This is a genomic window from Ureaplasma zalophigenitalium (genome assembly GCF_025780055.1).
Taxonomy (GTDB): Bacteria; Bacillota_I; Bacilli_A; order Mycoplasmatales; family Mycoplasmoidaceae; genus Ureaplasma; species Ureaplasma zalophigenitalium.
The window spans coordinates 57,672-173,014 of sequence record NZ_JAOXHJ010000001.1 but is presented as its reverse complement, the minus strand read 5'-3'; the positions used below and the strand labels follow the sequence as shown (position 1 = coordinate 173,014).

The following is a 115,343-nucleotide window of genomic DNA, read 5'->3' as shown; positions in this document are numbered from 1 at the left end:
AAATCCAAAGAACAAGCGCTGCAAGCTCGTTTTGCTGATGAAGTTAAAATGGGTGTTTTTAAGGTTTTCAAATATGATATGGACACTTTATTAACCCAAATTAATCATTTTAGTAAAATTGTAAACAACCAATACGACGATCCTAAATTGCAAGGCTTCTTAGTTGGTTTTCAAATGATTGCTAACCAAATGCAAGCTGGGTTAAGTGATTTAAATATCCACGTTGTTAATCCAGTGGTTGGTGAAATTTTAAATGACGAAACAATGGAAGTATTTGAAACTATTAAGACGGACGAACACCCGGCTTTAACAATTCTTGAAGTTATTAGTCCTGGTTATACATACGACAATAAAACAATTAAATTCGCTGTTGTACGTGTGGCAGCATAGATAAACGCATCTTGCGTTTTTTTCTTTTCTTGCTTTTATATGATTTATAAAATGGTAAAATTATCCATATGAATACAAAAATAAACTATCAATCAATCTACGAACAACTTAAAACATTACAAACTCATGCTTATGCGCCTTATTCACACTACCCAGTAGCTTCTATTGTCAAATGCGAAAATAATTATTATAGAGGTGTGAATGTTGAAAACGGGTCTTATGGTTTAACCATTTGTGCTGAACGGAATGCTATTTTTCAAGCTATTGCACATGGCGAGAAAAAGATCGAAGCAATCTATTTGATTACAAATGATAATAATAACACAGGTACGCCATGCGGAGCTTGTCGTCAAGTTATATCAGAATTCATGCCTCCCGAGCAAGATGTTGTTGTTTTCAATCAAGACGGGACATATCAAGTATACACTTTAAAAGATCTATTACCGTTTAGTTGAAGCGCTAATATATCTTTAAAATAGGAGAGTTATAAAAATGAATCAATTAGTCACTAAGACTCTAGCTTCTGATTTAATAAGTCAAGAAGAGAGAAGTTATATCGAAAACTTAAGTGAACAAGACAAAAACGAATTATTTGATCCGAATTATAAATTTAAATTCGGAACTGCAGGCATTCGATTGCCCCTAGGAGTTGGAACGCGTCAACTAAACGTTTTTACTTACACTCAATTAATCCTAGGTTACATTAAATATCTGCAAACAATTCCACCCAAAAACAACGAATTTCACCGCGTTGTTTTAGGTCGGGATAATCGTTATTTATCTCGTGAAGCTATGATTTTAGCTTCACAAATCTTTTCAAGTTTTGGTTTCGAAGTTTTTGTTCCTCAAGACTATGAAATGCTAGCTACACCAATTGTTTCTTATTTAATCAATGAATTAGAGTTGGATGGCGGGATCATGTTTACTGCTTCGCACAACCCTAAAACAGATAACGGATTTAAAGTTTACAATAATGTTGGTGCACAACCAATTAGTGCAATTACTGATCTTATTGAAACCTTTATCCCTTCATATCAAGAAGCTATTACTTTTGATTTTGAAGTCGATGAAGAGTTGATTTTATTTATTGATGAACACGAAATTACTGGTTATTTTGATACCATTAAAGAAAACTTAATCCATACTAATAAAAACAGCGAGAAGCAATTTAATACGGTTTTAACTACACACCACGGTGCTGGTTCATACAACATGTTTCCGTTTTTAGAGTCATTAGGATATGAAATCATTAATGTTAATGAGCAAAATTTCGAAAATCCCGACTTCATTAACGACATTAGTTCTAACCCCGAAGATCAAGCCTCATTTACTAAGGCATTAGAGTATGCCGAAGCTCATAATGCCAATGTAATGATTGGTATCGATCCCGATGCAGACCGAATGGGTGTTGCTATTTTACACGATAACCAATGATATTATCTAAGTGGCGATCAAACCGGAGTTTTATTTGCCTATTATTTATTAAATAACAAGATTTATCATAAAAACAAGTACATCGTTTCAACTATTGTTTCAAATACATATGTCCAACGTATTGCTGATGACTTTAATACCAAAGTTTATTATGTGGGTGTAGGTTTCAAACACCACGGAAATTTAATTGCGGAATTACGTAATAAAGCAGATTTAGTGGTAGCTTTTGAAGAAGCTATCGGTACAAATCTCATTGATATGAACAATGATAAAGATGGTTATCAATCAGCTGCTTTTATTTTAGAACTAATTGCCTTCTACCAAAATCAAGGATTAACTCTTTTAGATGTTTTTAACAAATTAATTTTTCCGCGATATGGTTATTGATACGCTCATACATATCCATTTGTTTTCAAAGATAAAAATTGAAAACACCAAGCTCAGGAGTTATTAGTGAAATTGCAAAATAACACATTAACCCACTTACTTGATTTAACAATTGAACGCGTCGAATATAATGAGCAATACAAATATGTCACTTGATTTTTATCAAATGACAGTACAATTAAATTCCGCTTATCTGGCACAGAACCAAAGTTCAAAATTTATGTCAATTTAATTGAACAAGAGTATAACAGTGAAACATTCTGATATACGTATTTCCAAAATAAAGCTCAAGCCATTGTTGAAATTTTAAAAAATCATTTACAATTACCATAAATTTAGATTGTTGCTCCAGCGACAATCTTTTTTTGAATTCTAGAACATTTTTTAGTTGGAGTTTGTATTATGTGTTATTTTAATATCAGGATCATTTTTGTTTGATGAGGAATGTATTATGAAAAAACAACAATTATTTAAAAAAATCGCAATTACAGGTCTTATTTGCACGACGGCGTTAATTCCGTTAGCAATTACATCTTGTGGATTCATTAATAAAATAGCTAAAGAAAATAATGGTGGAGTTAATCCGTTTAATCCTGGTGTTAATACAGAGAACACGGCTGATGATAACCACCTAAAACCTATGCAAAATTGAGCGAAAGCTAATTATCTTGAATATAATTCGACGAATGAAGCTTTTTTAAAAAGTAACAATAAATACTTTTTAAAACAATTAACATGAAACGAAGAAACGTTTTTAAGTAAGTTAAAGCCCGAAGATTTAGTGGGGGAAAACTGAAAACAATTTAAACCAAAGAAGTTTAAATACACACCCGTTAAGGATATATCAGATGCTACCCAAAGAATCACTGATAATTTAGGTAAAGGAATAGTTGGTGATAAAGAACAAGCCTTTTTAAAAGGTTTTAATAACTTACTAAAATATGGACGTTGATCATCTGATGAAACAGATGAAGTTAAAAATGAATTTACTACTGATATGAATTCACCAGTACAAATGAATTCAATTATTAAAGGTATGTTTAATAATCAATTAAATCTTAACCATGAAGAATTAAAGAACATATTAGATCAATGATGTACATATTATGGTATTATCCCTCGATCTTATATATTACCTAATAGCATTGAAGAGTTTGCGCGTTTAAAACAACGAACAAAATTGTTTGAAGAAAAACCAAAAAACATAAAAGATGAAAACTATTTTAGTTTAGTTGCAGATGGTAATTGATCATATTCAAAAGCGATGCGAAATGATTTACAAATATTGTTTCAAATGGGGTTTCCATATGATGATGATTGAAACGAAAACATTAAACCTAAGAAAGAGACATTAGAATACTGGGAGAATTATACCAACCAATTAGGATGAAACAAGGCTGAAGTTTATCATGAATTTCAACAAAATTACGGGGATGCGTGAGACGTTAAGTATTTAGTACTTAAAAACTACTTCTTTAACTTTTATTTTTTACCTTTCTCTTTTGGAACAACCAATAAATTCAATCATATAAATTTATATGATGTACGTGATAATGTGGAAGTAAATGCGACAAAAGATAATGGCGAACCGATTGATTTACAATTAGCAACCGTTTTAGTTGGTGATGAAAAATATGGATTTAAGGTACCTCAATGAGATTTGATGAATCCAGTGCTATTTGGTGATATGTGATTAAATTTATTTTTAGATAGTTTGGAAGATCTTAATTTTTTAGGAATGCAAGCTTTGATTGAGTGAATGGATTTTAAAGTGCGTAATGATGGAAATCTACGATACAAGTATATAAACCAATATACTGATAGTGATTATATTGATTTTCGTGAATATACACCTGAAATGCGTGAAAAATACTTATTAGACAAACTGTTTGAAAGAGCGATCGATGTTGCTAATTGGGCTAAGTACCCTTTTAGTGAATATGAGGCGTTTGGTGAAAAAGGCGATCAATTACGTAGTCAAACATTAGCGCATATGTTTCCAAGTTTTAAAGTCAATGATTATGAACATAACTTTGCGTTCTTTTATCAATTAATATATGACTTTTTAGTACCAATGTACAAGTTAAAAGGTTGAGATATGCCTTTACGATTAACAACGTTTGAACACAAAATGCTAGATGCAAACAAAGAAGAAGCCTTAATTTATGATTATGCTTTCTGATATGTTAACACTTTGCTGAAAAAACAAAATCCTGATTTTGTGTTATTAGAAAAACCAAAGGGTTACAGTCAAAACTATAAACCAACAGAGACAAATGAGCAACGATTCTTAGAAATAAGAAATCGATGAAAAATATAATAAAAAAAACGAACGTTTAAATGAATTTTTTAAAAATCATAAAACGGTTCGTTTTTTCAATCCCTAATCGTAGACGTATAATGTTGCTTCTGTGGCAAATAATTAATAAACAGGCTGCTGGAACACTAAATAATAATAAATAGCTTACATTAATCATTGTAAGGTGCAAATCTGTAAAGTATGAAGCGAAGTGTTCATTATATAAAGGTGTGTAATTAATTCCTGGAACAATAACAAGTAGACTAGTAATTCCAGCACTGACCATTGCTGCTAAGGATACATATTTCTTCACACGAGCTGTAATGTAGAAAATCACAAAGTATAACACTGCTACAATTGGATTCATAATTAATAGTCATCCAAAAAAGGAGCTAACACCTTTTCCGCCTTTAAAGTTAAAGTAAATAGGATAAACGTGTCCTACAATGCAAACTAACCCTGAAAAATGTAATAAAATATTTAAATGAAAATCATTTCATGGATTAACTTCAGCATCATGTAACCCAAAACGTAGTGCACAATATGCCATACTAATTACTATCATTGGTTTAATGGCATCTAGTAAGAAAACTAGAATGCCCATTTTTTTGCCAAACACACGTGACATGTTTGTAGCTCCTGCGTTTTGTGAATTAAATTTACGAACATCTTTACGCTTTCACCATAAACTAAAAACTAGACTAAAATTAAAAGAACCTACAAGATAAGCTAAAAGTGGTGCAATTAATATTAAAAAAACATATGCAAAAACAATGTGAGAAATCATGATTATTCCTTATAATTTAATACTAAATATAATTATAAAGGAATAGGTATGTTTATTTATCATAATGTCCAACAAAAATCATGTAATGATGTAGCTATTAATGTTAAAATGTTTAATCTTACATGATTGAATAATTTATTCTTGATACTAGGAATTTCTTTTCTAAGTATTTATTTATCTAGTGGATATGAACGTAACAATATCGTTTATGACATCAGCTTTATACATTATAAACCTATCCAAAGTATTGGAGCTGTAGGTTTATATTGTTTTTTATGGTATGCTTGTTTAAATGTTATTAGCCTAATTTTTTTATGCGGGCAAACATATAGTAATAAGAAAACCTTTTTTTGCTTGTTAATCGGCATTTTATTTATCAATCCCTGAGCGTATGTTTACTGAATAAAAAATTTTGGTAGAGCAAAAATTTATTGGATTATAACTTTTTACCATATTTTAAATCCTTCTAACAAAATTGAATTTGATATTAAAAATAAAAAGAGCATCATTGCTTTATGTTACTTAATTATTAGTATTGGTTTTATGGTCTTTTCATCAATAGATTATGTCCCTGTAAATTTATCGCCAGGAATCAATATTATTGATCAAAACACACCCATGAAAATCATTTACACCCAAGATTTATGATTTAATAATTTGCATTATTTTACAACTCAAGGTAACTGGTTATGTATATGCATTGCTTTCTTTATCTTCATTAATCCGAATGCGCGTTTTTTAAAACAAGGTTTTTTACTTTTAGTAGGTTTAACATATATTAGCATTATTAGCATTATCTGATTAACAGCAATTTTTCCTTTTGCTCATCTAGCTAAAAAATATTTATGAGTTAATTATTTAACCGGTTTTTACAACCATTTAATTACTCCATTTGCTTTTCATGTTTTATGTTGATATATTTTCCGTACTCAAAAAATTTGCAACCAATTTAAATACCTACACGCTTGAAGGTTGTTCATCAGTTATTTAATTCTGTACACCTTATATGCCTTAATGGTACCTTTGATTGGAAACGTATCAGTTTATGGATTAATTACTAATTTATGAACTAATGTTAATGGGCAGCTGGTTTATTTAGCTTTCTTGTTCATCTTTCTATTGTTTGCCAACTTTATTTTCTTTGTTTTCTTTGCTATAGTTTGTCGTTTACAAAAAATTAAGTTAAAAATAACCTTTAAACCAAATAAAAAAATAAGCTGTTAGGCTTATTTTTTTTAACTTCTTTTAGCTTTTAAGAAATTCCAATAGTTCTAATAAATTTCTATCTTAAATACTTTAGTGTGAATTTGTTGTTTCTTGTTTTTCTTTTTTTTCAGGGAAAGCTTTGTTATTCTTGATAATAGTATTAAATATTTCTTCTGTAATTGTAGCAGGTAGGCTTGCTCCTTTAAAAGTTAAAGCTGCACAATTTTCAAAAGCGTATTCGCCGATATGAGTAATACTTGGTGCGACTAATTTATTTAAGTTCACTGCATTACTGAATGCATGAAATCCTATTAATTGGACTTTAGGTAAAGTTATTGATGTAATTTTACTTGCCGATTTGAAAACGCTTGCTCCCAATTCTAATAATTCGGGAAATTCAACACTAGTTAGAGTTGTATTTCCTTCAAAAGCTGAAGCGTTGATCTTAACAACTTTTGGTAGTGAAACACTACCTAATAATGTAGCGTTTTTAAATGCATTATAACCCACTGCTTGTACATTAGCAAAATTAACACTCGTTAGTGTAGCGTTGTTTATAAACGCTTCGTTTGGTACATTTTTTAAATTTTTCATTGAAACAGATGTAACTGCAGCGTTAGCAAATGCTTGGGGAGCCATTAGTTCAACATCATCTAAAAAACTTCACCTTTTGCCTCATATGCGCTTAATAACGCGTTTTTATAAACCACTAAGCCGTTTGTTGCTTTATTTTTTAATGTTTCAAATAATGGAGTGTTTTCAAAAACATTTAAACCGATCGATTCTAAATTATTTGTTTCTAGATTTGTTAATTTAGCAGCATGACCAAACGCTTGGTCCCCTAATTTATTAACTTTAGAAGCTGTTAAACTTTCTAATGAATTCGCTTTATAAAAAGCATAACCCTTAATTTCTAATGCATTAGGTAAAACTAAATTAACTAAACCAGTTTCGCTAAATGCAAAACCTTCAACTTCGCTTACAGCCGTCGCTGTCACCGAATTTAATTGTGCAGTTTTTCAGAAAGCAGCGTTTCCAATCGTTGTTGCTTTATTTAACTTAATATTTTTTAATCATGTGCTGTTTTCAAAAGCATTATCAGCAACTTTTAAAACATTTGATAAAGTCAAATTTGCTAACTGTCGTAATTTAGCATCTTTTTTATCTAAATATCTTTTAAAAGATGGAGATTCTTCTAATGCTCAAACAATTTCGTTGTCTTGTGGTAAATCTTTTTTTATTTTTTTAACATAGTAGACATTATTAATTAGCTCATATTCAAAATATGTATCTAAATTAGTTTTGTCAATTGTAAAAGTTTTTGTTGATTCATCTTTGTTATTTGATGGATTCTTTGGTGTTGATTCATCTTTGTTATTCGATGGATTCTTTGATGGTTGATGACAGCTTGTAGCTACAGCAGCAACCGCTCCCGTAATCGTTAATAATGCTAAAGATGAGAACAATATTTTCTTATTCATTTTTCTTTTTTTCATAATTTTATTCCTTTTCTTTTATAACCAATTTTTATAAGGTTATACGAAAGATTTTAACAAAAAACGGGAATTAAATGAAGAAAAATAACGCCTAAAGGGACGTTATTTGAAGTTTTAATGGAGCAGATGACGGGAATCGAACCCGCGTCTCGACCTTGGCAAGGTTGCGTTCTACCATTGAACTACATCTGCATTTACACCATAATATTATAGCATAATATTTTTTTGGTGTAAATATTTTTAGTTAAAATGGCTTCTACGTACAATCATTGAACCATCAATGTCGACAATTGGATAAATTACAATTAAGCATTCGTTATCAACTTGTCTAATTAATTGAATAATTGATGGAAACTCGATATACAAACTAATGATTTCTAATGATTGGTTCGTTTTATTTGAAATTAAATTACTTGAATTAGTTACAGTAATGGAATTGTTAAAATCATGTTTGTGCAAGATGTTAACAATTTTATCAACATTTTTTGATAAAATCTCTAATTTTAGTGATTTATTTTTAGGGAAGTAAATATTAACAATAATACCTAAAATAATTGAAACTAAAGTTGAAGCAACCAGATTTGGGGAAAAGAAAATTTCCACATTAAAGAATTTTTTGTTAGCAAGACAAGCTGGCACAAAAGATCCTAGAATAATCCCGATGAACAAAGTAAAAGCGTTAAAGTAAGTTAAAATATTACCAATTGGCTTACTTTTCTTTTTAGAATATCAAAAACTTATGATATCTGTTCCTCCACTTGTTCCACCAACAATATAAACTAGAGAAATTAGGATTGCATCAAAAATGGCATAAATGATTGCATAAACAAAAATAGATGGAATTTTTGATGCCTGATCTGGATCTGTTCACGGTAAAACTTGTACCCGATTGTCAATCAAGGGATGGAAATAATATAAAGGTTTTGAGCTGTCATACAACATGTTTAAATATTGTTGTTTTGTTTCAAAATTCTTAATTTCATTAATCTTAATGTATAGATCATTAATAGGACGATCTGTTGTCATATTTACTTCGTTACTTAATGTAATTAACTCTGGCGTGAGTTTAATATCACTGATTTGGTGCGCTAGTATCCGTGGTGTAAAAAAGTTATCTACTTTAGGATAAGTGATTTTGTTGTCTCCAAAAATCATAATTTTATCAGTATTTGGGATAAATGATAATAGTAGACCAAATACTTGGGTAGCGACTAAATATAAAAGTGTCATTAATGTAAAGTGCTTTCCTAATTTTAAATAAGAAAAAATTAGTAAAGGAACATTAATCAAAATGACCAGTAATCAGAATAGTACATTATATGAGATCTGGGCTTGCGTGACAAGTGATGGATTTAAATATATAATTACTGTTTGGATTAATCGCGAAAAACCTTGTGATAAACCAGTTACCCCTGGTGAATAAATTCCTGTGTTCTGAACTAAAAATAAAGAAATCACAGAAGTTGTCATCGATAGAATTAGAATGATTAAATAGCGGACTCACAAACGTTTAGTAGTGTACAAACTAGCAAATTTTAAAATACCAGCTTTAAATTTGATGGTTTCTGTTTGCGAATTTAATTGTTCTTGTTCAACGTATTCTTGATTGACTTGTTTTAAAAGATCATTGATCTTGCGATCTGTTTGAATGATTTTAATTCGACGTTTGTGCTTTTTTCGATTTGTTTTATCAATTCCGTTCATATTCATAACATTCTCCTGTGTATTAACATAAAAAAATAACAATAATATGAAAATCAAATTACTGTTATTATTTCTAAAATTATTTGTTTAGTTGTTTAATACGTGCTGATTTACCAGAACGTGAACGCATGTATGAAATATAAGCACGACGCACTTTACCATAACGCACAACTTCAATTTTTTCAACTAATGGAGAGTGAATGTTAAAGTTTAATTCAACACCGATTCCATTTGTTTCTTTACGAATAATAACTGTTTCACTAGCTTGTGAGCCACGGCGACGTAATACAACCCCTTCGAATTTTTGAATTCTTGTTTTTTTACCTTCAACAATTCTGTTATGAATAATAATTGTGTCCCCACTCGAAAAGTTTGGCACATCTTTTTTCATACTTGATTGATTGACAGATGATAAGATTGCACCCTTATTAATTTTGAAAATACTCATTTTTTAACACCTACTTCTTTGTTTTTATTTGCATGTATTTTTTATATAAATCTTTGCGATATCGTTTTGTTAATTCCTCTTGTTTTTGTTTGCGATATTCATTAATTAAAGCATGATGACCACTTAAAAGCACATCGGGAACTTCGTGTTTCTCATATTTTTGTGGCCTTGTATAAACAGGATAATCTAATAAATAATTGTTGAACGATTCATCAATTAAACTATCTGCATTAATAACTCCATCGATTAAACGAATGACACTGTCTGCCATTGTCATACAAACCAATTCGCCACCTGTTAAAATGAAATCACCTAAACTAATGTAAGAATCAACATAATATTTAATTCTTTCATCAATTCCCTCGTAATGCCCAGCAATAAAAATTAAATGTTCTTTTTTACTGCTTCATTCCATCGCTTTTTTTTGATTAAAGATTTGACCACGAGGAGAAGTGTAAATCACATAACTATTCGGGGTTCGCACTGATCTTAATGCACGAACTACAACATCAATGGATATAACCATACCAGGACCACCTCCATAAGGAGTGTCGTCAACTCGTTGTCTTTTATCTTTTGAAAACTTACGAATATCAACAATTTCAATAATAACTTTATTAGCTTCAATCGCTCGTTTAATAATTGAGTGATTGCATCAGGTTTGAATGATTTCTGGAAATAAAGTTAGGAAAGAAATTTTCATAAACTACGCGTTTTTTTGTTTTTGCATTAATGCTTTACGTTTTTTGTTAGCATCTTTTTTTGCAATAAATTCTTTTCATACGCCTTGCGCTGAAAGCATTTGTTTTACAGTTTCAGATGGTTGAGCACCGTTTTCTAAATGAAATAGTACACGATCATTTTTCAACACAACATCACCTGTAATTGGATTATAGTGTCCTAAATTTTCAATATAAGCACCATTTGCTTTAGCTTTAGCATCCATAACAACCACTCTAAAATAAGGTTTTTTATGAGTACCAACTCTTGTTAATCTAATTTTTACCAATGTATTCACCTCTTTATTTTTAAAAGACTTAATAAATTATAATATATTTTTTTCTAATATGTTAAGTTATTTTACTTAACACGCATTATAAAGTAAAAATATAGGATTTTTCGTTTATTGATATGGTGATATAATGTGGGTTAAAAATAAAGGGATGTTTTTGGAAACATTAATTAACCATAGCTTAGAAATTTTCATGCAAGAGAACTCAGGTTTTTTTATCAAGCGAGATGTTGGAGTTAGTATTCGTAAAATTGAAAATAATCGGGTTTTGGGGACACTAAAAGCTAAGTCACAAGCCGACTATTATGGTTTTTATCGTGGTTGTTATTATGACTTTGAGGTAAAACAAACTACAGAATCAACATTTGATTTGAGACAAATTAAAGATCATCAACTGCAGCATTTACTATTAATCCATAAGCAACAAGGGTACGCTTTTGTTATTATTGGTTATTTATCATTAAATAAATATTATGCCATCAGTATTAGTATGTTGTATCAACACTTTTTAGAAAATAAAGAAAAAAGAATCCATCACGAATGATTAGATTCTTTTGCTATTCATTTGGAAATAGTTTTTCCTGGGATTTTTAACTGATTAAAGTTATTGGATGCGTTAAAAAAACACATTATTTGATACTAGTACTCGCATCATATAAAACTTCTAATACATTAATATATGCGTTAGCTAAAGCGATAATACGATTGGGGTTGTTTTTGTTTAGTTTCTCATAACAAACACTAACAATATAATTAAAATAAAAATCCTCTAAACTAACAAATTGTTGTTTGATGATTTGAAAGTTTTTTCAAATAAAGGATTCAAATGTATCTTCGTCAATGTAATTTAATGCTTTTCCTATTTTTAATAAAAAGACATTTTGAATCACATTTTTAGTCATCATAAAATGCACATTAACTTTTGTTTTTAAAAGATCAACCATTAAATAATCTAATTCAAAACCTTCAAAATCCTTATATCCTAATGTTGTATATCAGTCATATTCTTTTTGCAAATCATAAATTAAAAATAAACTAGCGACATCAAGGTCGTTATTGAATCCATGATTTTTATTCAATTCATTCAAATATGTTTCTTGATCAGAACCGATCTCAAAATATGAGGATAAGAACGATTTTAAGGTATTGGCAAACCATGGTTCTTTTATGTTTTGCTCATAAACATTTGTTTGTAAATCAACAATCCCTTCAGCCATAAAAAATACATCCGCCAATTTGACGATAGCTTTTATTTGTTCGGTTTTTTGTTTTCCATCATAGATTAATTTCTGCTGTTTAAAAATGTTGCTAAGACTTGTGGATAGTAAATTATAGAAATGATTAATAGCTTGGACATGTTCGTTATAATTACGAATTTTCGTTTCTATAAATGCTTTGTTTTTAATACTTTGGTTTAACATTTTGAACGCCTAATTCCACTAACTCTTCATCTTTTACAGCACTTGGAGCCTGCATCATCATATCTACCCCTTGGTTATTTTTTGGGAAAGCAACTACATCTTTAATCATTTCACTATTGATTAAAATCATAATTAGGCGATCCAATCCTAAAGCAATCCCTGCATGAGGCGGAACTCCATAATTAAATGCTTCAAGTAAAAAACCAAATTTTTGATCTATTTCTAGCGTACTTAAATTGATTGCGGAAAACATTCTTTTTTGCACGTCTGGATTAATGATTCGCACTGATCCACCCGCTAACTCATATCCGTTTAATACAATGTCATAGCTACGGCCTAAAGCATTTTTTTGATTTGTATCAAAATCATTAATACATTGTTCTTGGGGAGCTGTAAAAGGATGGTGCGCAGCAACGTATCGATTTGTTTCTGGTTCAAAAACATATAATGGTCAGTCAATAATCCAAACAAAGGCATACGCTTTATTGTTTTTTAAATTTAAAATCGATGCTAATTGCGTTCGTACAATTCCCAATGCTTCTGTGGCAATTTCATAAGTGTCAGCTATTAATAATAAAGTACCTGAAGCTAGTTTATGACGTTGCATTAACTCTAAATACAAAGGATGATCTTCTTTTAATTTTGCAAAAGATCCGTCCGCCACCACACCATTTTCAACGCGCATTCAAATTAACCCTTTAGCATGTTTATCTTTAGCGTATTTTTCTAAGTCCTGTACTTGTTTTTTAGTTAACAATTCAGGAGTGTATAAGTATCTAACAACCTTACCGTCTTCAATCACATTCTGTAGAATTTTTGATGAAGATTGAGCAAATAAATTATTTGTATCTTGAATTGTTAATTCATATCGTAAATCCGGTTTATCTGTTCCGTAATGGTGAAAGGCGTGCGCGTATGACATTCGTAAAAAAGGCGTTTTTAATTCATAGTTTTGCGTCTCTCAAAAAATACGTTTTAGTAAACCTTCGATTAAATCCTGAACATCTTGTTCGTCTGCAAAACTCATTTCAATATCTACTTGCGTGAATTCTGGTTGGCGATCACTTCGTAAATCCTCATCCCTAAAACATTTAGTGATTTGAAAATATTTTTCAAATCCAGCTACCATTAATAATTGCTTAAAAATTTGGGGAGACTGTGGTAGAGCATAAAACTTATGAGTACGTGTGGGCACTAAAAAGTCACGCGCTCCTTCGGGCGTTGGTTTTCCTAAAATCGGTGTTTCTGTTTCAATAAAATCTAAATCATGTAAAAAAGAACGAATGATATGTGACACTTTTGAACGCAATTGAAAAGTTAGTAAGTTTTTAGGACGACGTAAATCTAAATAACGATACGCAAAACGCACGTCCTCGTTTGCATCTGTTTCGTTTTCGATAATTAAAGGAGGGGTTTTAGATTTTGACAAAACATCTACAGCATGGGCGTGTAATTCGAAATCACCAGTTAAAATATCCGGGTTTTTTTGTTTTCTAATCAACAATTCTCCTGTTACATAAATAACATCTTCTCGATTTAATTCGTTTAATTGTTTAAAAACCGCATCATTCTGGTGAGCAAAAATTTGCACTAAAGCGTATCGATCTCGAATATCAACGAAAACAAGGTTTCCTAGTTTTCGAACTTTTTTTACTCATCCCTTTAAAGTAATTATCTGATTTAAATACGCATTGCTTATTTGATTGTTATTAATTTTCATTTTTTTCTCCTTTATTTATTTCTTGAAAAAATTCGTTATAAGACACCGTTATTTGTTTTTTTGTTTCCTCATTAATCAGTATGATTTGTTGGTTGTCAGCCCATTCTTTCTCTGCGAATAAAACAATGAAATGAGGGTGTGTTTTATTTGCTTTTTTGAAAATTTTATCAAATTTCATTGGTTCATAACAAATATCAACTTTATAATTCTGTGCTCGCATCTGATTAGTTAAAATGTGCGCAAACCGTGCTAAATTATTGTGTGTATAACCAATAAAATAGTCGTAATAATACGCTGATACCTTCTCAGTTGGCACATCTTTTAAGGCGATCAATAAACGTTCAATGCCACAGCCAAAACCAACGCCATTATAATCTGGTCCATTTAATTGTTTTAATAATTTTGTATATCGACCACCACCAATCATAGTGGATTGACCTAAAAGGTGTTTAGATAAGCTAATAAATTCAAAAACCACGCCCGTATAATAATCCAAACCACGAACTAAGTTTTTGTTAATTTTATATGTAATATTTGCTTGATCTAAAAGTTTTAGTAAAGTTGCAAATTCTTCCTGTTCATCTTTATCTAAAAAAGCACTAATTTTTGGTGCATTCTTAACAAAGTCTTTTTCGCTTTCGATTTTATCATCCAAAATGCGTAAAGGATTAGTTTGCAAACGTTCACGACTAATCATTTCTAATTCATCAGTAAATTGGCCAAAATAATCCTGTAAAGCTTTAATTCATAATGCTCGTTTTTCTGGTGTCGAAATGTAATTGATTTCTAATACAAAATCTTTAATTTTAAGGGATGTTAAAATTTCATAAGCCAAACAAATCACTTCAAAATCCGTGTAAATACTGTTTGATCCTAATAATTCAACACCAAATTGATGAAACATCCGTTGACGTCCACTTTGAGGACGTTCATATCGAAAACATGGTTCAAAATAGGTTAATTTTAAAGGTAAAGGGTGTTGTAAGAGTCATTTATTTTCAATGACAGCTCGCAACACACCAGCAGTCCCTTCTGGGCGTAATGCAATCATTCGATCACCTTTATCATTAAAGACATACATTTCCTTAGAAACTAAATCTGATGTTTCGCCAGCAGAACGGTTAAATAGTTCATAATGTTCAAAAACAGGAGTTTTTACCTGCTCATATCCATAATTGTCCGCAATTTTGAGCAAATGGTTTTCTAGAGTTTTAAACATGCGCATGTCATCTTTGAATAAATCAACGGTTCCGCGAATTTTATTAATTATTTGTTTCATTTATGCTCCTTCTATACACACCTTTAATAAGGCACTAAAATACGGATTAACCTTAAATGGTCGCGTAGAGAATTCGGGATTAAAACTGCATGCAATCATATATTTTTTATCTTTATATTCTAGTACATCGATATTCTCATTTTCATCTAGACCACCAATAATTAAATTATTGCACAAAATCGATTCTAGTTGATTTTTGTTAATAATTGTCCGCTGTAAATGACGCATATTTATTTTTGTTTTTTTAAAAAACTCATAGCTGCGTGAATCTTTTGATAAATTTGTTAAATATGATCCGAATTTTACGTTATCTGTTAAGTCAAAAAAATCTTTTAAATAAAGTACTGAATGCTCTTTATTGAATTTAGTTTGAGGGGTTTCGTGTTTAATGTTCACTAAAAAATCATAAACAAAAATATTCATGCTATTACCAATTACTAATGTTGGTAAATCATTCAAACGAGCATGTTTTAATGCACAAACGCTACCTGCAAAACCGTCTTCATTCCCCACAAAAGAAGGTATAATGATTGCGTCTAATCCGTTTAATTGAATTCCTACATTACTATCATCAATTGTTTTTGCTTGAATTAAAATTAATTCTAAATCAACACTATAACTATAAGAGGCGATATTTAAACTTTCAATAATTGATTTATAAGCATCTGGCAGTTCAATGTATTGTCCAATAATCGCAACTTTTAAATGGTGGAGTTTTGGTGCTGTAATTTGGTTAGTGAAAGTGTATCAATGACTTAATGTCGCTGTTTTAACTTGTAATTTGAAATAATCTAAAATAGACTTGTGAATTTTTTGTTTGAAAAACATGTTCGGTAATAAATAAACAGACGAAACATCTTGAGCGACAAAAATATTATGGCGAGGAACTAGACACGACCATGCAAGTTTCTCGATTGTTTGTTTATCTACTTCGTGCGTGGAACGCAATAATAAAATATCAGGTTGAATCCCTAAAGAGCGCAACGTGTGCACACTATGTTGTGTTGGTTTAGTCTTTAACTCATTAACATTATCAATGTATATTAATGGAGAACAATGAACACTCATAACATTTTCGCGACCATATTGGTGAATAAATTGCGTAATCGCTTCAATGAAAGGTAGGGATTCAATATCACCAATCGTTCCACCGATTTCGACAATAACAAAATCCACATCTAAAGTTTCACTGACTTTACGAACATATGAGATAATGTGGTTGGTTACGTGCGGAACAGTTTGTACGGTTACATTTTTAAATTTGTTATGACGTTCTTTATATGTAATTTCTGAATAAATTTTTCCTGCACTAATTGATGCGTACTCATTTAAGTCAATATCGATAAAACGTTCGTATGTCCCTAAATCTAAATCCGCTTGTTTGCCGTCTTTAGTTACAAAAACCTCACCATGTTGATAAGGTGATAAATAAGTTGGGTCAACATTCAAATATGGATCTAGTTTTTGCATTGCGACCTTAAAACCTAATTCCACTAAAATTCGTCCAATACTACTAGCGCTCACACCCTTACCCAATGATGAATAAACTCCACCAGTAATAAAAATATATTTTGTTTTTTGACTTTTTTTACTCATTAGATTAACTTCCATTCATACATAATATTTTTAATTCTAAATTCATCAATAATCACTTGTAAATGATTGCTATTTTTCACGTAAATAATTAGTTTTGTGTTGTGTGTTTTATTAATCTTATGCTTATTAATAATAATCGTTGAAAGGTTGGCACGGTGTCTAATTAAAATTTGGGCAATAATATTCCCAATTGATTCGCTTCAATTTCCTTTTAATTCTATTTGACATAAAAAATAACGTGGACGTTGTTTTAATTTCTCTTGCGATCAATCAACAACCAATGTTTTAGCACGAGTGTTTTTAACTTTCTTGCAATCTGATCTATGAATTTCGACTTTATTGCGAATCAACTTCGCAACACAATCAAAACCTGGCACTTTGGAGCAACAAGTTGTTACAATTAATTCATTAAAATACAAATTTTCTAAACCGTCAAAATAAGAATTTGCGATTAATCATTTTCAGATTTTAGATTTAATAATATTGATAGCCTTTTTACTTGTTTGTTTATTATCACTAAAGACATTATATTTAACATTGTCGCTAATTTCTGCAATTCTTGTTAAATCAATAAAAGTTGTAAAATCATTAATATTAAATTCATTTCGAATTCTTTCGCTTGCTTGCTGCAGGGTAATAATTTTATCATCTAAATAAAAATTAGCGTCACGCATAAATTGTTCTTTATTAGCTAATTTGTGTCCCTCTAAATCAGCTAATTTTGCTTTAATATATTTTTTAACCACCTCGTTATTTGCGGAACGCAATCATGACTGATTAACCAGTTCACTTGTTTGCGAATAAACAATTTTTATTGTATCCCCTGATTCAACGTGTGCATCAAAATGCGCTCTTTCACCATTTAGATATACAGCCATTACTTTAAAAAAATTCTTCTGATCATAGCGATAAGCTAAATCTAATAAAGTATGAGTGTTTGTAATTGTTATTCATTCGTTTGAATTCATAATTAATACATCATAAATTGTAGCTGTGGTGATGTTTTTTACTTGTTTAACATCCTTGATTTCATTGTGGATAAAATCTCGCATCAATAAGGTTTTATCAATTGTATTAGAAATCATTTCGGGATTATTTTCCTTATATTTTCAATGAGCAGCTAAGCCATAATTAGCAAATGTGTTCATTTTTTCAGTTCTAATTTGGATTTCAAATAAAGTGTTTTCAAAAGAAATAGTTGTATGAATCGATTGGTATAAATTTCACTTAGGATTGGAAATATAATCTTTAAAGGTATTAATAATATAAGTAAAATTCATGTGAATCAAGCCGAGAGAATGGTAACATTGATGAATGTCATCAACTATTAAACGTAGGGCATAAATATCATGAATATTTTTGATTTCATAACCTTGCGTCATTTTTTTGTAAGTCGAGTAAATACCTTTAATCCGTGACTCTAAAGTGGCTACAACATTATTTGCTTCTAAAATTTTTGCCAATCGGGATGTTGCTTCATCTCATTTTATTTTATTTAAACTAATAATTTCGTCTAATGTATTTTTCACTTTATAATAATTTTCGGGGTCTAAAACTGCAAACGACATATCTAATAAGTCAGTCTTCACTTTATACATTCCTAATCGCCCTGCAATATTAGCATAAATCTCTAAAGTTTCTTTTGCTACTCGTCTTCGTTTTTCCTCACGCAAATATTCGATTGTCAGCATATTATGGTAACGGTCAGCTAATTTAATAATCATTGCTCGAATATCCTCAGTCATACTCATAAAAACTTTAATTGAATAAGCTTCTAAAGTCTTGTCTTTATTTATAGTGTTTCTTTGATTACGCGCATAAATAGAAACTTTCGTAACAAACATAACTAATTTACAAACTTCTTGCCCAAATTCATTTTTCAATTCTTCTTCAGTGCATGTAGTATCTTCGATTACATCGTGTAACATTCCAGCTACTAATGTTTTTTCATCCATTAATCACAAAACAAGAGTCTTAACCGTTGTAATCGGATGAATAATAAATGGTTCGCCAGATTTTCGTTGTTGCTCGCCATGCATTTTGTTAGCGAATTCAAAAGCTTTCCGCACTTCACTAACCGTGTGCTCGCTATATTCTTTTTCTTGCATCAGTTGAACTAACTCACGCATTTGTTGTTGTACTAAATCTGTCATTTTATCACCTTAATTTATAATTATAAATTATTAGTGTAATTGATTGAAAAATACTTATTAAAATATCTAAAAAAGATTCGTAAACAAAATAAAAACTCCTATTGCTAGGAGTTTAAAAATATTAATGGTGGTTTCGGACAGAATCGAACTGTCGACACACGGATCTTCAATCCGTTGCTCTACCGACTGAGCTACGAAACCGTGGCGGTCCTGACGGGAGTCAAACCCGCGATCTCCTCTGTGACAGAGAGGCATGTTAATCACTACACCACAGAACCATGGTTGCGGGAGATGGATTTGAACCACCGACCTCCAGATTATGAGCCTGACGAGCTACCAAACTGCTCTATCCCGCGATATGAAAACACATAAAGTGTTAGATTATTGTAAATGGCGGAGAAAGAGGGATTCGAACCCCCGCGCGGCTCACACCGCCTCTCAGTTTTCAAGACTGATCCCTTCAACCGGACTTGGGTATTTCTCCATATATACATCTATATATTATACAAAATATAAAGACGAATTTGCATTTAATTTAATGGTGCTTCTAACAGGACTTGAACCTGTAACCAACCGATTATGAGTCGGGGGCTCTAACCAAATTGAGCTATAGAAGCAATGGTGGCTGAACTGAGATTCGAACTCAGAACCTCCCGGGTATGAACCGAGCGCTCTAACCAATTGAGCTATCCAGCCAAAATGGTCGGGAAAACAGGATTCGAACCTGCGACCCCCTGGTCCCAAACCAGGTGCACTACCAAGCTGTGCTATTTCCCGATGAACAAGTTTATTATGGAATAAACTAATTAATAAAATTTAATGGCGCACCCTAAAGGAGTCGAACCCATAACCTTCTGGTCCGTAGCCAGACGCTCTGTCCAATTGAGCTAAGGATGCAATATGGAGGTGCCAGTCAGATTCGAACTGACGAATAAGGAGGTTGCAGCTCCTGACCTTACCACTTGGCTATGGCACCATTAATAATAATGCGCATACACCATTAACATATATGCTTTAAAACATACTAATATAGTATAACAAATCAACGAAATATTTGCAAGCTTTATTTGATATATTTTTGCATCCGGACTAAAAAATTACTTTTTTGACGTTTTTTGATATCTAACAATTGATTGAATATGTATTGGTTTCAGTGTTTTTTCGTCAATTTCCACAATAATACCACAAAAAACATATGGATTATTGCTTGGCGTTAAAACAAAACGTTTATTAGGGTTTCGGAAACGTTCAATAATTTCTGCAGGTTCTGCCCCAATAATACTATTACTTGGTCCACACATTCCTAAATCTGTTTGAAAAGCTGTGTTTTCATAAATTCTTGCGTCGTTTGTAGGGACGTGGGTATGTGTGCCATAAAGAATGGTTACCTTGTTTTTAAAATCTAAAAATAACGCATTTTTTTCACTGGTTGTTTCTGCATGAAAATCAACAATATGAATGTCGCAATTATTTTGGGCTACAATTTCATCTAAACACAAGAAAGGGTTAGATTGTAAACCTTTCATATCAATTGATAGACCTAATAAGTTAGTTACACGTACACGCAAGTTTTTGACATGAAAAACTCTTGAGCCAAAACCGAATTCAGCATAAGGGTGCGACACTTCTATGTTAGCTGGACGAATTAGATTGTCTTTTGTTTTTAACATTTCAAAAATTTCATCTTGGTCTCAAGTATGATTTCCCATTGTAAAAACATCTACGCCATATGACTGCAATTCTTCAAAATGGCGTAAGTTTAATCCTTTACCGTGAGTTGTATTTTCCGCATTTGCAATCACAAAATCAACTCCATACTCTTTTTTGATTATTGGAATTTCTTTTTGTAAAGATATTCGGCCTTGTTTAGAAAAAACATCGCCCAACATTAAGATTTTCATAACGTTATTTTTCTCTTCTACTTAAACTTTTGATATTATAACAAATACTTAGAACTTTTTTAGATTTATGGAAGTAAATATCTAAAAGATCATCCTTTTTACCAACTACAACCCCTGATCCAAAAATCTTATGTTCTACTTCGTCATTGATTGCGTAATCATTGGTCTGATTATGGTAATTTTGTTCAACAATCTTTTGTGATTGGGCAAATCTTGAAAGTTGTTCTAATTCTTCTAGTTCTCCTCAGCGAGATTGCATTAAATTACCCATTATGTTTTCTTTTTTAACTTTTTGCAAGTTAATATGAGAAGATAAGTTTTCTAAGTTAGCAACACCAATTTCATCAATAAATTGTGAAATTTGTCCGGCATACTCGTTTCTGAATGAGTTGTTTAAAGAAGCAGTTATGTATAATTCTTTTTTAGCTCGCGTCAGCGCTACATAACACACTCGGCGTTCTTCTTCTATTCCGTTGGTTTCATTAATAGAATAGCTACTTGGAAAATCACCTTGATTCATCCGCATTAAGAAAACATATTCAAATTCCAAGCCTTTAGAAGTATGAACGGTCATTAAATTAATCGCATTATTTTTTAGTTTTTTAGAATCATCATTGGTATACAAAGCGATGTCGTTCAAATAATCATTTAATGTTGCTCCTGGAATATTTTGTAAATAACGTTCTAGGCCGTTACGTAATTCCATGACGTTTTCTCATTTATTATCTGCCGTATCTGGTTTTAAATCTAAGAATTCTTTATAAGCAATCTTGTCCACCAAATAATAAAAAACGCTAACTAAGTCGTGGTTGTCATTATATTCTTGTATATCAAGAATTAAATCATAAAAACGAATAATGCTGTTCATTTGTTGATTGCTTAATAAGTCATTATCACGAATATGACTCAAAGCTTCGGCTAGTGTGTATCCTTTTTCTTTGGCAAAACGTTTTAAATTATCAAACGCTTCCCCCCCAATTTTCCGACGAGGTTTATTAATAATGCGGATTAATGCTAATTCATCTCAGTTGTTAATAACTTGAAAATAAGCTAAAATATCACGAATTTCTTCACGTTCAAAAAATGTACGTGAACCAAAAAGGTTGTAAATGATACCATTTTCTATTAGTGATTGTTCGATAGCTCGTGACATTTGGTTCGAACGAAATAAGACACAAATATTTTCAGGAGGCACATTGTGCTCATCAATTAATTTACCAATTTTTTCAACAATAAACGCTACTTCTTCGTCGATATTATAACAAGTTTTAAAAATAGGTTTTTTGTGTTGTCCAAAAAATGATTCTAATTCTTTTTTTAAAGTTCGCGGATTAACATTAATTAATTGGTTTGCAGCGTTCAATATTTCTTGTGTTGATCGATAATTAATTTTCAAAACAATAATTTCAGATTTGGTAAAATCATGTTGAAATTGCTCTAAAACTTTTGCTTTAGCTCCTCGGAATGAATAAATTGTTTGGTCAGGATCGCCTACAGCAAAAATGTTTTGGTGTTTTTTAGCGAGCAAATAAGCTAGTTGGTATTGAATCTCATTCGTATCTTGAAACTCATCAACTAAAACAGCATCAAATCGATTTTGCCATTTTTGTAAAATATCTTCAAACCTAGTGAAGATTTGATAAGTTAAAATTAATAAATCATCGTAGTCAACATAACTAAAAGCAGCACATTTTTGGATAAACAAATTAAAGATTAACATCAGGTCTTTCTTTATTTGTCCTAATGATACAGTGTTCTCTTTTCACTTAAATTTTTGATTTATATATTCTCCATTAGAGGATTTCATGCTAGAAATAAAGCTTAGGACTTTTTTATAAGGATATTCTTTATAATCGATTTGATGCTCCTCGTAAATTAAATGCAGTAAGTCAATTGCAGATGCTGTGTCTAAAATACGGAAATTGTTATCATAATCTAAAAGATGAATGTCCTCACGCAACACACGAACACAAAAACTATGGAACGTTCCAAGTTGTGATATATTCACATTAATTAATTTTTGGACACGTTCACGCATTTCACGTGCTGCTTTATTAGTAAAAGTAAATCCAAGAATTCGCTCAGGTTGTATCCCAAAATAATTTATCAAGAAAGCCATTCTTAAGGTTAAAACCTGTGTCTTACCTGTGCCTGCCCCCGCTATTATTAGTAGGGGTTTTTTGTCAGCAACAACTGCTTGGTGTTGTTCTTGATTCAAATTATTAATCGATTCTTGGATATGCATACTATGATCTCCTACGTGTTCCAATCTTGTCAATTTCAGATAAAACATTGTTATAGTGGTCAATTACAGGTTTTGTAAGTGGTCGTTTTGGTTTACTAATGGGAACTTCTTCATCTTTGATGCTTAAAACAGCTACATTAGCAATATGATCTTGGAAGGGTCGTTCCACTTTTTTTAAAACCATTGTTACTAAAGCAATAATGCTTAATAGACCAACTATAGAAAATAAACTTTTGCTTAAATAAGCCATAATTTCAGTGTTTGTGTCAGCCTCATTAGGGATTTGTAAAGACATCGCTCCCCTAATAAATAATAAATATTGAAATCGTTGATACTTATCATTAATGTCATAAGCAAAACAAAAAGCAGCTACCAACATGGCAATGATCATAAATAAAAATCATATAATTAATGATTGTCTAAGTAATGCTGAAAACATAACTCCGCGATGGTTTTGCTTATAAAGTGAAATTGTATGTATTTTAAAGACTTTGCGGAACAATGTTGCTGATTTGTTGAATGTTGGAATAAAAATAAAATAGATAAAGTAGATAAAAAAAGCTATTGTTGCCATTACGAAAACTCGTCACGGCTCTAATGCAGGTTTGCTCATAACATTATCTAAAGTGGTGTTACTTTGCGAAACAAACAAATCCTTGATTTTAAATTCAGAATTAATAAAAACTAAAAATGAACAAACGATCGAAAGAACGAACACTAATAAGAAATCAAGTGTTGCGGCTTTAAAACGTTGTTTTCTCTTTGCTAATGGGTATTCTTTATCGTAATTAATTTTCATAAATTTCCTTTAAGCGCATTAATTATATTATATAGTGCGCAATTAAAATAAACACACCAAAAGTAATAAAAAATAGACCCAAGGTCTATTATATTTTAATGGCGCACCCAAAGGGACTCGAACCCCTAACATTATGTTCCGAAGACATACGCTCTATCCATTGAACTATGGGTGCATACTTATTAATTATAATAAAAAAATCTGCTTTTGCAGATTAGTTTTTTAAATGGCGCACCTGAAGGGATTCGAACCCCTGACCGTACGCTTAGAAGGCGTATGCTCTATCCTACTGAGCTACAGGTGCTTAAAATACTTTATATATTATAAAATAATGCGCTTAAAAAAGGTTAAAGAAAATTATTTTAGTAAAAATCAAAAATCAACCGATTAGTTTATTGAGGTGATTTTTATTAATAAATTTAACATTATTCAAGATTTTTTTAGAAAGAATTTGTTTTCTACACTCTGTTGCTGAACAATTCTAATCCACTGTTTGCAAGCGTGGTGACAAAAATGTGTCTGACATAGGCAAATTCTCATGAGTTTGTTTTGAAGTTGATGAAAGGAGGGTGTAAATAATGATTGTAAACACTAGTCAGGATTATGTTATGTGATATAAATACAATAATAAAAAGGGTTATCAAGGTCGCAGTAACAGTCAAAAACCTTACTATATTCGTGATTTTAATAAACCAATAGAACTACGAGATCATTTCGAAGGACGTCCTTTTGGTATCTATATTAACCAATATGATGTTAAGAATGAGTTAATTAAAGATGTTTTAACAATGCAATTTAAGATTAATATTGTTGGAAATTTTCATTTACCTACAAATTATTTCTATCTAGATATCGATTCATCAATTGGTTCTTTTAGAAATATTGCTTTAAAAGAAAGTAGAGTCGAAGATTTACGTTTTGCTCATACCATTTTAAAACAACACGTGTATATAGCGTCTGTTCGGGTTAATATAAATGAATCGGGGTTGTCCACTAAGGAAATTTTAAAACAATTAATTCAATTTAAATTAAATTTAAAAGTAACTGATGATACTCAATTACATGATCAAATTGATTATGAAATATCACGAGATTACTTGCGTCGATCTTTAGTCTGACAACGCCTATATGACCATAATTATTATTATGCTAATGCTTTTAATTTAAATAGTGACCTAGATCTGGGAACATTTCATAGTCCTTGTATTTTTACTTTACAAACTTATGCTAATTATATCTATGACAAAGCACAACGCGCACAAAATATAAAGCCCCTTAAGGTTGATGAAAAAGTGTATTTAGAAAACGGAGACATTTACTCAATCAAGTATAGTCTAGAATATAAATCATTATCAAACGAAATAAAACATTTGGAATGAGAGGAAAAAGTTGAAAATATAAGAAAATACTATGATGTTGAAAAATCATTTTTTAACATTCAGCCTCATTCACTTTTTAAATATGATTTTTTAAAGGATCAGTTAACAATTGATGATTCGAAAGGTTTTAAAGGTATTTGATTACCTAAAAGGCAAACGGTTATTTTAAAAATAAAGATTAAAAGTAATTTTTTGAGTCCTAGCATCTATTACGCAAGAACAACCCTAGAATTTAAAAATGACTTTATAAATAACTTGCGCCCATTAATTAAAGTTAGTAGTTTGGAAATAAACAATTATGACGGTTTTAAACAAATTTAAACAGTTTTTTAAAACACCTCGTACTAAGGTGATCTTATTCACGTGTCTTGGATTAGCTATTATTGGCGCAGCAGTTGGTATCGGAATTAGTTTAGGTGTTAAAAACCAAAAAAACAATATTGATACTTCATTACCTACAGATAAGCAGATATTACAACCTATACAAAAAACGCAAGATCAAATAAATAGCGCTTTTACAATCAATAATAACAAGGAGCTCTTAGGTAAAGATAATAAAATTCAGCCTATCAAAAAAGAAGTTGTTATTGTCGATCATCATAAATCAGCAAACATCCATGTTCGAGAAACCAAACCTTCTAATACATCGACTGATTTGCAAGAGCACATCGATCAAAATCATACGCAAAAGCATCAGGATAAAACAGAAAATGCTCTAAAACAGAAAAATGAAGCAATTAATTCATCAGAAATCCTAAACGAAACAACGCATAACTTCGAAGTTACAGATCTAAACCATAATCCACATGAGGATAAAAACAAAGTTAATAATTCATTAAAACCATTAGATGAAATGAATACTAATCTAGAGCAGGTAGATAAGAATACTAATACATCAAAACATCAAGATAATAATGCTGATTTGCAAATAGAAGTTGATTCGACTGTTCATTCGCCAGAAGATACTGGCCAAAGCGTTGATTCACAAAAACAGATTAATACATCAACTAATAAACAAAGTCATTCTGATCAAAAACTTAGTATTGAAGAAAAAGAGCAAGAAAATAAAGGTTTGCATGACAAAAATGTTAAGCAAAATAAACCCCACAAACATAATAATCAAGAAACTATCAATAATCAAGATGTGCCAAATAGTAACCCTAATAACAAACAAATAAAAAAAGAGGATGCACCTGATTTAATCGAGGTTGAGCAAATCCAATTAACGCGTTTTAATTTAAAACCTGTCCTTGAAAAAATGAATGATTTTTATGAATTAATTGATTTTAGAAAGTATTTTAATGAACCTGGGAACAAGATAAATTTTGAGGAAACAGCAATCAAAGAACAATTAAAAAACATCTTCCTTAAGGCTATTCTTACCTTTGATCAATTCAAGAGAGTATGAAACTATTTAGAATATAGTGTAAAATATAAAATAATTGATAAACGATTAATTGTGCTTGTTAATTGACAAATTAATACACCAGATGTTGGTATTAAGAAACAATTTTATGATCAATTAAGTTTTTATCTAGAACAATAAGAGAGGTACCATATGGACGTTCGTCAAACTATTAGTAAAATTGCTCAGCAAAAAAAGATTAATTTAAATCAATTAGTGAATGAGGAGGCTAATTTAAAAACTTTAGGGATTGATTCATTAGCCGCTATGGATTTAATTGTTGATATTGAAGATGCTTTAAATGTTCGCCTTAGTGATGAAGAGTTAGTCAGTATTCAAACTCTGGGAGATTTAATTAAAACTTTTGAGAAACACGTCTAGTGTTTCTTTTTTTATTTTTTAATGTTATAATATTAAAGTATTCTTAGGGGTATAGTTCAATTGGTAGAACTACGGACTTCAAATCCGTGTGTTGTGGGTTCGAGTCCTACTACCCCTGCCATTAAAATAAAAAACCAAGATTTAAATCTTGGTTTTTTTGTCTCTAAATATTAATTATTTTTGGTCGATAGCCATTTTGTAGAATGTTCTTAACATAACACCTGTTCCTTGGTGTCCAACATCTGCTGTAATCGCTACATCAAAGTGTGCATAAGGTTTGTCTTCAGTAAATTCTTTTAAGTATGCCGCAGCTCGTGAAGATCCTCCACGTGGATCGCTTACTGAGTTAGCGATATCAGCTACATTAGATTTCAATAAATCCTTAAAATCATAGTGGAAAGGCAATCGTCACACTAATTCACCAGCAAACTTAGCAGCTGCTTCTGAAGCTCTTCATAAGCAGTCAGTTGTAGTTCAAACTCCTGAATAAGTTTCACCTAATGCATAAATCATTGCTCCTGTTAGTGTTGCAATATCAATTAATTTATCTGCCTTCATGTCTTTAGCTGCATAAGTTAGAGCATCACATAGGATTAGACGTCCTTCAGCGTCAGTATTGTCAATTTCTACTGTTTTACCATTATAAGCTGTAACAACATCATCTGGTCTTTGAGCCTCAATCCCTGCTAAATTAAATACTAATGGGCATAGCATAACTACATTTACTTCTTCGTTATTTTTCGCTAGAGCGAATAATGTTGAGGCAACAATTGCTGCACCTGACATATCGAACTTCATTCAACGCATGTGTGAACCAGTTTTAATGTTATTCCCCCCTGTATCAAAACATACCCCTTTACCAACAAAAGCATATTTTTGGTTTGTTGGTTTAGTGTTATATTCTAAAACTAATAAACGAGGTTGGTAATTTTCTGAAACAGCAGCCTTACCAACACCATAGTGACAACCAAACCCTTTCGTTTGTAAATCATTACGGTCTAAAACACTAATTTTCACGTTTTTTAAATCGGCGAATTTAGCACGAATAGCCTTTTCAAAATCTCCTGGAGACATTTTGTTTGATGGTGTATCTTGTAACATACGCGCAAATGATTGTGCTTGAGCAATCACAAGGTGTTTGTCAATTAATTTTTGTAATTTAGCGTCAAATACTAAATTATGAATGTTCTTTGGCGTTTGTTTTGTTTTTTCAGAATATGGCGTTACTTCTACGTATTCTAATGCAGCAACAACAATACCAATTACTGATTCATGTTGATCTTCATCAACTAATGCTAAAAATGAATCTAAATCAACAGAAACTGGTTTAGCTGCTTTTGATAAGAATTTAACTAAAGCACGTCATAATTCATTAGTATCAAAATCCTTATTTAAAACAATGTGGTGGTTTTTTTCATAAACATTACCGAACACCTCGTGTAATTTTGTATTACTTTCAAATCCTGCAATATTGTGTTTTTCACATACCGCTTTTAACTCATAAATGAAATTTTCTTTTTTATTAAATGTCATATTATCTCTTTCCTTAAAATATAAATGGTTATATTTATTTTAATACATCCACATCCTGTTTATATAAAGGATGTGTGTTTTTTGTTTTTAATTAATTATCTACTGATAATTTTTGGAGCAATGAACTAATTTCCTCGTTTGTAATTTTTGCTATTTGCAGACGTAATAATTCGATTGTGTTTGCCTTCATTAGAACCAAATCACCTGATCCATATAAATTATGTAGTCAATTATGAGGAGAAATTAGCGTTGATTCATACTCGTTGTTTAATTTTAAAATGGCAATATTTTCAAACATACCTTTAAAAGCGCTTGTTTGTTCGTTAACTATTTCTGTACCCAAGACGATTAAACAACCGATACTTGGTGCTAATGCGATTAAATTTTGTAATAAAACAATAAATTTTTCTTTATAGGGACTATCTAAAATGTGAGCAAATTCACTGAAAACAATTAGGCTCATTTTGTAAGCTTGTTGTGACATATGGTTCAGTTCGAATAAATTATCAACACCCTTGTTTTGCATTGTTTTTTTAATGTCATTGAATTTTAACTGTAAACTACGTAAATCCTCAATAACCTCGGCCGGATCTGACGTATCTGTAATTTTGCGCGTATGTATTAAATTGGTAAAAGTTTTAGTTAATTTAGTTTTTGCATCAAATAAATACAACTCAATCTCAGAGGATTTATGCGTTAATAGACAGCCCATTATTATATTGGATAATAACATTGCACGGCCAGAACCCTTTGCTGAACCATAAACAATTAAATTGCCATCTAGTTGGTTTGATCAGACCACTTCTCTTTCGTGGTCCTTCCCGTAGATTAAATTGAAATTTTCTCATTCCTGTTCATCTAATAATTTAATTTCATTTTTTAAACTAAAAGAACTCGTTAATTTAGTGCTAGACACTTGAAGGGCTAAATCTTTGTTTTGCTGATATAAATTAACACGTAAATCTGTTTCTTGAGCGGTTAAAATTTGGATTAATTCTAAATTATGTTGCGAAATAAATGTTGGGATATCAATATTTTTTAATGAGTAAACCACTTCTGCCATAGAAAAGTATGTGCGTTTTGTAATTATTTTTACTTCAATGCCATTCGCTTTTGCATACTGATTAAAACGGAAGTCAATTTTGTTAATCATATTATTTAGTTCATGATAATAATCTTGTTCACCATCAAAAACCACTTTTTCATCCTGCAATTTCTTTTGTTCTTCAAAAATATCATTCATTGATAAGGTGAATTTTTGCGTACGCTTAAAAGTACTTGGTGTTTGGTTGGTAAGAGTTTTTTCGGATGAGTGATTCACGGATTTAACAGCGGTTGAGTCTGCTAATTTCGGTGTTAGTAAATCTTCTTGGTGGTCAGCTGCTTTAGTGACACCTATATCAAATGCTTGGGGTATATTGATTGTTTGTCCAGATTTCCAGCTCGTTGACATTTGGTTTTGTTGTGTTAATTTTGGGTGTGTATCCATTACACTCGGTGTACCTGTTCTTGTTGAAGTGTGATTAACAGGTTGTTCATCTACTTCCTTATTTCTCGTTTCGTCAGAATAATTATTATCTGCTGTTACTACAGGAGCAACTAAAGGTGTTGTCTCTCGAGTCTCTTGAATATTAATATCAGGTTGTTCGTTAACAGGTTCTTGTGTTTCAGCGTTTTCGCTCACATTAACACTGTGGTCTACTAATTCAAATTCTTTTTTGTATTCTTTATTAACGTTTTTAATTAATTTATTAATCATTCGTAATTTAGCATTGTAAAATCAACGCTTATTGCGCACAGAATATAAAATAAAGATAATTAATAAAATACTTAATATAAAACTTAGTAAAACTACCATGAAAATGACTACGTATTGAGTGTATAAATCTAGATTAATGAAACCAGATACACCCCCAAAAGCAAAATCAAACAATGAAAAGTAGTATTGGGTGTGCGATATAGCAACTATAAAATTAACTTTTCACAAATTTGTAAAAATCTGTGTATAGCTACCATCTAGAAAAATATAATCAGTTTGTTTTAAAACTAAATTAGATATATATCCTAAAAATATGCTTAGAAGAATCGGACTTAAAACATAAAATCAAATTGTAAATCGGTTGAATATTTTACAGCGCAGTTTTTTGGACCACCAAAACAGCGCTAATAAAAGTAGAATAAAGTAAATTAAGTATCTACTAAACCCAAAGAAATATTCGATAACATAATCAATAACGGATGTAAAGTATGGCACTTTAACAATCGTCATTAACAACAAAAGTAATAAGCTAACATAAATCAGAATACGTCATTTTAAATGCAACTGTTTTTTTTGTTTACGCATTTTTTTAGTCGTTTTTTTGTGAGTAGTTTCCACAGTGTTAGTTTGGTTCATAACTAAGCCTCGTAATAATCAATAATCGTTGGTAAAACAAGAGGGCGTTTATTAAATTTCTTCTCAAACAATTTCGCTAACTGGCGACGAGTATTGTTTTTCGTTTCTTTCATATTCAAACGTTTCTGTTTGTCATAAACAATACATTCCGCTAAAGATGCTTTAAAAGTTTCTTCAATTTCTTTAACAACTTCGTTTGTTGATTTATTTTTATTGATTACTCCGAAGTATTTAAAATCAATAAAATCAATTAAACGTTGGTGTTTTTTATCAAAAGCCATTGTTAAAATAATTATACCGTTTTCCCCCATTTGTCGACGCTCATACAAGATTCCTTCTCCTACATCTAGGGTATTGAAATTAGAAATCATTTTTTCAACTAAATGAATTGTCTCGACTTCTTTTTCTAAATTTTTATCAACAATTGATTTAATTTGTCCATTATCTAAACTAATAATATTATCAGGCAAAACCTTTGTCGTTTTTAAAGTTTCTACAAATTTCATTTCTGTTTTGTATAAACCCCCAATGGGAACAACGTATTTTGGGTTCATAACATTTACAAAATGCTTAATATCTTCATCGCAGGCTTGCATTGGTAAAACTGTTTTAGGTAGTGTGAAATAAGGAATATTTAATTTGTGAACACGATCTGATAAATCAGCTGCTAATGACTCATATCCCGGAGTAATTCCTACACCTAAAACTAAACTATCCTTCTCATTTAAATGTACTATTTTATCTTCATCATCTAAAATTTTATTTAAACGAGCGAATAGATTATCTTGGTTCTCAATAATAACAACAATTGCATTGTCATTCTTGTTGATTTCACTAATTGGTAGAGAAATCAAATTTTTTGGTGAGTATAAACGTTGTCGAATAATTCCATTAAAAACATTAATGAATGTTTGAGAATAAATAATAAATGGACGATTAGTTTGTTTAGCTAAAGTTGCTAGGCTAAAAATAGTGTAAACATCATGGGCATAACAACCGACAAACATTCTATTTTCTGTTTTTGATAAAACATCTTCATAAAATCCTTTGTTGCGGTGGTGCGGTGCTGTTAAACCCTTCTTGCCTGCATTATTCATACCCATAATAACTGCTAAAGTGTTGTTACGCAAAATTTGATGAGCATTGATTACTTGCGATTCAAACGTTTTATTTTTATCGTTTGAAATGATAAAATCATCGACATAAACAATGTTGCCATCTTTTGTTTTTAAAACAAAAGCGAGTGAATTAGGAATTGAATTAGTAACTTTAAAAGCATTAATTGTTAAGTTACCAACTTTTAGATCTTCAAATGTTTTGACTTGTATAATGTTGGGTTTGACAAGTTTATTGTTCATTTTCGTTTCGAACATTTTTTCAATGACAATAGCTCCAATAGGAGATGTATAAATTGGTAGATTATAATCTGTTTGTGCCAATAAAAGTTTTAACCCCATTAAATTATTGTAAACTGGCGTAGCAATAAAGACACCTCTAATTCGTTTCACATTTTTTTGCAAATAACTATAGTCAGCAACAATATTGTTTACTCCATACATGTTATTATCAGGTAATTTTGCTCCTGCATTAAAAATAAAAATTTCGTTATCAATATCTAAAACGAAACAATTTTTCCCTTTTTCATCTTGTCCACCAAGTGCTAGTAATTTAATTTTTGCCATATTTTCTACCTCATTAAGTAATATAAATAAATTTTTATAAGTAAAAATAACATTCTCTCCGGTTATTAAAATAAAGGAGATGAGTTAAATGCGAGTTATTCAACAAACAAATAAGAATGAATGCGGTGTTTGCGTTATCACTATGATGTTCAATCATTTGTATCAACAAAAAATAAGTAAAATCAATGTTCTTGAAAAAGCATTTCTTTCTGAAGAGGGGATGAATTTAAATGAATTCGAACGACTAGCCGCAGATTTTAGCTTAACTGCTGAATCCTATAGATGCAACCTTGATGAATTATTAGACAAGCATACTGGAGAATATATTGTCTTGCTAGTTAAAAACGAGGGGCAAAACCATTTTATAGTTGCTCAACTACATAGTCGCCAGAAGGTAGCTATTTATGACCCACAAGATGGTTATCGTGAAACAGACTTTTCAAATTTACAAAAGCACTTTTTGAATGTAGCTGTATTATTTAATAAAAATAACACGCAGCCACCAAAATTTCGTTTAAAACCACTTTTTAATGATTCAAAAATTTTTGCTTGACAATTAATTATTTTTTTAATTTTTCTTGAAGGTCTTGGAATAGTTTTTTCAATTCTTAGCAGCAAATTTGTTACTTATATAATTGATTGAGGAATCGCAGAACAAGAAACTAGAAATGTGGTTATGTTGACAGTGCTTTTTAGTTTTATTTTTTTAACGAATCAGGTGCGTCAAAAACTCGTCCAAATCATCATTCATAAAAAATCTGAAGAAATAACTCTATATATTCTATATTTTACATTAAAACGACTAACAAATAAACAACAATGATTTTTTAATAAAACAAATTTGGGCGAACTATTGGGATTAGAGGAGCATATTCAGACTGTTATCAACTTCAAAATTAATGCATTAGCAAGTTTTATTAGTGCTTTGATTTTTGCTATGATAGTTAATATTTTGATGTTTAAATACAATACTCAATTGTTTGCTATTTCATTAATTATTGGAATTTTAAGTGTGTTAATTAATCTTTGGGGGTATCGTGTTAACAAACATCATCAATTAACAATTATAAAAAACAACCACAATAAACTCCTAGCTACGCAAAAGTTAATTAAGTTCATCCAAAAAGAATCTGATACAGGTAAAATGACTTACTACCTGCGCCATTTAATACAGCAAAATGAGTTAAGTGTCAAAAGTCAAAAAAAATTGCTAACTAAGCAATCGATTGTTGGTTTTTTAGCAAGTGTTACGCAAGATTACGGATATCTATTTTTAGTTTTAATAACCAGTATACTAGTAATTTATAAACAACAAAACGTTAATATCAGCAGTTTGATGTATATTATTTTTTTACATCAAAATATAAATCAAAATTACCAAAAAATATTTCACTATTTTATGTTAATTCCTAATTATAAATATGCATATGAAACGTTATATAAAATCATAGAAGTAAATAATCAGCAGAGTACCTATGGATTTCTAATTGATCAAATCAAAAGTGTATATTTATCAAAACAAAAAATATCAATTAGTAAACATACTTTAATAACTGGTCGCAACGGTTGTGGTAAAACAACGCTACTCAAGCAAATCCTCGACGGGCAAGGTGTTTTATTTAATAATCTTCCCCGCGAGCATTTAGCCAGTCATTATCTACAAGGAAAAATTATTTATTTGCCAGGGGATGCTTTAATTTTCCCGTTGAATTGACACGATTTATTAACGGATCAAGAAGTTAATAAAGACAATCGGTTAGTACAATTATTAGGAATGGCTCAAATTAATACATTGATGAATATGCACGATGAGCAGTTATGATCAACGGGACAAAGACAAATTATTAACTTTTTACGACTTTTACAAAAACGCCATGCATTAATTCTTTTGGATGAAGCGTTGGCTAATGTTAGTTTAGAAATTAAGTCTTTTATATTGCAATCCTTTATGCCTCTACTACAAACATATAATCTAGTGATCTGTGTTAGCCACGATACACAAATGAAACCTTTTTTTGAGGAAGTGATAAACCTTGACTTTTAAACATTGAAAAAAGTGTTTAATCATTGGTTTAATTATTTTGCTATGTTTAATTACCGGTTTAGTTTGTGGATTAAAAACGAATAAATATATTACTTGTCTGATTAATCCTAACAATCAGCGCCTCATTGTTTCTAAAACGATTTTTCAATTACTTAAAAAGAAAAAAACACTGACATATAAACATCAAGGAAGTTTGTATGTCAGTGCATATAAGTATAAATTTTTAAAAAACAATCAGGTTTTGCTAACATTACAAGACTTTGATTTCAAAGATAATAAGGTTGAATTATTAATCAATGAAATACCACTCATCTATAAATTAATTCTAAAATAAATCAGAAATTAGGGCAAAAAAAGTATAGGTGATAGTAGTGAGCATCAAAGCGTCAATACGATCATAAATACCTCCGTGCACCTTAAGAATGTTTGAAAAATCTTTAATAGCTAACGAACGTTTAACATAACTAAAGAAAAGATCGCCAAAGACAGCAACTATTGAAAGTAATGGTCAAAAACACATAATCAATAAAAATAAAACTAATCATGTGTTTTCTGACATAGATCATAGAAACTTCAGTCCATAAAAATCTAGAACAAAATGATTATAGATTAAATTAATACCTTGTTCGTTATTATTGCTTATTTTAGTTTTTCAAATAACTAACACACACAATAAAAACACTACTGAACTGGCCACGATTATACCTGTAATAAAACCCGCTCAAGTTTTTTTAGGAGATATTTTCGGAAATATTTTTGTTTTACCAAATAATTTACCACCAACATATGCAAAAGTATCAGTTAGAATCACTAATACTGCAATTAATGTTCAAATGATTCAACTGCGTAAAAGAATTAAATAATATATATTGCTAAAGAACAGGAAAGTAATAACAGCGATTAAAACCGCTAATATTTTCTGTTTTTTAGTTAAATTATTGTTTTTAATCAGCATTAAAGAATTAATCATTATTACGATAAAAAATAAAGCAAAGTTGATTGCTCAGTAATTTTGTGTTGACCAGAAAAAATTTTTGATCCCATTAAAATCGCGTACACCAGAATTAACGTCATAAATACGTAATAAAACAGTTGACACAATGCTTGTGTTACATACTAATAAAATTCACAACTCGTGAATAATTAGTGTTGTTTTTTTATTATTATAAAATGTTTTGTTAAATTCATAAGCGCACAAACTCATAACAATATTTAACAAAACAATTCCTGCAATTAAAAAACCTAGTTTTTCATAAAAAGAAAATCAACTATAACTATGTATTGATCAGGTATTAAAATCAGCAAAAGCATTTAGTGTAATAAAAACTAAGAAGAAAATCAGAATACCGATTCCACATAAAATGCGTGATTTGAAATCTTGTTTGCTCTTTTTGTTTACTTGGTGGTTGGGTTGAAGTTCAACAGCAGTCATATTTTAAATTGTTAAGATGTCTTTTTCTTTATTCGCAAGCAATTCTTCTATTTCTTTGTTAACTTTTTTTGTTAATTCATCCAATTTTGTTTGGAAGAATTTTTTATCATCCTCTAAAGCTGTGACATCTTTTTTGAATTCATCTTGTAAATTTTGACGAATTTTACGTACTTTAACTTTCGCTTCTTCACTAACTTGTTTAGCTTTTTTAGCTAATTCTTTTCTTAAATCTTCTGTTGGTGCAGGAAAGTTCAAACGAATCACATCCGCATCTACTAGTGGGTTAATTCCAATATTAGCAGCATTTATAGCAGTATTGATATCTTTAATACTATTTTTATCGTATGGTTTAATCATTAATGAACGTGCATCAACTACACTAATATTAGCTAATTGATTAATAGGTGTGGGTGTTCCATAATAATCAACTAAGATGCCATCTAAAATAGCTGGTGTTGCACGTCCTGTTCGCAATTTAGCAAACTCGTTGTGCATTCATTTGAAAACACTTTCTTTTTCTTCGTTCATTTGTATTTCGTAAATTTTAAAATCCATAAATTACCTCTTTATTTAATTAATGTATATTTGGTCTTATTTTTTAAAACGTTAATAATAGAGTCAGTTTTGTCTATATTAAAAACAATTGTTTCAATTTTATTTTCCTGACACAACGCTAAGGCTGTTTGGTCCATAACTTGCAAATTTTTATGCAAAGCTTCCTGGTAAGTTAGGTGTTCATAAAAAATTGCATCAGGATTAATTTTAGGGTCGGCACTGTAAACACCATCAACACCATTTTTACCCATTAAAATCAATTGTGAATTTGTTTGGGCTGCTCGTATGGCCGCACATGAATCCGTGCTAAAAAAAGGAAAACCGGTTCCACCTACAAAAATCATTACTTGATCATTCTTAATTGCTTGATTAATTGTATTAGTACTTGCATATGTTAGGAAAGCAGGTGTGTCAATTGATGATAAAACAACTGATCCAACATTATGATTCGTTAAAACATTAGCTATAGATAAACCATTAATCATTGTTGCTAGCATACCCATATTATCAGCTGTACTACGATCCATGGCTAAATCTTTTGCAATTTTGCCGCGTCAAATATTCCCGCCACCAACAACAATTGAAATTATATAATCTTTTTTTAGAACCTTAATTTGATTAGCTAGATCGTTAATTTTATTTACATCTAGAATTGAATCATCATTTGTTTTTAATGCTGCTCCCGAGATTTTAATTAAAATGTGTTTTTTATTCTGCATGTTTTCCTCCATTTATAAATTATTCAAAAAAATAGAAAGCAGAACTTTCTATTTATTAATTAATGACTATTTTTTCATTTGAGCTGCAACTTCGTCTGCAAAACTCATTTCTGGTTTCTTTTCCATACCATCACCGACTTCGTATGCAAAATAACCTATAGCATTGGTTTTATATTGTTTTAAATATCCACCAATTGTTAAACTTGGTTCTTTGAAATATGATTGATCAACTAAACAGTTTTCTTTTAAAATTTTGTTTAAACGACCTTCAACAGTTTTTTCTAAAACCATTGCTTTTTTCGCATCGTCTAGTTTACTCATTTTATTTAATGTTTCAGGGTCATTATGAACTTGGTTCGTAATAATTTCTTTTTCATTAGCTAATCATGATGGAGATACTTCATCAACGTTTAAGTATTTTGGGCGCATTGCAGCGGCATGCATTGCAACGTTTCGCGCAACTTCTGTATCCACTTTAGCGTCTAATAAGATAATCGCACCTACACGTTTGTTGTTGTGTGTGTATGATCCTAATGTTTGGTTATCATTAGCTTTTAAAACCACTCCACGACGAAAGGCGATTTTTTCGCCGATAATAGCTGTTAACTCCAATCCTGCTTCAGCAATCGGCTTGTTATTGATTTGTAATTTTTCAAAATCATCATTTGTTTCAACTTCATTCAAAGCCACTTCTAGAATTTGGTTAGCTAAAGCTAAAAATTGTTCATTTTTAGCTACAAAGTCTGTTTGAGTATTCACTTCAATCATCACTGCTTTATGATCATTTTGTTTTGTTAATACAACACCGTCTGTTGCAGCATTATTTAATTTGCTAGCAGCTTTAATTGCTCCATTTTCACGTAATCAAACGATAGCTTTTTCAATATCATTACCTGATTTATCTAAAGCCTTAATACAATCAGACATACCAGCTTGCGTACGCGCACGTAATTCTTTTACTAATTCTACTTTTGACATATATTTGTTTCCTTCTTGTATTGATATAAATCATTTTTTGATTTCTCTTTTTATATTATAAATAAAATAATGATATATTGCTATTTCAATAAACAAAAATGCAAAAAAACTGAGCTATTTTACTTAATTTAACAAAACTATAATGTTTGAAGATTATCTTTTCGATTTTTAACAAACTGCAAATATTCTAATTTGTTCACTTGTCTTGATATTTAAATGGTAAGTTAGTTTTTACTTATTATTCAAAACGAAACCTTAATACATCGTTTAAGAGAATACCAAAAATATTAAATGTATAAAAAAACCTTGTCAACGACAAGGTATAAATTAAATGGTGCGCTTGAAGAGACTTGAACTCTTACACTGCAAAGTACTAGATCCTAAGTCTAGCGCGTCTGCCATTCCGCCACAAGCGCATTAATGGTGCTCTGTGAGGGGTTCGAACCCGCGACCCACTGATTAAGAGTCAGTTGCTCTACCGACTGAGCTAACAGAGCAGAAATTCCTACCTATCAATGTTGATAGATAGGAATTTATAATCTAATGGTGCCGACTATAGGAATCGAACCCACAACCTACTGATTACAAGTCAGTTGCTCTACCTATTGAGCTAAGTCGGCATGGTGGAGTGCGAGGGGCTCGAACCCCCGACCCTCTGCTTGTAAGGCAGATGCTCTCCCAACTGAGCTAGCACTCCAGAAACAAACAATGTTGTTTTGATTAATTTTAATGGTGACCTGTACGGGATTCAAACCCGTGAATGCACGCGTGAAAGGCGTGTGTGTTAAGTCGCTTCACCAACAGGCCATGGCGGCTACAGTAAGGATCGAACTTACGACCAACCGGTTAACAGCCGGTTGCTCTACCGCTGAGCTATGTAGCCATATGCTCTTAAAAGCACTATAATATTATAGCTATTTTTTTATAAATTGTCAAGAAAAAAATAAAATATCTTTTCAAATTAATAATCGCTATCGGATGATTAAAACAATACTTTTTTCTTATTGGTTTGTTTTTTGTTAACTATCATATATAATTTTAAACTATATTTATATAATTAAATAAATAATCTTTATTTATAGATTTTTTCTTCTATTAAAATTTTTATAATTAAAAATAAGGAAGTGGTTTAATGCACAACAAAAAAAATAGATTTAGAATACCCGCCATACTAGCTGCTGTCGGTTTGGCTGGTTTTACTAGCTTGAGCATGGTTGGTTGTTTTTGAATAAAACCATATGAGCGAACTAACAAAGTTATTACCCAGGCTGTTTTTAATAACAACCGCGGATTCAAAAATGGGTACGACCATACATTGTCCTTACATTTTTTCCGAAAAAATGAATCCCAGCAAACTGTTGATCATACATATGGAACCGGTTTTATTTTGGATTTTGAACCCTATAGTGAAACTAGTAAATTACGAACATTTTACATTGCCACAAACATCCACGTAATTGCCCAAGTATCAGACGATGTTAAGTCTTGAAGTTTATCTTTAGGTAATACTGATTTAAGTACAGATAGTTTACATGATACTCAAGCTAAGTATATCCAAAATTCCTCATCTACATTGCATGGCATTAATCTTCGAAGTTGAGATAATAAGTATTCTAATCAATACGAGATATTTGTTATTGGTGATAAAACCTTGAGTAAGTATGACAATAAGGCATCTGATATTGCGGTTTTAAGAGTGCAGATTGATCAGAGTGTTTTTGAAAATCTACGGGTATTTCAGAATTTTAAACAAGCAGCTGGTATTAGTTTCTCACATTTACAAAACTACAAAAGTGTGGTAGGCATTGGTTATCCACGTTTAACTCAATTTACCGATCTAACTTTTAGTGAGTATGATATCAGCGATTTTAGAACTCATTTGTTAAACGCTAATGAACAAAACTACCGGGAAGATAATCCTGTCCAATATTATGCAAATCATAATTTAGTTAAAAAAACATATAGTAGTTATGATGTAGGCTTGCGAAACTTTAATTTAGGCGCTGGTGCTAGCGGATCCTTGATTAGCGATCAAGATGGAAATCATTTAGGAATTTATTGGGGCGGTCTAGAAATTAAAGAAAATAACCAAAAATTATTTTATGGTAATTTCACCCCGTTTTTTTATAAAAATAAACAGAATTTGTTGATTAATTATTTAACTTACTTAAGAGGGTATCAAAATGCAAAACACCTTTATCTACCAACATACTTACAAAAACATCGACAAACAAATATAACAATAAGTGAGGAAGAGTTTATTAATTTACAAAATAATTATGCAAACCATGCTATTGGTGAAATAATTAAATTAATTCAACCTTATCTGATTGAAGATTTCAACACTTTTGATGCTATTAGCGAAATTAGTTTAACTGATGAGCCTAATTATAAAACTTTGCTTTTGGTAGATCAAGACCATCAACAATTAATTTTTAAAATTCATATTAGTATAAATAAAAAAGAACCATAGTGGTTCTTTTTTATTTATACTAATATGCTAAACAATTTTTACAAAGGCTTTTGTAATCATTTGTTTGAATAAATCATCTTCTTTTAGTTGGTTAATCTGACAAGTTTGGTAGACTTCATCGATGATTTGATTATATGTTTTTTTAGCTGATGCATCTGTTTTTGCCTGTAATACCAAAGTTTTTAATTGTTTATAGTTAGGGATTGATGTCTGCATTGCTTCAACTTTATTAATAAACTTTTCCAGAGATTTCATTCATGATTTATATTGAACATCACTAGTGAAAATACTTTTAATAGTAAATAACATCTGGTTAAAATCAACGCTAATGCCATCGATTTTATACTCTTTACCTTTTAATGCGCGTATAGCTTTGTATGCTTGTTGATAGCTTTTTAAAAAAGTTTTTTGTTCTTGATTTAAAGTGAAATCAGGTTGAAGTAATGTTGCAAAATTGCGAAAGTGCTTTTGCATTAACTTGTGGAATTGGTTAAACAGCTTCACGGCCCCATTAACATTCATTGAGTCCTGTTCTAATTGGTATAAATTTTCGTGACTAGTACGTAAATTATCTAAATCAACAACATTATCAAAATCATCCCTATTTAATGTAAATTCAATAATATTTTTATAACCTTTTAAATTAGATGTAACCTTAAACGTTTGATTAACACTTACATTCGTTTTCACGGGCAAATCTAAATACACACGGTAAAAATCTTCGTTCTCACGATGCAAATCGAACAACATTTCCTTTTTTAAATAATTTGGTTTAGCGTTGGTAGTTTGAAGATTTTTACTTGTAACTTGAAAAACCGCTTCTTGGACATCTTTTTTTGATAAGACAATTTTTTTGCTTACTGGATCGATAACTTTAGGAATATAAACAATGACATGGTAAATCGGGACAAACTTATCTTCAGGATTAGCACTCTTAGCTAAATGATAAAGACGTTTTGATGAACTTGTGTTTTGGCAACTTGCCACTGCTACTGTTCCCGCAACTAATGCACTGGTTGTTAAAAGACCTGTAAATAGGAGTTTAATTTTTTGACTTTTTTTCATTTGAATCCTTTGATAATCATAACACATAATATTATTATATAAAAAAAGAAGGAATTCAATCATTAGATTGTTTCTTCCTTGCTTTTTTAATGTTTATTCAATCTTATACTAATGCCAAAACAGCTTCTTCAGTATTATCAGATAAACGAGAACCTAATTTAACAACACGTGTATAACCACCATTACGGTCTTTGTATTTATGATTTAATTCATTAAACAGTTTTGCTAATAATTCATCTACAGTGTGTTCGTTTGTACGCAATAAAATAGCTGCTGCTGCACGTCGTGAAGCAAGTGTATTTTTCTTTGCTAAAGTGATGATGTGATCCACGTGACGTTGTGTTTCTTTAGCTTTGGTTTTTGTTGTCACAATAGAACCGTGGCTAATTACATCAGACACTTGTTGACGCGTAACCATTTTTCTTCATGATCGTGTTTTTCCAGGTTTATTAATGTAACTCATAAAAATCTCCTCTTAATCGTTTTTTAATTCTAGACCGTGTTCTTTTAATTTGTCAATGATTTCGAGAACTGATTTACGACCTAAATTTTTAATTTTCTCAAGTGTTCATTTATTCATTTCAATAAGTTCACTTGTCGAATTGATCCCGCTTTGTTTTAAGGCATTATAAGCACGTACTGATAATTCCAAATCATCAATTGGGATACTTGAAGAAGTTTTCTTTTCTTCTTGTTCTTTTTCTTTAGTTACTACTAATTCATTAATCCGTTCATTAATGTTAATGATTGGTGTTAAATGCTCTTGCAGAATTTTTGCACTGATCGCTAAAGCATCAGCACCTGAAATAGTTCCATTAGTAGCAATATCAATCGTTAAGATCTCAGAGTTTGAATATTTCGAATCCTTCACTGTTTGAACATCATATTTATAATGTAATACTGGTGAGTAATTAGAATCTGTAGGGATAATGTGTAATGTAGAAATGCAATCTTTGTTTGTTGTAAAGTCTACACGTCCACGACCTAATTTGGCGAAAATATCAACTTGGAAATTAATTTTTTCTGTAACTTCAGCAATGACTAAATCCTTGTTAACGATTTCAAAACCCACTGGTGTAATGATGTCATTTGCTGTCACTACTCCAGGACCTTGGAAGTTAATTACCATCTTCGGTCATCTGTCAATAATTAAGCTATTAAAATATTCTTCATTAAACATATTAGTATCTATTGTGATTGCTAATGATTTTAAATTTAGAATAATGTTCGTGATATCTTCTTTTACACCAACAATTGTTTCGAATTCATGTGGGTGGTTTGCAAATTTCACTGCAAACATAGCCGCTCCAGGAATCGAAGACAAGCAGATCCGACGTAAAGCATTTCCTAATGTGTGTCCATAGCCAACTTCTAGTGGTTCAATGATCACACGTGCTTTGGATTGGTCTTCTTGTTCTATCGTTGGAATAGTGATATTATATTTTAAAAATTTTTGCATCGTGATCTCCTTAACGAATTAATAACGATAATAAATTGTGCATTATCTTGGTTTTTTAGGCGGACGGCAACCGTTGTGGGGAATAGGTGTTACATCCTTTATTTTTGAAACAGTTAACCCTGCAACGTTTAAACTACGAATTGCTGTATCACGTGAAGCACCTGTACCATTAACATGTACTTCGATCGATTTTAAGCCCATTTCAATTGCTGCTTTTGCTGCATTTTCAGCGGCAACCCCAGCTGAGAAAGGGGTTTTCTTTTTAGCCCCTTTATAACCACTTGAACCTGATGATGCTCAAGAAATTACTTGCCCTTGTTCATCAGTTATACTAATGATCGTGTTGTTTTTAGTAGTGTGGATATGAGCAATCCCGTTACTAAAACTTAATTTTTTCTTTTTAGCCATTATGTTGCTCCTTATTTATTATTTAGACTCAATTTTTTTGTTAGCTACTGTTTTTCTTGGTCCCTTACGTGTACGTGCATTTGTTCGCGTACGTTGTCCACGAGTTGGTAAACCACGACGGTGACGCATACCTCGGTATGATCCAATTTCCATTAATCGCTTAATGTTCATTGCGATTTCTTTACGCAAATCACCTTCTAATAATAGCTTATCGCCATTATAGTCCACAAATGATAAAGCTGTTTTACGAATTGCAGCGATTTCTTCTTCACTTAAATCCTTAACACGTTTATCTTCGCTAATGTTAGCTTGCGCTAAAATTTTCTTTGATGTTGATAAACCAATTCCAAAGATGTAAGTTAATGAAATTACTACACGTTTGTCATTCGGAATATCTACTCCTAAAATTCTTGCCATATTAATCCTTTCCTAGCCTTGACGTTGTTTGTGCTTAGGGTTCGCACAAATCACACGTACTATATTTGATCGTTTCACAATTTTGCATTTGTTGCAAATCGTTTTTACTGAAGCTCTAACTTTCATAAAAAGTTCCTTTCGTATGTTTAATTATTTATGACGGTAAATTATACGACCTCGTGTTAAGTCGTATGGACTTAATTCGACATCTACCATGTCGCCCGGTAAAATATTGATTTTATGTACTCGCATTTTACCTGACACATGGGCATTAATGATGATCTTGTTATCAAGTTCAACCTTAAAATTACCACCTTGCAGCACTTCTGTGATGCGTCCAATCATTTTTAATTTTTGTGTGTCTGACATATTACTTCCTTTTATGTTAATCATCTAGTGTGAGAATTTCACACCCGTCTTTGGTCACTAATACCATATGTTCTCAGTGTGCAGTTAATAGTTTATTTTTAGCTTTAACACTTCATTGATCAAGAGGATCAATGTAATATTCCTTGCTCTTTGTCATGATCATTGGTTCTAGGCATAAAACCATATTCTCTTCTAATTTTTCTTCTCGGAATTGCATATAGTTAACATAATTGGGCATAGCGGGTTCTTCGTGAATTTGCACCCCACAACCGTGCCCAGTAAAATCCTCTAACAGATAATATCCGTGCTGGCGAACGAATTTATTAATGGTGCGCGCCACATCAAAATTCGTAACACCTGGTTTAATCATTTTAACTGCTTCATAAATTGCTAATAAGCAAACATCTGAAATTTTTTGTGCTTGCACATTTGCGTTGTCAACAATGACTGTGAACGCCGCATCACAGTAACGTTCATTATATTTGACACCCATATCAAATGTGACCTTATCTCCACTTTTTAAGGTGTAGTTGGTTGGGACTCCATGAATGACGCACTCATTCACTGAAATACAAATATGATGTTTAAAACCAAGATAATCCTTAAATGCACTCACACCATTCGCTTGGACAATGGCTTGGTTAGCAATCGCATCCAATTCTAATAAGCTAATGCCAACACGCACATTATCTAAAATGGCTTGTTTAGCTTTTTTTCAAATGTTAATTGCTTCTTTGATATTTTGAATATCTTCGGGGGTTTTAATATAAATTTGCATATCTTATTTTTTCTTAATAATTTTTAAGACCTCTTCATAAACTAATTCTAAAGGTTGATTAGCGTTAACACGAACTAATAAGCCTGTTTTTTCGTAATATTCAACAATTGGTAAAGTTAATTCCTTAAATTGTTTCATACGAATGCTTAGAGATGTTTTATTATCATCACCACGTTGCATTAAAGGATGTTGACAGCTATCACAAATCAATTCTTTTTTTGGAGGGTTATAAAATATATTATAAACTGCTGGACAAGCTGTACATGAATAGCGTCCAGTGATTCGTTTGATTAGAACATCCTCGGGAATATCAAAGTAAATTACGTGATCTAACTGCATGTAAGCGCTACAGTCGTGTGCCTGGTTAATTGTCCGTGGTCATCCATCTAAAATAAAATTAGCTTGGTTTTTTAATAGCGGATCAATGGCTTGATGAGCGATTTTGTTTGTTATTTCATCTGGCACTAATAAACCTTGGTCAATAATGTTTTGCACTTCTTTTGCAAAATCATCATTCCGTTTGAAAAGTGCACGGAACAAATTACCGGTAGAAACATGTTCAAATTGATGTTGATCAATTAACAAACTGCTGATTGATCCTTTACCAGAACCTGGGGGGCCTAAAAATAATAATTTCATAATACTCCTATCAAATTTGCGATTTGCTTGCATCATTATTGGTTTGTAAGTTATTTTCGATGACTTGACGTTGATATGAATATGTCGACGATGTTGCCGTTGATTTAATAGCATTTCATAATTCTAAAGTCGCTGAGACCATGATAATTAATGAAGTTCCACCGAAAATGTGTGAAGAAGCAATCACAGGTTGGTTATTGTTTATTGTTTTAGCAATCAGGGCGACTAAATGTGGCAAGGCTGCGAGCGCTGCTAGCAAAATAGCCCCTGTTCAATTAATTCGGAAAATTACTTTACTAATATGATTCTCAGTTTGTAAACCGACTTTAACTCCTGGAATAAACCGACCTGATTTTTTTAAATCTTCAGCAATACGCGGCGGGTTTAATTGAACATATGAGAAAAAGAATGTAAACAGAATAATTAAAATAACATAAATTCCTAAACCAGTTCATGAATCAACAATAAAATAGTTTTGAATGATGTAATACCCAGTAGCTTCCTTATCTAAAAATTCGCTAACCTGTGCGGGGATCGCTAAAAGTGAAGAAGCGAAGATAACAGGCATAACCCCTGCAGTCATGATTTTAATGGGTAAAAAAGGTAATTTTTCATAATCGCTAATTAACGCTTGACCTGTTTGTTGGATAGGAACTTTTCGTGTTGCACTATTGATAAATGTTACTCCAAATAAAATTAATAAATAAAAAGCTACATATAAGATAAAACCAATAACTTTTTTTGCTACATCTGGAGTTAAAGCACCCATTCGGTTAAAAACACCGTTAAATTGGTTAAATAAATTAGCAATGATTCCGGTTAAAATCAGAAGGGTGATTCCATTTCCGACACCTTTTTTCGAAATAATATCGGCTAGAAATAGTGAAACATAAGTTCCTGCGACCATTAAGAAAATGAAGGTAACATAGAACAGTGGTGAATTAATGGCAAATGGAGCATTAACAATAGTTACGAATTCGCTTCGTTGTGATAATAAATTAATAATCACAACTGCCTGCATAATAGCTAATGGTAAGGTAACTAGGCGTGTTATTACCTCCATTTTTTTTCGCCCTCTTTCCCCTGATTTAGCTAATTTAAATAAGGGTGGGATAAGTTCAGTAGATAACAACTGCATAATAATCTGCGCGGTAATATACGGGCCTATACCAATCGCAAAAATTGAAAACTGCGATAACCCACCACCACCTAAAAGGTTCATGATAGCAAAGAATGAACCTTGTTGGTTAAAGCTACCATTAATCTTAATATAGGGCATCGGCACAATTGATCCAATTCTAAAAAGAATTAAAATCGACAAAGTAACAGCAATGGCCACTAACACTTTTTTATTTGTAAAAATTGCAAAAAAGCGTTTGATACTTTGTTTTTTATTACTTTTTACTTTCATAAAAAACTCCTAAAAATTGAAAAAATAAATAATTAATAAATTAATTATTTATCTAAAGTGATAGCTTCTGATTGATTTTTTTCAATACTTGCTCGTGCACCTTTTGAGAACACATGAGCATAAATTTTTGTATTTTGAATAACATCGTTGTTACCAATAATTTTAATTGGTCATTGGCTATTTTTAATTAACCCGTGATTATTAAAGAATGTTAAATCATAAACAAAATCTTCGCTTAATCCTTTTTTAGCTTTTAACGCATCTGTAATCAATGATAATTGGTGTAAATTAATCACATTATAATGTTTTTTAAAATTATAGTTTGTGAAACCAACTTTTGGTGTACGACGATAAAGAGGTGTTTGTCCCCCTTCAAAAGCTAAACGAACTTGCCCTGATTTACGAGCTTTTTGACCATCTTGCCCACGGCCACTTGTTTTACCAAGACCTGAACCATGTCCACGTCCTACACGTTTTTCTTTGTGGTTACGTGATTTTGGCGTATATTGTAAATTTGATAATTCCATGATCAAACCTCCTATAAATCTTTAACATCTTTATCACGAAGTCTTGCGATTTCGCTTGGTTTAATTTGTTTTGTTAAACCATCGATTGTGGCACGGATAACATTCATTGCTGTGTTTGAACCACGTGATTTTGTATAAATATCTGTAAAGCCTGCTAATTCAATAACAGCCCGCACAGATCCACCTGCAATAATCCCTGTACCTTGGGGTGCAGGTAATAGCATAACTTTTGAAGCACCATGACGTCCGTAAACATCGTGGTAAACTGAACCGTTCTTTGTTTGTTTAACTTTAATTAAGTTATTGTGAGCATTTTTAATTGCTTTTTTAATTGCATCTGGAACTTCGTTTGATTTCCCCATTCCATAACCCACTGTACCTTTTTTATCACCAATAACAACTAAAGCACTGAAACGCATCATACGTCCACCTTTTGTTGTTTTAGAAATTCTTTTAATGTTAACTACACGTTCTTCATACGGACTTACTGCTTGCTCAGCACGTTTGAAATTTGTACGACGAGGTTTGTGAGTTTTTGTTGTTGCTTTTTCAGCTACATTTTCGTTTTCAATAACTTCGTTATTAGTTGTTTGGTTATTAATATCTAACATAAATGACTCTCCTCCTCTTAAAATTCTAAACCATGTTCACGAGCCGCGTCAGCTAAAGCTTTAATTCGACCGTGAAATTCATTACCGTTTTTGTTAAAAATAACACTTTTAATGTTTAATGCGGTTGCTTTTTTAGCAATATCTGCTCCAACTTTGGCTGCATTTTCTTTGTTTCCATTAACTAGTTTTAAAGCTAAAGAAGATGATGAAGCTAGGGTTTTATTTGTGTTGTAATCAATTAATTGAACTCAAATATGTGCGTTAGTTTTGTTTACAACTAAAACAGGACGTTGTTCATAAAGTTGTAATGCACGAATTTTTTTCACAATTCTGCGAGCACGAAGTGTTCTCTTATAATTACGACTAAAATTAATTCTTTTCATAATTTACTTAAACTCCTATTTCTTCTTATCTGCTGTTTTACCAGCTTTACGGATAATGTGTTCGTTTTTATACATCACACCTTTACCTTTATATGGTTCAGGTGGTCTATAACCACGAATAGTGGCAGCGAACGCTCCGACAGCTGCTTTATCTGCCCCCTGAATAGAGATTTCAGTTGGGCTTGGTGTAGTAATATTTAAATCTTTAGGAATGTCCAAAATGATGGGGTGTGAGAAACCTAATCCTAAATTTAATTTGTTAGCTTCAACTTTAGCTTTGAAACCAACACCCTTAATATCTAATTCTTTTTTTCAACCTGTTGTTAAACCAACAATAGCATTATTTAAATTAGCATTAACCGTTCCGTGGTACATACGTGATTGTTTTTCATCGTTTGCACGTGTTACTTTTAGTGTTTGATTTTCAAATTTTACACTAATAATACCACTCGGAAAAGCTACAGTTAAAGTTTGGTTGTTTCCTGATAGAATAACTTCGTTTGCTTTAACATTCACACTAACAGTACTTGGAACTTGTAATAATCTATTTCCTATACGAGACATATTGAAATACCTTATCAAACATAGGCGATGACTTCACCACCGGTTTGTTCCTTTCTCGCTTGTTTATCGCTAATTACACCTTTAGAAGTTGATATAATTGCTACTCCTAAACCATTTAATACTTTAGGAAGTTCTTGGTATTTAGAATAAATTCTTAAACCTGGTTTTGAGATTTGTTTAAATCCGTTGATAGAAGAAGTTTGGTTTTTATATTTCAATTTAATAATTGTAATTGGTTTTTTATCAGATGAAAGTTTATTTTCAAAACCTTTAATGTATCCTTCGGCTTCCAACAGTTTTAAAATAGCTGTTTTTAATTTTGAAGTAGGAACAATTACGTCTTGTTTAACAGCACGACGGCCATTATTGATTTTCGTAATTAATTCAGCAATTGGATCGTATAACATATTTTCTAAATCCTCCTCTTATCAAGATGCTTTCTTAACACCAGGGATAGATCCACTATATGCTAATGATCTAAAGCATAAACGACATACTTTAAATTTACGCATAACAGCGTGTACTCTTCCGCAACGTAAGCAACGTGTATAGTTACGTACTTCAAATTTTTGGTGTTTTAATTGTTTTGCAATTAATGATTTTTTAGCCATAACTATTTAACTCCTTTTTGTTTTTGGAAAGGCGCACCTAAACCTAATAATAAAGCACGAGCTTCTTCGTCTGTGTTAGCTGTTGTTACAAATGTAACATCGAAACCACGCACTGATTTCACATCATCATAAACCACTTGTGGGAAAATAATTTGTTCTTTAATACCTAAAGTATAATTTCCGTGTCCATCAAATGATTTGTTTGAAATCCCTTTGAAGTCACGCACACGTGGTAAAGCGATATTAAATAGAACTTCCATGAAAGCTCACATTTTTACTCCACGTAAAGTTACTTTTGCACCGATAGCTTGTCCTTTACGTAATTTGAATGTAGCGATTGAGTTTTTCGCTTTTGTTAAAACCGGTTTTTGACCAGTAATTAACAATAATTCATTTGCAGCAGCTTCTAAATTTTTAGCATCAGCAACAGCGTTGCCAATCCCGGCATTAATAATAATTTTTTCAACCTTTGGGATTTGCATTACAGAAGAGTAAGCAAATTCTTTTTGTAAATTAGGTACAACTGTTTTAGTGTATAATTCTTTTAAAAATGACATTAATTACTCCCCCTTATTTTTTTGTTTCAAGTTCAGAACGTGTTTTTCGCGCAACACGCACTTTTTTGTTTTCTTTATTAAATTCAAAGCTGATTTTTGTTGGCTTACCTTTGTCTTTACCTTTTGTTTCAAGAACAGCTAGTTTGCAAAGACGAATCGGTGCTTCTTTTTCTAAAATTCCACTTTGTTCGTGTGTTTGATCTTTCTTTTGGTGTTTTTTAACTTTATTAACACCTTCAACAATCGCAGTTTCGTTTTTAGGATCAACTGAAATTACAATTCCTGTTTTTTGTTTGTGTTTTCCAGAGATAACAATAACACTATCTCCTTTTTTAATTCGATTCATGTAAGTATCTCCTTTCTATAAAACTTCTGGAGCAAGTGAAGCAATTTTTACAAAACCCGCGTCCCGAACTTCTCTTGCTACTGGTCCAAAGATCCGTGAACCACGTGGCGTTTTATCATCTTTAATAATCACGCATGCATTTTCATCAAATTTTAATCATGCGCCATTTGGACGACGAATTGCTTTTTTCGTTCGCACAATTGTTGCTTTAACCATTTGTCCTTTAGAAACAATTCCACCTGGAGCTGCTTTTTTAATAGAACCAATGATAATGTCACCAACTGATGCATAACGACGTTTAGAGCCGCCTAATACTTTGATGACACCAAGAACTTTTGCGCCAGTATTATCAGCAACTTCTAATCTTGACATATGTTGAATCATAACTATAACCTCCTATATTACTAACGCGCTCTTTCAAGAATTTTGCTAACTCTTCAGTTTTTTGTCGCACTCAATTTACGAGTTTCAGTAATTTGTACACGGTCTCCCATTTTTGCATCATCATTTTCGTTATGAGCATGGTATTTTTTGTGTGAAATTACTAATTTCTTATAAATTGGGTGTAAGCTTTTTGACTCGACACTTACTGTTACAGTTTTTTGCATTTTATCAGATGTTACAACACCTTCTAAAACTTTACGATGACTATTTCTTACCATCAGTTAACACTCCTTGATCTTGAAGTTCTAATGTCATTTCACGTTCCGTTAAAATTGTCAAAGCACGAGCGATCGTACGACGAATCTCTTTAACGTTATGCGTTTTTTCGTTTTCACCATTAGCAGCAGCGAAACGCAACTCTAATAAACGAGCTTTTAAATCAGTTACGATTTTTTGCAATTCTGCTGATGTTTTTTTGGCTAAATCTTTTGCAACACTACTCATGACTTAACTCCTTTTTAACAATTTTTACTTTAATTGGTAGTTTATTACCAGCTGCTCTTAACGCTTCACGCATTAACGGGACCGGAATATTTGCTACTTCAAACATTACTGTTCCTTGTTTTACAACTGCTACTCATTTTTCAGGCGAACCTTTTCCAGAACCCATACGCACTTCTAACGGTTTTTTAGTTAATGACATGTGGGGGAAGATGCGAATTCACATTTTCCCTGTTTTTTGTAAACGTTTTGAAATGGCAATACGAGCAGCTTCGATTTGACGTGCATCAATTCAAGCTCCACTTAAAGCCATTAATCCGTATTCACCAAAATCTACTTTTTTGTTTCCTTTAGCTTTACCCTCGTAACTTACTTTGTGGGGTTTACGAAATTTTGTTCTTTTTGGTTGTAACATAATTTAATAATCTCCTTTTAAGCACTTGGGCTTTCTTTTTTATGTGATCCACGAGGTTTTGATTCGTTATTATTACGTGGTTTGAAATTACGACGAGGTTTTGATTGTTTATTATTATTCAATTTAGCAGCGTGTTCTACATTGTTAACTAAACGATCAGTAAATAACTCGCCTCGGTTAATTCATACTTTAACACCAATAATACCATAAGTTGTATGAGCTTCTGCTAAAGCATAATCAATGTCAGCACGTAATGTATGTAGAGTTAATAATCCGTGGTTATAACCTTCCACACGCGCCATTTCCACTCCACCTAAACGACCTGATACTTTGGTTTTAATCCCTTTAGCGCCCGCTTTTAAAACTTTCTTAATTGCTAATTTTTGTGCAATTCTGAATGACACACGATTTTCAATAGCATCCGCAATTTCACGAGCTACAATCGCAGCCTGTAATTCTGGAGTTTGTACTTCGATAACTTTTAATGAAACAATTTTTTTACGGCCTACGATTTTGTTAATTGCTAATTCAATTAGTTTCTTTTCACTAGCTTCTGTACCAATTAATAACCCGACCTGAACAGCATAGACATAAACATGAACACGTTGTTGATCACGTTCGATTTCGATATGATCAATTACTGCGTTTTTATATTTTGAAGTAATATAAGTACGAATCTTATCATCTTCAATTAATCATTGTCCCATTTGCGCTTCATCAATCGGCACTCAACGAGATAATCATTGTTTATTAACACCAAATCTTAAACCATTTGGATTGACTTTTTGACCCATGAATAATTTTCTCCTTTATATTATTTTAAATATTGGAATCCGCTAGGACCCTTTTTCATGTTGTAATCTGATAATTTTTTCGGCGTACGATATTTAAATGTACGAGACGCAATCATAGCATGTGCTTTTTTGCTTTCAACAAAATAAGTATCAAATTCTTTTTTAACTAAAACAGATTGTTTGTTGTATTTTCTTCAAATTGTTGAAGGTGCTCCGATATCGATTGTTTCTAAATCGAATTCACCTAACACTTTTTTTTCTGGTGCCACTGCATAAACTATCACACGTTTAACTGGGTTAGTTGGTGTCACTTTATAGAAAACAACATTTTTTTCTGGGTTTTCAAATAAAGCTAGAGCGTTTTTCTTTGTCATTGAAATAATAATGTTTTCTGTTTCAACAACTGGCGCTTCAATACCTTTAGCTTTATCTGCTGCACTAACTTCTGTTGGTTCAACAACTTTTAACACTTGTTGTTCACGTTTTGCTAATTCTTGTTCGTCAACAGTAACCACTTTTGTAGGTTCTTGTGCCAATTTACTTGCTGTTTCTGTTTTATTTTGTTTACGTTTCGCTAAACGTTCTTTAATTGCTTGTTGTTCAGTGATTTTTTCATTTTTATCGTCTGATAATGTAATCACTAAATGAGTTGTGCGTTTTTTAATACGGTCTGCTGCACCTTTCGCACGAGGTAGCATACGTTTTAGTGTTGGTCCTTGGTTAGCAACGATTTTGTAAACATAAAGTTGCGTTGGATCCATATCTTTTGAATTGTGCTCCACATTAGCAATAGCTGATTTTAATAATTTAGCTACGATAGGGGCAAACTTCTTGTTTGTATTATTTAAAATTCGTAACGCTTCGTTAACTGGTTTATTACGAATTAAATCAATTACCAATTTCGCTTTACGAGCAGAAATACGAATATTATTTTGTTTTACTTGAGTAGTCATATATTAGTATCCTTTCTTGCTTAACGTTTAGCTTCAGTATGGTTTTTGAAATTACGAGTTGGAGCAAATTCTCCCAGTTTATGTCCAATCATATCTTCAGTTACATAAACTTTAATAAAAGCTTTTCCGTTGTGTACTTCGAAAGTTAAACCAACGAATTCTGGGAAAATTTGACTACGACGTGATCAAGTTTTAATTGGTTTTTTTGATTCTGTAGCATTTGCTTTTTGTACTTTTGCTAATAAACTAGGTTCAGCGTAAGCACCTTTTTTTGCACTTCTAGACATCCTGTTTGTTCCTTTCTACTATTATTTACGACGACGAACAATCAAGTTCGTAGAAGCTTTTTTATTATTACGAGTTTTCACACCCATATGTCTTTTACCTCAAGGTGTACGAGGTGCGTCCATCCCAATTGGAGAACGTCCTTCCCCCCCACCATGCGGGTGATCGTTAGGGTTCATAGCTGAACCACGAACTGTTGGTCTAATACCTAAGTGACGTGAACGACCAGCTTTTCCTAAATTTTCCAGGTTATGTTCATCATTTGAAACTGAACCTATTGTTGCACGACATGTTTTAGGGAATTTACGTACTTCGTTTGAGTTTAATTTAACTAACACAAATTTGTTTGTTTCATCAAACCCTAAGATTTGTGCACCAGCACCAGCACTACGAGCTACTTGCCCTCCCCCTAAAGGATATAATTCAATGTTGTGAACGATTGTACCTTCAGGAATTAATTCTAAAGGTAATGTATTACCAATAAAGATGTCAATGTTTTCTTTTCCTGAAATAATCTTGTCACCAACTTTGATTCCTTTTGGTGCAATGATATAACGTTTTTCACCATCTGCATAGACAACTAATGAAATGAATGAAGTACGGTTCGGATCGTATTCAATTGATTTCACAGTTGCTGGAATATTGTCCTTATCTCGCTTGAAGTCAATTAAACGATATTTACGTTTATGACCTCCACCGTGATGTCTAATCGTAATCTTGCCTTGATTATTACGACCAGCTTTTGAATTTAAACTAACTAGTAAAGACTTCTCTGGTTTATTAGTTGTTAAAACAGATTTATAATCAACTAAAACGGTTTGTCTTTTACCACTTGAGCGATTTTTAATACGCTTAACTGCCATAATTGCTTGCTCCTTATTTAAGTATTTGCTTTTCGACTGTTATATTATTTTTTTGCTGCAGCTTTTTTGCCACTTTCTTTTACAGTTTTTACAGCTGTAGATTCAACTGTTTCTACTGTTGGTTTTTCTACGACAGCTTCATTATTTTTCATAGCTTCAGCTTGTTCGTTAGAAATTGCAATCTTTACACCTTTTGGTAAAGTAATGTAAGCGATTTTTTTCGCTTTTGTAAATCCTGGATTACGAGAAGCAGTTCTTGTCTTAACTGAATCACGGTTAATTGTATGAATTGATTCAGGTTTTTGACGGAAGATCGCTTCAAACGCTTCACGAATTTGGAATTTGTTAGCACGTTTATCAACTAAAAAAGTTAAAGTTTCTTTTTCTGATAATTTTAACATTTCAGATTTTTCAGTTCGATATGGCTGTAAGATGATTGTTGTAATATCCATATTTTATCCCTCCAACTTTTATTATTTCTTAGCTAACATATCTTGTGCAACAACGACAACATTGGCATGCATCACATCGCGCACAGATACTTGATTTCATTTTTTAGCAATAACTTTTTGTAAGTTTGCACTTGATTTAGCAATATTTTCATTTTTATCATTTAAAGCTATTAAAACTTTTTGATTTTGGAAATTTGCTGTATTAATGAATTCAACCATTTTCTTTGTTGATGGAACTTCTAAAGCAGCGTTCGCATCTAATGCATATAAAGCTTGGTTGTTCAATTTAATAGTTAATGCTGATTTGAATGCTAACAAACGTACTTTTTGATTTACTTTCTTAGCATAATTACGGTTCGGTTTAGGTCCAAAGACAACACCCCCACCTGTTCAATGTGGGTTACGTGTCGACCCTGTACGAGCCTTGCCGGTGTGTTTTTGACGTCATGGTTTTTTACCACCACCCCGTACTTCACCTTTAGTTAATGTCGAGTGCGTCCCTTGACGTTCTGCTGCGTTTTCGCTTAGAACAACGTCAAACATCGCCTGTTTGTGAACTTCTTCAACAAATAGATCAGCAGTTACTTCAAAGTTAGCATCTAATAATGACCCATCGACAGACAGTAATTTAATCTTATTCATCTTTTAACTCCTATTTTTCTGCTTGTGTTTGATTTGTTTTTGAATAATTTACAATAGCAATTGGGCTTGCTTTGTTTTCTTTAGTACCTGACTTAATTGTAATTAATGAACCTTTGGGTCCTGGAATTGCTCCTTTAATTAAAATTAAATTTTCCTCAGGACGAACATCTAAAACTAATAAATTTTTAATTGTTACTAATTCATGACCATAATGTCCAGGTAATTTTGTACCCTTAAATACACGTTGTGCTTGTGAACCCCCACGACCACATGCAATCGAACCAACGTAACGGTGTGGATATCCAGCACCATGACCCATAGGTCCCATACTATAGTTATGTCGTTTAATTGGTCCCGTGAATCCATGACCTTTTGTAATTGCTTGTACATTTACTAATTCGTTAGCAGCAAAAGTGTTAACATCTAGTTTGTCGCCTACATTTCCAGCCACATCACGTAATTCTTTAACATATCTTTTTGGTTCAACATTTAATTTGTTAAATAAACCTAATTGAGGTTTATTTAAAGCTTTTTCTTTTACAGTGTGGTATCCCACTTGAACTGCGTCATAGCCATCGTTTGCTTTTGTACGAACAGCTAAAACTTCGTTTGGTTCAACGTAAACAACCGTCGCAGCAAATGCTTGACCGTCTTCGCTGAACACTTGAGTCATACCCACTTTTGTTCCTAATAATGATTTCATTTATAGCCTCCAAATAATATTAAAGTTTAATCTTGACGTCAACACCGAATGGGATGCTAAGACGTTTTAATTCAGCACCTGTACTCGCATCTTGACTTTCAATAATCAATAAACGTTTGTGTGTTCTTCTTTCGAATTGTTCACGACTTGGCTTATTAACGTGTGGTGAACGAAGGATTGTAAAAATTTCCTTTTTTGTAGGTAATGGAATAGGTCCTCTTACCTTTGATTTCTTAGAAGCTATTTCGATGATCTTTTTAACAGTTTCATCTAATAGTCTATGATCATAAGATTGTAAACGAATACGTCATTCTTTTTTAACGTTCGTTTTCTTGTTTAATTCTTGACTCATACTTGTTGTCTTCCTTTCACATTTGATAATGATAATTGAATCATAGAATTGATTATTAATAAGTTACCTGATACGTGACAACTCATTTCGGTGTATCAGCAATCTTAACAATAACAAAACCTTTATAATTATATCTAAAACCTTTTTAAATAGCAAGGATTTATTTTTTATTCTTAATATAAATAAAAAAGATTGTTGCAGAACAATCTTTTTTTGTTTAATAATTAATTATTTATTCATTACTTGATTAACTAAGTTAGCAAATGCTTCATGGTTATTAATTGCTAATTCAGAAAGCATTTTTCTATTTAATCCAGCATTGTCAGTTTTTGAAATTACATTATTTTTTACCAATGCGTTCATAAATGCTGAATAAGTAAATCCAAGTGCGCGAACTGCAGCGTTGATTCTTGAAATTCATAATTTTCTAAAATCACGCTTTTTATTTCGTCGATCTCTATAAGCATATTGACTCGCACGAATCACTGTTTGTTTAGCGGTTTTAAAAGATGTATGACGAGTTCCTCAAGAACCTTCAGCTTTCTTTAATCAACCTTTACGTCTTTGACGTGTAACACTTCCACCTTTTACTCTCATAAAATTCTCCTTATCCTATAAGCATTGAACGTAACGTTTAACATCACTAGCATGTACTAATGTATCTTTACGTAATTGACGTTTTGCTTTCGTAGAACGACCTAAAGCTAAATGTGAACGGTATGCGTGTTTTCTTTTTAGTTTGCCGTTTTTAGTAATACTAAATCGTTTGGCAACAGCACGTTTTGTTTTTTGTTTAATTTTAGCCATGTTTATCTTTCCTTTTTATTTTTTCAGAGGTTCAATGAGCGTTTCATAACGCATATCATTAATTTTTTTATTTGCTTGAACAAAGTTTCCTATACCCTCTAAAGCATTAGCAAACTTTTGGTATGTTTCGTTAATGATATCGATTTTCGAGGCCATACGGCCACGTGCAACGATTACAAATTTAACATGATCCTTATCTGCTAATCATTTTTTGGCATTTTCAATTCGAACATTTAAATCGTGATCACCGATTGTGGGTTTAATTTTGATTTCTTTAACCTTTGTAATTGTTTGATTTTTACGATTTTCCCGCTGTTTACGTTTTTGTTCATAACGGAATTTGCCATAATCTAAAATTTTTACTACGGGTTTGTTTTCACGACGCGCAATCAAAACTAAGTCTAAGTTAGCTTGACTAGCTAATCGCAATGCTTGATCACGGTCCATTTCGCCAAGATTATTGCCCTTTTCGTCAATGACCATCATTCGACGGAAACGAATATTTTCATTAATTAATGGCTGTTTTTGATTATCTCTTGTGCGAGGATCTCTTGTTTCTGGTGCTTTATTCATTAAAACTCCTACTATTTTTTATTCAATGTATAAAGAAAATCTTGGTATTTTAATTAACAATAGTATTTATTAATTCTAAATAAGACTGAAAGCATGATACCCATTTTCACTTGCGAAAATCAGGTGAGCAGAGTTCGACTCCACTTCTTTCTTTATACAATTTATTATTATATCATAAAAACTTAATAATTATTCTTCAATTTCCATTGGGAATAATCTTTCGAATTCTTGACTTAGGTAAGCTAGTTCCTTATTTGCTTGTATTAATTCGTCTTTATTTTTCAACGTTAAGTATTGTTCGTATTTATGTTTCATAAATGCGATACGTGCTTGTTTGTCAGCAAAACGAGGATCGTTAGCATATAATTGTGGGTTTTTGATTAAATCAAGAACGTTTTGATCCACATTCGATAGATTTGGAATTTCTTGTAAGTTTACGCCTCGTCTCTTGTTTCAAATGTAATTGATTAAATACATCATTAAACCAAATGTTAAAGTACAAATGAACATTGGTAAAGCGATTGAGACGAATAGGTGGTACGCTGTTGCTCCTGGATATAATTCGGGAGCGGCCGGCAAGTATGTTGCAACTACTGCAAATGAGTTAACACCAATAGCTAAACTAGCTAATAGAATTTGCAATCAACGATGCTTGATTTCGAAAGAACGTTTCAAGTAGTTTGCTTTGATTACGAAACGAATATATCCGATTAAGAAAATATTATAACCAATGTAGTACATTGAAATTTGTGAGACTACGTTTGAAATAAATCCAATGTTGGTTACCGATGCAGGAATTCCTGAAGCAACTGGTTGATAACCTGTTAGATTAGCAATGTTGTCCATGACTTTTTGCACTTGTTCGTTAGAAATGTGGTTAAAGTCGAAGTGGTAGATAATTGCTTTGGCATGATTTGGGTCATAGTGGTAAATGGCACGGAATTGATCTTTAATATTATCTAGTTGTGCAGATGATAAGTTTAGTTTTTCACCATCAGCATTAACCCCTTCGTTAGCTAGAATGTCAGTAATGGTTTTACCTTCATATCCTAATAATGAATTGTAACCAAACATGTAAACTGCAAAAATTCCTGACAATAAAATAAATCATAGGAAGCTTAAAGTTAACGCTGAACCATTTTTAATTTGGTATGTTGATCATTTTGGAAAATGAGCCTGACGCATTGCATAGTTTAAACCTGTAGATAAATTACTCATTCAAACAGAAACTTCAATCAATACCCCAATTCCAGTGAAGAAAGAAATCGCTTGGAAACCACGCATTGCTGTATGATCAATTGGTCGATCAATAACTTGGATGAATTGACTTGGATTTGCGATTGGATCTGTTAATTCAGTAGATTTAACTAGCAATCCTGCTGCAGCCTGTGAATCTGAATTAGTTAAAACATTATTTAGTGATTCGTGGTAAATATATTGGTACATTACTTGGTTGGCAGCAGCAGTACCATAATCTCTTTCAACAACTTCATAAGCATGTGCTAAAGTTGTGAAGTGAGTCGGGTTTGTTTCGTTTGGTAGTTTTACATCTACTCCTCCAACCGACAAGTTAAACATAATTGTTTGTACTAATCCACCGTTGAAAGATAATGTAGAAGTTGGTACAGTCATTGAAATCATAATAGATCCAATAACGATGCAGATTAGAGCAATTGCTACCACAATTGCCATTGCACGCGGATATTGTTTAGAAGGGTTGTTCATACGGTTTGAAGCAATCGCTGAAACTTCCACACCATGTAAACTAAAACTAAAAGCCATGAACGATGCCATTACAGTTGAAGACATAAATGTTTTATTCAACTCGTAAGATGAACCTGTTACATTAGGTGATAAGTGCCCTTCTTTTAAAAACGATTTACCAATGTAATACAAAGGATCTTCTAGATTAGCAATTGTATAGAATGAAAAACCTAGCACAATTGCGAATGGTAATAAAATACCTATTACCAAAGCGATTTGACCCATTTGGTGGACACGTTTTTGCCCTCATAAAGAAAGCATAATCAACACAAATAAAACAGCAATTGCAATACCATATGCTGATCCACTATTAAATGTTTTAGACAAATTGATGCTACTTGCTTGATTTAATGTTGTCCCTAATTTTAGGGTATTAAAGTAATTATATCCCGCACCTCCGGCAAAACCGAATGAAAAAGATGATAGGATAAATAGGACCATGGCCACAAAACCAAAAGCTACTTGAAATTGTAATCATGTAACTAAAAATCCTGCTCGTGGACCAATTAAATTTCTTACCCAGGTGAACAATCCTCCATGGGTTCAACCTTTAATGGTTGCCATTTCGGCAGCGGCCATACCGATGGGTATGAATCAACAAAAGGCTGTTATAAATGCAAAAATAATTGCAATTCAACCTGCTGTTGATAAACTTGGAAACGTATAAAAAGCAACAATTGCACTCGCCGTTAATAAAACGAACCCAATTAAAGAAACTTTTTTATTTTTTTCAAGTTTTTTTAAAACTTTTTTTTCTTTTATTTCATTATTTATCATTTCAATTCCTTTCTTTTTTTATGTTATTTAATGATGAAATTTTTAGCGGCCGGATTTTTATTTAAACCAGGCATCCGAAAAATTTTCGACGTGATGACAATTAACAAATTCGCAAAATTGTTAAATTCAATATGGCTAACATGAATATCAAAAGGTTCTGGAACATTTAAAATTGTCTGGTCATCCGTCAGTGAATAAGGGTTTTTAGCCATGCATACAAATCAATCCTGACGTTTTAATTCAGCTATTTGCACTTGCGCTTCTCGTGAAAAAATAACTTTTTTAGCATGGTATGCACGTGTAATAATCTGATTAATTTTGTCAATAACGCTATCATTTTTAATATCATATAAGTATGCTGGCGAGCAATTTTTGGAATTATTTAATTGTTCCATTGTTTTTTCAAACATTTCTTGGGATTTTTGCGAACCGTAAGCATAAGCATAACTACGAGCGCGGGGAATTTGATGCTCATCAAGCAATTGCTCAAGGAAAGCTAATTCTTCTGGCGTATCAGTAACCTCATTCACATTTATATAAGCCATATATTTTATATTATAGCCTTGAATATGCTTAATATGCGCTAAAACATTTTTAAATCCGTTTTTTATGATTTCTAAGGGGTTTGAATTATCAAATTTATATGCACCGTGGTGACGAATAGTTTTTAACGAAATTACTAGACCGATTAAACTAACATCAACTGATCCTAACTGACTTTTAATGTTCATAAATTTTTCTAGTCCAAGATCAGCGCCAAAGCCGCATTCGGTTACAACAACATCTGCTAGTTCTTTAGCCATATTTGTAGCAATCAGCGAGCTGCATCCGTGAGCAATATTTGCAAATGGTCCGCCATGAACTAGTACCGGATTATTTTCAGCTGTTTGCACCAAGTTTGGATATAATGCATCCTGCAAAATAATCATTAGGCTATCAATAATTTGTAGATCATTGATTGTTACTGGTTTATTGTCATATGTATAAGCCACAGTTGTTGCATTTAGTTGTGTTTTGAAATCTTGTTTATCACGAGCCAAACAAATCAATGCCATTAAATCACATGCGGCAGTAATATTAAAACCAGTATTAATTTGTTTTGTTTTAACTTGGTAATTAATTTCACGCAAAGAACGATCGTTCATATCCATGCATCGTTTAATTAAAATTTGAGCTGGATCTATATTTAAAGATGATTGATTATAAATTTCATTTTCTAGCACCGCTACAATTAAATTATTTGCAGTAGCAATTGCATGCAAATCGCCTGTGAAATGAAGGTTGATTTTTGCAAATGGTTCTAATTTACTAGATCCACCACCCGAACCTGTGCCCTTCATACCAAAGACTGGGCCTAAAGAAGGTTCTCGTAGAGCTCCCATAGCGCGTACATTATGTTTGTTTAAACAATCCACTAAGCCAATGCTGGTTGTTGTTTTTCCCTCACCAGATGGATTAGGATTCATAGCTGTCACGACAATTAACGCGGGTTTCTTTTTTTGAGAAAAACAATTTGCCCCTTCTTTTGACGAGCGAGTTGTTTGTTTAACTTTAGCAATGTATTCGCCATACAAATCATATTCTGCTACTTCTAGTTTATGTTTTTTAATAATATTTACTATTTTATCCACGGCTTAATACCTCTTCTTTAATTATTGAACGATTCTTTTTGTGCTTAAAAGCTATTAAATAGATAACTAACAGAATGATCCCAATAATAACTAGGAGGATACAAAAAACTATTAAACCTTTTTTGAAAGCGTTTTGTTTTAGTTTTAATTCATCGTCATTTGTAATAATTGGTTCTTTATAATAAACATTTATTCTGTCGAGTCGAATTTTGGCACTAGTGATCATCATCAAATGAGTTACAAATACAAAACATAGCAATGTGCCAAAACTAATAACTGCATATAAAGGGGTTTTTAAATTGATCACATCATTCAAATTTGTCGGATTTTTAATGATCCGTAAATCACCAAACGATATTTGATTTAAATGAATTGCGCCATTGTTAATTAAATTGATTAAATATGTCAGTAAAAAAGTGAATAAAATACAAAATCCTAAAACTAAATATAATGATGCCGAAACTCAATTAATAATAATTGGTGCCGTGACAAGCTTTTTATATATTTTTAAGATGAAATTAGATGTATTACATGCATCCAGACTCTGCGATAGATTTTTACTTTCACGCTTAAAATTACGATAGTCAGAAGAAACAGATAAACTCATACAAAAACAAACCACAAACATCATTAAAAACGGCAGAAAAATTCAAGGAGTAAATTTTTCTTCTACAACCTTGTAGATAAAATAAGCAATAGCACCTAAAATTAAACCGATTAAAAAAACTCAAAAAGTTAATTTGCAAAGGCTAGAATATTTTTCTTTTTCATAAAAATCGGGTGTTTTTGTATTTTGTGATATGTCTATCACAAATGCTTCGGTTGGGTGAATATCCTTGTTTGTATTACTATTATAAACAGCTGGCGTTACATCCATTGGCGTAATTGGGGTGATTAGATTAGATGAAGCAGATTGTAAAGCCAGTTGTTGGTTTTGCATTTTTAAACGCGCATTCTCTTCTTCTATCTTTTGCAATCGTGACAAAATATTATCGTTACTATCAACCACTTGTGAATTAGATGTATCATTCACCATAATATTGGGTCTTGTATTTGGCATATTAAACTCCTATATTAGAGTATATTACTTGCTTTAATTATAACGGTTCATCTCCGTCGTAAATAGCAATGTCCTTAAAAGATAAATTTAAAGTATTGAGACGGCCGAAAAACTCAAGTTGTACTTCGACCATTTTCTTAGCATTATCAATTTTTGAAATCGTACCAATTTCATCATAAAAATTATCAGACAAAATCCGTACTGATTGGTTTAGTTTAAAGTCATAAACAACATCGTCTTCATGGTCTTTGATTAAAGTCACTTCTTTAGCATCAACCTCAGGAAGATCAACTTGTGGTTGTTCATTATTTTCTTCCAATTTAACCTGAGATGAAGCACGATCGTTTTCGTGAATCATTTTGACAATTTCATCTTCACTAACTGGATGGGGTGTTGTATTTTTTCCTGACGATCCGACTAAACCAGTTACCATTTGTGTGTTTCTGATTAAATATCACACTTGACGAGTCATATCTACTTTAATAAATACATATCCCCGGAATTTATTTTGTTCTTTAATTCGTGTACAACGATATTTAATAACTCCATCAATCATGACTGTTTCCCACTTAACATCCGGTTTGTTTTTCATATTTTTAGGAGCGTCATCTTTTTCGTAAATTTTAACTTCTTTAATTTTTTGTTTAATGATTTTAATGTCACTAAAGAAGCTTGCTAAGCCGTAACCTTTAATTTTATTTTTTAAATCAGCAACTACTTTTTGTTCATTTCCTCCAACTACTGTAATAATATATCATTGGTGTTGGTTGTGATTTAAATCAATTTTTAAATCATCTAATCATTTTTGACTATGATCCTTTAATTTATAATTTGCCATTTTTTTATCCCTCTTTATTTTGTACTCAAACGAATGAATGCAGCATCAATCCCATAGAAGATGCCCATTAAAATTAAAACAATAACCACAATAATGATAAAACTTATTATTACTGTTGTTTTTTTGGCTCATGTTGTTCTGCGCAACTCTTTATTAACACCGTAGAATCAACGCTCGATTAAGAAATTGTTTTTTTCGTATTTCGCATTTAAATTTCGCACATCTTGATAATGCTGTTCGACAAGCTTCTTGATCAATAGACTTGTTTGCTGACTATATTGATTAATTGATTCCTTAGAAACTGCGCTATTTTTTTGCATGATTAAAATGTTTTTTTTGCGATTTTCCATTTGATGGTTAATCACTTTTTTTTGTTGATCAAGAACTTTTTTTTCGTTTATATAATCTTGCTTACGTTGTTTTTTGACTTCTTGTTCGTATGCCTCGTTCATCTCGTATTCACGTTCTTGAATAGAGATAAACTTGTTTGTTTTTTTGCCCATTATCTTGTTTCCTTATGTAATACAGATCGTTCGCAACGAGGGCAGTATTTTTTTAATTCTAATCGTTCTTGAGCATATTTATTTCGCGTAGTGTGATAATTGCGAGATAAACAATCTTCACAGACTAATATCACTTTTTTCATTCACATACCCACTTTCGTTAACACAATTAAAAAAGACCCAAAAGGTCTTTATTAAAATTATAATATTCTTTTACCATAAAAAAATAAATTTTCGCATTGTTTTGTTTTTATTTTATACGAATATTTTACAGTTTAGCTTCTAACAAGCAATAAAAACAATTATAATAGATTAAGATCAATATAGCAAGAGAGGGGTACTGATGATGTTTAAGAAAAAAGATAAACAAACTATCAATAAAGATAATATTAATTTGTTTGCAAATACAATTAAAAAAGCGTACGAACAAAAAGATGTTAATACTCTAAAGAAAATGCTTAAAAACCGACGGATTGACCTTGTCGTACAAGCTTTAGAACACTTAAATGATGCACAGTTAACAATTTTCTGTTTAATTACAGCAAAGGATGATCGCTGTGGTGAGATTTTTAAATTTTTAAATCACTCGGCCAAATTGATTGTCATTCAATCCAGTACTATTTCGCAATTAAAAATTATTTTATTTGAATTATATAATGACGATATTGTTGATTTAACTTATCAATTTCCTAAAGAAATAAAAAAAATCTTATTATCGTTAGATTCCCAGCAACGTGCAGCATTAAATCAAATGACAGAATATGATCAGGATGAGGCTGGAAGTTTGATTAATAGTGAGTTTTATTCATTAAATATTAATTGAACAATTGAAAAAGCTGTTGCTGATATTAAAAAACAATATGATAATTTTGAACGCAATAATTTCATTTTTGTTGTCGATGAATTTGGTAGACTAAAAGGTTTAGTAGGTTTTAATGATTTGTTTTTTGCCCAAACTAATAACCAACAATATATCAAGGATATCATGCAAGAAGATGTTTTCTATTTGCGTAGTGATGAGTCCGTTGATCAAGTTATTGAAATTTTTTCAAAGTATTCAATTGAACAACTAGCAGTTATTGATCAGAATGATCGGTTATTGGGTTATATTTCTGACAACGACATTTTGCCAGTTATTAACGAAGAAACAACTGAAGATATTTATAAAATGTATGGGATGAAAGAATTAGATTTTCCATACATGAAAACCAGTGTAATCACTTTATTTAAATCACGTTTGCTGTGATTAGCCATTTTATTGATTTCAGCAACAATCACCTCTTTTTTAATTTCTAAATTCCAAGATATCGGTCAAGTATGAACTGCTGGCTTATCATCATTAGTTATCGTACCGATTATCCCAGCTATGACAGGAACTAGCGGGAATGCAGGCAGCCAAACAGCAGCTTCAGTTATCCGAGCATTATCGATTGGTGAAATCACTAAAAAAGAGTTTTCAAAGGTTATGTGAAAAGAGTTTTTAGTTGGAAATGTTGTCGGACTAGTTCTAGCCATCATCAACTTCGTGCGATTAGTTATTTTCTTTTTAATTATCAAGCCAGAAATCCAACAAGGTGGGGATTATTTAACAACCATACAAAGTCCCATTATTATCGGAACAATTGTAAGTGCTGGTGCTTCGTTAGCCTTGTGAATTTCAATTGTCTTATCAAAAGTTTTAGGGGCGTTACTACCTATTATTGCTACTAAATTTAAAGTTGATCCGACTGTAATGTCTACACCGATTTTAGCAACACTGTTAGATATGGTAACATCAACAATTCTTTTCAGTATTTGTATCGGTTTCCTAATTATTGTTATTGACCAAGATGTGGTTAACAATATTAATAATTCAGGTAATATAAACAACACAAATAGTGTTGCACAGGTCATTAATTTCATAAAGGGGGCTGTTTAATTTGCGTCGTATATATTTAGCTGGAGGATGTTTTTGGGGTATGCAAGGATATTTTCAAAAACTCAAGGGAGTCATATTTACAACTGTAGGATATGCTAATTCACAAGTACATAATCCAACATATCAGCAGGTTAAAAAACAATTAACTAATGCAGTGGAAACATTGGAAATTTATTATCAGGAAAGTGAAATTTCTTTAAAAGAATTACTTGATCATTTTTTCGCAGTAATTGATCCTACTGCTTTAAATTATCAGGCCGATGATTTTGGTACTCAATACCGCAATGGAGTTTATTACGAAATCAATGATGATTTAGTAGTTATTAGAGAAAAAATTGCTAAAATACAAGGTCAATATGACAAACCAATCGTAACAGAAGTAGAAAAAATCACTAACTATTTTTTAGCAGAAGAAGAACACCAAAATTACACCAACAAACATCCAGATGTTGTTTGTCATATCAAATTTTAGTTTTTCTATTAAACACAAGAAAAAAACCAGCCTATGCTGGTTTTTATAATGTAAATTTTTTGACTTTTTTTGACTTTTCAGTTTTTTTTCCAATGTACTTTCTAATGTGCTGAACGTATTCTTGAGTTTGCTCGACAGAAAAACCGATGTGTAGTTGCGGGTCCAATTCTTCTTCCAACTCTTGTTTGTTTAGTTTGAGGCGTGAGTCATTTAATAAATGAACGATTAAATTATTAGACTGACCTTCGTTTTTAATTAAATAACTTTCTTGCATACTAATTTCACGAATAATTTCGTGAACCTCTTGTCTATTAGCCCCGTTTTTTGTAGCCTGCATTAAAATTTTTTCAGTAATCATAAAAGGTAATTCGTCTCTCACGTGCCTTTTGATAATTTGTGGGTATACAACACAATTAGAAATAATGTTTCTTAGAATATTCAAAAAAGCTTCTGTAGCTAAAAATGCTTGGGGATGACTTAATCGTTTGTTCGCTGAGTCATCTAATGTTCGTTCAAATCATTGTGTAGCAGCTACTCATGGGCCGTTTGCCTCTAAGGAAATAACAAATTTAGCCAGCGAGCTTACTCTTTCGCATCGCATTGGATTGCGTTTATAAGCCATAGCCGAAGAACCGATTTGATCTTTTTCGAAAGGTTCTTCTATTTCCTTCAAATGTTGTAATAAACGAAAATCATTTGTAAGCTTATGCGCGGAGGTTGCAATGTTTGACAAAAGCTGTAAAATTTGTGTATCTTGTAAGCGATCATAGGTTTGCCCTGTAATTAATAAACGCTTTTTAAACCCAAAATCTTTGGTAACTAATTTATCCAATTGCACAACCTTAGAATAATCGTTGTTAAAAAGTGTTTGAAAACTGGCTTGAGTCCCTGTTGTCCCTTTAATCCCACGAAATGCTAGATTATCCGTAAGATAATCTAGTTGCTCTAAATTCATAAAAAAGGATTGAGCTCACAAACAAGCGCGTTTGCCAACCGTTGTTAATTGAGCAGGTTGAAAGTGTGTAAAACTCAAAGTAGCTAAATCTTGGTGTTGCAAAGCAAAGTCGCATAAATCATGGAGTAATGCAACTAAATGCTGACGAATTAACAATAAGGCTTCTTTCATTTGAATTAGATTTGTATTGTCTTGAACAAAAGCGCTAGTCACCCCTAAGTGAATAATTTTAGCAGCACTAGGTACTTGACGCCCGAAAGTATGTACGTGTGCCATTACATCATGTTTAAACTGTTTTTCAAATTCATTAGCCATCACAAAGTCAATGTCATCAACTTTGGCTCTCATCGCATCAACTTGATCTTGCTGAATAAAATTTAATCCTAAATTACGTTGATTTTGTGCCAAACTAACTCACAGTAGACGTCATGTTTTAAATTTAAAGTGGTCACTAAACAAATAAGCCATTTCTTCGGTGTTATAACGATCTGTGAGTGGATTCTTATATGTCTTCATTTTTTTAAATTAGATCTACCTTTTTATAAATGTTGTGTTTTCGATCGGGTCCAATCGAAATTAAACTGATATCAGCACCCACAGATTTTTCGATAAACGCTAAATAACGCTTTGCATTGTTTGGCAAATCAGCATAAGTTGTCATTTTACTAATATCCTCATCTCAACCATCAAACTCTTCGTACACAATTTCAATTTTTTTATCTTCTAAATAAAATGGTGGAATGGTTTCAAATGTTTGGTTGTCAATAATATATTTTACAGCTACCTTAATTTTTTTCATTCCTGTTAAAATGTCTAATTTAGTAATGACTAAGTCAGTTACACCATTAACCATAACGGCGTGTTTTAACATCACTAAATCTAGTCAACCACAATCACGCTTCCGACCTGTTGTAGCTCCATACTCATGACCTTTTTCTTGTAAGTATAGACCGATTTCATCATTTAAATGAGTAGGAAAAACTCCTGAGCCAACTCGGGTTGTATAGGCTTTGAAAACGCCAAAAACTTTATTTAATTTATAAGGCGGAATTCCCACTCCTATACATACACCGCCAGCTGAAGGAGATGATGATGTTACAAAGGGATATGTTCCATAGTCTATATCTAGCATCAAAGCTTGCGCTCCTTCGAAAAGAACTTTTTTTTGGTGATCAATTTCTTGATTAATTAATTGTGTACCATTCACTAATCGGTGACTGATTTTTTGACCTAGATCATAATACTGATTCACTAATTTTTCCACATCAATCAATTCATAATTAAAGTTTTTCAAATTAGGGTTTTTAAGGATTGCATTAGTTGTGATTTTTTTTCTTAGTATATTTTTATCAATTAAGTCAACAGCGCGAATCCCTACACGGTTGTATTTGTCAATATAACATGGTCCAATCCCCCTAAGTGTTGTTCCAATTTTTTGATGATGTAAAAGTTCTTCATTTAGTTTATCTAGTTGTAAATGATAGGGCATAATAATGTGTGCACGCATATCAATTAACAAATGGTCTGTTGACATGCCACGCGCTTCCAAAGCTGTTATTTCTGATAATAAAACGTTAGGGTCAATCACAACACCAGATCCGATTAAGCATTTTGCACTAGACGCTAAAATACCAGATGGAAGTAGGTGTAAAATAAATTTTTGCCCATTAACTACCACCGTATGACCTGCATTATTACCACCTTGATAACGCACTACATAATCAACTTGTTCGGCTAACACATCAATAATTTTCCCCTTGCCCTCATCACCGAATTGTAGCCCAACAACAACATAAGTTTGATAATTATTTTTCACTTTTAACCACCCTAGCTATATATGGCAGAGCTCGATGCATTTGAGCGTAATCAATGCCATATCCCACTACAAATTCATCAGGAATCTGAAAACCAATATATTGAACATCAACATGGCTAATTCGACATTCTGGTTTGTCTAGCAATGTTGCAATTGTTAAGCTCTTCGGTTCCCTTGATCATAATATTTTAGAAATTTTATCTAAAGTAAAGCCCGTATCAATGATATCCTCAACAATGATGACATTTTTGTTTTTAATATTTTCATCTAAATCTTTTAGAATCTTGATTTCTCCGCTCGTTTGCATTTCATGGCCGTAGCTAGACACACTCATGAAATCAATAGTAATGTGTTCATTTTTAATGTGTCTTGCCAGATCTGCCAAAAACATTACAGAACCCCTTAATAGACCAACCAAGACAATTTCCATATCATGGTAATCACGGTTAATTGAGTCCGCAATTTTTTGTACAGCTGTTTGAATTTCTGCTGCTGAAATTATTTCTTGAATTTTATATTTAAACATCTAATTTGCTCACCCTTCATATGAAAATTATATTATAGATAAAAAAAATATTTTTGCATTTGTTAAAATATATATGTTTTATTTATGATAAAAAAGGAGTTGAAATTATGATTAAAACAAAAGAAGTGATTAATGTTTTGAATAAACATTATAACGTCAATTTTAAATTAGGTTTGGAATACGCTCAATTAGCTTATTTAGTTGATTCAAAGTTTAAAATGCCACATGCGGGAGAGTTTTTAAAAAACTTAAGCGTTGATAAAACTGGTATTCATAAAGATAAGATGTTAGCTTATTTTATAAATGCAGATATCCCTTTAGCATCAGATATTAGTTTTAAAGCTAACGATGCTGAATATAAAACAGTTCTTGATGTTTTCCAAGCAGTTTTAAAAAATGAAGAGGCAGTTCGAGTTGAATTGCAAGAAGCTGCTGGTGTAGCATTAAAAGCTAACGACTATGAATCTTTTGAATTTTTACAATGATTTATTAAAGACGGCGTTAAGGATTCAAGTGAAGTTGCTGCTGTTATCGATATTATCGAAAATTGTGCGGACAACAACTCTTTAGCTGATCATTTAATTCATGAACTAGACGAAGAATAGAATTATCGTTTCGAATTTAAAAAGAGGGTGAAAACCTTCTTTTTTTTACCCTTAAATTATATTTGTCGCCTTAGATTGTTTATAGATCGATTCTCTCCTTTCTGATTTTTTGCCAAACTAAAGATTCCTACTTGTATAATTAAAATAAACAGAGGAGGAAATATGAAATACTTAGTTGCTAATTTTAAAATGAATACAAGCAAGGCTTTGTTGATGGATTATCTAGAAAGAATTCACTACCCCGAATCACTACACGCTGATGTTAGTTTAATTTTGGGTGTAAGTGATTTTTATCTAGCACTATACCAAGCTGAATTTAACCAAAAAAACATTCAATTATTTGCTCAAAATATATCAGAGCACCAAAGCGGCGCTTTCACAGGTCAAAACAGCGTAGCTCAATTAAAGGACTTAGACATTCCTGGTGTGATTATCGGACATAGTGAACAACGTTCTTTTATGAACCAAGAAAGTGTCGATCTACGTGTTAAACAATCATTGAAAGCTGGATTAAAAGTTATTTTGTGTGTTGGTGAGAATGAGGATGTTTACAATCAAAAAGAAAGTTTAGTCTATGTTATTAACCAAATTAAAGAAACAGTTAATTTTGCTAATTATAAGAATTTAATGATTGCTTATGAGCCAATCTTTGCTATTGGTGGAACACATACTGCTACAAACCAACACATTGACTACATGTTAAAAGGAATTAAAGGTTATTTTTATAATTGTACTAATTTCAATATTCCTGTTTTTTATGGCGGAAGTGTTAACGCTCAGAATGCACAAGGCATCTTAACTAACAAAGTTGTTGATGGTTTGCTAATTGGTGGTGCCAGTTTAGATGTACAAAAAACGAACGAAATCTTAAATTATTTAAAGGTCAATAAAAATGAAGAATAAACGTAAAAAAATTGCTTTAGTAATATTGGATGGTTATGGTTTAACTAACCCATCACCTACCAATGCCATTTCACAAGCTAAACCATCTTTTCTGAATTCCTTAATGAATAAATACCCTTTTTTACAATTACACGCTTCCGGGGAACCTGTTGGTTTGAAGCACGATCAATTTGGCAACTCTGAGCACGGTCATATGTCAATTGGTGCGGGTCGTTTAATTTATACTGATAACATGTATATTAATCAAAAAATTAAACAACCTAATTTTCGGCACGATTTACTAGATGCTATTCAAGGGGTGCGTGTGCATTTAGTTGGGATCTATTCACACGGTCAAGTGCATGGAAATCATGAACATATTCTATTTTTGATTCGTTATTTAATTCAACAAAACAAACATGTGGTTTTACACTTAATTATTGATGGTCGTGATACAAAACCGATGGTTTTTAAAAATCATTACCAAGAACTGAATGAACTTATACAAAAACATAAAGTAAGCATTAAGTCAATCAGTGGTCGTTACTTCGCTATGGATCGTGATCAGCGTTGAGATCGTGTCCAAAAGGCTTATGATGCTATGTTTATTAAACAAAAACAAACAGATTTAAAATCCTTCATAATTAACCATGAATCTCAGGGTATTAGCGATGAATTTGTTGATCCTATTAGTCTTGGCGATGAAATATTACAACCCAATGAAACCATTATAATAACTAATTACAGAGCTGATCGTATCCTCCAATTAATTCATTTATTAAAACCACAAAAACAATTTCTATATCAAAACCCTCGACAAATCCAAGATATCAATATTTTCAGTCTTACTCACTTAAAACAAACAGATTTACCATATCTTTTTGCTCAGCCGTCTTTAAAAAATATTTTGGATGATGTTTTGAAACAACATAAAATCCAGCAAGCCAGAATAGCAGAAACTGAAAAATATGCGCATGTAACTTATTTCTTTGATGGTCAAACAAAACGAGCACATCCGTATAAACATTTTTTTCACATTCCCTCACCTCAAGTTCAAAATTATCTAGAAACACCTGGTATGAGCGCGGAATTGTTAACACAAACCGTTAAGAAAGAGTATTCTAATTATGATTTTTTTGTAATTAATTACGCTAATGCTGATTTGTTAGGTCACACTGGCGATCTTTTAACAACAGTTAAAAGTATTCAGATTTTAGATAAAACTTTGGCTGATTTATATAACTTTTTTGTTGAAACCAAAAAACAAACAATGATAATCACAGCAGATCATGGCAATGCTGAAGTTATGTATGAAGACAATTGTATTTGCAAAAGCCACACAACAAATCCGGTTCCCTTTATTATTACCGATTCAAATATTAAACTAAAGAATTCCGATTTTACTATCGCTCACATTGCAGCTACTATCCTTGATTATTGAAATATGACTATTCCACAGGAAATGCTACCATCAATGATTGACAAACTTGAATAATATTGTCCGAGAAAGGTATATATTGTTATTAGTATTGAAAAATATACCAAAAAATGATAAAATAAAGAATTAGAAACACCGGTGAATATATGAATAAATGAATTAAACATTATCAGGTCTCAATTTTTCTCTTTATCACACTTTCGTTGCTAACTTTTTGTTATTTTTTTGTGGCTAGTATTTCAAGACCAAATGGCCTTGATTTTTTGGCACATCAGGAACAAATTAAACATCACGCTACATTTATGTACGATTATCAAATAGCTTTAACTAATTTTGATTTTCAACACAATACACGTTTTGAGTATAGTCTTATTTTAAGTGATAATGGAATCAGTATGATCTTTGTTTTATTTCTTTTCCATGCTTCGTTCTTTTATTTTCTAGGATTAAGCATTAAATTAAAATTAATTCGCCAAACATTGGTTTTTATAATTTTAATTAACGCTTTTTATCTCGTAATAATTTATTTATTTGTAGTTAGTTCTGTACAACCAAAAATAGGCACTCTTTTAAATCAAGTCTATTACGACTATCAACGAACTATAGTTAATCATTTAAATTTAACAGCTAGTCAAAAAATACAATTATTTAGTGGCTTGATACAACACTATAATTTACCGATCATTAATGATTCAACTAGTATGTTAAAACAAATCAACGATACAACCATTAACCCTTCTATCTTTTTCTATAATGGTTCATATAATTTTAGCAACGATTATTATGCAAATGGATTAATTTATTTCACATACACAATTAGTACTATTTTCTTTGTTATTATGGTTGTTTTTTATTTAATCCAAACTATTCAATTCATTAATCTTTTACCAATCAAGGAAAAACCGGTAAAACCACACAAATATAATCCCAATAAATTAAATATAGATCGTTCTAAAAAAAATAAAAAACAAATGATTACTGTGCCGGATGCAGATCTAGAACGCATCTTTCAAGAATTAGATTTATAAGCAGGTCAAAATGTACATTAAAAATATCTTAGCCTACCAGATCCTTGATTCACGAGGTTACCCAACCATCGCAGTGCGTTTTCAGTTGTCAGATAACTCATACGTTTACGCCAAAGTTCCATCGGGAGCTTCAACAGGGAGTAAGGAAGCTTTAGAATTACGTGATAATAATCCTAATTATTATGCAAATAAATCCGTCCTTAAAGCTATTAATAATATTAATCATCATCTCGCTCCGTTATTAATTAATCAAAAGTTAGCAAATTTTTATGAACTTGATAAATTACTTATTCAAAGTGATGATATTCAAAAAAATAAATATGGTGCCAATGCTATCTTAGCCTTAAGTACCGCTTTAGTGAAAGCAGTCGCACACGCTTATCAAAAACCTGTTTATCAATTTATTAAAGAAGATTTAATGAACAATCAAGACCCGCATTATTATGCACCTATTCCTATGATGAATTTCATTAACGGTGGTGCCCACGCTGATAATGATTTAAGTATTCAAGAGTTTATGATCATGCCTGTTGGAGCACAAAATTTTCCGCATGCTATCCAAGTTGGTGCTGAAATTTTTTATCAATTACACAATCTTTTAAAAGAAAATAGATTGCACACAAGCAAAGGTGATGAAGGTGGATTCGCTCCTCAATTATCCACTGACAAGCAAGCTTTGGAATTAATTATTCAAGCTATCAAGCAAGCTAATTATCAATTAGTTGAAAAATTTCATTTTCAAAAATCTTTATATCATCAGGGCGTTGGTTTAGCGCTGGATGTTGCAGCCTCCGAATTTTATTGTTCACAGACCAAGCAGTATAAACTACGCATTGGTAAGAAGGACCATATGTTAAATACAGAGGAATTAACTGAACATTTGGTTGGCCTAGTTAAATCCTATCCTATTATATCTATCGAAGATCCGTTTGATGAAAACGATTGATTCGGTTTTATTAATTTAACAAAACAACAAATTGCACAGGTTGTGGGTGATGATATATATACAACAAACATGAAGTATTTGCAATCAGGAATTAATAAACGGGCTAGCCATGCTATTTTAATTAAACCAAACCAAATTGGTAGCATTAGTGAAACACTTGAAACTATCCAATTAGCCCAAAAAAATGGCATGCGCATTATTATTTCCCACCGATCTGGCGAAACTGAAGATGATTTCATTGCAGATTTAGCCATTGGTGTTGGTGCAGAAATGATTAAAACAGGGTCTTTATCCCGTAGTGAACGTGTTGCTAAATATAATCGTATTCTTGAAATTCAAGCCGAGTTGCAAGAACAATTAGTTTATACCCCTCATAAATCGCAAAAAACTAAGGAAAAGGAGATTATTTATGTTTTTAAAAACTAGAATTATTGCTACAGTCGGACCAGCTATTGTTGGTTCTATTAACAATCCACACCGATACAACGATGAGCAATTTGCTAATGAACGCCGGGTTGCTGAACAAAAAATTACTGATTTAATTCTACGCGGAGTTAATATTTTTCGTTTAAATTTATCACATAATACTATTGACAACCATTTATTCATTACTAATTGAATTCGCGAAATTGCTGAGCGTTTGAAAATTAGTGTGCAGTTTATTTTTGATACAAAAGGTCCAGAGATCCGTGTTGGCCAAATGTGTAATAACGTTTTTATTAAGGCTAATGAAATATTATCTATTTACACCAAAAAACAAATCGTAGGGGATGATAAAGGTTTCTCTGTATCTGATGTAACAAACACATATAGTATGGCTGATGATGTTAAAGTTGGTTCTCAAATTTTAGTCGATGATGGTAAATTAGTGTTTGAAGCTGTCGAAGTGGATAAAGAAGCAGGAATCATCAAAGTTAAATCTTTTAATAGTTTTGAGTTAAAAACAAACAAACGTATCAATCTCCCTAATACTAAATATTCCATTCCATTTCTTTCTGATAAAGACAAATATGATATTAAAAAAGCTATAGAAAATAAGATTGATTTCTTAGCTTTATCATTCATCGCCAATTCAACTCAATTGCAACAAGTTTATGATTATATTAACTCGTTGAATATGAACACATCAATTCGGCTAATTGCTAAAATCGAAAACCAAGAAGCTATTGATAATATTAATAGTTTAATTGCTGAATTTGACGTTATTATGATTGCGCGCGGAGATTTGGGATTAGAAATTAATTATGCACGCATCCCTTTTTATCAAGAAAAAATTATTCGCTTATGTCATTTAGCTAAAAAACCAGTTATTGTTGCCACGCAAATGCTAGACTCATTAGAAAAGAATATTTTACCAACAAGAGCGGAAGTAAACGATGTTTATCACGCAGTTAAAGCACGCGCTAATGCAGTCATGCTATCAGGTGAAACAGCAGCTGGAATTGATCCAGTGAACGCAGTGAATGTGTTAAATAAAATTATTTTTGAAACAGAAAAAACCTTCTTTAATTCAAAAATCATCCAAAAGGATATTTGCCATTTAGAAATTGAGCGAAAATTAAAAAAAGATGTTCTAGAATTTAGTTTGCAAAAATCAAAAAAACCGAAATATCTTTTAGTTAATACATCTCAAACAGAAGCACGTACAATCCAAGATATCGCACAACACGAATTTGGATTTACCACGATTTTTAACATTACTGAACGCATTAAGAATAACTTGATTTTACGTGATGTTAACCTAATTTTTAATAAAAACCCAATAAAAACTAAAAAAGAATTAGCTGAAATCTTGCAAGAGAGCGAAGATGCGTTCGAATTGCTTATCATAAATATTTAATAATTTATCATATTATATTATATTTATAGTATAATTTAAAAGTATATTGTCTATTTAACGTTTTTGTTATATAGACTTTTTCATTTTACACAAGAGGTTAGAATATGAATCAAAATTATCGTGAAAAACAAATCACTAGAAAAACTGTCCGTCGAGACTATTCAAAAACGAAATTAGACTTCGAAGGGCCGAACTTACTGCAGGTCCAAGTAAATTCTTTTGCACGTTTTATGGAAAAAGATTTACGAGAGGTCGTAGCAAATATCTTTCCCCTTAATTCGCCACAAGGTCGATATACATTAAAGTTTGTTGATTTAAAGGTTACAGATCCAATTAAATCAGAATCTGCTTGTCGAAACGAAGGCAAAACATATGAAACGCCAGTTTATATTGATTTACAATTAGTTGACAACGTAACTGGAGAAGTTAAAAAAGTTCAGAAAACGAAAAAACGCGATGAAGAAGGCATTTACCTTGGTGCTATTCCAAAAATGACTGAACAAGGGACATTCATTATTAATGGTATCGAAAAATTTGTAATTTCTCAAATTGTTCGTTCACCAGGTATTTATGTATTAAGCAAATCATCAATTAAATTAAACGGTTCTCGTAAACGTTTATTTGAAGGTCGAATTTGCGAAATTTTCCCTTCTAAAGGTACTTTAATGCTTGGATTCTTACCAAAAGATAAAGAGTTTGTCCAAATTGTTGCTCGTGATTCTTCAGGTGATAATGCTGTAACTTTTTCTATTACAACAATTTTGAAAGCTTTCGGTTTAACAACGAAAGAAATTTTAAATATTTATGGTAACGAAAAAGAAATTGTCGAATCATTAGCTAACGAAAAATACAATGATAAAGAAGTTTTTGAAAGCAATATTGCCGATGAAACCATTAGCAAAATGATGGGCGAAATCAACGAATTCCTTGATAGAAATGATCATAAGTCAACAGAAGAATTACGTTCTGAATTAATCAATTCAAATACAGCTTTAATTGGAAAGTTAAAAGTTTTGGTTTTTGATTACCTTGTAGTTTCTAACAAAATTGATGATTTATTACACGATAACAATAACGAAGAAACATCAACTTTTAAAAAAGACAATAAAAAACTTTACGAAGAAAAAGCGGCTTTAGTTGATGAAATTATTTCAGAAAAAGCAGCTAAGGATATTGTAGAATCTCTTGCTATTAATATTAAAAATACAGAGTATTTGAGAACTCTTGTTGATAATCGTCAAATTTCATATCAATTAGCTTTACAACATCATTTCTTCAACAAACGTTTATATGACATTTCATCAGCAGGACGTTATAAATTCGAGAAGAAATTATTATTAACTGATCGTTTATTCATGCGTGTTATTGCCGAAGATATCTTAACTAAAGACAATATTGTTTTAGTTCCAAAAAACACATTGATTACTAAGGAACATATTGAATTAATTAAAGAAGCTTCAAAAACAAATAATTTAAAATGATCTAAAAAAATTGCTCTATTGCCAAGTGCACATGAATCTTCATTAAAACAATATTTAGATTACGAATCAGTTGACGTTTATAAAGATAATGATAAACGAACTGAGACAACACGAATTATTGGTGTGGGAACTAACAACGATTTAGAAACACTTACAATCTCTGATTTAATTGCTGTTGGTAGTTATATTTACAATTTAAACTATGATATTGGTGATTTTGATGAAGTGGATCACTTAGGTAATAAGCGATTAAAATTAATTCATGAATTATTGCGTGCACGTGTTGCGACAAGTATGAGTCGTATTGAAAAATTCATCAGTGAAAAATTAGCAATTTCTGATGGTTCAAATGCTAATATCGCTAACTATACAGATAATGCCAATTTGGACGAAGATGAAAAAAATGAACTAGAAGAAGAAAAGAAACGTGCAGTTACTGTTAAGTCAATTGTTAATACAAAGCAATTTCAAACATTAATCAAAGATTTCTTTAACTCTCACCAACTAATTCAATTTATTGATCAACAAAACCCATTGGCTGAATTAACAAACAAACGTCGTATTTCTGCAATGGGACCCGGAGGGATTAGTCGGGAAGACCCTAACTTAGATATTCGTGACGTTCACCACTCACATTATTCTCGTATTTGTCCAATCGAAACTCCAGAAGGGATGAATATCGGGTTGATTATGTCATTGGCTTCATTAGCTAAGGTTGATGAAAACGGTTTCATTGTTGCTCCATATTTTAAAGTTAATAACGGTGTGGTAACTCAAGAACACGTTTATTTAACAGCTCATGAAGATGATAACTTTATCATTTCTGAATCAGCAGTTAATTTAGATGAAAATTACCGAATTACAAATGACCAAGTAGTTTGTCGATACCGTGGTTCTACAGGTTTGTTCAAGCCTGAACAAGTAGATTATATAGATATCGTCCCTCGACAAGTAGTCTCTATCGCTGCTTCTGCTATCCCTTTCATCGAAAATGATGACGGTGCTCGTGCTTTAATGGGTTCAAACATGCAACGTCAATCAGTACCTTTAATTAAACCTTATGCGCCAATAGTTGGTACAGGGACAGAATATAAAATTGCGCACGATTCAGGTATGGCTGTTATTTCAAAAACAAGCGGAACAATTAGCTATGTTGATGCGCAAAAAATTGTGGTTACAGATGAAAATGAAACAGACCACACATACGAATTAATCAAATATCGTAAATCAAACCAAGATACATGTAATAACCAAACTCCTATTGTTTCTTTAAACCAAAAAGTATCAGCCAACGAAACTATTGCCGATGGTCCAGCGATGCAAAATGGTGAGTTAGCTTTAGGTCGTAACGTTCTTGTTGGTTATACAACTTGATCTGGTTATAATTTCGAAGATGCTATCATCATTTCTGAACGTCTAGTTTCAATGGATGTCTTTACTTCTATCCATATTGATGAATTAACATTGCAATGTGTTAAAACCAAAAACGGGGACGAAGAGATTACACGTGATATGCCAAACGTTTCAGATCATGCTAAGCGTTTTTTAGACAAAGATGGAATTGTTTTTGTTGGAGCTGAAGTTCACGAGGGTGATGTTTTAGTAGGAAAAACAACACCACGTGGAAACATTGATGTCAATCCCGAGGATAAATTATTGCAAACAATTTTTGGCGATAAATCAAAGAGTGTCAAGGATTCATCTATGAAAGTTAAACATGGTCAAGAAGGGATCGTTGCAGCTGTTAAACGTATCAAAGCTACAGAGGCAAATAATAACGAATTACCTGACGATGTTTTAGAAATTGTTAAGATTTATATTGTTCAAAAACGTAAAATCCAAGTTGGGGATAAAATGGCTGGGCGTCACGGAAACAAGGGGATTGTTTCCAAAGTCGTTCCTATCCAAGATATGCCTTTCTTGGCCGATGGAACTCCGTTAGATATTATGTTAAACCCTTTAGGGGTACCTTCACGGATGAATATTGGGCAAATTCTAGAATTGCATTTAGGTTATGCAGCTAGTGAAATTGGAAAGAAAGAATTAATTAATATTCCATTCAACAACCAAGGATATGAAAAATATGTTTCGCTATTTGGTTTAACAGATATTGTAGCCGAACGTTTATATGGTAAAATGAGAGACTTTATTGAAAATAAAAAGATTACTGATCCAAAACAAATCGATGTTTTAGATCAACTAATCATTTTAAACAGTCTTGGACTATCTTTTGATGATGTAGCTATTAAGGTTGCCACACCAGTTTTTGATGGTGTAAAAACAGATGATTTAGTAGCCATTATGAACGAGGCTGAAATAGATATTAAAGAGAAAAAAGGTAAACAAGTGTTGTATGATGGACGAACAGGTGATGCCTTTGATGGGTTAATCTCAATCGGTCATACATACATGTTAAAACTAGACCACATGGTTGATGATAAAATTCACTCACGTTCAGTTGGACCTTACTCTAAGATTACACAACAGCCATTAGGTGGTAAATCACAAAATGGTGGTCAAAGATTTGGGGAAATGGAAGTTTGGGCATTGGAAGCTTATGGGGCAGCTTATAACTTACTAGAAATCCTAACCATCAAATCTGACGATGTACAAGGACGAAACCAAGCATATAATGCAATTATTAAAAACCGGGATATTACTTCAAGTGGTATGCCTGAATCATTCAACTTATTGACAAAACAAATTCAAGGGTTGGCATTATGCATGTCAGTGGAGACGGACGAAGGCGAAATCGACATTAATGAATATACATTAAATGACTATAAACGCAAAGAAGAAGAATTAGATCGTTTAGATGAAGAAGAACATCTACAAGAAACTCGTCAATTTATTATTAAAAATAATTTTGATGAAAACCGTTTTGACGATGAAGACGATTTAGATTTATTAGAAGATAACTTTTAAAATCAAAGGAGATTAAATTATGAAACGTAAAAGTATTAAATCACTAAAATTAGGGATTGCTTCTCCTGAACAAATTTTAAAGTGATCATATGGTGAAGTAACTAAACCAGAAACGATTAACTATAAATCATTAAAACCTGAACCAGATGGTTTGTTTGATGAAAAAATATTTGGTCCAAGCAAGGATTATGAGTGTTATTGTGGGAAATATCGTAAAGTAAAACACAAAGGAAAAACATGTGAACGTTGTGGTGTTGAAATTACCGAAGCAATCGTCCGTCGTGAACGTATGGGACACATTGAATTAGCTAGTCCTGTGGCTCATATTTGATTTACTAAGGAATTGCCATCACCTTCAAAAATTTCATTGTTGTTAGATATTACATACAAAGAAGTGGATCAAGTAGTTTATTTTGTTAACTATATTGTTCTAGATGAAGGGCATCGTGATAACTCATGACAAGATTTAACAGTCTTCAAGAAAAAAGAAGTCTTAGATTTAACATCTGCTAAAAATTCCATTACTTCACGTAATAAATTGCGTCGTATACTACGTAATATCCAAGAACGAATTGCGGCTGAAGCAGATAACAAAGATGATTTAAAAGAAAATTATGAATACCGTTTGGCAGTAACTTATGATTTGATTTTAAAAGATTCAAATGCACCTTTCTCAATTAAAGAAATTATGAATTTCATCAAAGATCAAACAGGCATCCGTTTTGGAATCGGAGCTGAGGCTATTCGTGAATTATTAGCTAATCTTGACTTAGAAAAAGAACATGCAGAAATCAAAAAAGAAATTCAAGCTTCTGCAAATGCTAATGATCAAAAAACGCGTCGTTTATTGCGTCGTTTAGAATGTGTTCGATGAATTAAAGATTCGGGGTCTAAACCTGAGTGAATGATTTTAACTCGTATTCCAATTACTCCTAGTGAAGCGCGTCCTATTATTTCTTTAGATGGTGGACGTTTCACAACAAGTGACATCAATACATTCTATAGAAAAATCATTATTCGTAACGAACGTTTAAAAACTTTAATCGGTACGGATGCACCAGATATTTTATTAGATAATGAAAAACGTTTATTACAAGAAGCTGTGGATTCATTATTTGATAACAATTCGCGTAAAAAACCAGTAGTTGGTAAGGATAAACGCCCATTAAAATCATTGTCAAACCATTTAAAAGGGAAACAAGGTTTATTCCGTCAAAATTTATTAGGGAAGCGTGTTGACTACTCTGGTCGTAGTGTAATTGTAGTTGGCCCAGAATTAAAAATGTATGAAGTAGGGATTCCTGCTTTAATGATTTTAAAATTATTTAGACCCTTCATTATTTCAGAATTAATCCGTAAGAAAGATGAGGATGGTTTTGATATCCAACCTATTTGTGCCAACATTAAAATTGCTGAACAAAAAATTCTTGAGCAAGATGCTATCATTTGACCTGTTGTTGAAAAAGTCATCAAGCAACGTCCTGTTATTTTAAACCGCGCACCAACATTACACCGTCTAGGAATTCAAGCTTTTGAAGTTAAAATGGTTGACGGTAAAGCCATTCGTTTACACCCGTTAGTAACTACAGCATTTAATGCCGACTTCGATGGGGACCAAATGGCTGTACATATTCCATTAAGTAAAGAAGCTGTGGCTGAAGCGCGTTCAATCCTTTTAGCTAGTTGACATATTTTAGGACCTAAAGATGGTAAGCCAATTATTACACCAACCCAAGATATGGTATTAGGAATTTACTATCTTACAAAAGAAAAAATCAATCCTGAAATTCAAACTTTATTAAAAAATAATCCCGATAACGAAAACATTCGAAATTACTTACGAATTTTTGCTTCTCAAGATGAAGCTATTCGAGCTTATGAAGTGGGTAATGTTAACATCCATCAAACAATCGGAATTAGTACTCGTGCTTTTAAAGCTAAGCACTTTGAAAAAAATGGTATTTTAATTACAACAGTTGGAAAAATTATTTTCAACCAAGCTTTCCCAATTGATTTCCCATATATTAATAGTGTTAATAATTTATACGATAAAAATGCTCACGAAATTGTCGGCAATGGCGAAAGTTTTAATGACTTCTTTGCTGGTTATAAAATTTATGAACCATTAACAAAGAAGACGTTATCATCTGTTATTGATCGTTTATACAAAAAATATGAACTAGAATTTGTGCCACAAACAATGGATAAAATTAAAGCACTTGGTTTTAAATATTCAATGATTTCAGCTACAAGTATTTCTGCTTTCGATATCCCATCATATGATAAAAAATATGAATACTTTAAAGAAACAGATCACCAAGTAGCGAAATTAAAAGAATTCTATTTAGATGGGAAACTAACTGATGATGAACGTTATACACAAGTTGTGGCAATCTGATCTCAAACAAAAGACAAAGTTACCAAGGATATCGAAGAATTAATTAAATCTGAAGAATACGCTGAAAATCCAATTGTAATTATGGCTAAATCGGGTGCTAGAGGGAATACTTCTAACTTCACCCAATTAGCAGGGATGCGGGGATTAATGTCGAAATCATATAACTATGATCAAAAACATAAATCAAATGTTATTCGTGATACTATTGAAATCCCAATTAAACACTCATTTATTGAAGGTTTATCAGTTTCTGAATACTTTAACTCTTCATTCGGTGCTCGTAAAGGGATGACCGATACCGCTATGAAAACCGCTAAATCAGGTTATATGACAAGAAAATTAGTTGACTCAACTCAATCTGTAGTTATTCATGAATTAGACTGCAACACTCGTAATGGAATCCTTGTTCGTGAAATTCGAAATACAAAAGAAAACGTCACTATTGAACCACTATCAGATAGAATTGTTGGACGTTATGCTATTAGCAACGTTTATTATCCAAATACACGTGATCTTATCGTTGGTAAAGATCAATTAATCACTCTTGAGAAAGCTAAAGAAATTGAACAAGCAGATATCAAGGAAATTGAAGTTCGTTCACCCCTACACTGTTTGAGTGAATCAGGTTTATGCCAAAAATGTTTCGGTATAGATTTATCAACTAACAAGTTAATCGAAAAAGGGACGGCTATCGGGGTTATTGCGGCTCAATCGATCGGTGAACCAGGTACTCAATTAACCATGCGTACATTCCATACCGGTGGAGTTGCGGGTGATAGTAATATTACTCAAGGTTTTGAACGAATCAAACAGTTGTTTGATTGTATTCAACCACAAGAAAACGAAAAGGCTTTAATTTCAGAAGTTAAGGGAAGAGTTGTTCGTCTTGATAAAGATCAGGCTACAGGAACTTACGAAATCGAAATTGCCTATAATGACGATGATAGTGTTATTTATACAACAAAACCATCACCAATTCTACGTATTAAATTAAATGACGAAGTGACTTTAGGGCAAAAATTAGCAGATGGTTCAATCGATGTTAACGAGTTATTAAAAACTTCAGGAATTGAAAATGTGCGTCACTACATTATTAAAGAAGTTCAAAAAGTTTATCGTCTACAAGGGATTGAAATTTCTGATAAATATATTGAGGTAATTATTGCTCAATTAACAAACAAATTAACAATTACCAACCCTGGTGATTCTGGTTTATTCGTTGGTGAAACAGTTACTATCAACCACTTTAACAAAATTGCTCAGCAAATGTTACAAGCTGACAAAACTCCGCCAGTTGCAATTAACCAAGTCTTTGGTTTAGATCATGCGCCAGCTAAGTTGGGTTCATTCCTTTCTGCAGCTTCGTTCCAAGATACAAAGAAAACATTAACTGATGCGGCTGCTCGTTCGCAACGCGACTATTTATTAGGATTAAAAGAAAATGTTATATTAGGAAATTTAATCCCTGCAGGTACGGGTTTAAAAGATCCGAGTGAAGTGATTGCTTTTGGTGAAGAAATGTACGCCAAAGAATACTAAATACATAACAAATTGTGTACACAATAGTACACAGAAATGGAAAACTTAATTATGAAAAAGAAAAAAAGTAACAAAAAAATAATCTGATTGTGCATGGGTAGTGCTATCATCAGTACTGCTGTTATTGCTGTAGCAGCAGCTTGTGGAGTTGATCGTTCTGATCTTTCTTTACAAGTGAGCGATACAATTGTTCAAGATAATAACTTATATGTGCACGCATCAGTTCCGTATCAAAATGAACACACGATTCAATTAATTAAAGATACTAATTTTAATGTGGTTATAAAATCTGTTAAAACAGATAAAAAGACCCCAAAAGTTTATGCTAATAAATTATCTAAGGCACTGGTTTCAAGTATTCAACGTAATCCTAAAACTAACCAAGTCGATTTCTATTTAGAGTTTCCAAAAATCAATGATAAATATAAAACTATAACTGATGAAATCGAAGTCATCATTAGTCCTAATAAATCATTTAAATTAGTTTCTCATAAATACTCTAAAGAGTTATATAAGATACTTGATTTGGAAGCAAGTAATGACAAAATGGCTGTTAATTCTTTAGATGCAGCGATTAATTTCAACGTGCAAAATGCTACACAAATTAGCATTCAAACAATTCTGCAAGACATGCTTACTAAAGAAAAATTTACTTCCGAAAAAACATCTTTAACAAATTTAATTTCGTGTGATGTTGTTTTCAAAAATTTTTTAATTAACGCATTAAATAATGATATCGATGCTAAATTAGATCTAACTAATTTATTATTTGCTAATTTAAAAATATCAGCTGACAAAAAAAGTGAAAAACATCTAGAGGATTCAACATTAGAAAAGGATGTTCGACAAAGAGCATTACAATTATTAAATTACATCGGTAGCAAGGAATTTGATTCAAAATTTAATGTCTTAAATAAGCAACTTTCTGATCGATTAGTTGATACATACGATCTTGAAAAACCATTAGAAACTGACAAACTTTTAATTAGTTTGCTTGCAGAATTTATTGGTGGATATGACAATAGTACAGCAAATAAAAAAGTACCTTATGGTTTCTTGACTACTAAGTATATTGATTTATACAAAGCAATCGATGGCTCATTATTTGCGGAAGAACAAGAAAAAACCCAAAAAATTAGTGCTTTGAAAGAACAAATCAAAAACGCTCAGCAAGAATTGATCCCTTCAGATCTATTAACATCAATTAATAAGCAAAAAAGTCCTACTTTCAAACACAAAGTTATAGACTATATAAAAACGTTAGATACTACTGCTAAAAATGATTTATTAAAACGTTTATACCGCCTATTAAATAGTTTTGTTGTCACATACCAATATGATTTCTTAAAAATGGAAGCAAACAAACTAGTATTTAAGCCATTAATATCTAAAAAAATAGCTTTAGTGGATGCTTTGCTTCTTGAAGTCAAACATCTTTTATCTACCAATTTAACAAGCGCAGATATTAAAAATGTCTTAAAAAACAAAGTAGCTTTAGGTTTTCCTCCTCTAAAAGAATTGCACGATAAATTACAACTTTTAGATCAACACTTTGATTCATTCAAACAAAAGGATAACCAAAACGTTGTTTTAGCTTTACAAGAAGTTCGTAAAACTTTTGAAACATTGATTCTAACTATTCATAAAACAATGCAATTAAATGATTTGAGAAATATGAGCATCGATTTAATCGATTTCTTTACACGTGATTTATCTTCTGATTATCAAAAAACATCTGATGAGCAAACTAATTTAAATCAACTAAAAGCCATCCAGGAATTGCTTAAAAAACCCGATCAAGGTGTAGAGTCTGTCAAAGAATTAATTACACAAAACAAAATGCAAGAAAAACAAGGCTTACTAAACAATTTGTTAACTGAGTTAAAAAACAAAAAAACCACAGGAAAAGAAGATTTACTATATACAATTAAACGTAGCTATTTATTTGTTGAGACGAAAATTTACAACGCTGATGGTAAACATGATCCGGCTTTAAAACAATTCTTTAAATCTCCAAATGAAAAAAATGAATTTATATTTGAATATAATTTAAAAAAATAAACTTTTCATAGATTAAAAAAACACCTTGAATTAAGGTGTTTTTTTGTTTGAACAATACTTTTTTTAAACTATATTAATTTTATCGCACAGCATAGAAATAATAAAAAAACACCACAAACAGGTGTTTTTTTATTATTTACTAGCTTGTAATAGTTTTTGTAAAATTTCGTAACTTATAACAGGGTTAGCTTGAGCTTTTGTTTCCTTCATCAGCATTCCCATTACATATTTTTCATACCGGTCAGCACGATCATTAAACTGCTCTTTTTTATCAACACTATCATTTAGAATTTTTCTTAAAAGTTTTTCTAATAATACCGGATCACTAATTTGTTCATAACCCAACTCTTTAACTAAATCTTTAGGATTCTTGTTTGTTTTGTAGATTTCTTCAAGTAAGCTCTTTGCTTGCTTCCCATTGATTTCACCTTTTTCAAACATAGTGATCATCATGGCAATTTTGTCTCATAAATCTTTACTGATGTCTTTTAAAGATTTGTTATCCTTTTTAATTAAACCCAGAAACTCTAAACAAACTCATTTGTAAACAGAAACAGTTTTGCCAACCTGTTTGTTAACATAATTAAAAGCATCAAACAATTCCCGATCAGCGAGTAAATTTTCAATAAATTCCGGATTTAATTCTTCGCTTAAAAGAGAATTACGCAGATCATTAATTGTTTGGGGTTGTTGTAAATATAATTCGTTTAAATAGTCGTTGCTTAGCGAAATTGGAGCGATGTTTGGTTCGGGAATATATTTGTAATCAACTGCGTCACCCTTATCACGCATATAAATTGTTTGTTGACTCTGATCGTCATAACGTCGGGTTTGCTGTTCAATTGCTTGGTTAGTCAATAATGCATTTATTTGGCGTTGTTTTTCAAATTCAATCGCTTTAATGACGTTGGAAATAGAATTAATATTTTTAATCTCAACCTTGTTATTAAAGTTTTTATCACCGATTAAGCGCACCGAAATATTAATATCTGCACGCATTGAACCGTCCTCCATTTTCGCGTCCGAAATATTATGGAATAATAGAATTTTACGCAACTCTTCTAAATAATTCGCTGCTTCCGTAGCACTACGAATATCTGCTTCTGATACAATTTCGATCAATGGTCATCCTGCTCTATTATAATCAAGTAAAACTTTATTATCTAGGTTAGTTTGTTTAGCAGTATCCTCTTCGATATGAATTCGATTAATACGAATTTTTTGCACTTGTTGACGTTCATTTTTAATTTCTAAAAAACCATTATAACCAATAGGATAATATTGTTGAGTAATTTGATAACCTTTAGGTAAATCTAAATAAAAATAATGTTTACGATCAAAAGAAATAAATTTATGATTTGTTTGCATGTGTAAAGCTTTAGCTAGAAAAAGCCCTTTGTGTATCGCTTCCATATTTACATTAGGCATTGTACCAACTAATGCTAAATCTATTTCATTGATATTTGTATTAACCGAAGCTTCGTGATCTAATAAAGCACTTGAAAACATTTTCGTTTTTGTATTTAAAGCACAGTGTACTTCAATACCGATAACAACTTCAAAATTACGCATGGTGGTCTCCGTTCTTATTTAATAAATTAATTTGGTAACCGATGTTTAACAAGATATCATCATTGTTATATCCACTTGTAATATTTAAACCAATGTTGCCATTTTCATTACTAATAAAGGGAATTGTTAAAGATGGTAACCCCGCAAAATTTGCTAGCTGCAAAATGTTATCTAGAACTGGTGGTTCATATTTATGTGCTAAAACATCCATAACTTTTTCAGCATAATCATAAGCACCTAAAGAAAGAACAAAATCATATGATTCAAGAATTTTATTGATTTCACTAACTAACACATGACGCATTTTCATGGCACGAATTAATAGATCATCAAAATTTTCAGGAGCCGAAACATATGCTCCTACTGCGAAACGGTGTTTCAATTCTTGGCCTAAAAATTGTGTTCTAACCGATTTAATTAAATCTTCATAATTATGATATTCTATGTCATGTTGTCCGAATGTGATGTTTGATAAATTAGCGTAAGAACTCAAAGCTTCAGTATATGAAATAATTTGGTAAACTGAGCTAATAGTTTTAATCATGTCATAATCAAAATCAATTTCGCGAATAGTGTATTCAACAGCTAATTGATCAATTTTTTCTTTAAATAATTTTTTTATTTCCGGATTCTTTAAAGCTTCTAATGATGGTTTCAAAACTGCGATTGTGTAAATATCTTTTTTCTGCAATAACGCTAAATAATTCTTGCGTGTATTAATACTAGTGTTATCTTTATCATCATATCCACTAACAGCGTTTAAGACAACTGCTACATCCTCAACGTGACGAGCTAAAATGCCGACATGGTCCATTGATGGCGCATAAGGTAGAACACCATAACGAGATATTAATCCATAAGTTGGTTTATAACCCACAATACCCATAATAGATGCAGGACGACGAATGGAATCACCTGTGTCTGTAGCTATAGCAAATTGAACGACCCCTTGTTGGACCAAAACAGCAGAACCACTTGAAGACCCACCAACAACTTGTTCTAAATTTAAAGGGTTTTTAACTTGATTGTATGCAGAATATAACCCTGATCCTCCTAAACCAAATTCATCTAAATTTGATTTATTTAGCAATACTGCGTTATTGGTTAATAAGCGTTCATAAACTGTAGCATTATATACTGGAGTATATTTTTCTAAAAATAAAGAACCTCCTGTTGTACGTAAATCTTTAGTACAAATATTATCTTTTAATGAATAAACAATTCCAAATAAGGGATCGGTTTTTTGGTGGTTAGGCATTTCATCTAGTTTAGTAGCTTGTTTTAAGGCTTCTTCATAATTAGTTGTAGTTACTGCGTTTAAGTCGCGAATGCTCTCGTCCTTTTTAATAGCTTGTTGAACTAATTGAAAAACATTAGTTGATTCATTTAAAAGCTCTTCGTGAATTTCTAAAATTGTCTTACTTTTCATTTTTTAAAACTCCATAACCATTTTGTACTTCAATGAAGCTTTCTAATGCGCGGGGGTTATTATAAACTAATTTATCTTCTCTAAAGGTGTTAGTAGGGCTAGCTGCAATATAAACGTGTCACGGAGTTGTTTCTTTAATAAAACGATCGAACAAGACAACTTCTTCTCTTAGGTTATTAATTTTCTGTGTAATAATTTGTTCTTCCTCTTCACTTGCACTAAACATGGCAGCATCAATTGCTTTTTTAATGTAATTACTCATTTAACTCTCCTTTTCTAATCCACATAAACGGGAACACTTTTATCTTCAACAACATCTTTTTCATAATCATATTTGATTAACGGTACAACAATTTTGAAAATCGGGTAAATTAAGAATAAATTAAAGACTACCATTGGGATTAATAAAATTGATCGAATAGATAATCATTGTGAATATTTTAAACTTGATAATTCTGCATCAAAAGATGGCAACATCATCACATTAACAATAGTTTCAGTTAATATAACAGTAACAAAAACTGGTGTGAAAATAATGAATCAGTCTTGCTTGTGTTTCTTTTTGTGATTTCTATATTTTCTTGCTAGGATTTTCTTTAAACCTAATGCTAGTCAAACAATAGCGATAGAAACCAAGAAGAAAGTGCCAATAATCATCATCATTTGGTTGGTTGTTAAAGCAATATTTAATCCAAATAGATCGATTTTGAAACCTTCATTACCTGTGGCAAATTTTAGAAATAACAAAATACCTGCACCAATAACTAAAGTAGCTAATGAACTATAAATGGCAAAAATAACATCTTTGCGTTTACTTGTTGTTAAGATAATACGAATTAGTCCACCTATTAAACCGAAAGCCATAGCTGCGATTAGGTATCCGTAGTGAAAAACCCCTGCAGTTAAAGCTACAGATAGCAAATCAGTCATTGCCCCAATAAAAATTCCTAATATTGGTCCAAACAATAAGCCACCGATTTTAATTAAAATTCCCTCTAAAGTCACCCTTGTTCCGGGTCATGCCCTAAAAATAACGGAGGCTGTGTTGGCTGATAAAACAGTTAGCAATATAATGACAGCAACCGAAATCGAAATAACCATCGCGATATTACTAATTCCTTTTACTGAGACTTTTGGAATAATATAATAACGTTTTTGGTATCGGAAGGAATAATAGATTTTTTTAATAATTGTTACAAGGATAAAAACTATTAAAAAAGATAAAAATATTAACGAAATTTTTCAACCAGGAATACCTGAATCCACAGGATTTGTACTAGTATTTGCTGTTAACACGCTTTGTAAAACTTGCATATCTCACTCCTTGTATTTAATTTTACCATTTAATGAATCCCTTCTTGTGCTTTATTAAATAATCGTTCGTTTGTGAAAAGTGTTTAGTTTTCAAAAAAGAACGATAAGCACTTAATGGCGAAGGGTGCGAACTTGTGATAATTAAGTTTTCCTTACCATTAATGTAAGGTAAATATGATTGGGCATTTTTTCCTCAAAGAAGGTAAACAACATGTTTTGTTTGCTGTAATTGCATAAAAACATGTTGCATTAATTGTTCATAACCAAATGAAGCATGCGAAAGTGGTTCATTCTCATTAACTGTTAAAATGGTGTTTAACAGCAAAACACCTTGGTTGGCTCAATCAGTCAAATCAGTGTTCACACGAGGAATCTGCAAATCATTTTGTAAAGTTTTGAAAATGTTTTGTAATGATTTGGGACACTGTTGAACACTTGTTTGCGCACTGAAGGCTAAACCGTGAGCAAAACCTTTTGTAGGGTAGGGATCTTGTCCTAAAATCACCACTTTTGTTTCGTTGATTTTAAAATCCTTAAAAGCCGCAAACATGTCTTTTTCTGAAGGAAAAACATTCATGGCCAGGCGTGCTTTTTTAACTTTATCTAAAATCAACAGCATATAAGGTTTGTTTAATTCTTCTTTAATAAACGACTTTCAAGATTTCATTCCGTTCGATAATCCTGCAAATTAGTTGGAGATTGCATATCATTTAATTTGACATAACTTGTAAATTCTGTATATAAATTATTCAATAATGTTTCGTTAAATTCTAAGTCGTCAGGAATCGTTTTGTGTCCTAGACTATAAGCAGCAAGTTGCATGTCTTGGTAAATACCATCTTTTCCATATAAATGGCGTGATGCCATTGATTTTTTAGCGTATTCATTAAATAGAGCTGATTGAACAAAATTGTCTCGAGTAATAAAGTTTTTAGCGTGTGGGTAAAAAGCATATGGATAAACAGCATCTTGACCACGATCGTGTGGATAATAAGCTAAATCGTTGAATTTTTCGTCATCTGCTTTCGTTTTTTCATCATTAGCTTCTAGAGATTTTTTTAAATTAAATCCTAGAAGATTGAATGCATCAACCTTAACTAAAGACCCTGCATAATATTGCACATAAACTTGGGCAGCTTTCTTTTCTTCTTCCGTTAATTCTCTATTTAATAACGCAGATCATTTTTGCATTTGCTGGTTAGTGGCTTGTTCATCTAAAACATTTGAACTTAAAACAGATGGTCTAAAGTTCATAACGACATCACTAATTGGTAAATCATAAACCAAATGTTCAACTTTTTGCGCAGGGAAAATGCGTTTATTAGCTTCTGATAGTCGATCATTAATTCGTTCTAATTGCTCACTTGCATTAAATTCGTCATCCGGTAACATAAATGAGCCACCAATTTTACTTGAAGAATCATATCAAGCATACTGAAGTTTAATGTTTGTTATTTTAACTAAAACATTATTGTCTTCGGGATTAACCAAGTAGTGCATCGGTACTTTAGATCCAAAGGCAAAATCTGAAACATTATTTAATTTATTTTGTGGATCATTTGGCACAATTTCATAATCAAAATCAATGTTGTATAAAGCTAATTTGTAAGTGTATTTTCCTTCACCTACTCCCGCAGCTAAACCAACTAAGAATTCTTTGGTTACTGGGTTATTTGACTTATTATAAAAATTGAAAATTTTAGCACCACTATCTTGGTTTATATATTTTAATAAAAGATCAGTGAAAGAAGTTAGATGAGTATAAACACTGTCTGTGACTAATAAATGATTGTATAAATTGGCTAGGTTGTTAATTTCAGGCATCGACGAAGCAAATAACGCTTTATTGAATGCATTGTTTACTACTAAATTATTTGGTAAAAAAGTTGTTGGTTCTAAAGCGTTGTCTTTGGTTTTTTCAGGATATTCTAATTTATTATAAACTTGACGAACTAATTCAGAACGAATCATATCCATATTAAAAGGTTTTAAATGATCTGGTTGATCAAAATCTTTTTTATTTCAAACCTGTTGTTTATTCATTAGACCACCTGCATCGTTTCGCAGCAAGAAACCCTGTGCATCAATTTCGTTATTTTTCGCATCATAACGTTTGTTGTCTTTTGTATATGTGTAATTTAAATCTCCGATAGCAAAATATTCATCTTTTAAAACGGTGTTTTGTTTTCCAAAAACAAATTCATGAACTGATTTGTTTTTCGGGTTCTTTTGATCAATATTGACCTTCATTGCTACCTTGCCAAACTCATTGTTATTAGTTGTTGCATTATAATTTAAAAACGCTTCGTTCACGCCTGGTTTTGCAGTGGAAGAGCACGCTGAAGCAATCATTGCCGTACTTAAAACAAAAAGACCGGCCATGCTTGCTCATATAATTTTTCTTTTTAATGTTTTTTTCATAAAAACTCCTTATTTTCCGTAGAAATGACCTGTGTCTTTTTGGAATAAAAGACTCACTTGACCGATTGGTCCCTCTCTATTTTTCGCTACTAAAACGTTGGCTGATACCATGCTTGCTAATTCTTTTGGCATATCAAGTGTGTTGTTGTCTTTTTTATTAAAATCAATTTGTTTATATCGATCATAATAAATAAATATAACAGCGTCAGCATCTTGTTCAATCGCTCCTGATTCTTTTAAATCAGATAATAAAGGAGGTTGGACAGGTGTAGTTGCCGCTTGGTTTTGGTTAAATGATTTCTGTCATGGTGCGGTATTCATCTGTGGCGTATTTTTATTTGATTCTGCTGAACGATTCAGCTGCGCAACTGCAATAATGGGAATATCTAAATCCAATGACAAACGTTTTAAAGTATTAGAAATTTTAGCTACTTGTTCAGCACGCGATTGATTAGTTTTGCGTTCTGAGTTAATTAACTGTAAATAATCAATTACTACTAAAGCAATTTTATTTTTCTTGTGTAAATCGTATATTTGTGATTCAATACTATTTATTGTATTAATGTTTTGGTCTGCTATTTGTAGCGGATATGTTTTAATTTTTTCTATTGCATTCTCGATTTTTTGATTATTATGAATTTCAATGTTTTTAGCGTAAAATTTACGCGCACTAATGCCAGTCTCAAGAGCAGTGAACTTATCTAAAATTTGTTTTTTATTCATCTCTAATGAAAAAAATAAAATTTTCTTCTTTTCTTTTTCTTCTGCTTGCTCTTTATTGTAAGCCTGTATTCCTGGAATAATATTGTGAATAATATTTAGAGCAAAAGACGTTTTACCCATTCCAGCCCGTGCTGCTAAAACAATTAGTTGACCTGGTTTAAATCCATTCGTTAATTTATCTAATTCATTATATCCGGACATAATAGCATTGTGGTTAAAACCTTGTTGGCGAATTTCAAGCATTTGCTCATAATAAGCCTGAGCAACATCTTTAATATCATCAATTTGTTCAGCATCTTGGTTTAACAAAACTTCACGGAATTCTGTCAATCACTTCTCAAAATAATTTTTAGAATTGCTAATGGCAATATTACTTTTTAAAATTGTCTTTGATAAGTTGTCTAGACGGTTTTTAATGAACGCATTCTTGACAATGCGGATTGATGTATGCACGTGTTCAACATAATAACTAATTTTTTGAACATCATTTAAATAATTGTAAAAAAGTACTGAATTTGCTAAAAATTCTTTGCTCGTACGTAATTGATTAACAATTGTAACATCGTTAATAGCGTTCATATTACTATGTTGATGCAAAGCTAAGACCTGTGCATAAATCACTCGTGGGACTGTACTTAGAAAATGTTGTGGTTCCAAGTTTGTACGAATATCCTCAATAGCTGCGTTGTTTTGTAAACAAGTAGCTATGATATGTTTTTCAGCAAAAGCTAATTCTTCTTGGTTCTGGTTGAAAACGGCCGAATCATCGTCATTAACCAAAACGTCATTTAATAATTCATTTGTTTGCATTAATTTTTAGCGCTAACATTAATCTTAACATTAGCGATAATATCCTTGTACAACACAACTTCAACTTCAAAAATACCAATTTCTAAATTGTTTGGTTTTTTAATCATATGTTTCGTAATACTATTGTTGGTGATTGTGTTTAGTTTATCAATAATTTGTTTATTTGTAATTGTCCCAAAAACTTGATCATTGTTTGTTTTTAATTCAAATTTTAACACTTCTTGTTCGATTGTTTTTTTGATAATTGATGCATTCAATCTTTTTTCTTGTTCAATCGCTTCTAACTTGTCTAAATCATTCGCCAAGTGGTGCGAAGATGTCGGCGTATACAATACCGCTTTTTTATTTTTAATTAAAAAGTTTTTTGCGTATCCATCAGCCACTTCGACAACATCATTTTTTTTCCCAACATTAGGAACATCTATTAATAAGATAACTTTCATAAAAAAACACCTCTTATTCTATATTATAAATAAAACGAAAACATCCAATTCAGATATTTTCGTTTCTTGTTGATTAAAAATTTTATTCTTTAACAAATGGTAGTAAACCAACAAAACGTGCACGCTTAATTGCGTTTGCTACACGTCTTTGCATACGCGCTGAGCAACCTGTTACTCTACGGGGTGAAATTTTGTTATTGTTGTTAATAAAACGTAAAAGTAATTCTGTGTCTTTGTAATCAATGTGTTCAATCCCTTGCGCAGAAAGAGTACAAATTTTTTTACGTGGACGACGTTTATTAAAATTATTATAATTTGCCATAATTATCTCCTATCTTATTTCTCTTGATTAATTCAATCAAAAAAATCATCTTCTTGATCCAATTCTGAAACACTGAATGTAGAATTTTGATTATCCTGCATCATGGGTTCAGGCATTGGAACATCATTTATTAAATTATTGTTAAACGAAGGACTAGATTGGTTGTTATTGGCTTTGCGTACACTTTGTAAACGATCAACACGAACTGACAAATCATAAACACGTTCGCCATTTTTATTGACATAATTGCTCGTCACTAACGACCCTTCCACAATCACACTATCACCTTTGTGTAAATAATTAGTGATAAATTCAGCTGTTTTATTTCAAGCGGTACAAGAAATAAAATCGGTGTTAGGGTTAGCCGTGCTACGATTACCTACTGCTACAGTGATTCGTGTATAAGCATTGTTTGCATTTGTTTCTTTTAGAGGAAATGGATCACGAGCCAAATTGCCGTAAAGAAATACTTTATTCATATTTATTTAGTCCTTATTTTGAAAAACAAAAATTTGTTTTATTCTTGGTTGTTTAAGTTAGCTTGACGTAATGCTTGACGTTCTGCACGTTCTGCAGCTCGACGTGCTTCACGTTCTTCACGTTCGGCTTGTTGTTTTTCAAAGACAACAGCTTTTTTCTCATTACGTGCAATTTTCTTAGGATTAACTGTTGCTTTGTAACCGTAATCTTTTTCTAAGTTAATAATGATGTGACGTAGCACATTTTTATTAATGATAGCTAAACGACGGAATTCATTGATCAATGAAGCGTCTTCTGTTTCAAAATTATATACATAACGGTAGCAAGTTTTCACTTTTTTAATTTCGTATGCTAATTGTTGCAAACCATCATAGTTGTTTTCTTCAACATTAACACCTTTAAGTGTTGATTTTAATTCATTTGCAACCTTGTTTGCGTCGTTTTGATCTAAATCTCCACGCACAACAAGCATGATTTCATATTTTGCCATAGTTTCTTTAACTCCTTTGGATATTTTTAATAGTTAACCTAGTTGAGATTAACAAGAGCGTTTATTTAAAGAAAATAAACTATTTAATTATAGCAAAAAAAGTATATTAAAGGAAGAGAAAAAGGGATTAATTAAATCCCTTCTTTTTTATTTGTTTATGCTTCGTCATTTTTAAAGGTAGACTTTTAAAGGCGATTGAGTTTGCTACAACAGCAATGTCTGATGTGGTCATAATCAAAATAGAAATAAAAGGAGGAATTATCCCTAAGACAGCGAGAGGAATAAAGAGCATATTATACCCAAAGGCTCATAGAAGATTTAATAAAATAAATAATCTTGTTTGTTTTGTTAACTTGATTAGTTTCGCAATATTAATAATGTCTTGGTTAATTAGATTAACATCAGAAACCGCATTGGCGGCTTGGTTTTCTGCTCCTGTGGCAATCGCTAAGTCGGCTTGTTTAAGAGCCAATAGATCATTTATACCATCCCCAACAAACATTACTACTTCTTTTTGTTTTTGAATACGTTCAATGATTACAGCTTTTTCCTCTGGTTTAACCTCTGCATAATAATCATCAATTTCTAATTGTTTAGCTAATCGCTCAACAGTAGGTTTATTGTCCCCGCTTATTACATAGGTTTTTATTTTCTGTGATTTCAGTATTTGAATTGCCTCGTATGCATCTTCACGAATTTCATCGTTAAAAGTAATCATTGTTTTAACAACCTTATTAACTGCTAAATAAACCGATGAAACTAATTCATGTTTATCAACAGAGGGCGAATTAGGCGTTTTAAATTCGCTAAAATCGTATTCATGGTCTAATAAATATTTTTGGTTAGTTAAAATATATTGGTTTTTGTTATCATTTGCAATAATCCCTACCCCAGCCAACTCTTTAATTTGCATATTAGTGTGGTTAATATCAATGTTATTTTGCAAGCAGTAAGCCACAAATGATTTGGCTAATGGATGTAGCGAAACGTTTTCTAATTGATAAATTAATGGCAGAAAGCTTGTGTCACCATAGACTTCTTGAACCTTTAAAACTCCGGTTGTTAACGTTCCGGTTTTATCAAATGCTACTGCTGTTACTTTTTTAATTTTTTCAAATATTTGGGCATTATTAAAAATAATACCATTGCGTGCTGCCTTTGCTGAACCAATTAATACTGCTAGTGGGATAGCAATACCAAAGGCACAAGGACAAGAGATAACTAAAACCGAAACAGCAACATGCAGCGCCTTATCATAATCAACTATAAGGCCATCAAAGGTAATTAAATACTGCTCAAGTGGATTGTTAATTGCAGATTCGTGAGATTTTAAGAAATAAACATCTCATGTTTGCATACTTGGGAAACAAATTTGCAAAATAAAAGATAAAATAGCCATAGCTATAATTAATGGTGTGAATCAAATAGCTAATTTATCAGCAATTTTTTGCACCTTAGGTTTAGTTTTTTCGATGTCGCTAATTTTGCTTAGAATTTTGTGAATGGTTGAATCCAAATATTTTTTTGTAATTTTAAAAATGAATCCTTCGCCTAAATTTGCACTACCCGCAATCAACTCATTCCCCTTAACTTTTAAAATAGGGTGTGCTTCTCCGGTTAATGACGATTCGTCAACATCAGCGAAATCTGATAATAATTGTCCGTCAAAAGGTACAATACCTCCCTTTGGAACAAAAACTAACTCACCAATTTGACCTGCAAAAACTACTTTTTTATTGTGTGTTTTATTTATTTCATCATAGGCATTATACATTTTAATATCTAGTTCATTTAATTTGCTTAAATCTTGGTTCGCTTTTAATTTAATACGCGCATTCACTAAAGAACCAACCAACATAGTTGCGACAATCATGCAAGCGGTTTCAAAAAACCCCATTGTTTTAATTGCATAATGAATCTGGTTGTTAATTAAAGCGTAGAGCGAATAAACATAGGCTACAAAGGTTGAAACGAAAACCAGTAGGTTTGAACCGATTTTCTTCCATTTGAAAACTTCATAAAAAGCATCGCGATAAAAGCGTCATCCTAAAACAAAGATTACGAATGAACTAAGACAAAAAATAATTCAATTATAAACAAAAAATCCTTTCAGCCCCATCACTTCGTGCGATGAAAACATGAATAGGATTTCAAAGATCATTAAAGGTAAACTAATTATTAGGGCTGTTAAGGCGATAGTTAATTCTTTAACGTACGATTTTTTGGCTGGTGTTCAAGATTTAATTTTATTTTTAATTATCTTTAACATAGATCTAATAAACAAACTCTTCTAAAACAACATTGTCAAAGCCGCTCTTTTTAATATCAGTTAACACTGTTTCTTTTTGTTCTGCTAGTTCATCGAAGTGAAATGAAAAAGTTCGATCTAATAAGTTAATGTTGATGTCTTGGTAATGTTTATTATCTAAAATACCTTGTAAGCTATGCAGACAAGAACCACAATTTAGATTATTTGATGATAATTTAATATAAGTCATGATAAAAAACCTCGCTTTTCTCATTTAATAACTATATTATAAACCTCAAAAAAACAAAAAGTCAATAAAATGTTCCAATTTTTAAAAATTTTAATCATTTTTGTTTTTTAAAATGCTGTAATTATGATTTTTATTTATAAATATGTTATAATGTAATTTTTTTATTTTTAATGAGGTGCTTGAGAAAAAATAGAAGTAAGAAAAGAGAGAGAAAAAAAGAGCCGTAGGCTCTTTTTTTATCGCTTTGTTTTATCGAACGGTATACCTGCATTTTTAGGTGCGTTAGAATACCTTGCAAACGCAATCATACCAATCATGGTGATCATATATGGAATGATTTTAATAATATGGGTGTAATGCTCGTTCTTGACGAGTCCTGGAATAATGTTTTTAATACTTGCAAAAACAATTGACATAATAATAATTAATGGGATTTTTCAACCACCAGCAATTAATATGGCGATGGATAAGAACCCGATACCATCAACTGTTCCATAGAAGGCTGCACCTCGTTGATACATAAATAATCCTCCTGCAAATCCAGCAAAAACACTAGAAATCATGATAGCAATTCATTGGTATTTATGAACATTAATCCCTTGTGCGTCTGCTGCGTTAGGGTTTTCACCAATAGCATACAAACGTAAACCAAACGGTGTTTTTTTCATCATAAAATAGAAAGCCAAAATGATTAAGATAATTGCAATTAAAATAATTAAGGCACTAAAATAAAAGATTGGTTGACCGTTTTTATCATAAACTTCCAAGAATCCACGGAAATCACTTGTTAAACTGGTTTTTTGATAGTTTGTAATACTTTTAGCGATCGGGTTGCACACAAATGAGGCTATTCCTGAAGCTAGCAAATTAATTGCAGTACCAGCAATCATTTGATCGATTTTTAACTTAATTGTTAAGAAACCAAATAGTAATCCTATGGGAATTGTAGCAATTCCGGCCACTACAAGCGGGAGAATTAAACTGTATTCAAAACTTTTCCCTTCGCTAAAAACTGAGGAGCTATTCTTCATACTAAATGCTACGATTGTAAAAAATAAAGCGCCAAAGATCATTTGCCCGTTAACCGAAATGTTAACTATTCCGACACGTTCACTAAAGTATCCACTCATTGCTCCCAAACTGAAAATACCAATAAATAGAATCAGCGTTGTTAAATTAAAATCTAATGCTGTATAAGCCATCTTAAATAACCGCCTTTGCTATAATTTTTGTTTTGTCTGCTTCAAGAGCTTGATCATAAGAAGTTTTTAATCAAATTAATAATAAGCTGTTTTGACTGGCTTCTAAACCAATTTTTTCAACTCTACGTAAGCTGAATTTATAAGCACGTTTAATACTTTGTTGTTTTGGTAAGCGTAAATGATCACTCATATAACGTTTAGCTGCGCTAATGAAATCATTATTTTGATCAAGAAGTTTTTCGTATTGTTTATAAGTCTTTACATAAAGTGTAAAGATTGTTCTAAACTGTTTGTTCCGACCTTTTAAATAAGCGCCTACGCGCAATCATTCTTCATGGCTGATTTTTTGTTTATGGGTAAGGATTTCATAAATCGATTTAATTTCAGGGTCAAAGTGACTTAGAAATTCGTCAACATTAATCATTGTTTGTAATTTTTCTCAATTCTCACTCGTAATCTCTTTTTGATCAGCAATTTCTGTAAATTTTGAATCTAAAAAAATGTGTTTAAAATCAGCTAAATTTTCCGCATTAACCGATCAGATTTCATAGTGGTTGCGTCGAACGTACATCAGATATTCATTGTAATCAAAACCGATTTCTTTTGCGTGATGTTTAAAGAAATTTAACGCATTACGTAACATAGTCTCTTTATCTAATAAAAGTTTGTCGCGTAAACTAGCAATTTTTTTTGCATGTTTTAATGAAATACGTTGGTAGAAAAGTTTAGCTTTATGTAATGCTCGTTGTTCAGGGAAAAATGCTTTGTTCACACTTTGCATTAATCAGTGTTTTTGTAATTGTTGATAATTAATTTTTGTTGCCTGAACATATTCATTATATGCTTGGTCCAAGATTAAACCATAATATTGGTGAACTAATTTAATTAATAATTGTAATTTAATCTTATCTACATTTGTATTTTTAACTCGTGTTTTAATATTGTTTAAAGCATCCTTATAAGCTTTTTTATGACGAACATAAAGACCGTTATAAGAAGATATAATTCCATTTAATTTATTCTCATAATTCTTATAGTCATCTAAACCTTTTTTACCATATACTCAGCGGATAATATAGTAAATTGGGGTGATTTTTTCAAACAAAATAAACATTGCTGCCCCAATCATAATGAATGAAATAATCAGACCACTAACTTCAGCAGGGAAAGCACCCCCTAAATAATCAGCTCCGAATTGTAAAAGTCCGACAAAGAAAGCAATAGGAATTGCAGCTAAAGGGTGGGCGAGCGAGATTAAACCAATAGCAATCCCATCATAACCCTCGTTTGGTAGAATATCCACATTGTCTTTTACAGCTACAGCTTGCCCTTGGCTATTGGCTGTATAAAGCACAAACCCTAAGACGCCAGCTAACATCCCTGAAATAGCAAATGTAGAAATAGCAATGATTCTAGTTTTATAACCAGCATATTTTGAAGCGTTGAATGAACGCCCTACTGATAGGATTTTTTGACCAAAAACAGTAAACTTCAATAAAATAAATACTGCTATTGCTAAAATGATAAAAATTCCTAGGGCGAATAAATATCCATACCCTGGTACAAGACCATTTAACGCAAAGTTCCACTGGATATTAACAGAACCTTGTGGCACTGTTGTGTTTTGTGCATATAAACCATTATTTGCTTTTAAAATTGTATATTTTGCAATAAAGTAAATTACCCAATTCAAAATAATTGATGATACTACTTCGTTAATTTTCAAGAAGATCTTTAAAACCCCTATAAAAATAGTAACCAGCGCACCTGAAACTACAGCAACTAAAAATAACAATAATTGACCGACTCCATTGGGAACATTTAAATGACTAATCTGCATGTGCCGGACAACTACGATCATAACTAAGCCAGCTCCAATCATTTGACCAGATATTCCGATGTTAAATAAGCCAGCTTTATAGGCGAAAATAAACGATAAAGCAGCAATACCTACAACCGCCACTTTATTTAGATAAATTTCATAAGATCCTACTCATCGCGTAAATAAACGATGTAAAAAATCCTTGGGGTCATAACCAATGATTCCTATAAAAATAGTTGCTGCGATAATAGAAATAAAAATAGCAAATATTGTTGATAGTGTTTTTTTATAATTGTTTTTTGCTGGTAAACTACAAAAAATCTTATGAAACGCTAATTTTTGCGCGTATTTATGCATTGTGTTCACCTGCCATCAATTCTCCGATTCGTTGTTTTGTCATTTCTTGTGAACTACCTAGACCTATAAAATGTCCGTTGTGAATCACTGCAATTGTGTCAGCAATACTAAGGATTTCGTCTAGTTCATAAGAAATTAACAATACAGCATTGTTTTTTTGTTTTTCGCGCAATATTTGTTCATGAATGAACTCAATTGCTCCAAGGTCTAACCCTCTTGTTGGTTGAGCCATAATAATCAAATTATGTTTTCGCTCGATTTCTCGACCAGCAATTAATTTTTGTTGGTTTCCACCACTTAATGCACGTGCTAAGTTATCACCAATAACTGTTCCACGGACATCATATTTATTAATAATATCAATAGCTTTTTCTAAAATTTTGTTGTTATTTAAAAAACCATAATTACTATAAGGCGGTTGATTAAACTCTTGCAAGACACTGTTCATCATAATAGTATCATCCAAGATTAATCCATGTTTGTGTCGATCTTCAGGAATGTGTGATAGACCGTATTTATAGCGTTTTGCGATTGAAAATTTGGTAATGTCGACACCATTAAGAATGATTTTAGCCTTATTGTTAGCACTTGCTAGACCCGCAATGATTAAAGCTAATTGACTTTGACCATTTCCTTCTACTCCAGCAACAGCAAAAACCTCACCTTCGTGAATTTGAAAGTTAAGCATCTTTGCGTTATCCTTACTAGAAGTTTTTAATTGCTTAAATAAGTTTAGATTTTCAACTTGTAAAACGACTTTTTTGTCTTCTCGTTGATATTCATCTTCATTCTTAATCTCAACTAACTTTCGACCAACCATAAGTTCAGCCATTTCAGGAATTGTTTTGTCTTTGACTGCGAAACGATCAATAAATTGACCACGGCGAATAACTGTTGCACTATCTGCCACTTTTTTAATTTCATTAAATTTGTGGGTAATGATAACAATTGTTTTGCCGTCTCGTTTAAAGTCTAATAACATTTCTAAAAATGACTGGATTTCATCTTCAGATAAAACAGCTGTTGGTTCGTCAAAAATTAAAATGTCGATATCTTTATATAATAATTTTAAGATTTCTGTTTTTTGTTGTTGTCCAACGGTTAAATTGGACACTTTCTTTTTTAGGTCTAATTTGAAATTATAAGACGAAATAATATTAGTTAGCTTGCGAGTAATAGAACGTCGTGGAATAACATTCACAATACCAGCTTCTTCGCTTCCTAATATTATATTGTCTAAAACGCTTAATGAATCGATTAATTTAAAATGCTGGTGCACCATACCGATACCATATTTATTAGCATCCTTAGCTGATGAAAAATTAACTGTTTCACCATTAATTCTAATTAAACCAGAATCTTGTTTATAAATGCCAAATAAAATTGACATCAAAGTTGATTTACCCGCTCCATTTTCACCAATAATAGCGTGTATTTCGTTGCGTTTAACAAATAAATCCACATCTTTATTCGCAACAATTTTTCCGTTTAAAAATGTTTTAGTGATTTGGTGCATTTCAATTGCAAAAACATCGTTGTTATTTTTGTTTTGCATTGGATTGTAAGACTCCGTTAATTAATAAGTTTAAATTTATATTTATTTTTTTCCTGTTGGAGATGGAATAATAATGTCTTTAGTTTCGTAAAAACTCTTAAGTCCTTCATATGTACTTTGATTAAATGATTGGTCATCAATTCTTGAACCAGCATCCCCTAAAGCTACTTTTACTAATTTCGCTTTTTCATCATTGTTTGTTGTAGCATTTCATTGGTTCTTGAAATTTTCTGATGATTTGCGTGTTGTTTGATTTGCATCAAGGAAAGATGTTTCGTTAAATGCATATTCCGTTGAGACTCCATTTGCCCCTACATAAGTATTACTTACAGTTAACAATGCAAATTGATCAGAATCAACTAAAGCATTAATTGCTGAATCATAATCAGTAACGTTTGCGATTCCTGCTGTTTTTAAAGCATCAATTAAGTATTTCTTTCCTGGTTCTGAAATACCCACTAGCGCTTTACCCTTAAAATGTGATTCTTTTTCGAACCCAACTAATGAGTGAGTACCTAAGCGTAAAGCGTTTTGAGCAGCATCACCTGTTAAAGGTTTTGGTTCAAGTGCATTAGTTACAAGACCTTCAGCAGCTAATGCAACTTCTTTTTTGATAGAGAATAAAATTGTTTTGCCACCGTTAACATTTTTAAAAGTTTGACTTTCTTTGTTTAATGTTACATTTTTTTCTTGATCTACATCAACACCAATTGCCAGAATAGGTCGAACAGTGTTTGTCGCTGCTGCATCTGTTACGTCAACAGTTTGTCCACCAGCTACTGGTAAAATAATGTCTGCGTTATTCGAAATTAATTGTGAAACAATTTGTTTAACAGTTCCTTCACCTGGACCTCATGCCCCTGAAGCATAACTTGATCCAGCAGATGCTTGTTCAACTTTAATTCATTTTTTAGTTGTTTTTGCATCATTTTCCTGCACAATATCTTTATTCATCAATTTTTCGTTGGCGTAATTTACACCTTCTTGGAATCCTTTAATAAAACTTAAAGTTGATGCGTACCCTTGACCTACGAATCCACCTCATTTAAGAGTTTGTTTTTTTTCGTTTGTAAAAACACTTTGGTTAGCATTTAAATAGTAGGCAGCGGCAATGCCGGCAGCAAAACCACCGTGGTCTGTTCTAAATTCTACTGATGCAATTCTGTCAGCATTTGCCTTTCCATTGTATTTTTGATCAATTAATCCTACAACTGTCCCATGTTTTAATCCTTCACCTTCGCCTAAAGATTTAGCTAATGGTTGGTCAAATGTATATCCTGATGCAAGAATAAAACGCGCCCCATCATCAATTAATGAATTCATTGTAGCAACATATGAAGACGTGTTGCTATCTGGTGTTGCCTTGTAAAAAGTTTCTAGGACATATTTAGATTGCTTTTGTTGGTTATTTTGAGTTCCACCAGAACCTGAGTTGTCTGGGGTTTTTTCTTTATCCTTATCGTTTCCACAACTTGTAGCAACAGCAGTAATAGTTCCAGCTACTACGGCTATTCCTAAAAATCCTAATAAAAGTGATTTTTTAAATTTTATTTTTTTCATTTTTTTGTTCCCTTAATTATCAACGTTAGTGAGTATTACTTTACTCATTCCTAATTATATAATAATTTTATTTATATATACAAGTTTATTACGAAAGCGATTGTGCGTTAATATCATTATTTTTTTTGGCCAAAAATCCTAAGCGCGTTATTTTTCAAAATACCATATAAATCTTGAGGTTCATATTGTAAAATTTCAGCCATTTTGTTTGCTGTATGAACCACATAATAAGGATAGTTTGTTTTCCCTCGTAAAGGTGCTGGAGTTAAGAAAGGGGCATCTGTTTCCACTAATAAACGGTTAATATTTAATGCTTGAATACATCGGTGTAATTCGTTGATGTTATTGTTTGCTGTCGGTTTAAAAGTGATCACTCCTGGGAATGATACATAATAATCTAAACTATTATAAATCAAGATATATTTATAAGCGTCTGTAAAGCAATGAACAATAGCTTTTTGGATTTGATATTCACGTAAAATTTCAATAGCATCATCATGTGCGTTTCGAATATGTAAGTTGACTGGTAAATCATATTTTAAAGCAAGTTCTAATTGTTTTTTAAACCAGTGTTTTTGCACGTCTTTACCGTAAGGTAATTCATGATAATAATCTAGGCCTATTTCACCAATAGAAACTATTTGTTTTCGGTTTTCTTGAATTAATTTCTCCAATAAAAGCAAGTCATCATCAGTCATAGTGGCAAGGTCAGTCGGATGAATGCCCACTGAAGCAACAATATGTGGATATCGCGAGGCTTGCTTGACAGCTAATTGACACATTGTTATATCACACGAAACAATATTAAAGCCTATTTGATTTGCTAGTGCAGTTTGAGCAATTTCTTCAAATTCCTCTTGCAATGGAGACATATTAGTGTGGGTGTGGGTATCAATCAAAGTGATGTTATCTCATTTTTTCATATTATTTACCTAAACAAAAATTAGCAAATAGTTCGTCCAAAAAGTCATATTCTTTATTTTCACCCAATAATTCCAATAATTTTAAATTAGCGATTTCTAAATCAGCTAGAACTAAATCAATTGTTGCGCCATTTTCCAAAATATTAATTGAGTATTTTATTTTTTCGTAGACTTGTTTTAATAAACCAATTTGTCGATGAGAAGATAAAACATTTACGTTAACATCACTAAATTCATGCACCTTGAATTGTGCTTTAATCGCCTCTATTAAATCTTGAATATCTTTTTGTTGAGCGTTAATGTAAATATATTTGTTGTTAAAGTCTCTTTGTAAGTCCTTTTTGGTATGAATAATTAAGTGTACCTTGTTTTTAATTTGGTCATAAATGTCGTATTCAATCTTGTCTTGATCAATTAAATACAGAACTAAATCCACCTGGTTTATTAGATTAAGTGCCTTATTGATTCCATATTGTTCAATCTGATCATCAGTTTCATGGATTCCTGCAGTATCAAAGAGTTTAAGGGTAAAACCATCAATGTTAATAACAGTTTCAATAACATCACGCGTCGTTCCTGGAATATTGGTTACTATAGCTTTCTCTTCGTTAGCAAGAGCGTTTAATAATGTGGATTTACCAACATTTGGTTGCCCAATAATTAACACTTTAATTCCGTCATTAATCGGCATATAGCGACTCGATCGCTCTAGTAATTCATTTAAACCATTATTTATATACAACAGTTTGTCAATCAATGTTTGTTCATCGATTTCGGGAACGTCGTCATATTCTGGATAATCAATATTTACTTGCATTTGCCCGATAATCTCAAATAATTCCTTACGAATCTTTTTTAAATCATCTCCAACTCAACCTTTTAATGCATTAATATTAGCGTTGATTGCGATTTCATTTTGAGCATGAATTAAATTGTTAATGGCTTCAACTTTTGTTAAATCCATTTTTTTATGCATTAATGCTCGTCGTGAAAATTCACCACGTTGAGCATATTCACAACCGTTTTTAATCAATAATTCAATGATCATGTGAGCCACTAATACACCACCATGACAATTGATTTCGATACTATCTTCACCTGTAAAACTATGCGGGTGAGTAAAAGTGTTAATTAATACTTCATCATATGTTTTCTGTTCATCCTGAATATAGCGATAGAAAATGCGGTTGCCAATATATGGCACCTTTTTATTTAAAACCTTATTAATGATTTCGAAAGCTTGTGATCCTGAAATCCGAATAATGTGGATCGCAGCATTCAAATTAGCTGTGGCTAGGGCTACAATCGTTGAAAACATATAATAATTCCTTTCGGTTTCTGTTAGTAAAATAAGTGGATTAATAAAGCTAGTAAGCTTGTTTTGTTAAAATTTAAATTATGATACATGCTAATTCATTTGTATAATTCGTTTTTTGCAGGCATTTTTAAATCTAAAAAATAAAAGCAATACCGTAGAAAATAATATAGTACTTCGTTTGTTTGGTCTTTGAATTCTTGTTTTAAAAATTGGAATTGATTAGGATCTTTGATTTTTTGTAATCAATCCTCAAACAGATCAATATATTTATTTTGACTATATGTTTCATATAACAGATAATCTTTAAAAACACTTAGTAATTTAGGGTCTGCGAAAGCGTTTACATTGTTTTTGATATTTTGCACACTACAACGACTAGCAATGGTTGGTAAAACTGCATTTAATTGATTTGTAATAAAAAAACCATAAGTATCTGCGGGTGGTTGCTCAATAAATTTTAAAAGCGAATTGCAAACAACATTTGATGTTTGATGAATATTAACGATAATATAGAATTTATCATTTAAAGCTTCTAGAGCTTGGTTTATACAGCGGTTTTGTAGTTCTAAACTATCTTGTTTTTTCATTTTAGATCCGTCATAAATTAACAAATCCGCGTAATTGTTTTGTTCTATTTTCTTTATATATTGATTAAGATCACTAATGTTTCTATTTTTTCAAAAATTAATAATCATTTTTTTGATTGCTTTTAAATAATCCACTTGAGGATTAATAATAAGTAAGTTTGCGTGGTGCATATTAAGCCTTCAAAATTGCCTTTAATTGTTTGTAAGTTGCTTCATAAACATCATCAATATTTTTATTTGCATCAATGATAATGTATTTGTTTTTAGGTTGATAGTGATGTTCAAACGCTAAATCGTATTTTTGGATTAAAGAGTCATAGAAATCTCTCTTTTGTTGATCATAAAAGTTAGATTCACGATTTTTTTGATTACCTAACGCGATCCGTTGCATCGCTTTTTTAGCATCAACTTTAAAATAAAAAATATAATCAACTTGGAAGTCGTTAATGGTTATTTTGTTCACATCGTACACTTTTTGCATACTTGTTTGTTCATCTGATTGATAAACTAGCGAAGAGTGCACAAAACGATCGCAAATAATAATTTTTTGTTGTGCTAGAGCTGGTTTAATTGTTTTTAATAAGTGTTCATTACGGCTGGCTGCATATAAGTACGCTAAAGTCAAATTATCAAAAAAAGGTAAATTTTGGTGAGTAAATGCACGGATAGTTTCACACGCTTGGTTGTTGTAACCACCTGGTTCGCGAGTAAAAATAAAATTATCGATTAACTCTTCGTTTATAAGTTGATTTTTTAAACGTTCTATAATAGTTGTCTTTCCGGCACCATCTATACCTTCAAATACTATAAATAAGGGTTGTGGTTTAATTTTTTGCATTAATGATCACACTCGATATCAGTTTCGTCAAAATCATTATGTTCAAAAAAACAAATGATTTTTTTTGCAAAAGCACTCGGTTGTTCGACATGAGGTAAATGTCCACTCTCATCAAAATGGATTTGGTAAATTTTATTTTTCGGGCGGTTAAATTTACGGTAACTGCCATGAGGGTCGATGATTTTGTCGGCATCTCCATAAATTAAAAGTGTTGGCGTATTCAATAAGTTCGCTTGAGCTTTATTTAACATCATTCGTGTCTTAAACGAGAAGGCTGTGTTTAACATTAGTTTTTTTAAAAAACCTGGTTTTTCGTAAAATAACCGACTTTGTTTTTCGAATCGTGTCACAGGATTTATATTTGAATTATTTCGAAAATCATAATACAACAATTCAACGGTTTTAGCTGGGTTATTTTTTAAAAAATAAGGAAATAAATAAATTAAATTAAAAAGATATTTATTAAAACCTTCGTAATAACTATTTGCGAGAACTAACTTCTTAATTCGTGTTGGAATCATTTGGTTTACTAGACAACTAATTGCCCCTCCCAAAGAGTGACCGATTAAATAGAATTCTTCAATTTTTAATTCATTTATAAAATCTACGACACATTTTGCCATCTCTAAAATGGATACTTTTGTTAGTATTTGTGAAGAGGTTAGACCGTGTCCTGGTAAACCAAGATAATAACAGTCATAATTTTGAAAATATTTATCGACTAAAAAAAAGTAATGAGGACTGGCGTTATATCCGTGTATAAAAATAATTTTACCTTTTGAAGTTGCAGGATCAACGGCTGGATTATAAAAATAATTCAAAGTATTTGTTTTAATTAGTTCCATAATAATACCTAGTTATTGCGATCCTTCATGTGCGGAAATAATAACACATTACGAATTGAGTCATTCTGAGTTAATAACATAATCAATCGATCAATACCAATTCCTAAACCTCCTGTTGGTGGCATACCATATTCTAGAGCATATAAAAATTCTTCGTCTAATTCGTTAGCTTCATCATTACCTAAATTTTTTTCGGCAATTTGTTTCATAAAACGTGTTCTTTGATCTATTGGATCGTTTAACTCAGCATAGGCATTAGCAAATTCTTTTTGTCCAATAAACAACTCAAAACGTTCTGTAAAACGTGGATCATTCACACATTTTTTTGTTAAAGGTGAAACATCAAGAGGGTGTCCGTAGACAAAAGTCGGCTGAATCAGTTTTTCTTCTACGAATTTTTCAAAAAATAAATTAATAATGTGACCATATGTTTTTTGGTGTTTTTCATATTTTACTTCATGTTTGTCAGCTAAATCTAAAGCTTCTTGATCATTTTTAACTTGATAAAAATCAATCCCAACATATTCTTTGATTAAATCAACCATGTGGCGTTTTTTGAAAGGTTGGTTTAAATCAATATTAAAACCTCGGAAGAAAACACTTTCGATCTTCAACGTTTTAACAAGGTGTTTGATTAATTTTTCGGTTAAATCCATAATGTAATCTAAATCTTCATAAGCCGCATAAAGTTCTAGGGAAGTGAATTCAGGGTTGTGTGTGCTGTCCATCCCTTCGTTTCTAAAAATTCGACCAATTTCATAAACTTTTTCGAAACCACCAACAATACATTTTTTTAATGCTATTTCAGTAGCTATTCTTAAATAATAATTCTTAGACAAGGTATTATGAAAAGTAATGAAAGGTTTGGCTGCGGCTCCACCTAAAACATCGTTTAAAACGGGTGTTTCAACTTCAAAATAACCATCAGAATCTAAAAAATTACGAATTGATTGAATAATCTTTGAACGCATAACAAAGGTTTTTTTTGACTCATCATTCATAATTAAATCCAGATATCTGTGACGCGCTTTGATCTCTTCATCCACTAAACCATGGTATTTTTCTGGCAAAACATTTAAACATTTGCTGATTAGTACTATTTTAGAAACATTTAGTGTTAGCTCTTGAGTGTTAGTTTTCATTGCTGATCCATGTACTTCAACGAAATCTCCAATGTCTAATGTGTTGAAAACTTCAAAAATCTCTGGATCAACTTCTTTTTTATTAATATAAATTTGAAATTTTCCAGCAAAATCAGCAACGATACCAAATGTTCGTCGTGTATTCATCAAACGACCTGCCATGACAATTACTGGCGTTTTTTGTTCATGTAATTCTTCTTTTGTAAAATGGTTAAAGCTATCAGTAAATTGTGCTGAATCATGAGTTCTCTTCACCTTTGTAATAGCAAAGGGATCTTGTTTTCCTTCTTGTAAGCGCGCTAGTTTTTCACGTCTAATTATTTCTTGATCACTAAGTTTTCTTTCCATAAAATACCTTTCTTGTTTGTTTAATAAAAACAACCCATAATAAAATGGGTGTATATTATTATTATATAAAAAATACATTCTCTTTCGTAGAGAATGTATCGGATAAATTATCCACGTAAATTAAGTTGTTTTAGTAATTCACGGTAAGCGTTAATGTCTTTACGTTGTAGGTATGATAATAAACGTTTACGGTGAGCAACTTTTTTGTATAGTCCACGTTTTGAAATCTTATCTTTTTTATTAGCAACTAAGTGAGTTGTTAATGATGAAATTTCAGCTGTCAGAATTGCAATTTGTACTTCGGTTTTACCAGTATTTGTTGCTGATCCACCGAATTGAACTGCTAGTTCTTGTTTTGTTTTCTTACTAACTGCCATGATTTTCTCCTTGTAAAATAAAATAAGCCGTTTACAATGCCAAACATGGAGAGGGTTTAACAAAGTAAAGGTATAAACTATAATATTATAAAGAAAAAATACAGTTTTGTAAATACTGTATTACCTTGTTTTTATTTACTTTTTGTATTTTTATTTAATTTATTTGTGTGTGCTTCGTATTCACTACCAGATAATTTGGCTAGTGCATTGGCCGCAGCATCTTGTTCTGCATCCTTCCGATTAGGACCATAACCAACACCATATTTACTACCATTTCAATATAATGTTACTTGTTTTAGATTGTGGGATAACTCTTCATATGCATAACTAATTGTACTCAACGAATTTTTTTGAACAATTTCTTGAAAAATTGTTTTATAGTCTTTAAGAGAATTGATTTGACCTTCTTTATAAAAATGAATTAATGTCGCATCTATAATTCGTTGTGCTTTTTTAATTCCTTGGTCTTGAGTTACAGCACCAATAAAAGCCTCAAATACATCTTCGTATATTTTATCCATGTTAGCTTTTTTTGTACTAACTTGACTATTAAATTCTGCCCCATTTCCAAAAATAATTAAATTGTTTAAACCAATTAATTGAGCGGCTTGTGAAAGCGTAGCTGAACAAACAAGTTTCGAACGAATTCTGGTCATTTCACCTTCGTTTAATTTTTTATTAGAGTGTTTTTCTGTTTGTGCGAAAACAAAATTGGTAACAATCCATTGAATGCATGCATCACCAAGGAATTCCAATCGTTGGTAATTGTAATCTAAATTATTTTCATTAGCATAAGTTTTGTGCGTCAAAGCTTCGATATAAATGCTAAGTTTTTTGGGCTCAATATGTATTTTTTTTAGAAATTTTCTAATTTCCAAAATGTGCTTACTAATGTTCTCTTTGGTCATAAAATTGTTTTAAATTTTCTGTTATTTCATCTAATGCATTATTTTTAATATTGTCATACAAAACATTAAGCGACGCGCTAAATTGTTTTTCATCAGCTGATCCGTGAGCTTTCACTAAAATACTTTTTGTACCTAAAACAAAAGCGCCTGCTGTATTGCGGTAATCAAAAAAAGCTTTCATTTTTTTAAAAATAGGGATAGAAAATAAGGCAGCTAAGCAATGACGTTTCTTTTTATATTCTTTTTTTAAAAAACTAGTTAAAGTTTTAGCGGTACCTTCTAAGGTTTTTAAAACTAAATTACCGCTAAATCCGTCAGTTATAATGACATCTGCTGGGTGTTCAAGAATTGTTTTAGGTTCAATAAAACCTTGGTAATTCAGATTTAATTCCGTTTGGTGTTGTTTAAATAAAACATTTGCTTTTTTGACTAGGTTATTACCTTTGATTTCTTCTGATGCGATATTGAGAATTTTAATAATTGGATTAGTTACTCTTTTAGAAGCAATTACTTTGGCCATAATGGCATAATTTA

General features: G+C 31.6%; 112 protein-coding genes, 19 tRNA genes and 1 pseudogene (2 of these 132 cut by a window edge). 24 read left to right on the top strand and 108 right to left on the bottom strand.

Annotation, left to right across the window (positions count from 1 at the left end; translation table 4 throughout):
- The 4 genes from grpE to OF365_RS00915 form a co-directional block, all read left to right on the top strand.
- Nucleotides 1-390 carry the 3' portion of a nucleotide exchange factor GrpE gene (grpE, locus tag OF365_RS00930; protein WP_263817736.1) on the top strand. It extends 216 nt beyond the left edge of the window, so the window shows 390 of its 606 coding nt (coding positions 217-606); its start codon lies beyond the left edge, outside the window; the stop codon is at nt 388-390.
- A 68-nt stretch (nt 391-458) separates the two neighbouring features.
- Nucleotides 459-869, top strand: a complete 411-nt coding sequence (gene cdd / locus OF365_RS00925; protein WP_263817735.1) for a cytidine deaminase — start codon at nt 459-461, stop codon at nt 867-869.
- Between the two features lie 13 nt (nt 870-882).
- On the top strand, nt 883-2,544 hold the full coding sequence (locus OF365_RS00920; RefSeq protein ID WP_263817734.1) for a phospho-sugar mutase: 1,662 nt from the start codon (nt 883-885) through the stop codon (nt 2,542-2,544).
- 118 nt (nt 2,545-2,662) lie between these two features.
- Nucleotides 2,663-4,531 carry a CDS14 family ICE transfer lipoprotein gene (locus tag OF365_RS00915; protein ID WP_263817733.1) on the top strand — a complete coding sequence of 623 codons (1,869 nt, stop codon included), beginning with the start codon at nt 2,663-2,665 and terminating at the stop codon, nt 4,529-4,531.
- A gap of 16 nt (nt 4,532-4,547) precedes the next feature.
- Here OF365_RS00915 and plsY read toward each other — a convergent pair whose 3' ends face one another.
- Complete coding sequence (plsY, locus tag OF365_RS00910; protein WP_263817732.1) at nt 4,548-5,297, bottom strand: glycerol-3-phosphate 1-O-acyltransferase PlsY; 750 nt, start codon at nt 5,295-5,297, stop codon at nt 4,548-4,550.
- Between the two features lie 48 nt (nt 5,298-5,345).
- On the opposite strand from plsY, the gene OF365_RS00905 reads away from it, so the two are divergent.
- Entirely contained in the window at nt 5,346-6,521 is a 1,176-nt protein-coding gene (locus OF365_RS00905; RefSeq protein ID WP_263817731.1) for a DUF1600 domain-containing protein, read from the top strand.
- A gap of 72 nt (nt 6,522-6,593) precedes the next feature.
- On the opposite strand, the gene OF365_RS00900 is transcribed toward OF365_RS00905, so the two are convergent.
- The 7 genes from OF365_RS00900 to rpsP form a co-directional block, all read right to left on the bottom strand.
- On the bottom strand, nt 6,594-7,142 hold the full coding sequence (locus tag OF365_RS00900; RefSeq protein ID WP_263817730.1) for a leucine-rich repeat domain-containing protein: 549 nt from the start codon (nt 7,140-7,142) through the stop codon (nt 6,594-6,596).
- Nucleotides 7,143-7,156: 14 nt separating this feature from the next.
- Nucleotides 7,157-7,999, bottom strand: a complete 843-nt coding sequence (locus tag OF365_RS00895) for a leucine-rich repeat domain-containing protein (protein ID WP_263817729.1) — start codon at nt 7,997-7,999, stop codon at nt 7,157-7,159.
- Between the two features lie 118 nt (nt 8,000-8,117).
- Nucleotides 8,118-8,191, bottom strand: a tRNA-Gly gene (locus OF365_RS00890).
- Between the two features lie 48 nt (nt 8,192-8,239).
- On the bottom strand, nt 8,240-9,703 hold the full coding sequence (locus OF365_RS00885) for a YitT family protein (RefSeq protein WP_263817728.1): 1,464 nt from the start codon (nt 9,701-9,703) through the stop codon (nt 8,240-8,242).
- Between the two features lie 79 nt (nt 9,704-9,782).
- A complete protein-coding gene (gene rplS, locus OF365_RS00880; RefSeq protein WP_263817727.1) occupies nt 9,783-10,151 on the bottom strand; it encodes a 50S ribosomal protein L19 in 369 nt (122 codons plus the stop codon).
- Nucleotides 10,152-10,161: 10 nt separating this feature from the next.
- Nucleotides 10,162-10,854, bottom strand: coding sequence for a tRNA (guanosine(37)-N1)-methyltransferase TrmD (gene trmD, locus OF365_RS00875; RefSeq protein WP_263817726.1), 693 nt, complete (start codon nt 10,852-10,854; stop codon nt 10,162-10,164).
- A gap of 3 nt (nt 10,855-10,857) precedes the next feature.
- Nucleotides 10,858-11,169, bottom strand: a complete 312-nt coding sequence (gene rpsP, locus OF365_RS00870) for a 30S ribosomal protein S16 (protein WP_263817725.1) — start codon at nt 11,167-11,169, stop codon at nt 10,858-10,860.
- Nucleotides 11,170-11,293: 124 nt separating this feature from the next.
- Here rpsP and OF365_RS00865 point away from each other — a divergent pair, with 124 nt between their 5' ends.
- Nucleotides 11,294-11,806 (top strand): Holliday junction resolvase RecU, encoded by a 513-nt coding sequence (locus tag OF365_RS00865; RefSeq protein ID WP_263817724.1) that lies wholly within the window; start codon nt 11,294-11,296, stop codon nt 11,804-11,806.
- Here the strand turns inward: OF365_RS00865 and OF365_RS00860 are convergent.
- From OF365_RS00860 to OF365_RS00770, 19 genes are all read right to left on the bottom strand, one after another.
- Complete coding sequence (locus OF365_RS00860; RefSeq protein ID WP_263817723.1) at nt 11,793-12,584, bottom strand: DUF1266 domain-containing protein; 792 nt, start codon at nt 12,582-12,584, stop codon at nt 11,793-11,795. The two genes, OF365_RS00865 and OF365_RS00860, sit on opposite strands and share 14 nt — an antisense overlap.
- Complete coding sequence (aspS, locus tag OF365_RS00855; protein ID WP_263817722.1) at nt 12,565-14,304, bottom strand: aspartate--tRNA ligase; 1,740 nt, start codon at nt 14,302-14,304, stop codon at nt 12,565-12,567. The genes OF365_RS00860 and aspS overlap by 20 nt, the downstream gene beginning before the upstream one ends.
- Nucleotides 14,294-15,583, bottom strand: a complete 1,290-nt coding sequence (gene hisS, locus OF365_RS00850) for a histidine--tRNA ligase (RefSeq protein ID WP_263817721.1) — start codon at nt 15,581-15,583, stop codon at nt 14,294-14,296. Before hisS ends, aspS begins: the two co-directional genes overlap by 11 nt.
- Nucleotides 15,584-17,179, bottom strand: a complete 1,596-nt coding sequence (locus OF365_RS00845) for a CTP synthase (protein ID WP_263817720.1) — start codon at nt 17,177-17,179, stop codon at nt 15,584-15,586.
- Entirely contained in the window at nt 17,179-19,332 is a 2,154-nt protein-coding gene (locus OF365_RS00840; RefSeq protein ID WP_263817719.1) for a RelA/SpoT family protein, read from the bottom strand. The genes OF365_RS00845 and OF365_RS00840 overlap by 1 nt, the downstream gene beginning before the upstream one ends.
- A 125-nt stretch (nt 19,333-19,457) precedes the next feature.
- Nucleotides 19,458-19,533: transfer RNA gene (locus tag OF365_RS00835), tRNA-Phe, on the bottom strand.
- A gap of 1 nt (nt 19,534) precedes the next feature.
- Nucleotides 19,535-19,610 (bottom strand) — tRNA-Asp (locus tag OF365_RS00830).
- Between the two features lies 1 nt (nt 19,611).
- Nucleotides 19,612-19,688 (bottom strand) — tRNA-Met (locus OF365_RS00825).
- Between the two features lie 35 nt (nt 19,689-19,723).
- Nucleotides 19,724-19,816, bottom strand: a tRNA-Ser gene (locus OF365_RS00820).
- 55 nt (nt 19,817-19,871) lie between these two features.
- Nucleotides 19,872-19,949, bottom strand: a tRNA-Ile gene (locus OF365_RS00815).
- Between the two features lie 2 nt (nt 19,950-19,951).
- Nucleotides 19,952-20,028: transfer RNA gene (locus OF365_RS00810), tRNA-Met, on the bottom strand.
- A 4-nt stretch (nt 20,029-20,032) separates the two neighbouring features.
- A tRNA-Pro gene (locus tag OF365_RS00805) sits at nt 20,033-20,109 on the bottom strand.
- Nucleotides 20,110-20,152: 43 nt separating this feature from the next.
- Nucleotides 20,153-20,229 (bottom strand) — tRNA-Arg (locus tag OF365_RS00800).
- A gap of 4 nt (nt 20,230-20,233) precedes the next feature.
- A tRNA-Cys gene (locus tag OF365_RS00795) sits at nt 20,234-20,308 on the bottom strand.
- 121 nt (nt 20,309-20,429) lie between these two features.
- Complete coding sequence (locus OF365_RS00790) at nt 20,430-21,233, bottom strand: TIGR00282 family metallophosphoesterase (RefSeq protein WP_263817718.1); 804 nt, start codon at nt 21,231-21,233, stop codon at nt 20,430-20,432.
- 4 nt (nt 21,234-21,237) lie between these two features.
- Nucleotides 21,238-23,478, bottom strand: a complete 2,241-nt coding sequence (locus tag OF365_RS00785; protein WP_263817717.1) for an ATP-dependent helicase — start codon at nt 23,476-23,478, stop codon at nt 21,238-21,240.
- 1 nt (nt 23,479) lies between these two features.
- Entirely contained in the window at nt 23,480-24,277 is a 798-nt protein-coding gene (locus OF365_RS00780) for an RDD family protein (RefSeq protein WP_263817716.1), read from the bottom strand.
- A 99-nt stretch (nt 24,278-24,376) separates the two neighbouring features.
- Nucleotides 24,377-24,452, bottom strand: a tRNA-Arg gene (locus tag OF365_RS00775).
- Between the two features lie 52 nt (nt 24,453-24,504).
- A tRNA-Arg gene (locus tag OF365_RS00770) sits at nt 24,505-24,581 on the bottom strand.
- Between the two features lie 274 nt (nt 24,582-24,855).
- Here OF365_RS00770 and OF365_RS00765 point away from each other — a divergent pair.
- The 4 genes from OF365_RS00765 to OF365_RS00750 all read left to right on the top strand — a co-directional run bounded on the left by OF365_RS00765 (nt 24,856) and on the right by OF365_RS00750 (nt 27,563).
- Nucleotides 24,856-25,977 (top strand): hypothetical protein, encoded by a 1,122-nt coding sequence (locus OF365_RS00765; RefSeq protein WP_263817715.1) that lies wholly within the window; start codon nt 24,856-24,858, stop codon nt 25,975-25,977.
- Nucleotides 25,955-27,202 carry a DUF5452 domain-containing protein gene (locus OF365_RS00760; RefSeq protein WP_263817714.1) on the top strand — a complete coding sequence of 416 codons (1,248 nt, stop codon included), beginning with the start codon at nt 25,955-25,957 and terminating at the stop codon, nt 27,200-27,202. The genes OF365_RS00765 and OF365_RS00760 overlap by 23 nt, the downstream gene beginning before the upstream one ends.
- Nucleotides 27,203-27,214: 12 nt before the next feature.
- The gene (locus OF365_RS00755; protein WP_263817713.1) at nt 27,215-27,442 is read left to right on the top strand and encodes an acyl carrier protein; all 228 of its coding nucleotides are present in this window, start codon (nt 27,215-27,217) and stop codon (nt 27,440-27,442) included.
- Nucleotides 27,443-27,487: 45 nt separating this feature from the next.
- Nucleotides 27,488-27,563 (top strand) — tRNA-Trp (locus tag OF365_RS00750).
- Nucleotides 27,564-27,616: 53 nt separating this feature from the next.
- Here OF365_RS00750 and OF365_RS00745 read toward each other — a convergent pair.
- The 3 genes from OF365_RS00745 to OF365_RS00735 all read right to left on the bottom strand — a co-directional run bounded on the left by OF365_RS00745 (nt 27,617) and on the right by OF365_RS00735 (nt 33,052).
- The gene (locus OF365_RS00745; protein ID WP_263817712.1) at nt 27,617-28,975 is read right to left on the bottom strand and encodes a leucyl aminopeptidase; all 1,359 of its coding nucleotides are present in this window, start codon (nt 28,973-28,975) and stop codon (nt 27,617-27,619) included.
- 91 nt (nt 28,976-29,066) lie between these two features.
- Entirely contained in the window at nt 29,067-31,370 is a 2,304-nt protein-coding gene (locus OF365_RS00740) for an FtsK/SpoIIIE domain-containing protein (protein ID WP_263817711.1), read from the bottom strand.
- A gap of 2 nt (nt 31,371-31,372) precedes the next feature.
- Complete coding sequence (locus OF365_RS00735) at nt 31,373-33,052, bottom strand: ribonuclease J (protein WP_263817710.1); 1,680 nt, start codon at nt 33,050-33,052, stop codon at nt 31,373-31,375.
- Between the two features lie 88 nt (nt 33,053-33,140).
- On the opposite strand from OF365_RS00735, the gene OF365_RS00730 reads away from it, so the two are divergent.
- Both OF365_RS00730 and OF365_RS00725 read left to right on the top strand, forming a co-directional pair.
- The gene (locus tag OF365_RS00730; protein WP_263817709.1) at nt 33,141-35,096 is read left to right on the top strand and encodes a cysteine peptidase family C39 domain-containing protein; all 1,956 of its coding nucleotides are present in this window, start codon (nt 33,141-33,143) and stop codon (nt 35,094-35,096) included.
- On the top strand, nt 35,086-35,430 hold the full coding sequence (locus tag OF365_RS00725; protein WP_263817708.1) for a hypothetical protein: 345 nt from the start codon (nt 35,086-35,088) through the stop codon (nt 35,428-35,430). The genes OF365_RS00730 and OF365_RS00725 overlap by 11 nt, the downstream gene beginning before the upstream one ends.
- Here OF365_RS00725 and OF365_RS00720 read toward each other — a convergent pair.
- The 10 genes from OF365_RS00720 to OF365_RS00675 all read right to left on the bottom strand — a co-directional run bounded on the left by OF365_RS00720 (nt 35,422) and on the right by OF365_RS00675 (nt 39,663).
- Nucleotides 35,422-36,528 (bottom strand): phosphatidate cytidylyltransferase, encoded by a 1,107-nt coding sequence (locus OF365_RS00720; protein WP_263817707.1) that lies wholly within the window; start codon nt 36,526-36,528, stop codon nt 35,422-35,424. The two genes, OF365_RS00725 and OF365_RS00720, sit on opposite strands and share 9 nt — an antisense overlap.
- A 3-nt stretch (nt 36,529-36,531) precedes the next feature.
- A complete protein-coding gene (gene frr / locus OF365_RS00715; protein ID WP_263817706.1) occupies nt 36,532-37,083 on the bottom strand; it encodes a ribosome recycling factor in 552 nt (183 codons plus the stop codon).
- Nucleotides 37,084-37,094: 11 nt separating this feature from the next.
- Nucleotides 37,095-37,802 (bottom strand): UMP kinase, encoded by a 708-nt coding sequence (pyrH, locus tag OF365_RS00710; RefSeq protein WP_263817705.1) that lies wholly within the window; start codon nt 37,800-37,802, stop codon nt 37,095-37,097.
- 66 nt (nt 37,803-37,868) lie between these two features.
- A complete protein-coding gene (tsf, locus tag OF365_RS00705) occupies nt 37,869-38,780 on the bottom strand; it encodes a translation elongation factor Ts (RefSeq protein WP_263817704.1) in 912 nt (303 codons plus the stop codon).
- 332 nt (nt 38,781-39,112) lie between these two features.
- Nucleotides 39,113-39,196, bottom strand: a tRNA-Leu gene (locus tag OF365_RS00700).
- Between the two features lie 5 nt (nt 39,197-39,201).
- Nucleotides 39,202-39,277 (bottom strand) — tRNA-Lys (locus tag OF365_RS00695).
- A gap of 47 nt (nt 39,278-39,324) precedes the next feature.
- Nucleotides 39,325-39,400 (bottom strand) — tRNA-Thr (locus OF365_RS00690).
- Between the two features lies 1 nt (nt 39,401).
- Nucleotides 39,402-39,477 (bottom strand) — tRNA-Val (locus OF365_RS00685).
- Between the two features lie 33 nt (nt 39,478-39,510).
- A tRNA-Glu gene (locus tag OF365_RS00680) sits at nt 39,511-39,587 on the bottom strand.
- Nucleotide 39,588: 1 nt separating this feature from the next.
- Nucleotides 39,589-39,663, bottom strand: a tRNA-Asn gene (locus tag OF365_RS00675).
- A 249-nt stretch (nt 39,664-39,912) separates the two neighbouring features.
- On the opposite strand from OF365_RS00675, the gene OF365_RS00670 reads away from it, so the two are divergent.
- Complete coding sequence (locus tag OF365_RS00670; protein ID WP_263817703.1) at nt 39,913-41,253, top strand: DUF31 family protein; 1,341 nt, start codon at nt 39,913-39,915, stop codon at nt 41,251-41,253.
- A gap of 27 nt (nt 41,254-41,280) precedes the next feature.
- Here the strand turns inward: OF365_RS00670 and OF365_RS00665 are convergent, their stop codons facing one another.
- The 39 genes and pseudogenes from OF365_RS00665 to rpmG all read right to left on the bottom strand — a co-directional run bounded on the left by OF365_RS00665 (nt 41,281) and on the right by rpmG (nt 65,838).
- Nucleotides 41,281-42,318 (bottom strand): hypothetical protein, encoded by a 1,038-nt coding sequence (locus OF365_RS00665; protein ID WP_263817702.1) that lies wholly within the window; start codon nt 42,316-42,318, stop codon nt 41,281-41,283.
- A 103-nt stretch (nt 42,319-42,421) separates the two neighbouring features.
- Complete coding sequence (gene rplQ, locus OF365_RS00660; protein WP_263817701.1) at nt 42,422-42,781, bottom strand: 50S ribosomal protein L17; 360 nt, start codon at nt 42,779-42,781, stop codon at nt 42,422-42,424.
- A 12-nt stretch (nt 42,782-42,793) separates the two neighbouring features.
- Nucleotides 42,794-43,777 (bottom strand): DNA-directed RNA polymerase subunit alpha, encoded by a 984-nt coding sequence (gene rpoA / locus OF365_RS00655; RefSeq protein ID WP_263817700.1) that lies wholly within the window; start codon nt 43,775-43,777, stop codon nt 42,794-42,796.
- Between the two features lie 42 nt (nt 43,778-43,819).
- Nucleotides 43,820-44,185, bottom strand: a complete 366-nt coding sequence (rpsK, locus tag OF365_RS00650; RefSeq protein WP_263817699.1) for a 30S ribosomal protein S11 — start codon at nt 44,183-44,185, stop codon at nt 43,820-43,822.
- A gap of 18 nt (nt 44,186-44,203) precedes the next feature.
- Nucleotides 44,204-44,602: a 30S ribosomal protein S13 gene (gene rpsM, locus OF365_RS00645; protein WP_263817698.1), complete on the bottom strand. Its 399-nt coding sequence runs from the start codon at nt 44,600-44,602 to the stop codon at nt 44,204-44,206.
- 12 nt (nt 44,603-44,614) lie between these two features.
- Entirely contained in the window at nt 44,615-44,728 is a 114-nt protein-coding gene (gene rpmJ / locus OF365_RS00640; protein WP_263817697.1) for a 50S ribosomal protein L36, read from the bottom strand.
- Nucleotides 44,729-44,752: 24 nt separating this feature from the next.
- Nucleotides 44,753-44,971 carry a translation initiation factor IF-1 gene (infA, locus tag OF365_RS00635; RefSeq protein ID WP_263817696.1) on the bottom strand — a complete coding sequence of 73 codons (219 nt, stop codon included), beginning with the start codon at nt 44,969-44,971 and terminating at the stop codon, nt 44,753-44,755.
- Nucleotides 44,972-44,987: 16 nt separating this feature from the next.
- Entirely contained in the window at nt 44,988-45,749 is a 762-nt protein-coding gene (gene map, locus OF365_RS00630; RefSeq protein ID WP_263817695.1) for a type I methionyl aminopeptidase, read from the bottom strand.
- Between the two features lie 3 nt (nt 45,750-45,752).
- A complete protein-coding gene (locus OF365_RS00625; RefSeq protein ID WP_263817694.1) occupies nt 45,753-46,388 on the bottom strand; it encodes an adenylate kinase family protein in 636 nt (211 codons plus the stop codon).
- A 7-nt stretch (nt 46,389-46,395) separates the two neighbouring features.
- The gene (gene secY / locus OF365_RS00620) at nt 46,396-47,799 is read right to left on the bottom strand and encodes a preprotein translocase subunit SecY (RefSeq protein ID WP_263817693.1); all 1,404 of its coding nucleotides are present in this window, start codon (nt 47,797-47,799) and stop codon (nt 46,396-46,398) included.
- Between the two features lie 44 nt (nt 47,800-47,843).
- Complete coding sequence (gene rplO, locus OF365_RS00615; RefSeq protein ID WP_263817692.1) at nt 47,844-48,326, bottom strand: 50S ribosomal protein L15; 483 nt, start codon at nt 48,324-48,326, stop codon at nt 47,844-47,846.
- A gap of 11 nt (nt 48,327-48,337) precedes the next feature.
- Entirely contained in the window at nt 48,338-48,937 is a 600-nt protein-coding gene (rpsE, locus tag OF365_RS00610; RefSeq protein ID WP_263817691.1) for a 30S ribosomal protein S5, read from the bottom strand.
- Between the two features lie 17 nt (nt 48,938-48,954).
- Entirely contained in the window at nt 48,955-49,320 is a 366-nt protein-coding gene (gene rplR, locus OF365_RS00605) for a 50S ribosomal protein L18 (RefSeq protein ID WP_263817690.1), read from the bottom strand.
- Between the two features lie 15 nt (nt 49,321-49,335).
- Entirely contained in the window at nt 49,336-49,884 is a 549-nt protein-coding gene (gene rplF, locus OF365_RS00600) for a 50S ribosomal protein L6 (protein ID WP_263817689.1), read from the bottom strand.
- An 11-nt stretch (nt 49,885-49,895) separates the two neighbouring features.
- Nucleotides 49,896-50,291: a 30S ribosomal protein S8 gene (rpsH, locus tag OF365_RS00595; RefSeq protein WP_263817688.1), complete on the bottom strand. Its 396-nt coding sequence runs from the start codon at nt 50,289-50,291 to the stop codon at nt 49,896-49,898.
- Nucleotides 50,292-50,309: 18 nt separating this feature from the next.
- On the bottom strand, nt 50,310-50,495 hold the full coding sequence (locus tag OF365_RS00590) for a type Z 30S ribosomal protein S14 (RefSeq protein WP_263817687.1): 186 nt from the start codon (nt 50,493-50,495) through the stop codon (nt 50,310-50,312).
- Nucleotides 50,496-50,497: 2 nt separating this feature from the next.
- Nucleotides 50,498-51,052 carry a 50S ribosomal protein L5 gene (rplE, locus tag OF365_RS00585; RefSeq protein ID WP_334307597.1) on the bottom strand — a complete coding sequence of 185 codons (555 nt, stop codon included), beginning with the start codon at nt 51,050-51,052 and terminating at the stop codon, nt 50,498-50,500.
- 13 nt (nt 51,053-51,065) lie between these two features.
- The gene (gene rplX / locus OF365_RS00580) at nt 51,066-51,398 is read right to left on the bottom strand and encodes a 50S ribosomal protein L24 (RefSeq protein WP_263817686.1); all 333 of its coding nucleotides are present in this window, start codon (nt 51,396-51,398) and stop codon (nt 51,066-51,068) included.
- A gap of 15 nt (nt 51,399-51,413) precedes the next feature.
- Nucleotides 51,414-51,782, bottom strand: a complete 369-nt coding sequence (gene rplN, locus OF365_RS00575; RefSeq protein WP_263817685.1) for a 50S ribosomal protein L14 — start codon at nt 51,780-51,782, stop codon at nt 51,414-51,416.
- A gap of 20 nt (nt 51,783-51,802) precedes the next feature.
- On the bottom strand, nt 51,803-52,060 hold the full coding sequence (gene rpsQ, locus OF365_RS00570; protein WP_263817684.1) for a 30S ribosomal protein S17: 258 nt from the start codon (nt 52,058-52,060) through the stop codon (nt 51,803-51,805).
- On the bottom strand, nt 52,047-52,286 hold the full coding sequence (gene rpmC / locus OF365_RS00565; protein WP_263817683.1) for a 50S ribosomal protein L29: 240 nt from the start codon (nt 52,284-52,286) through the stop codon (nt 52,047-52,049). Before rpmC ends, rpsQ begins: the two co-directional genes overlap by 14 nt.
- Nucleotides 52,279-52,698: a 50S ribosomal protein L16 gene (rplP, locus tag OF365_RS00560; RefSeq protein ID WP_263817682.1), complete on the bottom strand. Its 420-nt coding sequence runs from the start codon at nt 52,696-52,698 to the stop codon at nt 52,279-52,281. The genes rpmC and rplP overlap by 8 nt, the downstream gene beginning before the upstream one ends.
- Before the next feature lie 17 nt (nt 52,699-52,715).
- Nucleotides 52,716-53,492 (bottom strand): 30S ribosomal protein S3, encoded by a 777-nt coding sequence (gene rpsC, locus OF365_RS00555; RefSeq protein ID WP_263817681.1) that lies wholly within the window; start codon nt 53,490-53,492, stop codon nt 52,716-52,718.
- Between the two features lie 20 nt (nt 53,493-53,512).
- Nucleotides 53,513-54,445: a 50S ribosomal protein L22 gene (gene rplV / locus OF365_RS03300; RefSeq protein ID WP_416906737.1), complete on the bottom strand. Its 933-nt coding sequence runs from the start codon at nt 54,443-54,445 to the stop codon at nt 53,513-53,515.
- 20 nt (nt 54,446-54,465) lie between these two features.
- On the bottom strand, nt 54,466-54,732 hold the full coding sequence (rpsS, locus tag OF365_RS00545; RefSeq protein WP_263817680.1) for a 30S ribosomal protein S19: 267 nt from the start codon (nt 54,730-54,732) through the stop codon (nt 54,466-54,468).
- A gap of 21 nt (nt 54,733-54,753) precedes the next feature.
- Entirely contained in the window at nt 54,754-55,593 is an 840-nt protein-coding gene (gene rplB, locus OF365_RS00540; RefSeq protein WP_263817679.1) for a 50S ribosomal protein L2, read from the bottom strand.
- Nucleotides 55,594-55,745: 152 nt separating this feature from the next.
- A pseudogene (locus tag OF365_RS00535) lies at nt 55,746-56,045 on the bottom strand (50S ribosomal protein L23); the annotation flags it as partial.
- A 21-nt stretch (nt 56,046-56,066) separates the two neighbouring features.
- The gene (rplD, locus tag OF365_RS00530; protein WP_263817678.1) at nt 56,067-56,687 is read right to left on the bottom strand and encodes a 50S ribosomal protein L4; all 621 of its coding nucleotides are present in this window, start codon (nt 56,685-56,687) and stop codon (nt 56,067-56,069) included.
- A gap of 10 nt (nt 56,688-56,697) precedes the next feature.
- Nucleotides 56,698-57,390: a 50S ribosomal protein L3 gene (rplC, locus tag OF365_RS00525; protein WP_263817677.1), complete on the bottom strand. Its 693-nt coding sequence runs from the start codon at nt 57,388-57,390 to the stop codon at nt 56,698-56,700.
- A gap of 19 nt (nt 57,391-57,409) precedes the next feature.
- Nucleotides 57,410-57,742: a 30S ribosomal protein S10 gene (rpsJ, locus tag OF365_RS00520; RefSeq protein WP_263817676.1), complete on the bottom strand. Its 333-nt coding sequence runs from the start codon at nt 57,740-57,742 to the stop codon at nt 57,410-57,412.
- 228 nt (nt 57,743-57,970) lie between these two features.
- Nucleotides 57,971-58,339, bottom strand: a complete 369-nt coding sequence (gene rplT / locus OF365_RS00515; protein WP_263817675.1) for a 50S ribosomal protein L20 — start codon at nt 58,337-58,339, stop codon at nt 57,971-57,973.
- 15 nt (nt 58,340-58,354) lie between these two features.
- The gene (gene rpmI / locus OF365_RS00510) at nt 58,355-58,549 is read right to left on the bottom strand and encodes a 50S ribosomal protein L35 (RefSeq protein ID WP_263817674.1); all 195 of its coding nucleotides are present in this window, start codon (nt 58,547-58,549) and stop codon (nt 58,355-58,357) included.
- Nucleotides 58,550-58,564: 15 nt separating this feature from the next.
- Nucleotides 58,565-59,122: a translation initiation factor IF-3 gene (infC, locus tag OF365_RS00505; protein ID WP_263817673.1), complete on the bottom strand. Its 558-nt coding sequence runs from the start codon at nt 59,120-59,122 to the stop codon at nt 58,565-58,567.
- A gap of 189 nt (nt 59,123-59,311) precedes the next feature.
- The gene (locus tag OF365_RS00500) at nt 59,312-61,663 is read right to left on the bottom strand and encodes an APC family permease (RefSeq protein ID WP_263817672.1); all 2,352 of its coding nucleotides are present in this window, start codon (nt 61,661-61,663) and stop codon (nt 59,312-59,314) included.
- A gap of 23 nt (nt 61,664-61,686) precedes the next feature.
- Nucleotides 61,687-63,294 carry a formate--tetrahydrofolate ligase gene (locus OF365_RS00495; RefSeq protein WP_263817671.1) on the bottom strand — a complete coding sequence of 536 codons (1,608 nt, stop codon included), beginning with the start codon at nt 63,292-63,294 and terminating at the stop codon, nt 61,687-61,689.
- Complete coding sequence (locus OF365_RS00490) at nt 63,287-64,354, bottom strand: MSC_0882 family membrane protein (RefSeq protein WP_263817670.1); 1,068 nt, start codon at nt 64,352-64,354, stop codon at nt 63,287-63,289. The genes OF365_RS00495 and OF365_RS00490 overlap by 8 nt, the downstream gene beginning before the upstream one ends.
- Before the next feature lie 37 nt (nt 64,355-64,391).
- Nucleotides 64,392-65,192 (bottom strand): transcription termination/antitermination protein NusG, encoded by an 801-nt coding sequence (gene nusG, locus OF365_RS00485; protein WP_263817669.1) that lies wholly within the window; start codon nt 65,190-65,192, stop codon nt 64,392-64,394.
- Between the two features lie 14 nt (nt 65,193-65,206).
- Nucleotides 65,207-65,695: a preprotein translocase subunit SecE gene (gene secE, locus OF365_RS00480; protein ID WP_263817668.1), complete on the bottom strand. Its 489-nt coding sequence runs from the start codon at nt 65,693-65,695 to the stop codon at nt 65,207-65,209.
- Entirely contained in the window at nt 65,695-65,838 is a 144-nt protein-coding gene (gene rpmG, locus OF365_RS00475) for a 50S ribosomal protein L33 (protein ID WP_263821738.1), read from the bottom strand. Before rpmG ends, secE begins: the two co-directional genes overlap by 1 nt.
- Before the next feature lie 200 nt (nt 65,839-66,038).
- Here rpmG and mgtE point away from each other — a divergent pair, with 200 nt between their 5' ends.
- Both mgtE and msrA read left to right on the top strand, forming a co-directional pair.
- Complete coding sequence (mgtE, locus tag OF365_RS00470; protein WP_263817666.1) at nt 66,039-67,613, top strand: magnesium transporter; 1,575 nt, start codon at nt 66,039-66,041, stop codon at nt 67,611-67,613.
- Between the two features lies 1 nt (nt 67,614).
- Entirely contained in the window at nt 67,615-68,085 is a 471-nt protein-coding gene (gene msrA, locus OF365_RS00465) for a peptide-methionine (S)-S-oxide reductase MsrA (protein ID WP_263817665.1), read from the top strand.
- A 43-nt stretch (nt 68,086-68,128) separates the two neighbouring features.
- Here the strand turns inward: msrA and purB are convergent, their stop codons facing one another.
- The 3 genes from purB to hpt are packed head-to-tail and all read right to left on the bottom strand — an operon-like array spanning nt 68,129 to nt 71,382.
- Nucleotides 68,129-69,556, bottom strand: a complete 1,428-nt coding sequence (gene purB, locus OF365_RS00460; protein WP_263817664.1) for an adenylosuccinate lyase — start codon at nt 69,554-69,556, stop codon at nt 68,129-68,131.
- 4 nt (nt 69,557-69,560) lie between these two features.
- The gene (locus tag OF365_RS00455; RefSeq protein WP_263817663.1) at nt 69,561-70,856 is read right to left on the bottom strand and encodes an adenylosuccinate synthase; all 1,296 of its coding nucleotides are present in this window, start codon (nt 70,854-70,856) and stop codon (nt 69,561-69,563) included.
- Nucleotides 70,846-71,382: a hypoxanthine phosphoribosyltransferase gene (gene hpt, locus OF365_RS00450; protein ID WP_263817662.1), complete on the bottom strand. Its 537-nt coding sequence runs from the start codon at nt 71,380-71,382 to the stop codon at nt 70,846-70,848. Before hpt ends, OF365_RS00455 begins: the two co-directional genes overlap by 11 nt.
- Nucleotides 71,383-71,489: 107 nt before the next feature.
- Between hpt and OF365_RS00445 the strand changes: the two genes are divergently transcribed.
- The 9 genes from OF365_RS00445 to OF365_RS00405 all read left to right on the top strand — a co-directional run bounded on the left by OF365_RS00445 (nt 71,490) and on the right by OF365_RS00405 (nt 88,525).
- Entirely contained in the window at nt 71,490-71,987 is a 498-nt protein-coding gene (locus tag OF365_RS00445) for a ferritin-like domain-containing protein (protein WP_263817661.1), read from the top strand.
- A gap of 162 nt (nt 71,988-72,149) precedes the next feature.
- Complete coding sequence (gene tpiA / locus OF365_RS00440) at nt 72,150-72,890, top strand: triose-phosphate isomerase (RefSeq protein WP_263817660.1); 741 nt, start codon at nt 72,150-72,152, stop codon at nt 72,888-72,890.
- Nucleotides 72,880-74,364 (top strand): 2,3-bisphosphoglycerate-independent phosphoglycerate mutase, encoded by a 1,485-nt coding sequence (gpmI, locus tag OF365_RS00435; protein WP_263817659.1) that lies wholly within the window; start codon nt 72,880-72,882, stop codon nt 74,362-74,364. The genes tpiA and gpmI overlap by 11 nt, the downstream gene beginning before the upstream one ends.
- An 89-nt stretch (nt 74,365-74,453) precedes the next feature.
- Nucleotides 74,454-75,335, top strand: coding sequence for a hypothetical protein (locus tag OF365_RS00430; RefSeq protein ID WP_263817658.1), 882 nt, complete (start codon nt 74,454-74,456; stop codon nt 75,333-75,335).
- Between the two features lie 10 nt (nt 75,336-75,345).
- On the top strand, nt 75,346-76,707 hold the full coding sequence (gene eno / locus OF365_RS00425) for a phosphopyruvate hydratase (protein WP_263817657.1): 1,362 nt from the start codon (nt 75,346-75,348) through the stop codon (nt 76,705-76,707).
- Nucleotides 76,691-78,121, top strand: a complete 1,431-nt coding sequence (gene pyk, locus OF365_RS00420; protein ID WP_263817656.1) for a pyruvate kinase — start codon at nt 76,691-76,693, stop codon at nt 78,119-78,121. Before eno ends, pyk begins: the two co-directional genes overlap by 17 nt.
- Before the next feature lie 104 nt (nt 78,122-78,225).
- A complete protein-coding gene (rpoB, locus tag OF365_RS00415; protein ID WP_263817655.1) occupies nt 78,226-82,527 on the top strand; it encodes a DNA-directed RNA polymerase subunit beta in 4,302 nt (1,433 codons plus the stop codon).
- A gap of 19 nt (nt 82,528-82,546) precedes the next feature.
- Nucleotides 82,547-86,464: a DNA-directed RNA polymerase subunit beta' gene (rpoC, locus tag OF365_RS00410; RefSeq protein WP_263817654.1), complete on the top strand. Its 3,918-nt coding sequence runs from the start codon at nt 82,547-82,549 to the stop codon at nt 86,462-86,464.
- Between the two features lie 51 nt (nt 86,465-86,515).
- Nucleotides 86,516-88,525, top strand: a complete 2,010-nt coding sequence (locus OF365_RS00405) for a hypothetical protein (RefSeq protein WP_263817653.1) — start codon at nt 86,516-86,518, stop codon at nt 88,523-88,525.
- Between the two features lie 132 nt (nt 88,526-88,657).
- Here the strand turns inward: OF365_RS00405 and gatB are convergent, their stop codons facing one another.
- From gatB to plsX, 26 genes are all read right to left on the bottom strand, one after another.
- Complete coding sequence (gene gatB / locus OF365_RS00400; protein ID WP_263817652.1) at nt 88,658-90,097, bottom strand: Asp-tRNA(Asn)/Glu-tRNA(Gln) amidotransferase subunit GatB; 1,440 nt, start codon at nt 90,095-90,097, stop codon at nt 88,658-88,660.
- Nucleotides 90,090-91,526: an aspartyl/glutamyl-tRNA amidotransferase subunit A gene (locus tag OF365_RS00395; protein ID WP_263817651.1), complete on the bottom strand. Its 1,437-nt coding sequence runs from the start codon at nt 91,524-91,526 to the stop codon at nt 90,090-90,092. Before OF365_RS00395 ends, gatB begins: the two co-directional genes overlap by 8 nt.
- On the bottom strand, nt 91,516-91,788 hold the full coding sequence (locus OF365_RS00390) for a hypothetical protein (protein ID WP_263817650.1): 273 nt from the start codon (nt 91,786-91,788) through the stop codon (nt 91,516-91,518). The genes OF365_RS00395 and OF365_RS00390 overlap by 11 nt, the downstream gene beginning before the upstream one ends.
- Nucleotides 91,789-91,802: 14 nt before the next feature.
- Nucleotides 91,803-92,840, bottom strand: coding sequence for a hypothetical protein (locus tag OF365_RS00385; protein ID WP_263817649.1), 1,038 nt, complete (start codon nt 92,838-92,840; stop codon nt 91,803-91,805).
- Between the two features lie 22 nt (nt 92,841-92,862).
- Nucleotides 92,863-93,507, bottom strand: coding sequence for a uracil-DNA glycosylase (locus OF365_RS00380; protein ID WP_263817648.1), 645 nt, complete (start codon nt 93,505-93,507; stop codon nt 92,863-92,865).
- Nucleotides 93,471-95,261: a hypothetical protein gene (locus tag OF365_RS00375; protein ID WP_263817647.1), complete on the bottom strand. Its 1,791-nt coding sequence runs from the start codon at nt 95,259-95,261 to the stop codon at nt 93,471-93,473. Before OF365_RS00375 ends, OF365_RS00380 begins: the two co-directional genes overlap by 37 nt.
- A gap of 9 nt (nt 95,262-95,270) precedes the next feature.
- Nucleotides 95,271-96,794, bottom strand: coding sequence for a replicative DNA helicase (locus OF365_RS00370; protein WP_263817646.1), 1,524 nt, complete (start codon nt 96,792-96,794; stop codon nt 95,271-95,273).
- On the bottom strand, nt 96,794-97,237 hold the full coding sequence (gene rplI, locus OF365_RS00365) for a 50S ribosomal protein L9 (protein WP_263817645.1): 444 nt from the start codon (nt 97,235-97,237) through the stop codon (nt 96,794-96,796). Before rplI ends, OF365_RS00370 begins: the two co-directional genes overlap by 1 nt.
- Nucleotides 97,238-97,319: 82 nt before the next feature.
- Complete coding sequence (gene rpsR, locus OF365_RS00360) at nt 97,320-97,559, bottom strand: 30S ribosomal protein S18 (protein WP_263817644.1); 240 nt, start codon at nt 97,557-97,559, stop codon at nt 97,320-97,322.
- 14 nt (nt 97,560-97,573) lie between these two features.
- A complete protein-coding gene (locus OF365_RS00355) occupies nt 97,574-98,038 on the bottom strand; it encodes a single-stranded DNA-binding protein (protein WP_263817643.1) in 465 nt (154 codons plus the stop codon).
- Between the two features lie 38 nt (nt 98,039-98,076).
- The gene (rpsF, locus tag OF365_RS00350; protein WP_263817642.1) at nt 98,077-98,529 is read right to left on the bottom strand and encodes a 30S ribosomal protein S6; all 453 of its coding nucleotides are present in this window, start codon (nt 98,527-98,529) and stop codon (nt 98,077-98,079) included.
- A gap of 127 nt (nt 98,530-98,656) precedes the next feature.
- Nucleotides 98,657-100,798, bottom strand: coding sequence for a heavy metal translocating P-type ATPase (locus OF365_RS00345; RefSeq protein ID WP_263817641.1), 2,142 nt, complete (start codon nt 100,796-100,798; stop codon nt 98,657-98,659).
- Nucleotides 100,799-100,802: 4 nt separating this feature from the next.
- The gene (locus tag OF365_RS00340) at nt 100,803-101,027 is read right to left on the bottom strand and encodes a hypothetical protein (protein WP_263817640.1); all 225 of its coding nucleotides are present in this window, start codon (nt 101,025-101,027) and stop codon (nt 100,803-100,805) included.
- 236 nt (nt 101,028-101,263) lie between these two features.
- The gene (locus OF365_RS00335; protein WP_416906739.1) at nt 101,264-102,157 is read right to left on the bottom strand and encodes an ABC transporter permease; all 894 of its coding nucleotides are present in this window, start codon (nt 102,155-102,157) and stop codon (nt 101,264-101,266) included.
- Between the two features lie 73 nt (nt 102,158-102,230).
- Nucleotides 102,231-104,408 (bottom strand): ABC transporter permease, encoded by a 2,178-nt coding sequence (locus tag OF365_RS00330; protein ID WP_263817638.1) that lies wholly within the window; start codon nt 104,406-104,408, stop codon nt 102,231-102,233.
- The gene (locus OF365_RS00325) at nt 104,401-105,963 is read right to left on the bottom strand and encodes an ABC transporter ATP-binding protein (RefSeq protein ID WP_263817637.1); all 1,563 of its coding nucleotides are present in this window, start codon (nt 105,961-105,963) and stop codon (nt 104,401-104,403) included. The genes OF365_RS00330 and OF365_RS00325 overlap by 8 nt, the downstream gene beginning before the upstream one ends.
- A 42-nt stretch (nt 105,964-106,005) precedes the next feature.
- A complete protein-coding gene (locus OF365_RS00320) occupies nt 106,006-107,523 on the bottom strand; it encodes a BMP family ABC transporter substrate-binding protein (RefSeq protein WP_263817636.1) in 1,518 nt (505 codons plus the stop codon).
- 116 nt (nt 107,524-107,639) lie between these two features.
- A complete protein-coding gene (locus tag OF365_RS00315) occupies nt 107,640-108,446 on the bottom strand; it encodes a TatD family hydrolase (protein ID WP_263817635.1) in 807 nt (268 codons plus the stop codon).
- 1 nt (nt 108,447) lies between these two features.
- Complete coding sequence (gene mnmE, locus OF365_RS00310; protein ID WP_263817634.1) at nt 108,448-109,764, bottom strand: tRNA uridine-5-carboxymethylaminomethyl(34) synthesis GTPase MnmE; 1,317 nt, start codon at nt 109,762-109,764, stop codon at nt 108,448-108,450.
- A gap of 23 nt (nt 109,765-109,787) precedes the next feature.
- The gene (locus OF365_RS00305; RefSeq protein ID WP_263817633.1) at nt 109,788-110,522 is read right to left on the bottom strand and encodes a hypothetical protein; all 735 of its coding nucleotides are present in this window, start codon (nt 110,520-110,522) and stop codon (nt 109,788-109,790) included.
- Nucleotide 110,523: 1 nt separating this feature from the next.
- Complete coding sequence (gene tmk, locus OF365_RS00300) at nt 110,524-111,189, bottom strand: dTMP kinase (RefSeq protein ID WP_263817632.1); 666 nt, start codon at nt 111,187-111,189, stop codon at nt 110,524-110,526.
- Complete coding sequence (locus OF365_RS00295) at nt 111,189-112,034, bottom strand: alpha/beta fold hydrolase (RefSeq protein WP_263817631.1); 846 nt, start codon at nt 112,032-112,034, stop codon at nt 111,189-111,191. Before OF365_RS00295 ends, tmk begins: the two co-directional genes overlap by 1 nt.
- A gap of 8 nt (nt 112,035-112,042) precedes the next feature.
- Nucleotides 112,043-113,524: a lysine--tRNA ligase gene (lysS, locus tag OF365_RS00290; RefSeq protein ID WP_263817630.1), complete on the bottom strand. Its 1,482-nt coding sequence runs from the start codon at nt 113,522-113,524 to the stop codon at nt 112,043-112,045.
- A 107-nt stretch (nt 113,525-113,631) separates the two neighbouring features.
- Nucleotides 113,632-113,901: a 30S ribosomal protein S15 gene (gene rpsO / locus OF365_RS00285; protein WP_263817629.1), complete on the bottom strand. Its 270-nt coding sequence runs from the start codon at nt 113,899-113,901 to the stop codon at nt 113,632-113,634.
- A gap of 131 nt (nt 113,902-114,032) precedes the next feature.
- Nucleotides 114,033-114,809: a ribonuclease III gene (gene rnc / locus OF365_RS00280; protein ID WP_263817628.1), complete on the bottom strand. Its 777-nt coding sequence runs from the start codon at nt 114,807-114,809 to the stop codon at nt 114,033-114,035.
- Nucleotides 114,790-115,343 carry the 3' portion of a phosphate acyltransferase PlsX gene (gene plsX / locus OF365_RS00275; RefSeq protein WP_334307598.1) on the bottom strand. The gene runs 460 nt beyond the window's last position, so only the last 554 of its 1,014 coding nucleotides appear in the window; its start codon lies beyond the right edge, outside the window; the stop codon is at nt 114,790-114,792. Before plsX ends, rnc begins: the two co-directional genes overlap by 20 nt.